Raw genomic sequence first — 113,425 nt, forward strand, 5'->3', positions numbered from 1 at the left:
CCGTCCCCCTAGTGCGCGGAGCCCGACAGCTGGAGCCCTATCACCCCGACGATGACGAGGCTGATCGAGACGATCTTCAGGGTCGACACCAGGTCACCGAGGAAGACCATGCCGTAGATCGCGGTGCCGGCCGCGCCGATCCCGGTCCACACCGCGTAGGCCGGGCCGACGTCCAGCTTCTTCAGCGACAGGGTCAGCAGGCCGAAGCTGCCGAGGGCGAACGAGGCGAAGGCGATCGTCGGCCACAGCCGGGTGAACCCGTGGGAGAGCTTGAGGCACACGGCGAAACCGGTCTCCAGAACCCCGGCCGCGATGACCAGCAGCCACGCCATGTGCTGTCCTCCCGTTGATCCGGATCTCCGGTTCGGTGCGATTATGCACTTGCCGAACTCGGGCCCCGGCAAACAACGCGATGGTCAGTCGCCCTCGCGGCGCTCCCTGGTGGAGAGCAGCCGGCGCAGCGAGTACAGCCGCGCGGGGTCCGCGTGGCCCCCCTCGACCCATGCGTCCAGCGCGCAGTCCGGCTCGTCGTGGCTGCACGCGCGCGGGCAGTCCGCGGTGCCGGGTTCGAGGTCCGGGAAGGCGTGGATCACCCGGGTCGGGTCGATGTGCGCGAGACCGAAGGACCGGACGCCGGGGGTGTCGACCACCCAGCCGTCGTCGTCGGACAGCGGCAGCGCCAGCGCCGAGGTGGTGGTGTGGCGGCCCCGGCCCGTCACCGCGTTCACACGTCCCGTCGTACGCCGGCGGTCCTCGGGGACGAGCGCGTTGACCAGCGTCGTCTTGCCGACGCCCGAGTGGCCGACGAACGCGGTGATCTTGCCGTCCAGGTGCTCGCGCACCCGGGCCGCTGCGTCCCCGTTCTCCAGTTCGTCGCGGCTGGTGACCACGTACGGGATGTCCAGGGCGCCGTACAGCTCCAGCAGCCTGTCCGGCGGGGCGAGGTCCGACTTGGTCATCACCAGCAGCGGCTCCAGACCGCCGTCGTAGGCCGCGACCAGGCAGCGGTCGATCAGCCGGGGACGGGGTTCCGGGTCGGCCAGGGCCGTGACGATCGCCAGCTGGTCGGCGTTGGCGACGACCACCCGCTCGTAGGGGTCGTCGTCGTCCGCCGTGCGCCGCAGCAGCGAGGAGCGCTCCTCGATGCGGACGATCCGCGCGAGCGTGTCCTTCTTGCCGGACAGGTCGCCCACCAGGGCCACCCGGTCCCCGACCACCGCCGCCTTGCGGCCCAGCTCCCGGGCCTTCATCGCCGTCACGGCCCGGTCGTCGACCAGGCAGGTCAGCCGGCCCCGGTCGACGGTGAGGACCATGCCCTCGGCCGCGTCCTCGTGCTTGGGCCTGATGTTGGTGCGCGGCCGGTTGCCCTTGCGGTTGGGGCGGCTGCGGATGTCGTCCTCGTCGGTGTGCTTGCCGTAGCGGCGCATGGCGTCGTCCCTACTGCCCGAGCATCCCGGTCCACAGCTCGGGGAAGTCCGGCAGGGTCTTCGCCGTCGTCGCCACGTTCTCGATGCGCACGCCCTCGACCGCCAGGCCGATGATCGCGCCGGCGGTCGCCATGCGGTGGTCCTCGTAGGTGTGGAAGGTGCCGCCGTGCAGCGGGCGCGGGCGGATGTGCAGACCGTCGGCCGTCTCCGTGACGTCACCGCCGAGTTCGTTGATCTCCTTGGTGAGCGCGGCCAGCCGGTCCGTCTCGTGCATCCGCAGGTGCGCCACGCCCCGCAGGGTCGACGGGGAGTCGGCGAGCGCGGCGACCGCGGCGATGCCGGGGGTCAGCTCGCCGACGTCACCGAGGTCGACATCGATGCCGTGGACCGCACCCGAACCGGTGAACACCAGCCCGTATTCGGTGAGTTCGCAGGAACCGCCCATCTCGGTGAAGATCTCCCGCAGCCGGTCACCCGGCTGGGTGGTGCGGGCCGGCCAGTCCGGGACCAGCACCTTGCCGCCGGTGACCAGGGCCGCCGCGAGGAACGGCTGCGCGTTGGACAGGTCGGGCTCGATCGTCAGGTCCCGGCCGAGCAGCGCGCCCGGCGTCACCCGCCACACGTTGGGCTCGCCGCCCGACTCCGGCGTGTCCACCTGGGCGCCGACCGCGCGCAGCATGTCCACCGTCATCCGGATGTGCGGCATGGAGGGCAGGGTGGCCCCGGTGTGCCGGACCTCCACGCCCTGGTTGAAGCGCGGGCCGGACAGGAGCAGCGCCGAGACGAACTGGGAGGACGAGGAGGCGTCCACCGACACCGGACCGCCGTCCAGCGCCCCGCCGCCGTGCACGGTCAGCGGCAGCGCGCCCCGGCCGTCGTCGTCGATCCGGGCGCCGAGCACACGCAGCGCGTCGATCACACCGTGCAGGGGGCGCTCGTACGACCGCGGGTCCCCGTCGAACCGGATCGGGCCGTCGGCCAGTGCGGCCACCGGCGGCAGGAACCGCATCACCGTGCCCGCGTTGCCGACGTCGACCGTGGCCGGGCCGTGCAGGCCGGTCGGCAGCACCCGCCACGCCTCGCCCGAGCCGCCCGGGCCGCCCGCGGAGCTGGACGACACCGTCTCCTCGATCTCCACGCCCATCGCGCGCAGCGCCCCCGCCATCAGCAGGGTGTCGCGCGAGCGCAGCGGGCGGCGCAGCCACCCGGGCTCGGAGGCGAGGGCGGCGAGCACGAGGGCACGGTTGGTGACCGACTTGGACCCCGGCACGTGGACCGTCGCGTCGACGGCTCCGCTCGCGTGCGGGGCGGGCCAGAGTGCGGAGGAGGCGGTGTTCGGGGCCATGGGGCCCACTTTATAAGGAGGGCCCGGTGTCAACCTTCCAGCAGCCAGCGTCCCCCGCCGATCAGCGAGCACAGCGACACCGCGTGGAACAGGAACAGCCACAGGCCCGCCGGCACGTGCGTCAGCCGGGACAGCTGGTCCGCGTCCGAGTCCCCGGCCCCTTCCCGCGACCGCTTGGCCTGCAGCTCGAAGGGCGGCCGTACGCCCCCGAACAGCAGGAACCACACCACCGCGTACGCGAACGCGGCCTGCACCTGCGCTCCCGTCAGCCAGGAGACCAGCAGGAACGCCCCGCCCGCGAGGACGACGGTCAGCACGCCGTACGCGTTGCGGATCATCACCAGCATCACCAGCAGCAGGGCCGTCGCCGCCCACAGCAGCAGTGTGATGCGGCCCGCCGCGAGCAGCGCGGCGCCGCCGAGACCGAGCAGGGAGGGCGCCGTGTAGCCCGCGGCCGCCGTGAGGATCATGCCCAGGCCGTACGGCTTGCCGCGGCTGACGGTGAGGCCGCTGGTGTCGGAGTGCAGACGGATGCCGGTGAGCCGGCGCCCGGTGAGCAGGGCGATCAGGCCGTGCCCGCCCTCGTGCGCGATGGTGATCGCGTTGCGGGATATCCGCCACAGGGTGTGCGGGACGACCGCGGCGAGCGCGGCGGCCAGGGTGGCGAGCACCACCCAGAGGCCGGGGTCGGGCTGGGTGCCGGTGAGCCGGTCCCAGACGTCGGGCAGCGCGATGGCGGCGAGGCTGTCCATTCCGGTGTGGGCTCCCTCTCGTCTTGCGGAGTCTGGCAGTGTGGCACGTATGTGCGGACGGTATGCATCCAGTCGTAGGCCCGAGGATCTCGCAGGAATCTTCGGGGTCGAGAAGTGGGAGCCCGAGGAGACCCTGGACGCGGACTACAACGTGGCCCCGACCAAGGAGGTCCTCGCCGTCCTCGACCGCCCCCTGAAAGACGCGGACTCGCCGCGTCCGGTTCGCCAGCTGCGCACGCTGAAGTGGGGGCTGGTGCCGTCCTGGTCGAAGACCCCCGAGGGCGGCGCCCGGATGATCAACGCGCGCGCGGAGACCGTGCACGAGAAGCCCTCCTACCGCCGGGCCTTCGCCACCCGCCGCTGCATCCTGCCCGCCGACGGCTACTACGAGTGGGTCACCGGCAAGGAGGAGCGGGATCTGGAGGCCGAGGGCAGGAAGAAGCGGCCCCGCAAGCAGCCGTACTTCGTGCTGCCCGCCGACGGGTCGGTGTTCGCGATGGCCGGCCTGTACGAGTTCTGGCGCGACCGGACCCTGCCCGACGACCACCCGGGGGCCTGGTGGGTCACCTGCTCGGTGATCACCACCGAGGCGGAGACGAGCCCGCTGGCCGTCGCCCCCGCCGAGGGCCCGCACGCCCTGGCCGACATCCACCCCCGCATGCCGCTGATGCTCACCCCGGACCGCTGGGACGCCTGGCTGGACCCGGCCCGCACCGACCCGGACGAGCTGCGCGCCCTGCTGGCCCCGCCCCCGGCCGGCCTGATGCGCGCCTACCCGGTCTCCACGGCCGTCAGCAACGTCCGCAACAACGGCCCGGAGCTGCTGAAGGAGCTGGAGGCCCCGGAGGAGGGCACACTCTTCTGATGAAGATCGAGACGGTCGGGACCGACGCGGGGGACGCCCGCGTCACCTGGCACGAGGCCCGGAAGGCGCGGCTGGTCCTCGCCGTGGGCCACGGGGCCGGCGGCGGCATCGAGGCGCGGGACCTCCAGGCGCTCGCCCGGGTGCTCCCCGGGCACGGCGTGAGCGTCGCCCTCGTGGAGCAGCCCTGGCGGGTGGCGGGGAAGAGGCTGGCGCCGGCGCCCAGGACCCTGGACGTGGGGTGGCGGGGCGTGTGGCCGGCCCTCGCCGGGCCGGGGCTTCCGGTGCTCGCCGGCGGCCGCAGCGCCGGGGCACGGGTGGCCTGCCGGACCGCGGCCGAGCTGGGCGCGCTCGCCGTGCTCGCGCTGAGCTTCCCGCTGCACCCGCCCGGCAGGCCGGAGCGGTCCCGCGCCGCGGAACTGCTGGGCGCCGGGGTGTCCACCCTCGTCGTCCAGGGCGGGAACGACCCGTTCGGGAGGCCCGAAGAGTTCCCGGACGGCGGCCACCGGCTGATCGAGGTGCCGTACGGCGATCACGGGTTCGCCGTGCCCAAGCGGGCGGCGATCACCCAGGAGCGGGCCCTCGAGATCGTCACGGAGGGTGTCGTGGAGTGGGCCGCGTCACTCGGGTGACCCGGGAATGCCGGGCGGTGGAGGGCTGTTGTGCGGGACAGAAGTGCTGAGGCCTCGGCACCGACGTCGTGGGAGAGGAAGTCCGCCGCATGGGTTCGACGATCTGCCCGCTCGCCACCCGCCATCCCATGGAGGGGTTGCGCCCGGCGGAGTCCGATTCCAGCCGTAGCAGCCGCACTGACCTGGACTGGACGGTGCTGCACGCGGCTCGGACCGCGCCTATTCGAGGGGCGGCGGGTACGGGTCGTGTTCTATCCTCCGATTCGAGTGGGACCGGTTCCGGTCCTGCCCGGGATCTTGAGGAGGTGGGTCCGGTCACCGGTACCGACGCAGGGACCGACAACGGCCAGGCGGAGCAGCCCGAGGGCCAGGGCGTGAGCGCGGAGGCGGGCACGGGGACCGGCCCCGAGTCGACCGCGGAGCGCAGCGCGCGCTTCGAGCGGGACGCGCTCGAATTCCTCGACCAGATGTACTCGGCCGCACTGCGCATGACGCGCAACCCGGCCGACGCCGAGGACCTGGTGCAGGAGACCTACGCCAAGGCGTACGCGTCCTTCCACCAGTTCCGCGAGGGCACCAACCTCAAGGCGTGGCTGTACCGGATCCTCACCAACACCTTCATCAACTCCTACCGCAAGAAGCAGCGTGAGCCCCAGCGCTCCGCCGCGGAGGAGATCGAGGACTGGCAGCTCGCCCGCGCCGAGTCGCACATGTCGACCGGTCTGCGCTCCGCCGAGTCGCAGGCGCTGGACCACCTGCCCGACTCGGACGTGAAGGAAGCGCTCCAGGCCATCCCCGAGGAGTTCCGCATCGCCGTCTATCTCGCGGACGTCGAGGGCTTTGCCTACAAGGAGATCGCGGACATCATGGGGACACCCATCGGTACGGTGATGTCCCGGCTGCACCGGGGCCGCCGTCAACTGCGCGGCATGCTCGAGGACTACGCGCGTGAGCGCGGCCTTGTCCCGGCGGGCGCCGGGGAGTCGGACGAAGCGAAAGGCTCGGGCTCATGAGCTGCGGAGAGCCGCACGAGACGGACTGCAGTGAGGTGCTCAACCACCTCTACGAGTTCCTGGACAGCGAGATGCCGGACGTCGACCGCGACAAGTTCCAGCACCACTTCGAGGAATGCTCTCCCTGCCTCGAGAAGTACGGCCTGGAGCAGGCCGTGAAGAAGCTGGTCAAGCGGTGCTGCGGCCATGACGACGTGCCCTCCGACCTGCGCGCCAAGGTGATGGGGCGGATCGACCTGATCCGCTCCGGGCAGACCGTGCCCGAGCACGACGTGACGGCGACGCCCCAGGAGAGCTGAGCGCATCACCCGAACGTGCTAATCCTCAGGTCGTAAGCGCCGGACCCCCCGATTCCCGCCCTAGGCTCCGAGCCCGGACAGGCATGGTCGGGGGAGGGGCGATGGAGGCGGTACCGGCGAGAGCGCGCGGCTATGTCGGCTGCGTCGCCCTGCTGGCCCTGACCTGCGTCCTGCCGCTCCCGGCGATCCACACCTCCTGGTGGGCGCTCACCCTGCTCGCCGCCCTCTACGCGGCCTGCGAGCACGTCGTACGCCGCCGCTTCGGCGGCACCTTCTACCCCGTCCTGCTCGCCGGGGCGTTCCTGCTGCCCCCGCCGGCCGCCGCGCTCATCCCGCTGCCCGCCGCGCTGCTCTCCCCGGTCGAGGACCGGCCCGGACTGACGCGGCGCACATGGCGGGCCGCGCAGCCCGCGCTCGCCGTCTGGGCCGCGGCCCGGGTGCACTGGGCCCTCGGCGGCCGGGACGCCGTCGTCGCCTCCGACTTCCCCTTCGCGCTGCTGCCCGCCGGCGCGGCCGTGCTCGCGTTCTGCCTGGTCCTCACCGTCCTCGACGGCGGCATCCGCGTGGTCGCGCTGGGAGTCCCGCCGCGGCAGGCCTGGCGGGGGCCCGCGACCCGCTCGCTCGCGCCGGTCGCGGCGCACGGACTGGCCGGGCTGATGATGGCCGTGCTGTGGCGCAGCCCGTACGGCCCGGTCGCCGCGCTGCTCGTGCTGCTGCCGATGTGGGTCTCCTGGTGGGTGTTCGCCCAGTACCACCGCGAACGCGCCGCCCACCAGGCCACCATCCGCGCCCTCGTGCAGGCCGTCGACATCAAGGACGGTTACACCCGCGGCCACAGCGAACGCGTCGGGCAGGCCTCCGTGATGATCGCCCGCGAACTCGGCATGGACGACGAGCGGGTCGAGGTGCTGCGCTTCGCCGGCATCCTGCACGACGTCGGCAAGCTCGGCGTGCCCACCCGGCTGCTGCGCAAGGACGGCCCGCTGACCCCCGAGGAACGCAGGATCATCGAACTCCACCCCGAGTACGGCCACGAGATGGTCCGCGGGATCTCCTTCCTCGGCGAGGCCCGGGCGGCGATCCTGCACCACCACGAACGCCTCGACGGCAGCGGCTACCCCTACGGCCTGGCCGGCACCCGGATCCCCGAGTGCGCCCGGGTCGTCGCCGTCGCGGACGCCTTCGACGCCATGACCTCCACCCGCTCCTACCGCCGGGCCCGGCCGGTCGCGACGGCCGTCGCCGAGCTGGAGCGCTGCGCGGGGACGCAGTTCGACCCCCGCATGGTCACCGCGCTCGCCCGGGCGCTCGGCCGCCACGGCTGGCACCCCGCGGTCACCGCCGACGAACCGGAGTACGGCCCGGCGCCCCGGGAGCGGACCGTCCCCAGCCCCGGGACGCCCCGGTGAACGCCCTGCGGCTCATCCACGGCGCGGCCGCCCTCACCGCGGCCGGCTCCCTCGCCGTCACCCTGTGGACCGGCCTGGACGACCGGGGGGTCGCGCTCGCCTTCGGGGTGCTCATAGCCGTCGGCGAACTCACCCGCTGGAGCGGCGTGGAGGTGCGCCAGGCCGCGCCCCTGGGAGCCGCCGGAGCGCTGTCGTACGCCCTGCTCGGGGCCGACGCCGGGCAGCCGAGCGGGCACGACGCCGCCCAGGTCGTCACCGTCGTCCTCGCCGCCGCCCTGCTCGGCGCCGTCCCGCACATCTGGCGCGGCCGCACCCCCACCCTGGACCACCTGGCCCGCCGCGTGCTCACCGTCGGCTTCGCCGCCGTCTGCTTCCAACCCCTCTACAACCGGGGCGTCTTCGGCTCCTGGGGCGGCCCCGGATACGTCCTGCTGCTGGTCACCCTGCTCGCCCTCACCGAGCTGTGCGACGCCGTGCTGGCCGCCGCGCTCGCCCACTCCCGCACCCGCTGGCCGTTCGGCCCGCTCTTGCGCGAGGAGCTGCGCGGGCTGCTCGGCATCGGCTCCGCCGTGTGCGCGACCGGCGCGGTGATGGCGCTCGCGGTCGCCGTCGCGGGGCTGTGGGCGCTGCCCGTGTTCTGCCTGCCCCTGCTGCTCACCCAGCTGTCCGTGCGCCGGTACGCGGCCGTCCGCGCCACCTACCGGCAGACCATCGCCTCCCTCGCCCGGGCCACCGAGATCGCCGGCTGCACCCCCGCCGGGCACGCCCGCCGCGTCGCCGCGCTCGGCCTCGCCGTCGGCCGGGACCTGGGCCTGACCGGCGGCGAGCTGACCGTGCTGGAGTACGCGGCCCTGATGCACGACATCGGCCAGCTCAGCCTGGTCGACCCGGTCCCGGCCGGGGCCACCGCCGGTCTGCCCCCGGCGGAGCAGCGGCGCATCGCCCTGCTCGGCGGCGCCGTGGTCCGGCAGACCGGGGTGGCCGCGGCGGTCGCCGTCGTCGTGGAGCGGCAGGCCGACCCCTACCGGGAGCAGCCGGTCGCGGCGCGGATCGTCCGGGCCGTGAACGCGTACGAGGAGAAGAGCCGGGAAGCCGGTCCCGAGGGCCCGCTGCGCGCGCTGGAGGAGCTGCGCCTCGGCACCGCGGACGACTACGCTCCCGAGGTGGTGGAGTCGCTCGCCCGGGTGCTGTCCCGGCCGCACGGGTGGCGCGGGACCGGGGCGGCCGGGGACGGCGGGAGACGTACGGCACTGTCTGACCCCGCGCGGGGCTGGGTAACCCATGGGTAATGAGCGCCTTTCCCGGCGTACGTGGTTGGATGCGAGGGAGAGGGTGTCCGGGGGCACAAGCCAGCCCACTGTGCGGAACTGGAACTGGCAGGCGGGAATCGTGAGGATCTTCGGAAAGGGACGGCACCGGCCCTCCGCCTCCTGGCGGCAGGCCACCGACCGTGCGTTCACGCTGATCGGCGACGGCCGGTACGAGGACGCGGGCGAACTGCTGACCCGCGCCGCCGACCTGGAACCCTGGCTGGCGGAGTCCTGGTTCAACCTCGCCCTGCTGCACAAGTTCCGGCACGACTGGGAGCAGGCCCGCGCGGCCGGACTGCGCGCCGTCGCCCTGCTCGACCGGGAGGCCGGCGCGCCCGACTGGTGGAACGTCGGCATCGCCGCCACCGCCCTGCAGGACTGGCCGCTCGCCCGCCGCGCCTGGCAGGCCTACGGGCTGAAGGTGCCCGGGGGCGCCGGCGTGGCCGGGGAACCGCTCGGCATGGAGCTCGGCAGCGCGGCCGTACGGCTCTCCCCGGAGGGCGAGGCCGAGGTGGTGTGGGGCCGCAGGCTGGACCCGGCGCGGATCGAGGTCCTGTCCATCCCGCTGCCCTCCTCCGGACGGCGCTGGGGCGAGGTCGTGCTGCACGACGGCGTCCCGCACGGTGAGCGCACCACCTCCGCGGGGCACTCCTACCCGGTCTTCGACGAGATCGAGCTGTGGGCGCCCTCTCCCGTGCCCACCTGGGTGGTGCTGCTGGAGGCGGCCACCGAGGCGGACCGGGACGCACTGGAGCAGCTCGCGGCGGACGCCGGGTTCGCCGCCGAGGACTGGTCGTCCTCGGTGCGGCTGCTGTGCCGGATGTGCAGCGAGTCCCGCATGCCGTCCGACGAGGGCGAGGGCGTGCACCTGGACCCGCACGACCACAGCGAGCCCGGGCACCCCGGCCCGCTGGGGCATCGCACGGACGGGCAGCTGTGGGTGCCGGAGCGGGAGTGCGGCGTGGCCGCGCCCGCCGCGCTGGTGCGGGGCCTGCTGGACGGGTGGGTCGCGGACAGCCCGGACTCCAGGGACTGGCGAGATCTGGAAGAGGTTTGCTGAGCGACCGGTGACCTGCCGCCTTTAGGCTGTACTCGCAGAATTTTCCAGGCTTGCAGGAAGGCGTACGTCGGTCATGGCTCAGCAGGACACCGATCAGCAGCACGCGGGCGTGCTCCCCGTCGACGACGAGGGCTACGTCGTCGACACGGAGGACTGCGAGGAGCGCGAGAACGCCTGGCGTGAGCGCGGGACCTCGCGGCCGGTCACGGTCGTCGGCAACCCGGTGCTGCACAAGGAGTGCAAGGACGTCACCGAGTTCGGCGAGGAGCTCCAGCAGCTGGTCGCCGACATGTTCGCGAGCCAGCGCACCGCCGAGGGCGTGGGCCTGGCCGCCAACCAGATCGGCGTCGACGTGAAGGTCTTCGTCTACGACTGCCAGGACGACGAGGGCGTCCGGCACGTGGGCGTGGTGTGCAACCCGAAGCCGGTGGACCTGCCGGCGGAACGGCGCCGTCTGGACGACAGCAACGAGGGCTGCCTCTCCGTGCCGGGGGCGTACGCCCCGCTGGCCCGTCCCGACTACGCCGAGGTGACCGGCCAGGACGAGCAGGGCAACCCGGTCAGGGTCCGCGGCACCGGCTACTTCGCACGGTGTTTGCAGCACGAGACCGACCACCTTTACGGCTACCTGTACATCGACCGGCTGTCCAAGCGGGACCGCAAGGACGCGCTGCGGCAGATGGCCGAGAACGAGCCACGCTACCCCGTGGTCGCCAACGACTAGCGACCGCCGTGCCGCCGGGGCGCCCGGCCGGGGATCACCCCCGGTCGGGCGCCCCTTCGCGTTGCCCTCGTTCGCTCATCCGTGCGTCGTACAACCGGTCGCATCCGAGCCTCTAGTGATCCCTAATCAGTCACACAAGGGGGGATTCTCGGCACCTTGGGGTAGTGAGTGAAGCAAATCCGTTCCCACGGCGGTCAGTTGTGGTGCTGAATGGGAGAGCGGGGATACGCAACGGCGCACGCCCGGCACGGCGGGAGGGGTGTGCGCCCCTGGCGGCTGAGAGGGGTTTGTTCTGTGCAAGCTTTCCCACACAGCACCACGGCGACACCGACGGCGGTGGTAGTGCCGCCCTCACTGGCACTGCCGGTGATCGAGTCCGCCTTTCCCCGGCAACTGCATCCGTATTGGCCGCAGCTCCAGGAGAAGACACGGCGCTGGCTGCTCGAAAAGCGGCTCATGCCGGCGGACAAGGTGCAGGAATATGCCGACGGACTTTGCTACACCGACCTCATGGCGGGCTACTACACCGGTGCCCCCGACGAGGTCCTGCAGGCCATAGCCGACTACAGCGCGTGGTTCTTCGTCTGGGACGACCGCCACGACCGCGACATCGTCCACGGCCGGGTGGGCGACTGGCGGCGGCTGAGGTACCGCCTGCACGCGGCCCTGGACGCGCCCCGGCACCATGTACACCACCCGGACCCGCTGGTAGCGGGGTTCGCCGACAGCGTGCTGCGGCTGTACGGCTTCCTGCCGGGCACCTGGAACCAGCGGTTCGCCCGGCACTTCCACGCGGTCATCGAGGCGTACGACCGCGAGTTCCGCAACCGCACCGAGGGATACATTCCCGGCGTCGAGGAATACCTGGCCCTGCGCCGGCTGACCTTCGCGCACCGGATATGGACGGACCTCCTCGAACCCAGCGCCGGCCGTGAACTCCCGGACGCCGTGCGGAAATTCCCCGCATATCGCCGGGCCGCACTGCTCAGCCAGGAATTCGCCGCCTGGTACAACGATCTGTGCTCGCTGCCCAAGGAAATTGCGGGCGACGAGGTCCACAATCTCGGAATCAGCCTCATCACCCATGAGGGCCTGACGCTCGAAGAAGCGGTGGACGAGGTCAGGCGTCGGGTCGAGGAATGCATCAGCGAATTCCTCGAAGTCGAGCAGGAGGCACTGCGTTTCGCCGACGGACTCGACGACGGGACGGTCGCCGGAAAGGAATTGAGCGGCGCCGTCAGAACCTGCGTCGGCAACATGCGCAACTGGTTCAGCTCCGTCTACTGGTTCCACCACGAGTCCGGCCGCTACATGGTCGACACCTGGGACGACCGGTCCACGCCCCCTTACGTCACGAACGAAGCGGCAGGTGAGAAATGACCGTCGAGTCTGTGAAGCCCGTGGCCTCCGAGCCCACCGGGCTGCTCGAACCGCCCCTGGCCGGTGGCGCCGTACCGGTCCTCGGCCACGGCCTGAAACTGGTCCGCGACCCGCTGGCCTTCATGTCCCGGCTGCGCGCCCACGGCGACGTGGTGCGCCTGAAGCTCGGCCCCAAGACGGTGTACGCCGTCACCACGCCGGCGCTCACCGGGGCGCTCGCGCTCAGCCCCGACTTCAAGATCGACGGACCCCTGTGGGAGTCCCTCGAAGGCCTGCTCGGCAAGGAGGGCGTGGCCACCGCCAACGGCCCCCGGCACCGACGCCAGCGCCGCACCATCCAGCCCGCGTTCCGGCTGGACGCGATACCCGGCTACGGGCCCGTCATGGAGGAGGAGGCGCACGCGCTGACCGACCGCTGGAAACCCGGCGGGACCGTCGACTGCACCTCCGAGTCCTTCCGGGTCGCCGTCCGCATCGCCGCCCGCTGCCTGCTGCGCGGCGAGTTCATGGACGAGCGCGCCGAGCGGCTCAGCATCGACCTCGCCAGTGTCTTCCGCGGTATGTACCGGAGGATGGTCGTCCCCCTGGGACCGCTGTACCGGCTGCCGTTTCCGGCCAACCGCGAATTCAACCGGGCCCTGGCCGATTTGCATCTGCTGGTGGACGAGATCGTCGCCGAGCGGAGGGCATCTGGTCAAAAGCCGGACGATTTGCTGACGGCATTGCTGGAGGCGAGGGACGACAATGGGGACCCCATCGGGGAACAGGAGATCCACGACCAGGTCGTCGCGATACTCACCCCCGGCAGCGAAACCGTCGCGTCCACGATCATGTGGCTGCTCCAGGTCCTCGCGGAACACCCGGAACACGCCGAGAAGGTACGGACCGAGGTCGAATCCGTGACCGGTGGCCGACCCGTCGGATTCGAGCACGTCCGCTCACTCACGCACACCAACAATGTCGTCGTCGAGGCCATGCGGCTCAGGCCCGCCGTATGGATATTGACGCGCCGCGCGATCAGCGACACCGTCCTCGGCGGCTATCGCATTCCGGCCGGGGCGGACATCGTCTACAGCCCGTACGCGATCCAGCGCGACGGCCGCTCCTACGCCGGCCATCTCGACTTCGACCCCGACCGGTGGCTGCCGGAGCGGGCCAAGGAGGTGCCGAAGTACGCGATGAGCCCGTTCAGCGTGGGCAACCGCAAGTGCCCCAGCGACCACTTCTCCATGACCCAGCTGAGCCTGATCACCGCGGCCGTCTGCGCGAAGTACCGCTTCGAGCAGGTCGCCGGGTCCGACGACGGCACCCGGGTGGGCATCACGCTGCGCCCGCACAACCTGCTGCTCAGGCCCGTGGAGTGGTGACGGGCGACTCCTGATACGGGCGCGCGCTCAGGCGGCCTCGGGGCCCCGGAACGCGCGCCGGTAGGCGTTGGGCGTGGTGCCGAGCGCCCGCACGAACTGGTGCCGCAGCGCCGCCGCCGTGCCGAACCCGGTGCGCCAGGCGACGGCGTCCACGGTCTCGTCCGTGCCTTCCAGCAACTCCTGTGCACGCAGTACCCGTTGCCGCAGGATCCACCGGTAGGGGGTCGTCCCCGTCTCCTGCTGGAACCGGCGGGCGAAGGTGCGCGGGGCCATGTGGGCGCGGGCGGCGAGCTGTTCCACGGTCACCTCCTGGTCGAGGTGCTCCTCCATCCACACCAGGACCTCGCCGACCGTGTCGCACGGGGCCTTCGGCAGCGGCCGCTCGATGAACTGCGCCTGTCCGCCGTCCCGGTGCGGCGGCACCACCATCCGCCGGGCGATCCGGTTGGCCACCTCGGGACCCTGTTCCTTGCGCACCAGGTGCAGACAGGCGTCGATCCCCGCCGCGGTGCCGGCGGAGGTGATCACCGGGTCCTCGTCGACGTACAGCACGTCCGGCTCGACGGTCAGCCGCGGGTACCGGCGGGCCAGTTCCTCCGCGTGGTGCCAGTGCACGGCGCAGCGCCGGTCGTCCAGCAGGCCCGCGGCGGCCAGGACGAAGACGCCCGAGCAGACGCTGAGCACCCGGGCGCCACGGTCCACGCCACGGCGCAGGGCGTCCAGCAGCTCCGGCGGGAACGTCCGGGAGTCGTAGCGGGCCCCGGCCGGCACGGCGATCAGATCGGCCTGCTCCAGGCGCTCCAGGCCGTGCTCCACCTGCATGGTGAACCCCGCGTTGGCGCGCAGTACGGGCCCGTCGGCCGAGGCCACCGCGAAGTCGTACACCGGCAGGCCCTCGTCGCTGCGGTCGGTGCCGAAGACCTCGCAGACGACGGCCATCTCGAAGGGGTTCACGCCGTCGAGCAGGACGGCGACCACGTTCTGCAGCATGACTCCAGTGTGCCTCGGCACTGGCAGTAATTCGAGGGTATACGGCAGTCCTGCCACTCACGGTAAGGAGCATCCGGCGCGACAGTGGTGTCCATGACCACGACACAGACAGAAGGACTGCTCGGAATGATCGCCGTGCTCGGCATCCTGGGACTCCTGGTCCTCCCCGCGGTGATCGGCATCCTGCGGGACAGGGCCATCGACCGCCAGCTCAGGCAGGCGGAACGCGGGGAGGCGGCGCGAGAGCCGCGCCGCCCCCACCACAGGGCCCACCCGGCGGTGGGGCCGAGGTGACCGGTCAGAAGTCCTCGTCCAGGTCGACGGTGCCCTCCACCGCGACCTGGTACGCCGACGGGCGGCGCTCGAAGAAGTTGGTCAGCTCCTGGACCCCCTGCAGCTCCATGAAGGAGAACGGGTTCTCCGAGCCGTAGACCGGCGCGAAGCCGAGCCGGCCGAGGCGCTGGTCGGCCACGCACTCCAGGTACTGGCGCATCGAGTCGGTGTTCATGCCCGGCAGGCCGTCACCGCACAGGTCGCGCGCGAACTGCAGCTCGGCCTCGACGGCCTCCCGCAGCATGTCGGTGACCTGCTGCTCGAGTTCGCCGTCGAAGAGGTCCGGCTCCTCCTTGCGGACGGTGTCGACCACCTCGAACGCGAACGACATGTGCATCGTCTCGTCGCGGAACACCCAGTTGGTGCCGGTCGCCAGACCGTGCAGCAGACCCCGGCTGCGGAACCAGTAGACGTACGCGAAGGCGCCGTAGAAGAACAGGCCCTCGATGCACGCGGCGAAGCAGATCAGGTTGAGCAGGAAGCGGCGGCGGTCGGCCCTGGACTCCAGCCGGTCCAGGCTCTCCACCGAGTCCATCCACTTGAAGCAGAACCCCGCCTTCTCGCGGATGGACGGGATGTTCTCCACGGCCGCGAACGCGGCGGCGCGGTCCTCCGGGTCGGGCAGGTAGGTGTCCAGCAGCGTCAGGTAGAACTGGACGTGCACGGCCTCCTCGAACAGCTGGCGCGACAGGTACAGGCGCGCCTCCGGGGAGTTGATGTGCTTGTACAGCGTCAGGACCAGGTTGTTCGCGACGATCGAGTCGCCCGTCGCGAAGAAGGCCACCAGCCGGCCGATCAGGTGCTGCTCGGCCGGGCTGAGCTTCGCGAGGTCGGAGACGTCGGAGTGGAGGTCGACCTCCTCGACGGTCCAGGTGTTCTTGATCGCGTCCCGGTAGCGCTCGTAGAAGTCCGGGTAGCGCATCGGGCGCAGGGTCAGCTCGAAGCCGGGGTCGAGCAGGTTCTGGTTGGGCATTACTGGCAGGCCTCGCAGGACTCGGGGTTTTCCAGGGAGCAGGCGACCGCCTCGGGGTCGGGGGTGGCCTGCACGGGGACGGCGGCGCGGGCCGCGCGGGCGATCCGGGTCGCCGGGCGCGAGCGCAGGTAGTACGTCGTCTTCAGGCCCGACTTCCAGGCGTACGCGTACATCGAGGAGAGCTTGCCGATCGTCGGCGTCTCCATGAACAGGTTCAGGGACTGCGCCTGGTCCAGGAACGGGGTGCGGGCCGCGGCCATGTCGATCAGACCGCGCTGGGGGATCTCCCACGCCGTGCGGTACAGCGTCCGCACGTCCTGCGGGATCCAGGCGAAGTCCTGCACCGAGCCGCTCGAGTCGCGCAGCGCCTCACGGGTGCGCGCGTCCCACACGCCCAGGTCCTTCAGGTCCTGCACCAGGTACGAGTTGACCTGGAGGAACTCACCCGACAGCGTCTCGCGCTTGAACAGGTTCGACACCTGCGGCTCGATGCACTCGTAGACGCCCGCGATGGAGGCGATGGTGGCCGTCGGAGCGATCGCGAGGAGCAGCGAGTTGCGCATGCCGACCGCCGCGATCCGCTCGCGCAGCGCCGCCCAGCGCTCGGGCCAGGTCAGCTCCGCGTCGTAGTGGTCCGGGTGCAGCACACCGCGCGCGGTGCGGGTCTTCTCCCAGGCCGGCAGCGGTCCGTTGCGCTCGGCGAGGTCGGTGGAGGCCTCGTACGCGGCGAGCATGATGCGCTCGGCGATCCGGGTGGACAGCGCCCGGGCCTCGGGCGAGTCGAAGGGCAGGCGCAGCTTGAAGAAGACGTCCTGGAGACCCATCGCGCCCAGGCCCACCGGCCGCCACCTGGCGTTGGAGCGGCCCGCCTGCTCGGTCGGGTAGAAGTTGATGTCGACGACGCGGTCCAGGAAGGTGACGGCCGTGCGGACCGTCTCGTCCAGCCGCTCCCAGTCGATGTCCCCGCCGCTCACGAACGCGCCGAGGTTGACCGAGCCGAGGTTGCAGACCGCCGTCTCGCCGTCGTCCGTGACCTCCAGGATCTCCGTGCAGAGGTTGGAGGAGTGGACGACGTGGCCCGGCTCGGCCGTCTGGTTGGCGGTGCGGTTGGCGGCGTCCTTGAAGGTCATCCAGCCGTTGCCGGTCTGCGCGAGGGTGCGCATCATGCGGCCGTACAGCTCGCGCGCCGGGATGGTCTTCTTCGCGAGGCCCTGGCGTTCCGCCTCGCGGTAGGCGGCGTCGAACTCCACGCCCCACAGGTCGACGAGACCGGGCACGTCCGACGGGGAGAACAGCGACCACTGCCCGTCGGCGTTGACCCGGCGCATGAACTCGTCCGGGACCCAGTGCGCGAGGTTCAGGTTGTGGGTGCGGCGGGCGTCCTCACCGGTGTTGTCCCGCAGCTCCAGGAACTCCTCGATGTCGGAGTGCCAGGTCTCCAGGTACACCGCGGCCGCGCCCTTGCGCCGGCCGCCCTGGTTCACGGCGGCCACCGAGGCGTCCAGGGTCTTCAGGAACGGCACGATGCCGTTGGAGTGCCCGTTGGTGCCCCGGATCAGCGAACCGCGGCTGCGGATGCGGGAGTACGACAGACCGATGCCGCCGGCGTGCTTCGACAGGCGGGCGACCTGGTGGTAGCGGTCGTAGATGGAGTCCAGCTCGTCCAGCGGGGAGTCCAGCAGGTAGCAGGACGACATCTGGGGGTGCCGGGTGCCGGCGTTGAAGAGCGTCGGGGAGGAGGGCAGGTAGTCCAGGCGGCTCATGAGCCCGTAGAGCGCGGCGACCTCGTCGACGGAGCGGGCGGTGTCGTCCTCGGCCAGGCCGGCGGCGACCCGCAGCATGAAGTGCTGGGGCGTCTCGACGACCTTGCGGGTGATCGGGTGCCGCAGCAGATAGCGGCTGTGCAGGGTGCGCAGCCCGAAGTAGCCGAAGCGGTCGTCGGCGAGCGGGTCGATCAGGTGGTCCAGCCGGCCGGCGTGCAGCCGGACGAACTCGGCGGTCCGGTCGGCGATCAGGCCTTCCCGGTGGCCGACGGCCACGGACTCGGTGAACGTCGTCACGCCCTGCGAGGCGGCCTCGGCACGGATGGAGACGGTCAGCAGCCGGGCGGCCAGCCGCGAGTAGGCGGGGTCCTCGGAGATGAGACCCGCGGCGGCCTCCGTGGCCAGCTCGCGCAGCTCCGACTCGTCCGCGTGGGCCGACCGGCCGCGCAGCGCGGCGGCGGCGACCCGGCCGGGGTCGGTGTCGGGGAGGTCGGCGGTCAGCTCGGTCAGGGTCCGCAGCAGCGCGGCACCGGGACCGTCGTTCTCCAGACCTGTGGCTGAAGCCGGTTCGGCTGGCGCGATGGTCACGTGGGGCTCTCCCTCGCTCGGCACGGGGGCCTGGCGGAGGGCAGCGGGCAGTCACGAGCGCACACGGCGTCGCGTCCACCGACCCATTCCACGAGGCCCGGACGTCTCAGGGCACCCGGACCGGACGGCCGGGCGCGCTGCCGGCAGGTCCTCGGACTGACACGGGCGTGCGCAATGCACGCAAGTACACCGTTGCGGGACAGTTCCGGATTCGCACCGGATTCCCCTGCGGCGACAGCGAGCATGAGCATACATCTAGTGCCGGGCTGTCGTGTCACCCCCAGATGTTGTGTCGAGGTGGTTTCGGAGTGTCAGCTCGTAGGTGAGAAGGGTGATGTCGTCCAGGTGCGGCACGGGATTCCAGTCCCGCTCCGGCGTGCGAACGAAGCCGAGGCGTTCGTAGAGCCGGTGGGCGCTGTGCATGGAGCGCTGGCTCGACAGCACGACGGAGGTGCAGCCCTCCGTGCCGCGGGCACGGTCGAGGCAGGCCCTGACGAGGGCCTCGCCGACGCCCTGCCCGCGCACGCCGCGCGCGACGGCCAGCGCCCGGATCTCGGCCTCCCCGGGACCCGCGATGTCGGCGACGGGGCCGCCGTCGGGGACGAAGGTGACGCCGCCGAGCAGCTCGCCGTCGCGCACCGCCACGAGCACCTCGGCGGCGGCGGCCCGCTTCGCGACGTCCCTCAGCACGGGCAGGTACGCGTCGTCCTCGCCGTAGTCGAGGAGGCCGTCGTCGAGGTAGGCCCGGGCGGTGAGTTCACCGAGGGCGGCGTGCTCGTCGGGGGTGCTCTGCCGGATCACGATGTCCATGGCACCGAGTCTGGTGCACGGACACGGCGACGGGCCGCCGGATTTCCCGGCGGCCCGTCGTGCGGCGGTCGCTCAGTGACCGGTGCCCGCGGTCGCCGGGGGCAGCTCCACCTGGACACCGGCGTCGCCGGCGTCCGCGGTGTAGTCGTCCGCGGTGGTCTCGTCGACGCCCTCAGGGGCCTTCACGGCCTTCAGGACGAAGGTGAGGACCACGGTCACCACCACGTTGAGCACGAAGGCCGTGAGGCCGATGTAGCCGATCTCGCCGATGCCCGGGATCTCCTTCGCGGAACCCCCGAAGTGCTTCTGGGTCGGCGAGGCGACGCCGTACGCGGCGACCGTTCCGTAGACCATGCCGACCGCCCAGCCGGCGAGCAGGGCCCAGCGGTGGAACCAGCGGGTGAACAGGCCGCCGACCAGCGCCGGGAAGGTCTGCAGGATCCAGATGCCGCCCAGCAGCTGGAAGTTGATGGCGACCGTCTTGTCCATGGTGAGGACGAAGGCCAGCGCGCCCACCTTCACCAGCAGCGAGACGAGCTTGGAGACCTGGGCCTCCTGCTTCGGCGTGGCGTCCGGCTTGATGAAGTCCTTGTAGATGTTGCGGGTGAACAGGTTCGCGGCCGCGATCGACATGATGGCCGCGGGGACCAGGGCGCCGATGCCGATGGCGGCGAAGGCCACGCCCGCGAACCAGTCCGGGAACATGTCCTCGAACAGCTGCGGGATGGCCAGCTGGCCGTTGGTGACCTTCACCCCGGCCGCGATCGCCATGAAGCCCAGCAGGGCCAGCAGGCCGAGCATGAGGGAGTACAGCGGCAGGATCGTGGTGTTGCGCCGGATCACCTCACGGCTCTTGGAGGAGAGCGTCGCGGTGATCGAGTGCGGGTACATGAACAGGGCGAGCGCCGAGCCGAGGGCCAGGGTGGCGTACGTCCACTGGCCCGCCTCCGGGGGCGCGAGCGCGCCGCGCGTCTTGCCGGTGGCCGGGTTGACCTGGCTGAGCGCGTGGCCCGCCTTGGCGAAGACGTCGTCGAAGCCGCCCAGCTTGATCGGGATGTAGATGATCGCCACCGCGATGACGATGTAGATCAGCGCGTCCTTCACGAACGCGATCAGCGCGGGGGCCCGCAGACCGGAGGAGTACGTGTAGGCCGCCAGCACGCCGAAGGCGATCAGCAGGGGCAGGTCCTTCACGAACCAGTTGGCGTTGTCCCCGCCGCCGACGCCCATCACGTCCAGCACCGCCTGGATGCCGACGAGCTGCAGCGCGATGTACGGCATCGTCGCGAGGATGCCGGTCAGCGCCACCGCGAGCGACAGGCCCTTGGAGCCGAACCGGCCGCGCACGAAGTCGGAGGTGGTCACGTACCCGTGGCGGTGCGACACCGACCACAGGCGCGGCAGGAAGGTGAAGATCAGCGGGTACACCAGGATCGTGTACGGCACCGCGAAGAAGCCGGACGCGCCCGCCGCGTAGATCGCCGCGGGTACGGCGACGAAGGTGTACGCCGTGTACAGGTCGCCGCCGAGCAGGAACCAGGTGACCCAGGTGCCGAACGACCGCCCGCCCAGGCCCCATTCGTCCAGGGTGTGCTCGTTGTCGGCCCTGCGCCAGCGTGCGGCGAGGAAGCCCATGACCGTGACGGCCAGGAAGAAGAAGATGAAGACGCCGAGCGCGACGCCGTTGACGCCGTTCTTCACTTGGCGGCACCGCCCTTCGCGGCGGCGCGGGAGCGCTGGTCGCGCTGCCACAGCCTGTACGCGAGCACGGTGAGCACGGTGGACAGGGGCACCCAGGCCATCTGGTACCAGTAGAAGAACGGGATCCCGATGAACGCGGGGTCCGCCTTCGCGTACGAGCCGACCCAGAGCATCGCCACGAAGGGGGCGACGAGACACAGCCCGATGACCGCCCGCGCAGGCGTCACCAGAGGTGGTCTCACTTCAGGCGTTTCGGACATGCCACGGCTCCGTCCCCTCGCTGATCAACCTGTGTAACGCGCAGGCAATCTAGGTGACGGCGTCGTGGCAGTGGAAGACCTCGTTCACATCTCGGCATGTCGATTCGGCGAAGTGCGCGGATTTCAGTCGGCCGGCCGCTTCAGTCGCGCCACGAACTTGTAGCGGTCGCCCCGGTAGACGGACCGCACCCACTCCACCGGCTTGCCCTCGCGGTCCAGGGAGTGCCGGGAGAGCATCAGCATCGGCAGTCCGACGTCGGTGCCGAGCAGGCTCGCCTCGCGCGGGGTGGCGAGGGAGGTCTCGATGGTCTCCTCGGCCTCGGCCAGATGGACGTCGTAGACCTCGGCGAGCGCGGTGTAGAGGGACGTGTACTTCACCAGGGAGCGCCTGAGGGCCGGGAAGCGCTTGGCCGACAGGTGCGTGGTCTCGATCGCCATGGGCTCGGCGTTGGCCATGCGCAGCCGCTCGATGCGCAGCACGCGTCCGCCGGCGGTGATGTCGAGCAGCTCGGCGAGCCGGTCGTCGGCGGTGATGTAGCCGATGTCGAGCAGCTGCGAGGTCGGCTCCAGGCCCTGGGCGCGCATGTCCTCGGTGTAGGAGGTGAGCTGGAGCGCCTGGGAGACCTTGGGTTTGGCGACGAAGGTGCCCTTGCCCTGGATGCGTTCGAGCCGGCCCTCCACGACCAGCTCCTGCAGGGCCTGGCGGACGGTGGTGCGGGAGGTGTCGAACTCGGCCGCCAGCGTGCGTTCGGGCGGGACCGGCGTGCCCGGTGCCTGCGTCTCCGTCATGTCGAGCAGGTGCTTCTTCAGGCGGTAGTACTTCGGCACGCGCGCGGCACGGACGGTCGCGCCGGCCTCGTTCTCCGCACTGCTGACGTCGGTGCTCATGCTCTGCCTTCCCGGCTCCGGATGCCGAAAGCGACCGACATCCCATCGGCCACGGCTCACATCGTGGCACGGGTTCCTGCGTCAGGACTCCACCCGCACGTTCCGTGATCTTCTCTATATACCGTCCCGACAGGGTTGGTCTAGTCCATCGGGCGGCGGGCTGTGCACCGCGGCCCCGCCGCCCGCGCGGGAGTGGACCAGGGTCTGTCGTTCGGATCAGGTCGGCTCGGCCCACGGTGCGTTGTCAGCCGACCGCGCCGCGCGGCATGATCCAAACGGCAGGCCCTAGATCCCCTGCCACTCCGGCTTGTGGGCATAGGTGTGCCGGAAGTAGTCGGCCAGCTTCAGCTTGGAGGCGGCCGCCTCGTCGACGACCACCGTGGCGTGCGGGTGGAGCTGGAGCGCGGAGGCCGGGCAGAGCGCCGCGACCGGGCCCTCCACGGTCGCTGCCACCGCGTCCGCCTTGCCCTCGCCGGTCGCCAGCAGCACCAGGTGCCTGGCCTCCAGGATGGTGCCGATGCCCTGCGTGATGACGTGGTGCGGGACCTGCTCGATGTCGCCGTCGAAGAAGCGGGCGTTGTCGATCCGCGTCTGCTCGGTCAGGGTCTTGATCCGGGTGCGCGAGGCGAGCGAGGAACAGGGCTCGTTGAACCCGATGTGCCCGTCGGTCCCGATGCCGAGCAGCTGCAGGTCGACACCGCCGGCCCCGGCGAGCGCGCGGTCGTACGCCGTGCACGCCGCCTGGACGTCCTCGGCCGTGCCGTCGGGCCCGAGGAACGCTTCCATGCCTATCCCGAGCGGCTCCAGCACCTCTCGGCGCAGCACCGACCGGTAGGACTCGGGGTGGTCGGCGGGCAGTCCCACGTACTCGTCGAGCTGGGCGATCCGCGCTCGCGAGGCGTCCACGGCACCGGAGCGCACCTTGGCCGTCAGCGCCTGGTAGACGGGCAGCGGGGTGGAGCCGGTGGCGACGCCGAGCAGGGCGTCGGGCTTGCGCCGCAGCAGCTGGGCCAAGGCCTCGGCGATCAGCTCGCCGCCCGCCGCGGCGTCCGGAACGATGACAACTTCCACGCTGGGCCTGCCGTTCTGGAGAGGGCTCTGTGCGTCTATGTGGTTTAGACCAATCTAACAGAGCGGGCCCCCGGGGGGACGCGTCTCTGTATTTTTCTAGGGGGCGCTATAAAATCGTGTTCCATGGTGACCGGGCAGGACGCGAACGCACAGGCCAAAGCCGCCAGGTCGCGCGGCCGCCCGCGCTCCTTCGATCGTGCCACCGCACTGGAGAAGGCGCTCATGGCCTTCTGGGAGCACGGCTACGAGGCCACCTCGGTCTCGGACCTCACCCGGATCATGGGCATCGGCGCCCCGAGCCTGTACGCGGCCTTCGGCGACAAGCGGACCCTGTTCGAGGAGGTCGTCCGCCTCTACGCCGGCACGTACGGCGCGTTCGCGGAGCGCGCGCTGGCGCAGGAGCCCACCGCCCGAGCGGCCGTCGCGCGCCTGCTGCGCGAGGCCGCCGCCCAGTACACCGACCCCGCCCACCCGTACGGCTGCCTGGTCGCGCACGCCGCCACCAACTGCACCAGCCCCGAGGTCGGGCGGCTGCTGCGGGACCGGCGCATCGCCGACATCACAGCCCTGGAGTCCCGGATCCGGGCGGACGCCACGGAAGGGCCGCTGCCGGCCGGCACCGACGCGGCCGCCCTCGCCCGGTACACCGGCGCGCTGCTCCAGGGCATGTCCCAGCAGGCGCGGGACGGGGCGAGCCGGCGGGAACTGGAGGCGCTGGCCGAAATTGCCATGGTTATCTGGCCCCACGGCTGACCCGGGCGGGCTAGGCTGCGTGGCATCGAGTGCCAAGGGCGCTGGCGCGTGCCCGCACGGGCATGGACACGCCCCGTGGTCTAGTCCACAATCGAAAAGAACGCCTCCGGGAGAACGGTTCGACGAGAACGGTTCGAGAGGGACGTTCCGAAGAGAACAAGCCTCCGTCTTCCCCGCACAGGAAGGCGGATCGAGGAACCGGTGCTCTCTGCCCTGACTGCCCCGGCTCCTCGACCTTCGGCCGACCGGGACCGCACACCCCACGGCCGATGATGCTCCGGGCTGCGGTGCCGGGAGGGTTGAGGGTCCCTTCCAGGCGCCGCGGCCCGCGGGTGTTTTCCGGCCACCCCCGGCCCGCGGGTACGCTCGCACACGTGCCCTCCATGAACGAACTGGTCCGCCAGCACACCGCCCTCGACGACTCCGACCTCGAGTGGCTCCACCTGCTGGTCTCGGAGTGGCAGCTGCTCTCCGACCTCTCCTTCGCCGACCTGGTCCTGTGGGTGCCCACCCTGGACGGCACCCGGTACGTCTCGGTCGCCCAGATGCGCCCCAACACCGGCCCCACCTCCTACCAGGACGACATGGTCGGCCACCTCGTCCCGCGCGGCCGGCGCCCCATGCTGGACGCGGCGCTGGACGAGGGCCGGATCGTGCGCGAGGGCGACCCGGAGTGGCGCGAAGAGGTCCCCGTGCGGGTCGAGTCCATCCCCGTGCGGCGCGAGGGCCGCGTCCTCGGCGTGATCGCCCGCAACACCAACCTGCTCACCGTCCGCACCCCGAGCCGCCTGGAGCTGACCTACCTCCAGAGCGCCTCCGACCTGGCGCAGATGATCGCGGCCGGTTCCTTCCCCTTCCCGAACCAGCAGGTCGACATGGACGCCTCGCCGCGGGTCGGCGACGGCCTGATCCGGCTGGACGTGGACGGCATCGTCCAGTACGCCTCCCCGAACGCCCTGTCCGCCTACCACCGGCTCGGCCTCGCCGCCGACCTGGTCGGCCAGCACCTGGGGCAGACCACCGCCGAACTCGCCCCCACCCGGGGCCCGGTGGACGAGGCGCTCGCCAAGGCGGCCAGCGGCTGGGCGCCGCGCGAGTTCGAGATCGAGGCCACCGACGGGGTCATCCAGTTCCGGGCCATCCCGCTCAAGCCGAAGGGCGCCCGCATCGGCTCGCTGGTGCTGTGCCGGGACGTCACCGAACTCCGGCGCCGAGAACGCGAGTTGATCACCAAGGACGCCACCATCCGGGAGATTCACCACCGGGTGAAGAACAACCTCCAGACGGTCGCCGCACTGCTGCGCCTGCAGGCCCGGCGCATCGACTCCGACCGCGGCCGGGAGGCCCTGGAGGAGGCGGTGCGCCGGGTCGGCTCCATCGCCATCGTCCATGAGACGCTGTCTCAGAACCTGGACGAGCGGGTGGAGTTCGACGACATCGCGGACCGTGTGCTCGCGATGGTCGCCGAGATCTCGCCGGGCAAGGTGACCGGCCGGCGCAGCGGACGGTTCGGGATACTCGACGCCGAGGTGGCCACCCCGCTGTCGATGGTCCTCACCGAGGTCCTCCAGAACGCCCTCGAACACGGCTTCCGCGAGGGGGACACCGGCACGGTCGAGGTCTCCGCGATCCGCGGCGGCACCACCAAGGAGGCGCGCCTCCTGGTCACCGTCCAGGACGACGGCGTCGGCCTGCCCGAGGGCTTCGACCCGCACCGCTCGGGCAACCTGGGGCTGCAGATCGTACGGACCCTCGTCGAGGGCGAGTTGGGTGGCACGTTCGACATGGTCCCGGCGCCGGAGCGGGGGACCAGGGTGATCCTGGACCTTCCGGTGCGGGCGCAGAAGTGAGCAACGGCCCTGCCGTGACGGGCTGTTGCTTCCTGGAAAGGGCGGCGGGACCGGGCACAGCAAAAAGCCCCGGACCGCCATTGGTCCGAGGCTTGTGCTCGTTGCTGCTCCGCTAAATCGCTAAGCGCATCGGGGGATACTGCGCGCTGCGGCTCGGGGGCGGGAGATGCGTACGCGATGTACGCGCCGCCAAGCTCAGGCTGTCAGCAGGGGTGGGAGTGTCAGGCGGAGGCCTGACGAGCCCGGTTGCGGGCGGCGCGGCGCTTCATGGCGCGGCGCTCGTCCTCGCTGAGACCACCCCAGACGCCGGAGTCCTGACCGGACTCGAGCGCCCACTGCAGACACTGCTCGATCACCGGGCAGCGACGGCAGACGGCCTTGGCTTCCTCGATCTGCAGCAGCGCAGGACCGGTGTTGCCGATGGGGAAGAAGAGCTCGGGGTCTTCCTCGCGGCAAACGGCGTTGTGACGCCAGTCCATGGCTGCTACCTCTCCTTGGTATTACGTGCAAGTTGCTTGTGAATGTGAACGCTTTCACGAATCCCTCAACAAGTGAAGGGCCGACCGCCGAGTCTTCCCCGGCGTGGTCCTTGGTTTGAAGAGGGGTTCCGGTGATCAGTGGAGGCTGGTGTTGCGGGCCGTCCCGATCGCCACGTAGAGACTCGCAAACCTCAGCGACGGATACAACCCCTTCCGGAAAGTTTTTTTTGATTCCTCGGTGTCGACTGGGTCACAGCCGTACTTCCATGGGGTGGATCCTGGCCTAAACGTTCGAGTGAAAGGACTTTCGCCTCTTCCGCTCACACAATCACACGCAGTGCGCGGCGTACGCCTGTGAACGTCACGCTCGTACGCAGCCCCAGGTGGTCACCGTCCATCTGGAGGGGGAGAGGCGCCTTCGAATGCAAGGTGAACCCGTCCAGATCGTGCAGTGAGAGCACATGCCTGCCACGGGGTCCGCGGTCGGGGGACGAAGTGAGCAACTGGGTGGCATACCGGGCAACCGAGGCCGTCGAGAGGCGGCTGAGACCGAGTACGTCGACGCCCGTGTCGAACGAGGCCTTAGGCGATGTGTACATGGGGCGATTGCCGAGATACGTCCAAGGCGACGTGTTCGAGACTATGGCCACCACAAGATCCCTGACCGGGTCCGCGCCGGGCCGCTCCAGTGTGATCGCGCCGTGCCGGCGGTTCGGCTCGCCGAGGAACTGCCGCATCACCTGACGCACGTACAGCGCGTGCGTCGACTTCTTCCCGCGCTCGCGCTGCTGCTCGACCCGGCCGACCACACCCGCGTCGAAGCCCAGCCCCGCGTTGAAGGTGAACCAGCGGTCCGGCACCGCCTCGTCCGCCGTGCCGGGCGTGCCCGAGGTCAGCCCCAGGCCGACCACCCGCTCGCGGCCCTCGCGCAGGGCGTCCAGCAGGGCGCCGGTCGCCTCGACGGGGTCGTTGGGCAGGCCGAGGGCGCGGGCGAAGACGTTCGTGGAACCACCGGGGACGACGGCGAGACCGGGCAGGCGGTCCAGGGCGGGGCCGGCGTGCAGCAGACCGTTGACGACCTCGTTGACCGTGCCGTCACCGCCGAGGGCGACCACCATGTCGATGTCGTCGCTCTCCGCCGCCTGCCGGCCCAGGTCGCGCGCGTGGCCGCGGTACTCGGTGGTGACCGCCTCCAGCTTCATCTCGCTCGCCAGCGCGTGGGTCAGGACGTCACGCCTGCGTGCGCTTGTGGTGGTTGCCGCCGGATTGACCACGAGAAGTGCACGCATGGATGGCAGGGTACCTACTGGGTGGTACCCGGCCCATACCGAGGTAGGGATCCGGTAAGAGGGGCGGGCGTGAGCCTGGACACTCGGTGCCCTGGGGCACGGCGGGGGCCGCCGGGGCGCGGGCTACCCTGCTGGGGTGAGCAGTGAGCAGAACCCCGCCCCGAACACCACGGAGACCGGTGCCCCCGGGAACACCGCGGAAGCCGCCGTCGCCGCCGGACCGCGTCCGCGCCGGCTGACGTACGCGGCGGCGCTGGCCGGACTGGAGGGCGCCGCGCTGACGGTGGGCGGCCTGTGGGTGCTCGTGCTCGGAGTCACCGGCGCGCCGGACGACCGGCAGCAGGCGGTGACCCTGGGGATCACCCTGGTCGTACTCGCGCTGCTGCCGCTGCTCGCCGCGCGCGGTCTGCTGCTGCGGCGCGGCTGGAGCCGTGGCCCGGCGGTGATCACGCAGCTGATGGCCCTCCCGGTGGCCTACAACCTGCTGAAGGCCGACAGCATGGCCATCCCGGCCGGTATCGCCCTGGCGGTGGTCTCGCTGGCGGCCCTGGTGCTGCTCGTGAACGGTGAGACGACCCAGGCCCTCGGCATCAAGGGACCGGGCCGGGGCGAGTAGCGCCCCCTCACTCCTCCACCAGGAGCTTCTCCCGCAGCTGGGCCAGGGTGCGGGCCAGCAGCCGGGAGACGTGCATCTGGGAGATGCCGACCTCCTGCGCGATCTGCGACTGGGTCATGTTCCCGAAGAAGCGCAGCAGCAGGATGCGCTTCTCGCGCGGCGGCAGGTCCTCCAGCAGCGGCTTGAGGGACTCGCGGTACTCCACGCCCTCCAGCGCCTCGTCCTCGGCGCCGAGGGTGTCGGCGACCGCCGGGGACTCGTCGTCGGTGTCGGGGACGTCCAGGGAGAGCGTGGAGTACGCGTTCGCGGACTCCAGGCCCTCCAGGACCTCCTCCTCGGAGATGGCGAGCTTCTCGGCCAGCTCGTGCACGGTGGGGGAGCGGCCGTGCAGCTGGGACAGCTCGGCGGTCGCCGTGGTCAGGGCGAGCCGCAGCTCCTGGAGCCGGCGCGGCACGCGGACCGCCCAGCCCTTGTCGCGGAAGTGCCGCTTGATCTCGCCGACGACGGTCGGGGTGGCGTACGTGGAGAACTCCACGCCGCGCTCCGGGTCGAACCGGTCGACCGACTTGATCAGGCCGATGGTGGCGACCTGGGTGAGGTCGTCCAGCGGCTCGCCGCGGTTGCGGAAGCGCCGCGCGAGGTGCTCGACGAGCGGCAGGTGCATGCGGACCAGCTTGTTGCGCAGCTCGGCGTACTCCCGGCTCCCGTCCTGCAGCTTGCGCAGCTCGACGAACATCGCCCGCGCGCCGGTGCGGTCGTGCGGTCCGTGCGGTGCGGCGTGCACGGCCTCCGCGCCCAGCGCGTCGTCCTCGGCGTTTCGCTCGTGCTCGCTCATTGCCCCGCCCGTAGCCCTTCCCCGAGCCCTCGCCCCCGTGCGGGATTTCTCCGCGGGCGGGCCCTGCACGGAACCGTCGCCGTCGACCCGTGTGGCTTCGTCCTCCGGGTGCGGTCTGGCCTGCTCGGGGATGCCGTCGATGCCGTCCGCCATGCGGCGGGAACCGTCCCGGGGAGCTTCCCCGGGCGTCTCGTCCGCACTCGACCAGAGGGAACCCCCGTCCCCGGTCGGCAGCTCCCGTGTGCCGCGCTCTTCGTCCCGCACCGGACCGTCCCCGTTCCTCACGCCGGCCCGGGACCCGCGCCGCGCTGTTTGTAGAGGCTGATGGACACCGTCTTGTCCTCGTCGACGGCGGACGAGACCTTGCCCGCCAGGGCCGACAGCACGGTCCAGGCGAAGGTGTCACGCGAAGGGGCGTGGCCGTCCGTGGTCGGTGCCGACACGGTGACCTCCAGCGAGTCGTCGACGAGCCGGAAGACACAGCTGAGCACCGAGCCGGGCACGGCCTGCTGGAGCAGGATCGCGCAGGCCTCGTCCACGGCGATGCGCAGGTCCTCGATCTCGTCCAGGGTGAAGTCCAAGCGGGCCGCCAGACCGGCCGTGGCCGTCCGCAGCACCGACAGGTAGGCACCCGCAGCCGGCAGCCGGACTTCCACGAAGTCCTGGTTCGCCGCGGGCTCGCCTGCGATCTGGGACACCCTCACCTCCATGGTGGTACAAGCTTTACGGGGCCGAGGGTCGCCCCCCGGGGGTAACGCGTAGGTGGTTCAAGCGGTGACGCTATCGCGCTCCGAACGTTTCTGTCCCGGGACCCCAACCCCCTGGCGTCACTCACAGTAAAGCTGTGGATACGCTCCGTGTCTAGAGGGTTTGCGTGCCCAAATGAGAAGAGCGCGCGCCGGGTTGACGTACCCAGACGTCAGACGCTCGAACCGTCGTACGGCCACCGTCGCATGCAGTGTCACACGACAGTGCGGTCGAACGGGAACACGATCACCGGTCAGACGAGCACGTGGTCCACGAAGCACCACCGCCAGTCCTCGCCGGGCTCGAACGTCCGCATCACCGGGTGACCGGACTGCGCGTGGTGCTCGGTCGCGTGTCGCCCGGGTGAGGAGTCGCAGCAGCCGACGTGGCCACAGCTCAGGCAGAGCCGCAGCTGTACCGGGTGCGTCCCCTGCGCGTGGCACTCCGGGCAGGTCTCGCTCAGCGGCTCGGGCTCCGGATGCGGCAGCGCGTCGGCGTGCGTGCACTGTTTCATGATTGCCAGATTACGACGGGTGTGCGGGTGGCCGCGCGAAAAAAGAGGGTGGGCGAGGACGATGGACGTGATGCCCCTGCTGTTGCTGGTGGCGGGCAGTGCCGCGGTCGCGGGGGCGGCCCGGCGCACCCCGGTGCCGGCGCCGCTGCTGCTGGTCGCGGTGGGCCTGGCGGTTTCCTACCTCCCGGGGATCCCCGACTACACGCTCGACCCCGACGTCGTGCTGCCCCTGGTGCTGCCCCCGCTGCTCTACAAGGAGGGCACCGAGAGCTCGTACCTCGACCTGCGGGCCCAGATGCGTCCCGTCGGACTGCTGTCCGTCGGCTACGTGCTCTTCGCGACCTTCGTCGTCGGCTGGGCCGCCTACCTCGTCGTCCCCGGGCTGCCGCTGCCCGCCGCGCTGGTACTGGGCGCGGTCGTGGCGCCCACGGACGCGGTGGCGGCGGCGGCGATCGCGCGGCGGGTCGGGCTGCCGTCCCGGATCACCACCATCCTCCAGGGCGAGTCCCTGCTGAACGACGCCACCGCGATCACCGCCTACAAGGTCGCCCTCGCCGCCGCCGTGGGCGCGGGCACCACCTGGGCCGGCGGCATCGGCGAGTTCCTGCGCGCGGCGGTCGGCGGTGTCCTCGTCGGCCTGGTGCTCATGGTGCCGATCCACTGGCTGCGCACCCACCTGAAGGAGGCGCTGCTGCAGAACACCCTCTCCCTGCTGATCCCGTTCGTCGCCTACGGGGTCGCCGAGCAGGTGCACGCCTCGGGCGTCCTCGCGGTCGTGGTGGTCGCCGTCTACCTCGGGCACCGCGCGTGGGAGGTCGACTTCGCCACCCGCCTCCAGGAGGAGGCCGTGTGGAAGATGGTCGCCTTCCTGCTGGAGTCCGCGGTGTTCGCGCTGATCGGGCTGCAGCTGCCGCCCGTCCTCCAGGGGCTCGGCGCGTACCGGGGGAGCGACGCGGCCGGGTACGCCGTCGCGGTCTTCGTGGTGGTCGTCGCGGCCCGGTTCGTGTGGGTGTACCCGGCGGCCTTCCTGCCGCGGCTGCTCTTCCGGCGCATCCGGGAGCGCGAGGAGAACCCGACCTGGCGGGGGCCGGTCGTCACGTCCTGGGCCGCCATGCGGGGCGTGGTGTCCCTGGCCATCGCCTTCTCGATCCCGCTCACGGTGCACGGCGGCGCACCCTTCCCGCAGCGCAACCTGATCCTCTTCCTGACCTTCACCACGGTCATCGGCACGCTGGTCGTGCAGGGCCTGACGCTCGCGCCGGTGATCCGCCTGATGAGGTTCCCCGGCCGCGACGCGCAGGCCGAGACGCTCGCCGAGGCCAACGCCCAGGCGCAGGCCTCCCGGGCCGCCGAGAGCCGCCTGGACGACCTCCTCTCCGACGAGCGCAACGACCTGCCGCCGCCGCTCGCCGACCGGCTGCGCGACGTCCTGGAGCGCCGCCGCAACGCCGTCTGGGAGCGGCTCGGCCAGGTCAACCCGGTCACCGGCGAGTCCGTGGACGACACCTACCGCCGGCTGTCCCGCGAGATGATCAGCGCCGAGCGGACGGTCTTCGTCAGACTGCGCGACCACCGCTACATCGACGACGAGATGCTGCGCGCCCTGCTGAGACGGCTGGACCTGGAGGAGGCGGCCGCGTACCGGGAGACGGCCTAGGCCTCGGGGAACGGCCGGCCGGTGACGACGGCCGTGATCGCCGTCCCGCGCGTGAAGGCGCCCTCCTGTGCGAGGGCGACGAGTCCGTACAGCAGTTTGGCGACATAGAGCCGCTCCACGGGCAGGTCGTGGCGGTCCTCGAAGTCCTCGGCGAACGCCTCGAGTTCGGGGGTCGTCCGCGCGTACCCGCCGAAGTGGAAGCGGTCGTCCAGGGACCAGGTGCCGGTGCGGGCCCCGAAGGCACGTTCCTGCAGGGTCTGTACGTCGGCCGCCAGGAAGCCGCCCCTGAGGACCGGTACGCCGAGGGCCCGCTGCCGTCCGGTCAGCCCGGCGGCGAGCCCCGCGAGGGTGCCGCCGGTGCCGCAGGCGACCGCCACGACGTCGGCGCGGCCGCGCAGCTCCTCGCCGAGGGCCCGGCAGCCGTGCACGGCCTCGGCGTTGCTGCCGCCCTCGGGGACGACGTACGCGTCCTCGGCGCCGGCCGCGCGCAGGATCGCGGCCAGGGCCGCCGGCTCGGTCTTGTGCCGATAGGTCGATCTGTCGACGAAGTGCAGGCGCATGCCGTCGGCCGCGCAGCGGGCGAGGGACGGGTTGAGCGGGCGGCCGGCCAGCTCCTGGCCGCGGACCACCCCGGTCGTCCGCAGCCCGAGCAGCCGGCCGGCGGCCGCGGTGGCCCGCAGGTGGTTGGAGTAGGCCCCGCCGAAGGTGACCAGCGCCCGGCCGTCGGCGGCCGCGACGTTCGGCACCAGCTTGCGCCACTTGTTGCCGATCAGCTCCGGGTGGATCAGGTCGTCCCGCTTGAGCGAGAGCCGCAGACCGCACCGCTCGAAACGGTCGTCCCGCACCTCCTGGAGGGGCGAGGGCAGACGGGGCACGAGCGGGTCCGGGCTGTTCACCCCGTCATTGTCACCCGCCTCCGCGGACCGGGCTCCGGGGAGCCGCGAACGGCACGGGGAACGCCGTTCCCGGGCTTCTGCGGGCGCGCTACTCCTTCAGTCGTTCCGCGACGCGCCGGCGGAGCCAGGCCATGGTGAAGCCTCGCGGGTCCACCTTTCCCGGCTGCCACTCCCGGTGGCCGAGGACGGAGCGCTCGGTCCAGCCGTGCGCGCGGCAGACCGCCGCCGCGGCCCGCGAGATCGCCTCCAGCTGCCGCTCGGGCCAGGGGTCCTCGCCGTCGCCGAGGTTCTCGCACTCGAAGCCGTAGAAGTGCCGGTTGCCGTCGGTGTCGGACTCGTTGTCCGGCGGCAGCCCCTTCTCGGCGATCACCGCGCGCAGCACGTCGTCGTCGCCGAGACCGGCGTGGTTGGCGCGGCCGTACCCGACCAGGTGGACCGTGCCGTCCTTGGTGATCACGCCGTGGCACAACGGACCGGGCAGCGCCGGGTATCCGTCGCGGCAGACCTCCACCGTGCGCGCCGCCCCGGGTCGCCGTGTGGTGGATCATCACACCGTGGACCGGCCCCCAAGGGCCCTTGTGACTGCGGTTGTGCTGCCGCCAGTCGCCGACCTCGACGACGGTGACGCCCTCCGCGCGGAGGGCCTCCAGAAATCCGTTCGCGGACATGGGTGGGGCCATGACCGACTCCTTAGTGCCGTGCCCGGTGGCCGCGTCGGCGGCGCTCTCGTCCCGCACGCTTCTACCGAAGCCGGACGTCCCGGGCCACGGGAAGCTGTACAAGGTCCCTCGTTGTGCCCAGTAATGCGATGATCCATTCCCGCTCGTTCGGGTAATGGTGCGACCACGGTGAGTGATGAAAGGCTCGATCCCGAGACCGGGGCTCCCAGCGATTCGGCACCGGGCATACACGGGAGGCGTTTCCACATGTCGGTAGGCGAAGAGGTCCGCACTGATCAGGGCAAGCCGCAGCAGTCCCTCGGGACGGCGGCAGCGCGGAACCTGGCCACGACCACCAAGTCCGTTCCACAGATGCAGGAGATCAGCTCCCGCTGGCTGCTGCGCACGCTCCCCTGGGTGGACGTCCAGGGCGGCACGTACCGGGTGAACCGGCGCCTGACGTACGCCGTCGGCGACGGCCGCATCACCTTCGTGAAGACCGGCGACCAGGTCGAGGTGATCCCGGCCGAACTCGGCGAGCTGCCGGCACTGCGGTCGTTCGAGGAGGAGGAGGTGCTGACGGAGCTGGCCCGCCGGTGCCGCCAGCGGGACTTCGCGCCCGGCGAGGTGATCGCGGACTTCGGCAACCGCACCGACGAGGTGTACCTGCTCGCGCACGGCAGGGTTGAGAAGATCGGCACCGGTCCGTACGGCGACGACTCCGTCCTCGGAGTCCTGGCCGACGGCGCCTACTTCGGCGACCAGGCGCTGCTCGACCCCGACGCCATCTGGGACTTCACCGTCCGCGCGGACACCGCCACCACGGTGCTGATCCTCAGCCGCCAGGACTTCGAGCAGGTCGCCGAGCGCTCCGACTCCCTGCGCGCGCACCTGGAGCAGGTGCGCTCGATCCCCGAGCAGAGCACCAACAAGTACGGCGAGAAGGAGGTCGCGCTGGCGGCCGGCCACTCCGGCGAGCCCGACATCCCGCACACCTTCGTCGACTACGAGTCCCGGCCCCGTGAGTACGAACTGAGCATCGCCCAGACCGTGCTGCGCATCCACACGCGCGTGGCCGACCTGTACAACCAGCCGATGAACCAGACCGAGCAGCAGCTGCGGCTCACGGTCGAGGCGCTGAAGGAGCGCCAGGAGCACGAGCTGGTCAACAACCCCGAGTTCGGCCTGCTCAGCAACTGCGAGTACGACCAGCGGATCCAGCCCCACGACGGCGTGCCCAGCCCGGACGACATGGACGAGCTGCTGAGCCGCCGCCGCAGCACCAAGCTGTTCCTCGCCCACCCGCGCGCGATCGCCGCGTTCGGGCGCGAGCTGAACAAGCGGGGCCTGGTACCGGAGAGCGTCGACGTCGGGGGCAGCCGCATCCCCACCTGGCGCGGGGTGCCGATCTACCCGTGCAGCAAGATCCCGATCAGCGAGGCCCGCACGACCTCGATCATCGCCATGCGGACCGGCGAGGACGAGCAGGGTGTCATCGGCCTGCGGCAGTCCGGCCTCCCGGACGAGATCGAGCCGAGCCTGTCCGTCCGGTTCATGGGCATCAACGAACAGGCCATCATCAAGTACCTGGTGACGGCCTACTACTCGGCCGCCGTGCTGGTGCCGGACGCGCTCGGCGTGCTGGAGAACGTCGAGATCGGCCGCTGGAGGTGACGTTTCCGCACGTCGCGGCCGTGTCTCCGCCCGCCGGGGCGGGTAGACCCTCGGGGTACGCGTCCGCCCGGGCCGGCGAGGCCGGTGCCCGCGGGCGCGGCGAGGGGGAGGCATGGCCGAGTTCATGACGGAGACCGAACAGCGTTCCCCCGGGGTGCCGTGTCCCGGCGCTCCGGGGGAGCGCTGGGGGGCGGGCGACGCGGGGGCCGTGCCGGCCGACGGGCAGGAGGCCACGGCCCTGCTGGAGCGGACGCGGGCCCTGGTCGACCCGGAGCTGCGTGCGGCCGTCGATTCGCTGCCCGGCTCGATGCGCCGGGTCGCGCGCTACCACTTCGGCTGGGAGCACGCGGACGGTACGCCCGCGCACGGCAACGCGGGGAAGGCCATCAGGCCGGCCCTGGTGCTCGCCGCGGCCGCCGCGCTCGGCGGACCCGCGGGCCGGGCGGCGGCCGTCCGGGCCGCCGTCGCGGTCGAACTGGTGCACAACTTCACGCTGTTGCACGACGACGTGATGGACCGGGACCCCACCCGCCGCCACCGGCCCACGGCCTGGGCGGTGTTCGGCGATCCCGACGCGATCCTCGCCGGTGACGCCCTGCAGGCGCTCGCCCTGCGGCTGCTCGCCGAGGACCCGCACCCGCGCTCCGGTCCGGCGGCCGGCCGGCTCGCGGACTGTGTCATCGAGCTGTGCGCGGGGCAGCACACCGACACGGACATGGAGCACCGCGCCCCGGACGAGGTCACCCTCGACGAGGTGCTCGTCATGGCCGAGGCGAAGACCGGCGCGCTGCTGGGCTGCGCCTGCGCGCTCGGCGCGCTGTACGCGGGCGCGGGGCCCGAGGAGGTGGACGCCCTGGACGGCTTCGGCCGGCAGGCCGGGCTCGCCTTCCAGCTGATCGACGACGTCATCGGCATATGGGGTGACCCACGGCGCACCGGGAAGCCGGCCGGCGCGGACCTCGCGGCCCGCAAGAAGTCCCTGCCGGTGGTGGCCGCGCTCTCCTCCGGCACCCCGGCGGCGGCCGAACTCGCCGCCCTGTACGGGAAGCCGTACGCCACCGGCGACAGCGAGGGCATCGCACGGACGGCGCTGGCCGTCGAACAGGCCGGCGGCCGGGACTGGGCACAGGCCGAGGCGGCCGACCGGATGGCCCGCGCGATGCAGGAACTGGCCCGCGCGATCCCCGACCCCGAGACGGCGGGCGGTCTGCTGGCCCTCGCCGAGTTCGTGACCCGGCGCAGCAGTTGAGCGCTGCCGGCCACCGGCAGCTCCGAAGACCCGGAGGCCCCGCGCCCGTGCGGCTCCTGACCCCGCACGGACCGCCGGGGCCTCCGGACAGGCGGGCCCCGCACATCCCCACAGTGTGCGGGGCCCGCCCCTGTGCGGGGACACGGAATCCCCTTGCGCGCACCCGGAGTTGAGCACTACAAATAAAGCACTACATCCGGAGTGGTCAGCAGAAGGTATCCGGTCCTGCCACGAAAAGGGATCCGCTTGCGCAGGCTCACCTACTTCATCGCCTGCTCGCTCGACGGCTTCATCGGCGACGAGCACGGCGACGCCACCGCGATGCTCCGTTTCCTGGACGAGGAGTACCTGGACTTCCTCAAGGCGGAGTTCCCGGAGACGCTGCCCGCCCACGCCCGTGGGCCGCTCGGCCTCGGCCACCTGGAGAACCGGCGGTTCGACACCGTCATCCAGGGCCGGGCCAGCTACGAACTGGCCCTCAAGGAGGGCGTCACCAGCCCCTACGCCCACCTGCGCGAGTACGTCGCCTCGCGCACCCTGACCGCGTCCCCCGACCCGCACGTCGAGATCGTCGCCGACGACCTGGTCGGCAGGGTCCGCGCGCTGAAGGCGGAGGAGGAGGGGCTGGACATCTACCTGTGCGGCGGTTCGTGTCTCGCCGGGCAGTTGCTCGACGAGATCGACGAACTCGTCGTCAAGACCTACCCGATCGTCTACGGCACGGGCATGCCGATGTTCGGCACCGGCCTCGACATCAAGGAGTTCGGCCTCGACGGGGTGCGCGCGTTCGCCAACGGCGCGCTCGTGCGGACGTACACCAGGAAGCGCTGAGCCCGCGCCGGGACCGTAACGTGGGCCCATGCCGAAACTGCCGAACATCTTCCACATCACCGAACGCGCCCTGTGGGAGGCGGCACGCGAGCGCGGCACCTACGAGGTGTCGACCCGCGGCCGCACCCTCCAGGAGGAGGGCTTCATCCACCTCTCCACCCGCGAGCAGCTCCCGCGCATCGCCGAGCTGCTCTACGGCGGCTACGACGGCCCCGACGAGCTGGTGGTCCTCGTCGTGGACCCGGCCCGCGTGGACGCACCGGTGAGGTACGAGCCGGTCAAGCCCGGTGGCGAGGAGTTCCCCCACGTCTACGGCCCGCTGCCGGTCGCCGCCGTGGTGGAGGTGCGGCCCTGGGGATAGTGCTCCGGCGGCGGGGCCCCTCAGCCGGTGGGGCGCTGGAAGCAGCGCAGCAGGTTTCCCGCCGGGTCGCGGAAGGCGCAGTCGCGGACGCCCCACGGCTGGTCCGTCGGCTCCTGGAGCACGTCGGCGCCGGACTCCCGCAGCCGCTCCCACAGTGCGTCGCAGTCGTCGGTGGCCAGGATGACACCGCGCAGCATGCCCTTGGCGAGCAGCTCGGCGAGCGCCTGCTTGTCCCCCGGGGAGGCGTCGGGGTTGGCGCCGGGCGGCTCCAGCACGATCTCCACGTCCGGCTGGTGCGGCGAGCCGACGGTCACCCACCGCATCCCCTCGAAGCCCACGTCGTTGCGGATCTCCAGGCCGAGCACGTCACGGTAGAAGGCGAGGGCCTTGTCGTGGTCGTCCACGGCGATGAAGCACTGCGCGAGTCTCACGTCCATGGGATCACGCTAGGCGCACCCCGACGGCTGTGCGAGCGATCGGCTCAGTACAGCCGGCGGCGCGGCCGGGTGAACGTACGGGCCACACAGGAGGGGATCACCGCGGCCGGCTCGTGCGAACGTGCCCGGTAGGCGCTCGGCGTCTCCCCGACCAGCTCGGTGAACCGGGAGCTGAAGGAGCCGAGCGAGGTGCAGCCGACGGCGAGGCACACCTCGGTCACCGTGAGGTCGCCCCGGCGCAGCAGCGCCTTGGCCCGCTCGATCCGGCGGGTCATCAGATAGCTGTACGGGGTCTCGCCGAACGCCTTGCGGAAGCTGCGCTGGAAGTGGCCGGGGGACATCAGGGCGCCGCGGGCCAGTTCGGCCATGTCGAGCGGCTCGGCGTACTCACGGTCCATCCGGTCGCGCACGCGCCGCAGCCGCCTCAGGTCCTCCAGGGTCACGTCGTCCAGCTTGGCACAGGGCACCGACATCCCGGACCGGAACGTTTTCGCACAGCGCCGCACAACAAGGTCCCCCACCTCTCGACGTGTCGTCGCCTCCAGTTCGCCCCGAATTGACCTGGTCCTGATTGTCTGAGGGGATGGACCACATGACGTTCCTCGTGGCGGTCGTCATCGTCACAGCACTGGCGTTCGATTTCACGAACGGGTTCCACGACACCGCGAACGCGATGGCCACCTCCATCGCCACGGGGGCACTGAAGCCGAGAACTGCGGTCCTGATCAGCGGCGTGCTGAACATCCTCGGCGCCTTCCTGTCCACCGCGGTCGCCAGGACCATCTCGGGCGGCATCGTGGACGACAGCCTCGTCACCCCCGAGATGATCTTCGCCGGGCTGGTCGGGGCCATCCTGTGGAACCTGGTGACCTGGCTCGCCGGGCTGCCGTCCAGCTCCTCCCACGCCCTGTTCGGCGGGCTCATCGGCGCGGTCTGGGTCGGCGCGGGCTCCAAGGCCGTCAACTTCGACAAGGTCGTCGACAAGGTGCTGATCCCGGCCTTCGCCTCCCCGGTGGTGGCCGGGCTGGCGGCCCTGATCGCCACCTACCTGGCCTACCGGCTCTCCGCCCGCGCCCGCCAGGAACCCGTGACCAAGGGCTTCCGGCTCGGCCAGGTCGGCTCCGCCTCCCTGGTCTCCCTCGCGCACGGCACGAACGACGCGCAGAAGACCATGGGCGTCATCACGCTGACCCTGATCTCGGCGGGCGTGCTCGGCCACGACGCCGGACCCCCGGTCTGGGTGATCGCGACCGCGGGGCTCGCGATCGGCCTCGGGACCTATATCGGGGGCTGGCGGATCATCCGCACCATGGGCAAGGGTCTGGCGGAGATCCATTCGCCCCAGGGCTTCGCCGCCGAGACGGCCTCCACGGCCGTGATCCTCACCTCCGCCCACCTCGGCTTCGCCCTGTCCACCACGCAGGTCGCCTCGGGCAGCATCCTCGGCGCCGGCCTCGGCCGCCGGCTGGCGGAGGTCCGCTGGGGCGTGGCCGGCCGCATGGTGATGGCCTGGCTGATCACCCTGCCCTCCGCCGCGCTGGTCGGCGGGCTCGCCGCCGGCGTGGTCAAGCACGGCGGCAACATCGGCACGGTCGTCATCGCCCTCGTGGCGCTGGCCCTCGCCGTGGTCATCGTCGCCATGTCCCGCCGCAATCCCGTACGCGCCGACAACGTCAACGACCACCACGAGGTCACCCTCCGCAGCCAGTCCTCGACCGGCGTCGGCTCGGCCGTCTGAACCCCCGGGAGTCCCGCATGCATGTCGACTGGTCCGCCCTCGGCCGGGTCGTGGCGGTCAGCCTCGGTGCCACCGTCGCCGTGGTCGTCGTCTTCACGCTCGGCGTCCTGGGTCTCGCCCGCGCCGAGGAGTCCGGCCGCGCCTCCGGCACGGCCCGGGCCCAGGCCTGGCTCTGCTTCCTGGCGTGTGCCGCGGTGGTGGCGTACGGCATCTATCTGATCGTGCCGCAGTTCCACTAGCTAGGCGCCGAGGCCGCAGGGCGGGGCGTAGGGCTTGTCCGGCAGGTAGTGCTTCCACTGGGCACGGCTGATCGGGTCGCCGACGGAGTTGCAGAGGTCGCTGACCAAGGGGGCGGGGGTGATGTTCCACAGGTCGACCCCACCGGCGTCGGTGCCGCGTGCGACGGCGAGCCGGTGGCCGTCCGGACTGAAGGCGAGCGAGTCCAGCATGCCGGCCGGCGCACCGGTCAGATACGACTGCCGCTCGGGATTCCTGGGGTTGCTCACGTCCCAGATCTCGGGGCGGGAGTCGTCGTCCGCGGAGGTGATGGTCGTGGCCAGCAGCGCGAGCAGTTTTCCGTCGGGGCTGAAGGCGACGGGGCTGCCGTACTGGGCGACCTGGGTCTCCACGGGCGGGGCGTCGGTGAACCGATCACGGTCGACGGACCACAGCATCAGCTTGCCGTCGTCCCGGAAGGCCGCGAGGAGCTTGCCGTCGGGACGGAACGCCAGGTGCACGAATTCGACGCCGGTCGGCATGCGCCTGCTCCACAGCCGGGCGGGGCGAGCCGGCCGGGTGACGTCCCAGCTCGCCAGCCGCACTCCGGCACTGGTCTTGGTCGTCACCGTTTCCGGTGGGGGCGACTCGGTCGACAGCAGTGTCCTGCCGTCGGGGGAGAACGCGAGTTCGTAGGAGTTCACGGCGATCCGGCCGACCTGCCTGGGATGCCGCGGGTCCTTGACGTCGAAGAGCAGGACCGCCGGGGGTTTCCGGTTCTGCTTCCGGACGCCGCTGAGGTCGGAGATGGCGAGCAGAGGCCTGGTCGGGCTGAAGGCCAGCACCTGCACGCCGTTGTTCAGCTGGTCACCGATCGTGGCCAGCAGGGGAGCACCGTGCCGCGTGGTGTCCCGCAGCCGGACACCCACGTACTGGGCCTTCTTGTCCTTGCCCTGCTTGTACAGCTCGACGTCGGCGAGCAGCTTCCCGTCGGGGCTGAGCGCGATGTCCGAGCCGGTGAACATGTCGGGGGCGCGGGTGGTGGCCACGAGTCCGGGGCGCTTCAGGTGGGTCACGTCGGCCAGGTAGTTCTCGCCCACCCCTTCCCAGGCGACGAGCTGCCTGCGGCCGGCCGCCCGGAACGCCAGTTGGCTCCCGGTTCCCGTGGGCAACGGCAGGGACGCGTCGGCACCCGGTTGCATCACGTTGGACAGGTACCAGACCAGGACGCCGTGGTCCGTGGCCATCAACAGCCGGCGGTCCTTTCCCGGATCGAACAGGAGTGTCCCGGCGTTGGCGAACCCATCCGGGGCCGAGACGTCCGCCCCTGCCACGATCAACCTGGACGGGGAGTCGTACGCCCAGGCGTGCCATTTCCCGCAGAGGCCCACGATCTGATCGAGGACCGGGCTGAACGCCAGGGACGTCAGGGTCTCAAGGCACGTGCCCGAAGCGTACTCGTCTGATTCCCCCTGCCGGTGGATGCGCTGGGGCACGCTCGGTCTGTCGATGCGCCACAGGCCCAGGTCGTACCCCTGCTTCACGGACATCGGCGCCGCCAGCAGCCGGCCCGTACGGTCGAAGGCCACCCGGTGCAGCACGCTCACGTCGTTCACGCCGCTTTCGTACGGCGCCCCGTGCAGCGTGGCCGCCCGGGCGGGGCTCGGTCCGTCCACCTCCTGCCAGAGCTGGATCCGGCCGTCCACGCTCATCGCGGCCAGCAGGTTCCGCCGTGGCGAGACGGCCAGCGAGTCGATCTGCGCGCCGTGCCCGCCGAGGGCCGGTAACGCGGTGGGGGTGGCACCGTCGCCGAGCTTCCAGCGCAGGATCTCGCCGGTGGTGGCACCGCCGTACAGCACCCTGCCGTCCGCGCCCAGGGCGAGCGCTGTGACCCGGCCGCCCGGCTTCAGGGCCGCCGTCCGGCGGGGGTGCGCCGGATGCGTGAGGTCCCACAGCCGCACCGTGGCCGGGCCCGAGCCACCACCCGCGTACGTCACCGCGGCCAAGGTGCGGCCGTCGGGGCCGAGGGCGACGGGGCCGACCATGTCCGCCGCGACCGTCACCGGTTTCGCGCCCCTGGCCCGCAGCACGATCGAGTCGCCGGTCGAGATCGCGAGGATCCGGCCGTTCGCGCTGGTGGCGAGGTCCCGCGCCGACTGCCCGCCGTTGATCACCCCGGGCGTGCGCCGGCTGGCGAGCAGCGCGCCGCGCCCGGCGTCCTTGTCGATCTCGAACGACAGCAGGCTGAGCTGCTTGGCCAGGCCCGGCTGGCTGTCGCGGATGTTGTCCGCCTCGGCCGCGAGATAGCGGGCGAGGTCACGCTGGTGTGCCCGCTCGGCCTGCCGCTGGAAGGCGAGCGAGCCGATCAGACCGGTCGTGGCGAGCAGGACCAGGACGGTGAGCGTGGCCAGGACGGCCCTGCGGAGGCGGACGCCGCGCCGTTCCAGGCGTACGGAGGCGTCCTTGAACCCGGCGGGCAGCGGGTCCAGGCCGTTCCCGCCCGGCGCGGCGTGCGAGAGGCGGTCGAGCAGCGTGGCCAGCCGGTTGCCCCGGTACAGCAGCGAGGGGTCCCGTCCGGACCGGTCCCAGGCGGCGGCGTCGTCGGCGAGCTGCTGGCGCAGCCGCAGCCACTCGCGGTCCGCGTCCACCCACGCCTGGAGCCGGGGCCAGCCCCGGATCAGCGCCTCGTGGCTGATCCGGGCGGTGTCCTGGTCGAGGGTGAGCAGCCGGGCGCCGGTGAGCCGCTCGATCGCCAGCCCGGCCGGTTCGTCGGGCAGCCCGTGCACCAGGGCGGAACGGTCCACCGGCCGGGCCGTGTCGGGGGAGCCGTCGCCGACCCGCACGAGCCGCGTCAGGATGTGCCGGAGCGCGGTCCGGCCCTCGGCGTCGAGACCGTCGTACACCTCGTCCGCGCTGTTCGCGATGGCCTGCGCGATGCCTCCGGTGGCGCGGTAGCCGCCGAAGGTGAGCCGGGTGCCCGCGCGTTGGCGCCAGGTCGCCCACAGGGTGTGGGACAGCAGGGGCAGCGCTCCGGCGGCGGGCCGGTCGCCGTTCATCGCGCCGAACTCGTGCAGCATCAGGTCGGCGAGACCGTCGTCCAGGTCGAGGCCGGTGCGGGCGGCCGGTTCCTCGATCGCGGCGCGGAGTTCGCCGGGGGTCATCGGCTCGACCAGGACGGGACGGTCGCGCAGGGTGGGGAGCAGTCCGGGTTCGGCGGCGGCCCGGCCGTAGAAGTCGGCGCGCAGGGCGAGGACGACCAGCGCGCCGCCGTCCGCCGCGCAGGCGTTCAACGCCGTGAGGAACGCGGTGCGTTCGGTGTCGTCCCGGCACAGGGTGAACAGCTCCTCCAGCTGGTCGACGAGCAGCACGACCCGCTGCCCGGGCCGGTCGCCGAGCAGCGGGCCGAGCAGACCGGAGGCGCGTTCCGGGGCGGTGCGCAGGAGGTCGGCGTCCTCGAGCGGTACGGCGAGACGGTCGGCGAGGCGGCGCAGCGGGGCGGCGCCGGGTGTCAGGCGCAGCACCGGCCAGCCGGCCGAGCCGGGCAGGCCGTCGTCGCGCAGCCGGTCCAGGAGGCCGGCGTTGAGCAGGGAGGTCTTGCCCGAGCCCGAGGGGCCGATCAGGATCCAGGGGCCTTCGGTCTCCACCGGCCCGCCGAGCGCCGTGAGCAGCCGGTCGACCATCCGTTTCCGGCCGTGGAACAGCCGCGCCTCGTCCGGCCCGAAGGGGTTCAGCCCCGGGTAGGGGGAGCGGCCGGGGGCGGGCGGTGGCTCCTCGGAGGGCCGGCCGGCCGCGGCCACCGCGGGGTTGGGCGCGACGACGAGGTTTCCCGACAGGCCCTCGGCCTGTCTGCGAGGCAGGGGCAGCTGGCGCTCCCGCAGGGCGCGGAACACCGCGTCGTACACCGAGTCCAGGGTCATCGGGTGCGGCCCGCGCGGGTCCCCGTGGGTGAGTACGTCGATGAGCGCGCCGGTGAACGCGGTCCGCCGCGCGTCCGGCGGGGCGAGGGCGAGTTGCTCGGCGGAGCCGATGAAGTACAGGCCCGGCGTGGGGTCCATGCTGAACGCCGGGACGGACGCGCCGCGTCCGAGCGTGGGGCGGCCGGAGAAGCAGCAGTCGAGGACGAGCACGACGGAGGCGGCCCGGCTCGCGGCGAGGGCCTGGCGCAGCGCGGCGAAGGACAGGGCCTGGTGTGCGGCGAGGCCGGGGGTGAGCCGGTCGGTGCCGCGGGCGGCCAGGTACAACTCGCCGTCGGCGTCGAGCAGTCCGTGCCCGATGAAGTGGACGAGGAGCACGCCGTCCGCCCGCTGGGCCTCCTCGGCGATCGCCTGGGCCATGAACTTCGCGTCCGGCGGGTCGAGTTCGGCCCGCAGTTGCCCGGGTGGCACCGCGCAGCGTTCCAGCAGGGTCTGCCGCAGGGCGTGGAAGGTGGGGGCGACGGACGGCACCGAGGGGAGGGTGGGGCCGTCCTGTGCGGCGGTCGCGAGCAGCAGTACCCGTACGCCCGCGCCGGAGAGGTCGGTCATGAGAGTGCTCGGGGCTCGGGGTCGGTCTCGTCCCGGGTCATCAGGGCCGTGAGGTCGGTGACCTGCCGCTGAAGCGCGGTGGTGTCGAGATCGGCCACGCGTCTGGCGGTCAGTTCCAGGGAGCGGCCGTCCTCCAGCGTGACCTTGAGCCGGACCTCGCCGCGTCGGCTGCGCAGCCAGGCGATGACACCGGTGGCGAGGGCGGTCGCCGCGCCGCCCGGGCCGAGCGCCACGGCGAGCGCGTCCAGCACCGGGCCGAGGGTGCCGGGTTCCGGTGGCCGCTCCAGTCCTTCCACGCGTCCCCGCAGGACCTGATCGCCGGTCAACCACTGACGTAAGGAACGCAGTTGGTCCGCCGCGTCCGGACCCTCCGCCCCCACCCGCACGTCCATGAAGCCCCCGTCGCTCCGCTGGTGTGCTACGTCACACCAGAACCAGCGAGGCTAGCAACGCCCCCCAGCAGTGACCAGAGGGCGCCGAGTGAAGAGAGGGTGGTGGAGCGGCGCGGGACGCGGCGACGCCGAGCGGCGCACGCACGGGGTCGGTACGCCCGCCGGGAGATGAGGGCGCCCGCGTGCAGGGGAAGTGCGGGGCGCGCGTGGGCGCCGGGAAGGAGGGCGGGGTCGGCCGGGAGGTACTCGCAGGGCGGGGCCGCGGGCCGGGAGCGCGGGGCGGCGGACAGGAGCCGGGGGCATGTCGTCCCGGAAAAGACCGCACCCGGCCCCGTCGGCTGCCGCGGTGGGCGGTCGGGGGGCCGGGTGGCGGAAGGGGTACCCCCGCGGGTGGAGCGACCGCGGGTGGAGGCGTGATCGAGGATCAGGCCTTCTTGGTCTCCCAGAAGATCTTGTCGATCTGGGCGATGTAGTCGAGGGCCTTCTGGCCCGTCGCCGGGTCGGTGGACGCCTTGGCGGCCGAGAGGGCCTTCAGGGTGTCGTTGACCAGCTGGTGCAGCTCCGGGTACTTCTCGAAGTGCGGGGCCTTGAAGTAGTCGCTCCAGAGGACGGAGACGTGGTGCTTCGCGAGCTCCGCGCGCTGCTCCTTGATGACCGTGGCACGCGCCTGGTAGTGGGGGTCGTCGTTGCCGGCCATCTTCTCCTGGACGGCCTTGACCGACTCCGCCTCGATGCGGGCCTGGGCCGGGTCGTACACGCCGCAGGGCAGGTCGCAGTGGGCGCTGACCTTGACCTTGGGGGCAAACAGGCGGGAAAGCATGGAGCATTCCTTCCTCGTGATCGTCTTCTCAGGTGCGACATTACTCCCTGAGGGACCTGTTTTCGTGAGTGCCCCCTAGGGCTTAGGACAAAAGTCCAGGGTGAGACTGAGACTGGTGGAGGAACGGACCGGGGAGGTGCCGGGGATGCCGGAGCTGTCGCAGGAGACCGAGCGGGGGAGGGCCGCCGCGCCGTTCGGGCTGGCCGAGGTGACGGGCCCGTCCATGGTGCCCACGCTCCAGCACGGCGACCAGCTGCTGGTGCGGTACGGGGGCCTGGTCAGGCCCGGTGACGTCGTGGTCCTGCGCCATCCGTTCCAGCAGGACCTGCTGGTCGTCAAGCGCGCCGTGGAGCGGCGCGAGGGCGGCTGGTGGGTGCTCGGGGACAACCCGTACGCGGGCGGGGACAGCACCGACTACGGGGTCGTGCCCGAGGAGCTGATCCTGGGGCGGGCGTGGTTCCGCTACCGGCCGCCGCGGACCGGTCAGCGCTCGCCGCTCGCGCTGGTGCGCTGGGCGCTCTCGGCCGCGAGGCCGCTGCTGAGCGACCGGTCGGCCTCCAGGCGCTTGCGGGCCCGGTAGGCGGCCACGTTGGCGCGGGTGGCGCACCGGTCGGAGCAGTAGCGCCGGGAGCGGTTGGTGGAGGTGTCCAGGTAGGCGTTGCGGCAGGGCGCGGCCTGGCACAGGCCGAGGCGGTCCACGCCGTACTCGGTCAGGTGGAAGGCCAGGCCCATCGCGGCGATCGCCGCGTAGCCGGCGGTGGCGTTGGACGGATGGTCGGCGAGGTGCATGTGCCACAGCGGGCGGTCGTCCTCGTCGCGGTGGTCGTGACCGGAGATCTGCGGGCTGACCGGGAACTCCAGCAGCAGTGAGTTCAGCAGGTCCACGGCGAGGGTCTCGTCACCCTTGTCGGCCGCCTCGAAGACCGAGCGCAGCCGGCCCCGGACCGAGCGGAACCGGGTGACGTCGGCCTCGGCGGCACGGCGGGCCGCCGACGCGTTGGCGCCGAAGAGGTCGCGGACGGCCTCGACGGAGGTCAGGGAGTCCTTGCCCCGGGCCGGTTCCTCGCTGTTGACGAGCCGTACGGCGTAATCCGAGTAATAGGCCAGTTCCACTTGTAGTCCTTACGGGCGCGCTCTATCGTCATGTCTGCGGTCGGGTAACAGCCGGTCGTGCTTCCAGGGTATTACGCAACCTAGGGGAGAGGGTGGCTTCCATGACCACGAGTGCCGGAACCGACTGGGCGGCCTGGCAGGACAGCTGGGACCGGCAGCAGGAGTGGTACATGCCGGACCGCGAGGAGCGCTTCCGGACCATGCTCGACATGGTCGAGGCACTGGTCGGTACGGCCCCGCGCGTGCTCGACCTCGCGTGCGGCACCGGGACCATCACCGCCCGGCTGCTCGCCCGGTTCCCGGGGGCCACCAGCACCGGTGTCGACCTCGACCCGGCCCTGCTCGCCATCGCGCGCGGCACCTTCCAGGGCGACGACCGCGTCTCCTTCGTGACCGCCGACCTCAAGGACCCCGACTGGCCGGCGAAGCTGCCGTACGACTCCTACGACGCCGTCCTCACCGCGACGGCCCTGCACTGGCTGCACAGCGAACCCCTCGCGGCCCTCTACGGTCGGGTCGCGGAGCTGGTCCGCGACGGCGGTGTGTTCATGAACGCGGACCACATGATCGACGAGAGCACGCCCCGGATCAACGCGGCCGAGCGCGCCCAGCGCCACGCCCGCATGGATCAGGCCAAACGGGACGGCGCCCTGGACTGGGCCGAGTGGTGGCAGGTCGCCGCGCAGGACCCGGTCCTCGCCGAGCCGACCGCCCGGCGCTTCGAGATCTACGGCGCGCACGCGGACGGGGACATGCCGTCCGCGGCGTGGCACGCGCGCGTGCTGCGCGAGAAGGGCTTCGCCGAGGCCCGGCCGGTGTGGTGCTCGCCCTCGGACACCCTGCTCCTCGCCGTCAGATGAGGGCAGACGAGGGGCGGACGTGCGAAGGGGCGGTACGGCGTCGGCCGTACCGCCCCTTTCCGCGCGCCTACAGCACCTTCGACAGGAACGACTGGGTGCGCTCGTGCCGCGGGTTGGTCAGGACCTCACGCGGATGGCCGGATTCGACCACCACGCCCTCGTCCATGAACACCAGGCTGTCGCCCACCTCGCGGGCGAAGCCCATCTCGTGGGTGACGACGACCATGGTCATGCCGGACTCGGCGAGGTCCCGCATGACGTCCAGGACGTCACCGACCAACTCCGGGTCCAGGGCCGAGGTCGGCTCGTCGAACAGCATCAGCTTCGGGTCCATCGCCAGGGCCCGGGCGATCGCCACCCGCTGCTGCTGGCCGCCGGACAGCTGCGAGGGGTAGTGCCCGGCCCGGTCGGCCAGCCCCACGCGCTCCAGCAGCTGCATCGCGCGCTCCCGGGCCTCGGCCTTGTTCACGCCCTTGACCTGGACCGGCGCCTCCATGACGTTCTCCAGCGCCGTCATGTGCGGGAAGAGGTTGAAGCGCTGGAAGACCATGCCGATGTCCCGGCGCTTCATGGCGACCTCGCGGTCACGCAGCTCGTACAGCTTCTCGCCCTGCTGGCGGTAGCCGACCAGCTCGCCGTCGACGTACAGCCGCCCGGCGTTGATCTTCTCCAGGTGGTTGATGCACCGCAGGAAGGTCGACTTGCCGGAACCGGAGGGGCCGATGAGGCAGAACACCTCGCCCGGCTTCACCTCCAGGTCGATGCCCTTGAGCACCTCGACGTGGCCGAAGGACTTGTGCACGCCCTCCGCCCTGACCATCGGGACGGTCCCGGCCGGCGGGGTGTCCTGCGTGTTGCTCGGCTTGTCGGTCATGCCGTGACCTTCCTGCTCGAGAAGGTCGTCAGGTGCGACCTGACCTTCTGCCACGGGGTCGGCGGGAGGCTGCGGCTGGAGCCGCGGGCGTAGTACCGCTCGATGTAGTACTGGCCCACGCTCAGGACCGAGGTCATGATCAGGTACCAGGCCGCGGCCAGGAAGTACATCTCCACCGGGGCGCCGGAGTTCTGGCCGATGTCCTGGGCGTAACGGAACAGCTCGGGATACTGGACGGCCGCCACGAGCGAGGTCGTCTTCAGCATGTTGATCACTTCGTTGCCCGTCGGCGGCACGATCACGCGCATCGCCTGCGGGATGATCACCCGGCGCAGGGTCCTTGCGTGGCTCATTCCCAGCGCGTGGGCCGCCTCGGTCTGGCCCTCGTCCACCGCGAGCAGGCCGGCCCGGCAGATCTCCGCCATGTACGCCGCCTCGTTCAGACCCAGGCCGAGCAGCGCCGTCAGCAGCGGCGTCATGAAGTTCGACCAGTAGTCCTTGTAGAACGGCATCAGGTTGATGTACTCGAAGACCAGGCCCAGGTTGAACCACAGGAACAGCTGGACCAGGACCGGGGTGCCGCGGAAGAACCATATGTAGAACCAGGCGATCGACGAGGTCACCGGGTTCCTCGACAGCCGCATGATCGCCAGGACGATGCCGCCGACGATGCCGATCAGCATCGACAGGACCGTCAGCAGCAGGGTCTTGCCGACGCCGGTCATGATCCGGTGGTCGAAGAAGTACTCCGGCACCGCGTGCCAGTTGATCTTTCCCTGGCCGAACGCGTAGACGATCGCGACGAGGATCGCGATGGCGACGACGGCGGACACGTAGCGTCCGTAGTGCCGGACCGGGATGGCCTTGACGGCTTCCGGGCCGGCCGGGGGCGTGCCCTGCTCCCCGGCCGTCTTCTCAGTGTCAGTCACGGGTGTTGCCTCTCGGTGGCCGCTTGCCCTGCCGCGGGTCACTTGCCGCCGTTGATCGCGGACTGCTTGACGGCGCCGTCCTGGGCGCCCCACTTCGTGAGGATCTTCTGGTACTCACCGCTCTTGATGATCGCGTCCATCGCGGCCTGCAGGGCGTCGCGCAGCTGGGTGGCGCTCTTGGAGACCGCGATGCCGTACGGCGCCGCCTCGACCTGGTCGCCGACGATCTGGAAGTCCTTGCCGCCGCCGGAGGTCTTCACCGCGTACGCGGCCACCGGGAAGTCGGAGGAGGCGGCGTCCACACCGCTTGAGCGCAGCCGGGTCTGGGACTGCTGGTCGTCGTCGAACGCCTCGATGGTGAGCTTCTTGCCGGCCGGACACTTCTTGGCCTCCTGCTTGGCCAGGTCCTCCGACACCGTGCCGCGCTCGACGGCGATCTTCTTGCCGCACAGGTCGGTCCAGCCGGTGATGCCCTGCGTGTCGCCCTTGCGGGTGTAGATGGAGACGCCCGCGGTCAGGTAGTCGACGAAGTCGACGCCCTCGCCGACCTTCTTGCCCGTGTCCGGGTCGACGCCCTGCTGGCGGTTCTTGTTGTCCGTCATCGCGGACATCGCTATGTCGTAGCGGCCCGAGCGCAGACCGGTGAGCAGGGCGTCGAAGGTGCCGTTCTGGAACTCCAGCTTCACGCCGAGCTGCTTGCCCATGGCCGCGGCGAGGTCCGGGTCCAGACCGGCGACGTTGCCCGAGGAGTCCTTGAACTCCACCGGCGCGTACGCGATGTCCGAGCCGACCTCGATCTTGCCCTTGCTCCTGATGTCCTGCGGGAGCTTGCCGGCGAGCGGGGCGTCGCTCGTGGAGGCGCTGGAGGAGCTGCTGTTCTTGTCCTTGGTCTGGTCACCGCATCCGGTGAGCAGCAGGGCGCCTGCGACCGCGATGGCACCGACCGCGGCCAGGGGAGAGCGTGCGGCGGTGGTACGACGGGTGGAGCGTGCGGTCATCGTGGGTTCCTCCGGCGTATGGGAAGAGTTTGCCGACGGGTCGACGGGAACACGCACCATCGGGTGGTCGCGACCTCGCGGGTTTACGGCATCTTGCCATTCGGACTACGCCATTCGAGGGCGCCGCGATGTCAAAATCGCATAACGGGTGACCTCCGAACCCCCTCAGGACGGCGCCCCCTTGGCCCCCGCACGCCGAACCATCTGCGGGAATCCAGCCAACGGGCCGGAGAATCTCCGGCACATCTCAGGATGCGGACGGCCCCACCCGCGGCTTTTCCGCCGTTCGAGCCGGCGTCGAGCCTTGCTCCGCAGACTCCGGGTACACCGTCGAAGCAGAGGTGGCCCGCCCGTCAGCGGCGCGTCACCTGCGTGTGGCTTTCTGGTTCCGAGATGTGACCTTGCACCTAATGGACTCGTCGCAGGCACCGTCCGTCCGGTAAGAAGGTTCTTTACACCCCTCATCCGGGGCTCAGGGCGCGTGTGCGGCGCGCCCGTCGCGTATTGCTCGTACGTATCCGCAATCGGGCCGTACGCGGTGCCCGCCCACCCCTCACCAGGAGTGGTCGACCCTCAAACCATGCATACCTAAGGGGTACAACAAAGTGGCAGCGGAGATCGTCAATCCTCGCAGCGACAACAGTACGGATCAGGACGGCGGGGCCGAGCCCCTCGATTCCTTCGATCCCGTGTTCGCGCTCCACCGCGGCGGCAAGATGGCAGTGCAGGCCACCGTGCCGGTCCGCGACAAGGACGACCTTTCCCTCGCGTACACGCCCGGTGTGGCGCGCGTGTGCACCGCGATCGCGGAGCAGCCGGAACTGGTCAACGACTACACATGGAAGTCCTCGGTGGTCGCCGTCGTGACCGACGGCACCGCGGTGCTCGGCCTCGGGGACATCGGTCCCGAGGCCTCCCTCCCCGTGATGGAGGGCAAGGCGATCCTGTTCAAGCAGTTCGGCGGTGTCGACGCGGTGCCGATCGCGCTCGACTGCACCGACGTGGACGACATCGTCGAGACCGTGGTCCGGCTCGCTCCCTCGTTCGGCGGAGTGAACCTGGAGGACATTTCGGCGCCCCGGTGCTTCGAGATCGAGCGCCGCCTGCAGGAGCGCCTCGACATCCCGGTCTTCCACGACGACCAGCACGGCACGGCCGTCGTGACGCTCGCCGCGCTGCGCAACGCGGCGCGACTGAGCGGGCGGGAGATCGGGCAGCTGCGCGCGGTCATCTCGGGCGCCGGCGCGGCCGGTGTCGCCATCGCCAAGATGCTGGTCGAGGCCGGCATCGGCGACGTGGCCGTGGCGGACCGCAAGGGCGTCGTCTCGGCCGACCGGACGGACCTGACCCCGGTCAAGCGCGAGCTGGCGGGCTTCACGAACAAGGCCGGCATCACCGGCTCGCTGGAGGACGCCCTCGCGGGCGCGGACGTCTTCATCGGCGTCTCCGGCGGTACGGTCGCCGAGGAGGCCGTGGCCTCCATGGCGGAGGGCGCCTTCGTGTTCGCGATGGCCAACCCGAACCCCGAGGTGCACCCCGAGGTGGCGCACAAGTACGCGGCGGTCGTCGCCACCGGGCGTTCGGACTTCCCGAACCAGATCAACAACGTGCTGGCCTTCCCCGGGATCTTCGCGGGCGCGCTGCAGGTGCGCGCCTCGCGGATCACGGAGGGCATGAAGATCGCCGCGGCGGAGGCGCTGGCCGCGGTCGTCGGTGACGACCTCGCCGCCGACTACGTGATCCCGTCGCCGTTCGACGAGCGGGTCGCTCCCGCCGTCACGGCCGCGGTCGCGGCCGCGGCCCGGGCCGCGGGCGTCGCCCGTCGCTGACGACGAGCGGAGATGGCCCCGTCCGTCCGGACGGGGCCTTTTCCTTTTCCGTCGGTTCCGTCGGTTCCGTCGGTTCCGCTCCCGCCCCCGGCTCGGGTACCGGGACGGTGCCGTGGGGCGCCGGTGCCCGGCTGCTCTGTGCGGGTGCCCTTGCGCAAGAGGGCATGTGTCACAGGGCGGTCTGGTTCCGCCGGGTGCACGGCGCACCTATCGTCGGTCCCATGTTCGCTGTCTACGCCGCCCGAATCGACCGCGACCAGCCGCTCAGCGGCCTCGAGTTGGGGGAGCGTCCGGCTCCCGAGGCCCGTCCCGGCTGGAGCACCGTCCATGTGCGCGCCGCTTCCCTCAACCACCACGACCTCTGGTCCCTGCGGGGTGTCGGCCTTCCGGAGGACCGGCTGCCGATGATCCTCGGCTGCGACGCCGCCGGGGTCGACGAGGACGGCAACGAGGTCGTCCTGCACTCCGTCATCGGTCAGACCGGCCACGGCGTCGGCCCGGACGAGCCGCGCTCCATCCTCACCGAGCGCTACCAGGGCACCTTCGCCGAGCAGGTCGCCGTGCCGACCTTCAACGTCCTGCCCAAGCCGAAGGAGCTGTCCTTCGCCGAGGCCGCCTGTCTGCCGACCGCGTGGCTGACCGCCTACCGGATGCTGTTCACCAACGCCGGGGTACGGCCCGGGGACTCGGTCCTGGTGCAGGGCGCCGGCGGCGGTGTCGCCACGGCCGCGATCGTGCTGGGCAAGGCTGCCGGCCTGCGGGTCTTCGCCACCAGCCGGGACGAGGCGAAGCGGAAGCGGGCCCTGGAGCTCGGGGCGGTGGAGGCCCTGGAGTCGGGGGCGCGGCTGCCGCAGCGGGTGGACGCGGTCATCGAGACCGTGGGCGCCGCGACCTGGTCCCACTCGGTGAAGTCCCTGCGGCCCGGCGGGACGCTGGTCATCTCCGGTGCCACCAGCGGGGACCGGCCCTCGCACGCCGAGCTGACCCGGATCTTCTTCCTCGAACTGAAGGTGGTCGGCTCCACCATGGGCACCAAGGACGAGCTGGAGGACCTGCTCTCCTTCTGCGCCGCGACGGGGGTGCGGCCCGTCATCGACGAGATGCTGCCGATGGACCGGGCCCGGGAGGGCTTCGAACGGCTGGCGTCCGGGGAGCAGTTCGGGAAGATCGTGCTCACCAACTCCTGACGTCCCCCTCTGCGGGGCGTGTACGGCGGGTCCGGGGTGCCGGGCCCGCCTTTTTCCACCCCTTGATGTCAACCGTGGTTGACAGCGGTCGCCTGTCAACGTAGGTTGACATCATGACCGAGGCAACAGATCTCGCCGAGCGTGCGGGCGACCGTGATCCGCGGGTCGGACTGCGGGCCGTGGCCGCGCTGCGCACGCTGCTGGAGCAGCTGGAGGCGGTGCAGGTGCGCAGCGCGCGCAACCAGGGCTGGTCGTGGCAGGAGATCGCCGCGGAGCTCGGCGTCAGCAGGCAGGCCGTGCACAAGAAGTACGGGAGGCAGTGATGTTCGAACGCTTCACCAGGGACGCCCGCGAGGTCGTGAAGGGGGCGGTCGCGGACTGCGAGCGCGCGGGGGTGCGGTCCGTCGGGCCCGAGCACCTGCTGCTCGCCCTTCTCGACCGGGAGGGCAGCCGGGCCTCCTTCGCGCTGGCCGCCCTCGGCCTCACGGAGCGACGGGAACCGGTACGGCGGGCCCTGGAGGACGCGCGACGGCGGGCCGGGCTGACCCGGGCCGACACGGACGCACTGGCGGGGCTGGGTATCGACGTGTCGGAGATCGTGGCCCGGGTGGAGGAGGTGCACGGCGCCGGGGCGATGTCCGGCGGCCGGGACCCGGGGTGGCGGCCGGGGCGCCGGCCGGCCTTCGGACGGGACGCGAAGGGTGTGCTGGAGAAGGCCCTGCGGGTGGCCCTGGCCCGCCGCGACCGGCACATCGGCGACGAGCACCTGTTGCTGGCGCTCACCGTCCTGCCGGGGGTGGCGGCGGAGGTGCTGGCGGACGAGGGGGTTACGTACGAGTCGGTGACGAGGGTGTTGTACGGGGTGGGGGTGGCGGAGGCGGGGTGAGGGGCGGCCGGTTTGCCCACCCGCCCACCCGACTCGGTCGGCTGGAGGGCTGGGCCGCCCGGCCTCCGGCCTGGATCCCGGCTTGGCTGCCGTCTGCCGTCTGCCGTCTGCCGTCTGCCGTATGCCGCCCGACCGCCCCTGGCTGTCGGCCGTCGCCCCGCCGAGTGCCCGGCCGCCGGCCGTCGCCCCGCCGACTCACCTCCGCCGGCCGCCCGCCGCCCGCCGACCCGCCACCTGCCGACTCCCCGCCGCCTGCCAACCCACGTCGTCCCCTGGGTGGCTGGGCCCCGGCGTGAATGGGGCTCGGTTACTTTGTCGGGCGGTGGAGGATGGCTGCGATGTGGGCCGCCGCTGTGGACAGGTGGTGGCGGGTGTCGTGGAGTTGGGTGGGGGTGACTCCGTTGTCGCGGGCCGCGTCGCGGATGTCGTCGCGGAAGCGGTCCAGGAGGCGGTCCAGGTCGCGGATCGGCTCGCCGGTGAAGTCCTCGTGGGTCCACGAGGGTTCGTACTCGACCGGGAAGTCCTCCGCGGGAGCGGTGTAGTGCGGCTCCGCCGTCGGCGCGGCCGAGTGCGAGGTCCGGTTGAAGCCCCAGTCCTTGCCGAACTCCTTGCCCATGTCCTTGCCGAAGTCGCCGAACTCCTTGGCCAGTTCGGTCAGGCCCTCGCGGACGCCGGTCGGCCAGTCGCCGCGCGAGAAGTGGTCCTGGACGCGGTCCTGGACCCGGCGCGCGATGCGCTGCATCTCCTCCTGCGCCTGGGCCCGTGCCCTCGCCTGCGCCTCCTGGGCCTGGTGGCGGGCCCGCTGGGCCTCCTCGCGGGCCCGGCGACTCTCGTCCTTGGCGCGGCGAGCCTGTTCCTTCCACTCCTGCTTGACCCGGCGCATCTCCTCCTTTGCGGCGCGCCAGGCCTCCTTGTCGCCCAGGTCGCCGTACTCCCCGAAGGGGCCCGCCTCGGCGCCGGCCCTCGGGCCCCGGCGGGCCTCGGTGGCGGCGGCGCGCATCTCGCGGCGCAGGTCTCCGGCCGCGCCGCGCACGTCCGCCTTGATCTCGGCGGCCAGTTCCGCGACCGACTCGCGGATCTCCAGCTCCAGATCGGCCAGTTCGCCACTGCGGTCGGCCAGTTCGGCGCGGCCCGCGTCCGTGATGGCGTACACCTTGCGGCCGCCCTCGGTGGTGTGCGTGACCAGGCCCTCGGCCTCCAGCTTGGCCAGTCGGGGGTAGACCGTGCCCGCGGAGGGGGCGTACAGCCCCTGGAAGCGCTCCTCCAGGAGCCTGATCACCTCGTAGCCGTGGCGCGGGGCCTCGTCGAGCAGCTTCAGCAGGTACAGGCGCAGGCGGCCGTGGGCGAAGACGGGGGGCATGTCAGAGCACCTTCTTGTCGGTCGTGCCGTCGGCCGGGGCGTCGGGGTGACGGGGCGGCTCGGCCTCCCACGCGGTGTCCCGTCCGTCCTCGTGGGACGGGCGGCGGAGCAGGGCGATCGAGCCGGAGACGGTGGTGGCCCGGAGCCGTCCGGTGCCCGCGCCGAGCCGGCCGGTGATCTTGTGGGCGCCCCACTGGCCGTGCACGCGGAGCCCCTCGAAGGCGTTGGAGATCGTGCCGCTCGCCGTGTTCGCCTCCACCTCCGCGTCCGCCGGGTGCGGCAGGCGGATCGCGATCTCGCCCGACACGCTGGTGAGGCTGACGTCCGTGGGGCCGTCCGGGTCCAGGTCGATGATCATGGAGCCGCTGACGGAGTCGGCCCGGACGGAGGGGCCCGCGCCCTCGACCACGGTCAGGTCTCCGGAGACCGAGTTGAAACGCAGCTCGCCGGTGACCGCCTGCGCCTCCAGGTTCCCCGACACGGTGTCCGCGCGGACCGCCCCCGACACGCCCACCAGGGTCGTGTCGCCCGTGACGCCCTTGACCACCGCCTGGCCGCTGATGCCGGAGACGACCGCGCCGGCGCCGACCACGCCCACCTCGACCCGCGTGTCCGCGGGGACGGCCAGGGAGACGACCGCGCTGCGGCGCCAGCCCTTGCGGTCGAGCCACTTGAGGAAGCCCTTCCAGGGCAGGTCCTCGTAGGCCACGGTCAGGGTGCCGTTGCGATGGGTGACCACCAGGGGCGGGCCTTCGATCTGCGAGACCTCGAGGCGTGCGGAACTCTCGTCCGTGCCCACGACGTTCACCGTTCCGTTGACTACGCGGACCTGGAGGTCGCGCACGGGTGTGTCGAAGGTGAGCTTCTGGGGCTCGGCAACGGACCACTCGGACATGGGACCTCCTCGGCCGCACACGGTATCGACGCGCCATATCGCGTCTCTGAGAAACACGATATATCGTGGCTCCGGGAAGTCAAGGCACTCCTTCGGGTGACGGCGCCGCCAGGGCCCGCGCCCCCGGCGCCTACAAGGGCCCGTGCCCCAGGGTCGCCGGGGCCTGAGTCCCAAGGTCGCCCGGGGCCCGCGTCCCAGGGCTGCGGGGGCCCGCGCCTCCGGGGCTGTCGGGGTCCGCGCCCACGAGCCCGCCGAGGCCCTCACTCCCGGGTCCGCCGGGGTCCTCACCTCCGGTCCCGCCGGGGTCCTCACCCGGTCCCGCCGGGGCTCGCCCCCTGTGACACCGGGTGCCGCCGAGTACATTCGGCCGATTGCATACGCTGGTCCTGAAGCCATCACCGGCCCGGATGCACAAGCAGGAGACGCACCCCATGTACTTCACCGACCGCGGTATCGAGGAGCTGGAGAAGCGGCGCGGCGAGGAGGAGGTCACCTTCGAGTGGCTCGCCGAGCAGCTGCGCACGTTCGTGGATCTCAACCCCGACTTCGAGGTGCCCGTGGAGCGGCTGGCCACCTGGCTCGCCCGGCTCGACGACGAGGACGACGAGTAGGCGATCACCAGCCGTCCCGGCCGTTGCCCCTCCCCCTCCCCTTTCCCGGGAGTTAGCCTTTTTCTCCCATCGGCGAACGGGGGCGTCATGGCTGGCGGAGTGGAACGCATACGTCTGGACGACGGGACCGTCGTCTGGGCCAGGATCGGGGCGGCCGACGAGGACGGGCCGGACGGGGGCTACTGGGACACCGGGCTCGGGGACCGGGTCATCGACATGGCGGGCGGCCTGGCCGGCACGGTCGGTGGCGTCGTGCGCTCCCTGCGCGCCGGTCTGGACACCCCGGCACCCGTCCAGGTCTCCGTCGGCTTCGGCATCGAACTGACGGCGCAGTCCGGCAAGATCGTGAGCGCCATCGCGGAGGGCGGCGGCAAGTCCTCCCTCACGGTGTCCCTGACCTGGACCGAACCGGCGGCACCCGCCGGCGGCACCGGTACCCCGCCGCCCGGCGGCGACGCCGTCCCGCCCGGATCCCCGGCCCCCGGCGCCGCATGAGCGCCTTCGGCGAGATGGTGCGCCCCTCCCTCGCGCGCATCGGAGCACCGGGTGACGGGTATGCAACGGACCGTGACCCGTACTGGGGATCGGGCTTCTTCGTGGCCCCAGGGTGGCTGCTGACCTGCGCGCATGTGGTGGGGAAGGGGGGAGCTGCGGTGTGCCGAGGAGAGAGCGCCATGGGCGTGACCTGGCAGGAGCGCACCGCCGCCGACGCCTGGGCCGAGCGCACCGGCACCGGTACCGCCGTGCTCGTCGCACCACGGCCGGGCCCCTCTCAGGCGCCGCGCGACCCGTGGCCGTTCCCCGACCTCGCGCTCGTCCGGGTGCCCGGCGCCGAGGACGTGCCCTGTCTGTGGCTCGGCGACCGGGAACCTGGCCCCCGGACGCCGCTCGGGCTCTACGGCTGGTCCGTGCAGACCGGCGAGCTGGGCATCCGGCACGCCGTCGGAGAACTGGCCGGCTCCGACGCGCGGGCCCTGCTGCTCGCGGGCAGCCTGCCGGTCGGCGGACTGTCCGGGGGGCCGGTGCTCGACCTGCGGCAGGGTTCCGTCATCGGCGTGACCAAGGGGCGGCGCCGGGAGGACGGCGTCGCCGTACCGGTCACCGCGCTCTACGAACTGCTGGACGCACGCGACGGCGGCCGGACGGTGCGGGAGGTGCTGCGGGCGCACGACCTGTACCACCTGGGCCGCCTCGGCACCCCGTTGCCGGAGCCGGACTGGACCGCCCTCCACTCCGCCCTGCCGGTGACCGGGCCCGCGGTCTCCGGAATCACCGCGGAACTGCGCACCCGCCTCTACGGCCATCTCGCGCAGCTGCCGCCGCCCGCCGGGGCCGGCGAGGTCGTCCACCTCGTGGAGGACGTGAAGGCGCAGGTGCGCGGCGAGCGGCTGCCGTCGCTGATGGTGCGCAACGTACGGACCTGGCGGGAGGGCGCCGGCCTGCTGTACGGCCTGCGCACGCTGGAGCCGGGCGGCGGCGGGACGCTGGTCGACCTCGACGCGGTCCTGCTGTACGCGGCGAAGGTGGTGCGCCAGGCCGCACGGGAGGGTGCCGACGGGGTGGATCCGCGCCACCTGCGCGCGTTCGCCGCGTGGATCGCCGGGCAGGCGGCCGGCCACCGGAACTGGGCGGTCGGCGAGGCCATCCGCTCCCTGCTGGAGCACAGGGAGGACAGCGGCGGGCCGGGGGGCGGGCACGTGCCGGGACGCGCGGCGACCGGCGGAGAGAACGGCCGGGCCACGGGGACCGGGCGGACCGCGGGACCGGGCGGACCCGCCGCAGGGCTCACCCGGGAGGCGGACGGGCAGACCCCGTCCGCGGGCGGGACCGTCGAAGCACCGGCCCGCACGGGCGCCGTGGCGGTGCCGTCGCCGTCCGGCCCCGCCGACCCAGCCCCCGAGCCGACGCCGACGAGCGCGGTACAACTACCGTCCCCGGACGGCGAGTCCGGTGCGACGGGCCTCGTGCAACTGCCGTCCCCTGCTGTCCCCGTCGACCCGGCCGCCGAGTCCGCGGTGACGAACCCCGTGCAACTGCCGTCCCCGGCCGGTCCCGTGGATCCGACGGTCGGGACTGCTGCGACGAGCGAGCCGCAACTTCCACCCCCGGCGGGACCCGTGGACCCGGCTGTCGTGTCGAGGGTGGCAGGCCCCGTGCAACTTCCGTCTCCGAACGGTCCCGTGGCCCCGGCCGCCGAGCCGACGGCGACGGACGCGGCACAACTGCCGTCCTCGGGTGCCGAGTCCGCGGTGACGAACCCCGTGCAACTGCCCTCCTCCGCCCCTCCCGTGTCACCGCTCGGCGGCGGCCGGCTCGCCGAGGCGCCCGCGGGGTTCGTGCCCGTCGCCGTGCCGACCACCGCCGTTCCCGTCGAACCCCTCACCGCCGGCGGTCCGGGAGCGGTGAGCCTTCTGCGGCAGCCCGGCCCCGCCGTCGTACCCCCGGCGGGCGCTCGTACCGATGTGCTGGTGAAGGTGGGGGCGCCGATGTACGACGGCCGGTATCCCTGGAGTGTGCAGCTGGTCTACGACGGCCGGGACGTCACGCCGGTCGACGCGGACGACCGGGGCGCGCGGGCCGAGGAGCTGGCGGAGGTGCTGCGGGAGCCGCTGGCCCGGGCGCTGAGCCAGGGGGACCACGGCGAGCACCTGGCCGCGATCGAGGTGTTCCTGCCGCGCAAGCTGTTCGATCTTCCGGTGGACGAATGGCAGTTGGTGCCCGACCCGCCCGACGGGCAGGAGGCCGCCGACGGCGGGTACGCCGAGGACGACGACGACCTCGTCGACGAGCGCGCCATGCCGCTCGGGATGCGGCGGACGGTCGTCGTACGGGACGTCCGGCGCAACGGGCGGGCACCGTCCCCGGAGTGGCGCAGGCGCTGGGCGGGCGTGCTGCGCGGGCCGCTGGCGCACGAGCCGCTGCACGGGCGGCCCGCCGCCGAGGGGCCCGTCGAGGGTCACCCCGCGGGGGTGCGCGCCGGGGGCAGGTACCCGTTCTACGGCGCGCTGTCGGCGATGGACGACGCCTCCGTGCCGGTCTACTGCGGCCCGGTCGGCAGTGGCGAGGGGCGGGCGGCGATGAAGGACGCGCTGATGGCCGGGTACCCGGTGGTGCTGTGGCGGCGCGACCGGCACGACCCCGACGAGTGCCGGGACTTCCACCGACAGGCGGCCCGGCTGCTGGACCGCGCCCGGCACGCCGAGGGGCTGCACGGCCCGGTCCGTGACCTGCGCATCCGGCTGGCCGACCCGGACACCGCCCGGGCCCAAGGCCTGCGCGGCAGGATCGCCGTGCTGTTCGATCCGCCCGACCGGCCGTCGTACGGGACGCAGACCATGCGCCCGCCGCCGCTGGCAGCCCCCGGCGGCTGACCCCGCCGGCCCGTCGGACGCCCCGTCAACTCGTGTAGGAAGAAAGGGTGTTCGTACGGCCGGGGGATGGCCATCGGACGCCCCGAACCTCGGCGGACCCGGCCGGCAGGCGCTAGCCTCGTACGTCGTACGGCCGGACCCGCTGCATGATCACCGAAGCCGGGAGGAGCCCAAGGTGAACGACTGGCGGATCTACCGCGGAGTCGGTCAGCCGCACGACGGCATGGGACGGTTGCCGGCGCCACCGCCCTGGCGCGACTTCGAGGCCTCCCGGGACGGCGCCGGGGACGGTTCCGAGGACCCGAGCAGCGCCCGCCGGCTCGGGGTGCGCCGCCGTCTGGTCGAGAACTACGCGCCCCGGCCGGCCGAGGTGGACGCGGTCAACGCAGCGCTCTACCTGCGCCGGCCCCTGCTGGTGACGGGCAATCCGGGCACGGGCAAGTCGACCCTGGCGTACGCGATCGCCCACGAACTCGGCCTGGGCAAGGTGCTGCGCTGGCCCATCGTCAGCCGCACCGCCCTCCAGGACGGCCTGTACCGGTACGACGCCATAGGCAGGCTCCAGGACGTGCAGCTGGAGCGGGCCCGCGGGGGCGACGGCCCCGCCGCCGCGCCCGGCATCGGCTCCTACGTCCGGCTCGGCCCGCTCGGCACCGCCCTCCTCCCGGCCGGGCAGCCGCGCGTGCTGCTCATCGACGAACTCGACAAGAGCGACCTCGACCTGCCCAACGACCTGCTGAACACGCTGGAGGAGGGCGAGTTCTCGATCCCCGAACTGGAGCGGCTGGCCGACCGCGAACCCGTCGTCGAGGTGCTCACGCACGACGGTGACCGGGTCGCCGTGCGCGGCGGGCGGATCGCGTGCACCGCGTTCCCGGTGATCGTGCTGACCTCCAACGGCGAACGCGACTTCCCCGCCCCGCTGCTGCGCCGCTGCGTCCAGCTGGAGCTGGACCCGCCCGGCGAGGAGCAGCTCACCGCGATGGTCGAGGCCCACCTCGGCACGGAGGGCGTCGCCGCGGGCGCCGACCTGATCCGCCGTTTCCTGGAGCGCGAACCCGGCGAGGTGCTCGCCGCGGACCAGTTGCTCAACGCCCTGTTCCTCACCCAGCACGACCCGCACGCCCAGGGGCTGACCCGGGAGCGGATCGCGGAGATGCTCATGCAGCCGCTCGACCGTACGAGGTGAGGGGCCGATGCCGGGGATGCGCCGGGACCGTCTGGGCGAGCTGATCGGCAAGCTCCGCCAGGGCGGGCTGCAGCCGACCGCCGAGGACGTGGCGGACGCGCTCTGGCTCGCCCGGTTGTTCGGCGCCGCCCCGCCCCGGGACCAGCCCGCCACCCCGGCACCCGGCCGGGCGGACCGGCCGGGCACCGCGCCGGACACGCACCCGGCCGGCCGGCCCGAGGAACGGACGCCGTCCCCGCCGCCCTCCGAGACGCCCGCACCCGCCGTCGCCCTGCACACCCCGGGCCCGCGCACCGACGTGACCCCCGGCCCCCGTCCGGGCGGCGACGGCGCTCCCACCGCCTTCCCGGTCCGCGCCCCCGCCGCCGGCGCCCTGCCCGGACTGCTCGAACTGGAGAAGGCGCTGCGCGCCCTCGGCCGCTACCGCACCGCCTCCGGGCGCGGCCGGGACGAGCGGATCGACGAGGACGCCACCGCGGAACGCGCCGCCGCCAGCGGCATCCTGCTGCCCGTCACCCGCCCCGGCCGCCGCCGGCGCTGCGACGTCCAGCTGCTCATGGACACCGGCCCCGCCATGGCCGTGTGGGGGCAGATGGTCGAGGAACTCCGGCAGGCGTGCCAGCAGTCCGGCGCCTTCGCCTCCGTCCGCGTCCACCACCTGTACGCCGACGACTCCGGCGGCCCGCTCGTCGGTACGACCGCGGGCCCCGGCCGGCACACCCGGCTGCGCCCGGCCGAGGAGCTGCACGACCCCAGCGGACGGCGGCTCACCTTCGTCATCAGCGACTGCGTGGGCCCACTGTGGCAGGACGGCACCGCCCAGCGGCTGCTGCACGGGTGGCCGCGCACCGCGCCGCTGGCCGTGGTGCAGCCGCTGCCGCCCCGGCTGTGGGGCCGTACCGCGCTGCCCGCCGAGCCCGGCGTGCTGTTCCGCGCCGGTGAGAGCGGCGGGCGCCTGGACTTCCTGCCCGAGGACGAGCCCTGGGAGGAACCGCCGCCCGGCGCCCGGCCCGTGCCCGTCCTCCAGCCCACCCCGGAGGCCTTCCAGGCCTTCGCCCGGCTGCTCGCGGGCACCGGACCCACCAGCGAGCACGCCTGGGCCGCCTACGCCCACCCCGGCACGGCGGCGCGGGACGCGGGCGACGGCGCCGCGCCCCCGCGCGGCGACGACGACCTCCTGCGGGCCTTCCGCGCCGGTGCCTCGCCCGGCGCGCTCCGGCTGGCCGTCTACCTCGCCGCCGCGCCCCTCACCCTGCCCGTCATGCAACTGGTCCAGCGGGCCATGCTGCCCGACACCGGCCCCATGGAACTGGCCGAGGTCCTGCTCGGCGGGCTGCTCACCCAGCTGCCCGGCACCGGGGACCAGCCGTGCTTCGCCTACTCGTCCCGGGTGCAGGACGTGCTGCTGTCCTCCCTCGACCAGGACACCGCCGGGCTCGTCCTCAAGCACTGCTCGGCCTATGTGGAAAGGCACTTCGGCAAGGGCACCCGCAACTTCGCCGCCCTGGCCGCGGCCCGGCTCGCCGAGCACGACCCGGCGGCCGGCACCGGTCGGCTCGCCGAGGGAGACGGGGACGGCGGCGGGGGCGTCGAGGCCGAGCTGTTCGCCCGCATCCCCGCCCGGGTGCTGCGCTTCTACCTGCCCGACCTGGTCACCCCCGACCCGCTGACCGAGGCCGAACGGCTCCTCGTGCAGTGGCGGCAGCTGGCCGACCCGGAGGCGCTGCGGCGCGCCCGGGACCAGATCCTCGCCGTGACCGCCGACGCCGGCTCCCCTGCCGCCCCGGAACCCGGCGGCGGCGTTCGCGCCCACCTGCTCCTCGGCCGTGTGCTGCGCGCCGAGGCCGGTACGGCGGCGGCCCGCGCGGAGGGCCGGCGGGACGGGCTGCTGCGCGACGCCGTCGCCGCGCTCACCGCCGCGCACGCGGCGGCCGACGGGCGCGCGCGGGCCGACGCCGCCCTGGAGCTGGCCTCCTGCCGACGTGAGCTGTGGCACCTGACGGCGGACCCCGACCACCTCGGCGCCGCCCTGCGGGTCCTGGACCCGGACGACCCACCCTGGCCGGAGCTGACCGAGCGGGCACGAACCTGGCTGACCGGGGAACGGCCGGACGCGGAGGCCGCGGTGGGCGACAGGGGAGTGCCGCAGGAGCCGGGGCGCCGGGAGGCCGGTGCGCCGGTGCGTGGGTCGGGCGTGCCACAGCAGTCGGGCGGCCGGGGGGCCGGGGCGCCCGGGCGCGGGTCCGGCGTACGGCAGGAGTCGAGTGGCCCCGAGACCGTGGCGCCGGTACACGAGGCCGGTGTGTCGCAGGAGTTGAGCGTCCGGGACTCCGGTGCCGGTGTGACGGGGGAGTTGGGCGGTGAGGACGTCGAGGCCGGTGCGGTGCGGGAGGTGGGCGGGCGAGACCTCGGGGCCGGTGTGTCGCAGGAGTCGGGCGGGCGGGATGCCGGGCGTCGCGGGGGCGCGCTGCCTTGGGAGGTCGCGGTGCACCGGGCGCGGCTGCTGCTGCGCGGCCGGCTGCTGCTCGATCTGCGGCGGCCCGGCGCGGCCACCGCCGAACTGCGCGAGGGATGCGCGCTGCTGGACGCGGAAGGGGCCGCCGACGCCGTACGGGGCCCCGCGCTGCTCGACCTGGCGCGGGCGCTGCGCGCGGCCGGGGCCGAGGACGCCGAGTCCCGGCAGGCGCTGCGGCGGGCCCGGGAGGCTGCCGGGGACGATCCCGCGCTGCTGGTGCCGTGCCTGGCCGCCCTGGCCGCGTTCCACGACGCGGCGGGGGAGCACCGGGAGGCCGACGAGGCGTGGGAGCGGGCCGTGCGGCTCGCCCCCGCCGACGCCACCCGGCGGTTCCGGCTGCTCACCGCCTGGGGCGAGTCGCTGCTGCGACGGGCCTCCGCCGCGGACGGCGCGGGCATCGTGGACCGGGCCGAGTCCGTGCTGCGCGAGGCGCTCACCGCGCTGCCCGCCCGGTCCGCGCACCGGGGCCGCCTCCAGGGGCTGGTCGGCAGCGCGCTCGCCCAGCGGTTCCGCCATGTCGGCTTCCTGCCCGACCTGTTCGAGAGCCGGCACCTGCTCGGCCAGGCGGTGCGCGCGGCGACCGACGCGGCCGTGCGCGCCGAGGTGTGGCTGCAGTTGGGGCGGGTGCGGCTGGAGGGCTGGTACCACGCGGGCGCGCCGGTGCTGGCGGACGCGCTCCAGGCGTACGAGAACGCCGAGCGGGAGGCGCAGGCGGCGCACGGCGGCGACCCGGGCTCGGTGACGGCCGCGCGGGCCCGGCACGGCACCGGCACCGTGCTCGCGCTGATGGGACGGCCCGGCGCGGCCCGCGGGGCGTTCCGGGCGGCCCGGGAGCAGTGGCAGCGGCTCGTCGGCGCGCTGCACGAGGTCGACTGGGTCGATGTCGAGCTGACCCGGCGGGCGGAACGGGAGCCACCGGCGGCGGACGCCCGGTCGGTGCCGGCGCGGGAGTGGCGGGATATCGCTCCACCGTGGTGGCCCTGGACGCAAGAATGGATCAACTCGGGCGAACTTGACCGGAGTTGAGGCCTCCGGGGTTTCTGCCACCGGCCTGTCGGGAAGAAGTCGGCAGCCACTGCGGCTGCGCGGGGCGGGCGTGGGGCAGGGAGGAGCCGAGGGTGGGGGAGCGAAGGACAGGGGTGGCCGGCCTCGGCGAGGACGCCGGCGAGGTCGCGTTCCCGCCCGACCTCACCGACGTCGACCTGCGGACCTTGCGTGCCCTGGACGATCCGGCGGTGCTCGCGGCGGTGGACGTGGTGCTCGCGGACTCCGAAGGGCTGCGCCGGGTCTGGTACACCACCGGCAGCGACGACGAGCTCGTGCCGGGCAGACCCGCCGGGCATATGTTTTCGGCCGGTCACGCGCGGCGGCCCCTGCACGGCGAGGACACCGTGGCATGACCCCGGACCGCGCCGCCCCCGGGGGGCGGCCCGGCCCCGCCGCGACCGGGGGCGCACCTCCCGCGGTGGTCCCGGCCCGCGTCCTGCGGGAACTGGCGCGCACCCGGCCGTCGACCGGGGCGACCGGGGCCCTGCGGGGCGCCCTGCACGGCCGCCGGATGCTGCTGCTGAAGTCGCTCCTGGTCCGGGTCGAAGGGCGGCGCGGCACCCTGCCGGTGGCGGCGCGGCGGCGCTTCGAGGACGACTGGGCGCTGCTGGAGCGGGCCGAGCGGACCGACGTCACGGCCGTACGCGCCGTGCTCGACTACCCGACCACCGGCGCCTGGCTCGCCGACCTGCTCGCCGCGCCCGACGGCCCTGCCTTCGCGGATGGGCTCGCCCATCTGGGCGGGGTCGCCGTCGCCGCCGCCGTGCGGGCGGGCTGCCGGTTCACCACCACCCGCGACCTGCCGTCCGGCACCCTGTCGCTGCCCGGCATCGGGCTGCTGCGCTGCGCCCGCGGCCGGGTCCGGATCGGTGCGCGCGCCGGTGCCGTGCGGATCACCGACGGCGCGGGCGACTGCCTCACGCTGCCCGGCGCGGCGCCGCCGGGACCCGGCACCCGCTGGACGCCCGGCGCCACACTGGCCTGGTCGGCGCTGCACACGCTGCCCGGCGGCACCGCCGTCCTCGACGACGTGGACCCCTACCGGGTGCCGGCGGGCGGCATCGGCCCGGCCGCGCTGCCCGCCGCCGAGCGCCCCTACTCCGACCACGCCGCCTGGGCCGTCCGCTGGCGCGACGCCCTCGCGCTGCTCGCCGCGGCCCACCCGGCCCGGGCCGCCGAGACGACCGCGCTGGTGCGTGCCGTCGTCCCGCTGGTACCTCCGGCGGGCACCGGTACGCCGATGAGCGCCACCCTGCGCACCGCGCCCGGCGCCGTGCTGACCCAGCTCCCCGCCGAGCGCCGGGAGCTGGCCGAGACGCTGGTGCACGAGACGCACCACACCAAGCTGGCCGTCCTCGACGAACTGGTCCCGCTGTGGCGGCCCGGCGACGCCCTGCACCGGGTCGGCTGGCGGCACGACCCGCGCCCGGTCCCGGGCGTGCTGCAGGGGGCGTACGCCCATCTGGCGCTGATGGACCTGTGGTGGCGGGCCCGGGCGGGACCCGCCTGGGCGTGGCGGCGGCGCGCCGCCGAACGGTTCGAGGTCTGCCGGTACCAGGTGGCCGAGGCCTTGTCGGTGCTCGCCGAGTCCGATGAACTGACCTCCCACGGAAGGGAGTTCGTCCGGCACATGGGGAGCCACCACGCGAGTCTGGGGGTGACCGCCCGGCAGCCGGGATGACGCTCCGTAGAGGCGTTACTGCGTTACGTTATGCGTGCGGCCGCCCGAGAGGCCGGCGGCTGCCGGAACAGGGAGCGGCGATGGCGGAACAGCGGCGGCCGGGCGCGGACGGCGCGGCGGCACCCGAGCACGTGCTCGTGGTCTTCCCGGGGTACCACCGCTCGTGGGCGGCGTGGATCGCGCAGTGCCTGGAGCGCCACGGGCACCGGGCCACCCAGCAGCGCTGGGACCCGCCGCGCGAGGTGCCGCTGGAGGACTCCCTCGGCGACCTGCTGCTGGCCAGCGGAAAGGTGCTGCTGGTCCTGAACGACTGGTTCTTCGAGCTGGGCCCGCGCCCGCCGGGCGAGTGGAACGACGCGCTGCGCGGCTTCGTGGCCGCCCACGCCGACCGCTTCGCCGCCGTCAACCTCACCAACCGGCCGCTGCTGCCCGCGACCGCCGTCCTGGAGCCGGCCAGCCTCTGGGCGCTGAGCGAGGAGGCCGCCGAGGAACGCCTGCTGCGCCGGCTCGGCCTGGAACGCCTCGCGCGCCCGCGCGCCCTGCCGGGCCGGATCCGCTATCCCGACGAGCGCTGCGAGATCTGGGGCGAGGTGCCGCGCCGCAACCCGCGCTTCACCGGCCGCGACGACCTGCTGGGCGAGCTGCACCAGCGGCTCGCCGACGCCGAGCGCGGCGCCGCCGCCTGCACCCTCGTCGGCATGTCCGGCATCGGCAAGACCCAGCTCGCCGCCGAGTACGCGCACCGCTTCAGCACCGACTACGACCTGGTGTGGTGGGTCAACAGCGACGACCGCAACATCCAGCGCGACCGCCTCGGCGAACTCGCTGTCGAACTCGGCCTGCGCATCGGCAGCGAACCGGGCGAGCGCATCCGCGCGGTCCGCAACGCGCTGCGGCGCGGCGAGCCGTACGGCAACTGGCTGGTGGTCTTCGACGGCTGGGACGACATCGAGGGCGTCTCCACCCTGCTCCCACAGGGCACCGGGCACGTCCTGATCACTTCCCGCAACCGGGGCTGGAGCGAGCACACCGACATGCTGGAGATCCCGGCCTTCCTGCGCCCGGAGTCCACCGGCTACCTGATGCGCCGCGCCCCGCACATCAGCTCCCGGGAGGCCGACGAGGTGGCCGCCGAGTTCGGCGACGTGCCGCTGCCGCTCGTGCAGGCCGCCTCCTGGCTCGGCGAGTCCGGCATGGAGGTGGGCGAGTACCTGCGCATGGTGCGCGAGCGACGGCTGTCCACCGTCGACGAGCCCGTCACCGGCGAGGGTTTCCCGCAGTCGTCCCTGACCTCCTGGGCCATACTGCTCAACCGGCTGCGCCGCGCCCAGCCCCAGGCCATCGACGTGCTGGGCCTGTGCACCTCCTTCGCCCCCGGACGCATCCCGCTGGGCCTCATCCGCGCCTACCCGCGGGCCCAGCTGCCCGAGGAACTGCGCTGGATGTCCACCGACCTGCCCGCCTGGACCAGAGCCCTGGACACGCTCGTCAACTACTCGGTGCTCACCCGGGAGACCCGCGGCCCGCTCGCCGCCGAGATGGGCCCCCACCAGGAGTCCGTGCACATGCACCGCCTCGTGCACGACATCGTCTCCAAGCTGACCGGTGACGGCGACGGCGGCGGCGAACTGCACCGGCGGGCGGTGCGCACCCTGCTCGCCGAGGCCGACCCGGGCAACCCCGCCGACAGCCGGAACTGGCCCCGCTACGCCGAACTCCTGCCCCATCTGGGGCCCTCCGGCGCCCTGGAGAGCGGGCAGCCCCGCGTCCAGGAGCTCGTCCTGAACTGTCTGCGGTACTGCTCCCGCAGCGGCGAGTACAGCGGCGGTCTGGAACTGGCGCAGGAGGTGCGCCGGCACTGGTCCCGGTTCATGGACGCCATCGACCAGCCGATGCTCGACCTGGCCACCCAGGAGGGCAACATGCTCCGCAACAGCGGCCGGTTCCGGGAGCTGTACGAACTCCACCGGGGCGTGCTGCGGCAGCTCCGGGCGGCGCCCCGGCGCAACGAGATCGGCGAACTGGTCAGCAACAGCGCCATCGCCTCCGGCCTGCGCGCCCTCGGCCGCTACGAGGAGGCGTACCGGCTCCAGCTGGAGGTGCTCGACGGCAACGAGCGGCTCCTCGGCCGCGACGAGCCCCCCACCCTGGTCGCCCGGCACAACCTCGGGGTGACCCTGCGCATGCTGGGCCGGTACGCCGAGGCGCTGGAGACCGACCTGGAGACCCTGGCCGGGCGGGAGAGCGTGCTGCGCGCCCGGCACATCAACACCCTGCACTCCGGCAACGCGGTCACCCACAGCCTGCGGCTGCTCGGCCGCTACCGGGAGGCCCTGGCCCGCCAGGAACCGATCGTGCGGCTCCATGTGCAGGTGCTCGGACCGCAGCACCCGCAGACCCTGGAGGCCCGCTCCCAGCTCGCCATGTGCCGACGGCGGGAGGGCGGTCACGCCCCGGACGTGGGCCCGGCGATGGCCAGCCTGCTGGAGCAGCTGGTCCAGCTGCACGGCCGGGAGCACTACCGCACCCTGTCGTTCCTCACCAACTACGGCAACTTCCTGCGCGAGCACGGCGACCTGGGCCAGGGCCGCGACCTCGTCGACGAGGCCGAGGCCGGCTTCCGTTCGCTGCTCGGCCCCGCGCATCCCGTCGCCACCGGCATGCTCTCCAACACCGGTCTGGTGATGCAGGCGGCGGGCGAGCGGGCCGAGGCGCTGGCGATGTTCGAGGCCGCGCTCGCCGGGCTCACCGCCACCCTGGGCCCGGACCATCCCTGGGTGCTGGGCTGCGCCCTCAACGCGACCGGCGCGCGCAACTTCACCGGCCGCATCCCCGAGGCGGTCGAGCTGAGCCGGGAGAGCCTGCGCCGGGCCCGGCACATGCTGGGGCACGAGCATCCGCTCACCCTGTCCTGCCAGGTGGCCCTGGCGGCGGACCTGCGGGTGGCCCACGAGCCGGAGGAGGCGGGCAAGCTGGAGGAGGACGCCCTCCTCGCCCTCACCCGCACCCTGGGCGCCCAGCACCCCCACACCATCTCGGCCCGTCAACGGGTCCGCCCCTACTGGGACTTCGAGGCGTACCTGGGCTGACAGCGCCCCACGGGGGTGCGGGGAGCCGCGTGCACCACCCCCGTGGACGGCGAAGGGCCCGCTGCCGAGCGAGAAGCTCGGCACCGGGCCCCAGCTGTAGGCGAACCGCCGCGGGCGCTACGCCTCGAAGACCTCACGCACCAGCTGCTCCTGCTCGGCCTGGTGACGCTTGGCCGAACCCACGGCGGGCGACGAGCCGTGCGGGCGCGAGATGCGCCGCAGCCGCTCGCCGGCCGGGATGTCGGCGCCGACCGCCAGGTCGAGGTGGTCGATCAGGTTGAGCGCGATGAACGGCCAGGCACCCTGGTTCGCCGGCTCCTCCTGCGCCCACAGGTACTTCTCGGCGTTCGGGTACTTGTTGACCTCGGCCTGGATCTCGGCACCCGGCAGCGGGTACAGGCGCTCGATGCGGATGATCGCCGTGTCGGTGACACCGCGCTTGACCCGCTCGGCCTCCAGGTCGTAGTACAGCTTGCCCGCCACGAAGACGACCTTGCGGACCGCGGCCGGGTCCACGCTGGAGTCGCCGATGACCGGGCGGAACTGACCCGACGTGAACTCCTCCGTCTTCGACGCGGCGGCCTTCAGGCGCAGCATCGACTTCGGGGTGAAGACCACCAGCGGCTTGTGGTGCGGGTTGTGCACCTGCCACCGCAGGAGGTGGAAGTAGTTCGACGGGAGGGTCGGCATGGCGACCGTCATGTTGTTCTGGGCGCAGAGCTGCAGGAAGCGCTCGACACGGGCCGAGGAGTGGTCCGGGCCCTGGCCCTCGTAGCCGTGGGGCAGCAGGAGGGTGACGCCGGACGTCTGGCCCCACTTCTGCTCAGCCGCCGAGATGTACTCGTCGACCACGGTCTGCGCGCCGTTGACGAAGTCGCCGAACTGCGCCTCCCACATGACGAGCGCGTCGGGGCGGGCCAGCGAGTAGCCGTACTCGAAGCCCATGACCGCGTACTCGGACAGGAGGGAGTTGTAGACGTTGTACCGCGCCTGCTCCTCGGCGAGGTACATCAGCGGCGTGAACTCCTCGCCCGTCTCGCGGTCGATGAGGACCGCGTGGCGCTGGCCGAAGGTGCCCCGCTGGGAGTCCTGGCCGGACAGGCGGACCGGGGTGCCCTCCAGGAGGAGGGAGCCGACCGCGAGGGTCTCGCCCATGCCCCAGTCGATCGTGCCGTCCTCGACCATCGTCGCCCGGCGCTGCAGCTGCGGCAGCAGACGCGGGTGGACGTGGAACGAGTCCGGGATGTTGACCTGGGACTCGGCGATCCGCTTCACGACCTCCGCGGAGATCGCGGTGTTCACCGCGACCGGGAAGTCCGCCTGCGGGTCCGACACCGGGCCGGAGGCCGGCTGGGACGTGGCCTCGCGGACCTCCGTGAAGACCTTCTCCAGCTGGCCCTGGTAGTCCTGCAGGGCCTGCTCGGCCTCTTCCAGGGTGATGTCGCCGCGACCGATCAGGGACTCGGTGTAGAGCTTGCGCACCGAGCGCTTCTTGTCGATCAGGTCGTACATCAGCGGCTGGGTGAAGGCCGGGTTGTCCGACTCGTTGTGACCGCGGCGGCGGTAGCAGATGAGGTCGATCACCACGTCCTTGTTGAACGCCTGGCGGAACTCGAAGGCCAGCCGCGCCACGCGGACCACGGCCTCCGGGTCGTCGCCGTTCACGTGGAAGATCGGGGCCTCGATCATGCGGGCCACGTCCGTCGCGTACATGGAGGAACGCGAGGACTCGGGGGCCGCGGTGAAGCCGACCTGGTTGTTGATGACGATGTGGACCGTGCCGCCGGTGCGGTAGCCGCGCAGCTGCGACATGTTCAGGGTCTCGGCCACCACGCCCTGGCCCGCGAAGGCCGCGTCGCCGTGGATCGCCACCGGCAGGACCGTGAAGTCCGTGCCGCCCTTGTTGATGATGTCCTGCTTGGCGCGGGCGATGCCCTCGATGACCGGGTCGACGGTCTCCAGGTGGGACGGGTTGGCGGCCAGCGAGACGGTGATCTGCTCGCCGTCCAGGCCGGTGAAGGTGCCCTGGGCGCCCAGGTGGTACTTCACGTCGCCGGAGCCGTGCATCGACTTCGGGTCGAGGTTGCCCTCGAACTCGCGGAAGATCTGCGCGTACGACTTGCCGACGATGTTCGCCAGCACGTTGAGCCGGCCGCGGTGGGCCATGCCGATGACGACCTCGTCCAGGCGGGACTCGGCGGCGGAGTCGATGACCGCGTCGAGCAGCGGGATGACGGACTCGCCGCCCTCCAGCGAGAAGCGCTTCTGGCCGACGTACTTGGTCTGCAGGAAGGTCTCGAAGGCCTCCGCCGCGTTCAGCCGGCGCAGGATGCGCAGCTGCTCCTCGCGCTCCGGCTTGGAGTGGCCGCGCTCGACCCGGTCCTGGATCCACTTGCGCTGCTTGGGGTCCTGGATGTGCATGAACTCGATGCCGGTGGTGCGGCAGTACGAGTCGCGCAGCACGCCGAGGATGTCGCGCAGCTTCATCATCGACTTGCCGGCGAAGCCGCCGACGGCGAACTCGCGCTCCAGGTCCCACAGGGTGAGGCCGTGCTCGACGATGTCCAGGTCGGGGTGCTTGCGCTGGCGGTACTCCAGCGGGTCGGTGTCGGCCATGACGTGGCCGCGGACCCGGTAGGAGTGGATCAGCTCGAAGACGCGGGCGGCCTTGGTGACGTCGTCGTCGTGGCTGGCGTCGATGTCCTTGAGCCAGCGGACCGGCTCGTAGGGGATGCGCAGCGCCTCGAAGAGGTCGTCGTAGAAGCCGTTCTCGCCGAGCAGCAGGTTCGAGACCTGGCGCAGGAACTCGCCGGAGGCGGCGCCCTGGATGACGCGGTGGTCGTAGGTCGACGTGAGCGTCATGACCTTGGAGACACCGAGCTTGTTCAGGGTGTCCTGGCTGGTGCCCTGGAACTCGGCCGGGTAGTCCATGGAGCCGACGCCCATGATCACCGACTGGCCGGGCATCAGACGCGGCACGGAGTGGACGGTGCCGAGGCCGCCGGGGTTGGTCAGGGAGACCGTGACGCCGGTGAAGTCGTCCATGGTCAGCTTGCCCTCGCGGGCGCGGCGGACGATGTCCTCGTAGGCCTGCCAGAACTCGAAGAAGTTCAGCGTCTCGGCCTTCTTGATCGCCGCGACGACGAGCTGGCGGTCGCCGTTCGGCTTGACCAGGTCGATGGCCAGGCCGAGGTTGACGTGCGGCGGCTTGATCAGGGTCGGCTTGCCGTCCTTGACGCCGTAGGCCCAGTTCATCGACGGCATGGCCTTGATGGCCTGCACCATCGCGTACCCGATGATGTGCGTGAAGGAGATCTTCCCGCCGCGGGCGCGCTTGAGGTGGTTGTTGATGACGATGCGGTTGTCGAACAGCAGCTTCACCGGGACGGCGCGGACCGAGGTGGCGGTCGGCATCTCCAGCGAGGCGTCCATGTTCTTCGCGACCGCGGCGGACGGGCCGCGCAGCGTGATCAGCTCCGGGCCGTCGGCGGGCGTCGCGGCGGGCGCGGGCGCCTTCGCCTTCGGCTGAGCGGGCGCCTGTGCGGGCGTCGCCGGCTTGGCCGGGGCGGGGGCGGCCTGCGCCGCGGGAGCGGGAGCCGGAGCGGCGGCCGGGGCCGGAGCGGCCGGAGCCGGGGCGGCCGGGGCCGCGGCGGGCTTCGGGGCCGCCGGCGCGGGCGCGGCCTGGGCCTGGGGAGCCTGCGGGGCCGTGGTGGGCCCTGCGGCCCCCGCGGCCGCAGTACCCGCCGCAGCCGGGGTGGCAGGCGCCCCCGGCTTGTAATCGGCGAAGAAGTCCCACCAGGCACGGTCTACCGAGTTCGGGTCCTGGAGGTACTGCTGATAGATCTCGTCGACGAGCCACTCGTTCGGACCGAACGCGGCAGCGGGGTTCTTCCCGGCTTGGTCGTCGGTCGTGGGGTCACCGCCCGGCCGGAGGCTGGGGGAGCTCGAGTTACTGGGGGACTGTGGCGACACGGCGGCAACCGCCCTCTTCCGCTTCACAAGGTGATGGACAGCGGGAATAAAGGCTACGCCCCCGAGACGGTGAAGGTCAGGTCGGGCCCGTTCATCGTCGTGTAAGTCACACCGAAAATCTTGTTTCAGGGCTTGATATGGCGGGAAACAAGCGTGGTTCCGGATGTGCGTGAGGCGCTGAGGGTGTGCCGAGTGTGGCCCGGCACACAGGCGTCCCGGGCCTTTTCCTGATCACACGTGTCCAGCTGGGCGGAGCCCGCGCGGACGCCCGTGGATCTTGTGGCTCCGGTTCGGACTTTACGTCAACTTGGGACGGAAGTCAGTCCCGGGAGAGTGACGATGATCCGACAGCCCCGCTCGGATTCGGCCACACCGATCCGGCCGCCGTGGAGATCCACCGCCCAGCGGGCGATGGCGAGCCCGAGCCCCGTACCGCCGTCGCTGCCGGGGCCGTGCGGGCGGGTCACGGAGCCACGGTTGAACCGCTCGAAGACGCGGTGCCACTCCGAGCGCGGGATGCCGGGGCCCTCGTCCAGGACCTCCAGCTCCAGCGACTCGGGCTGCGGCCCGCGGCGCGCCCGCACGGTCACGCGGCCGTGCGGCGGGCTGTGCTTGACCGCGTTGTCGATCAGGTTGGCGACGACCTGGTGGATGCGCTCGGGGTCCGCGTGCGCGGTCAGCTCCGGCGGGGAGACGTCGAGGTGCAGATGGACGTCGGTGCGGGTGTGGCTGCCGGAGCCCGAGGCGATGCCGGCCCGGGCCGAGGCGACCATGTTGGCCTCCTTCAGCACGCCCGAGAGGTACGGCCAGACCTCGAACCGCCGCATCTTCAGCGGTACGACGCCGTTGTCGAGGCGGGAGAGGTCGAGCAGCGTCTCCACGAGCCGGCCGAGCCGCTCGGTCTGCTTCAGGGCCGTCCGCATGGTCTCCGGGTCGGCCTCGGTGACCCCGTCGACGATGTTCTCCAGCACCGCGCGCAGCCCGGCGATGGGGGTGCGCAGCTCGTGCGAGACGTTCGCCACCAGCTCCTTGCGCTGGAGGTCCTGGGCCTCCAGCTCGTCGGCCATGAGGTTGATCGTCTGGGCCAGGTCGCCGAGCTCGTCCCGGCGGCCGTCACGCACCCGGCGGGTGTAGTCACCTTGTGAGATCGACCGCGCCACCGTGTTCATCTCGTCCAGCGGCATGGTGAGCGAATGCGCGACGAACTGCGTTATCAGCAGTGTGGCGATCATCGAGAAGACCGTGATGAAGCGCAGTTCCGTCTTGGTGTGCACCGCGACGATCGACAGTCCGGTGGTGATCAGCACCGCGATGACGACGAGCGCGCCCAGCTTGGTCTTGATCGAGAACGGGCGGACGCCGCCCCAGGGTTCCTCCCCGGGGCTCCTCCGTGCGGCCTGGCGCCCGTCGACGGTCATGGTGTCGGCGTCTCCAGCGCGTAGCCCACACCGTGCACGGTGCGGATCCGCTCGGCGCCGATCTTCCGCCGCAGCGCCTTGATGTGGCTGTCGACCGTGCGGGTGCCGGAGGCGTCCGCCCAGTCCCACACCTCGGCCAGCAGCTGCTCCCGCGAGAGCACCGCGCGCGGGGTGTTCGCCAGGCACACCAGCAGGTCGAACTCGGTGGGCGTGAGGTGCACGTCCTCGGACTTCACCCGCACCCGGCGCTGGGCGTGGTCGATCTCCAGTTCGCCGAGCCGCAGGATGCCGGAGCGGGGCGTGGTGGCCGCGAGGGTCGCGCGCTCGACCCGCCGCAGCAGGACGTGCACGCGTGCCGCCAGCTCCCGCATGGAGAACGGCTTGGTCATGTAGTCGTCGGCGCCGACCCCGAGCCCGACCAGCATGTCCGTCTCGTCGTCGCGCGCGGTGAGCATCAGCACCGGCACCGGACGCTGGGCCTGCACGCGCCGGCAGACCTCCAGACCGTCGAAGCCCGGCAGCATGATGTCGAGGATCAGCAGATCGGGCTGCCAGGCCTCGGCCGTGTCGACGGCGGCCGGTCCGTCGACCGCGGTTTGCACGAGGAATCCCTCGGCGCGGAGCCGGGCCGCGATGGCGTCGACGATCGTGGGGTCGTCCTCGACGACCAGCACCCGGCGCTGTGTGCCCTGGGTGGCCGTCGCCGCCGCGCCGCTCTGGGAGGTGTGTGTCTGCTCCATCGCCCGCCCCTGCTTGTTGCTTTCCGGAACCCGTGGGGTGATCCCATGTCTGCGATTGACGCTTGAATGATCCGCGTCAGAGCAGCACATTACGGGGACTGACCGTGCCGTCGCTATCCAGGGCGGACGCCGAGGTGCACGGCGTCCGGAACGCCCCGGGCAACGGGTACCTCTTCGGTACGCACCTTACGGAACCCGACATTCCGCAAGGTTCCTTCAAATTCCGGAGAGGGCTTCGCGGACCACACCGCGAGCACCCCGCCCGGTCTCAACACCCTTGCGCACGCGGCGAGTCCGGCCGTGGAGTAGAGGCCCTGGTTGTCCTCGGTGACGGTCCACCCCGGGCCGTTGTCGATGTCCAGGCACAGGGCGTCGAAGGTGGTCGATGTCTCATTGACGTAACGAATGAGATCGGCTGCGACGATCTCGGTGCGCGGGTCGGCGAGCGCGGCGGCGGACAGCCGCGCCAGCGGCCCGCCCCGGTGCCAGTCGACGACGGCCGGTTCCCGCTCCACCACGGTGATCCGGCCCCAGCGCGGATCGGCCGCCGCGTGCGCCAGCGAGAACCCCACGCCCAGGCCCCCGATCAGCACGTCGGGCCGCGGCCTGCCGTCCAGCGCGCGGTACGCGGCGTCGACCAGCAGCCGCTCCGAGCGACCGTCGGAGGTGTCCATCAGGAAGCAGCCGTTGGCGATGATCTGCAGCAGCTCCCCGTGCCTGCGCAGGACCACCTCGCCGTACGGGCCGTCGCGCCGGTCCAGCACCTCGGGGGAGTCGTCCACGGCAGTCATGGACCCATCCTGCTTGAACGAAGCTTTGCCCACACGGGAATTACGGATGACGGTCACCTTCGGCACGGGTGCGATGCACCCGTCGGGGGGACACCGGGAAGTGTCGGGGCGCGCACGGGACGCACTTCGTGCGTAGGAGGTTGCTGTGAATCCGCTCTCGCGTGGCGTCGGTCATAGACAGCGGCCCGCCCAACGCTGAGTGTGGGGCGCGACGGAAGGAGCGCCCCACGGTGGAACGGATCGCGACGGGCCCTGCGGCGGCCGCGCCCCCGCCCCTGGCCGGCCCGCCCCTTCCGGAGGGCCCCGACGGTCTCGCCGCCGTCCCGGCCCCCGCGCTCGCGGACCTGCTGGACGGCATGCCGCGTCAGCGCGGCGCCGTGGAACCCGCTCCCGCGGCCACCCGGTGGGTGCCGCTGCCGTGGGTGCGGCCCTGGCGGCTGCTGCCGACTCCCACCGGGACGCCGTTCACCTTCGCCTACACCGCCGTCCTCGCCGCCACCTCGCTGTTCGCGGTGCTGGCCGACCCGGTCGTCGTCCACGCCCTGTACCGGGACTGCAGCACGGACGTGGCCCACCTGGTGCGCACGCCCGCGCTGGTGCTGCTGACCAGCGCGCTGTGGATCGCGGGCGGGATCGTCTCGCCGTACGCGGCCGCCTTCGTCCTGGCGCTCACCGCGTTGGAGCGGCGGATAGGCGGGGCCCGCGCGGCCTGCGTCTTCCTGGCCGGGCACGTCCTGGCCACCCTGGCGACGGAGATCCCGGTGGGCCTCGCGGTCCTCTTCGGGCACCTCCCCGAGACCTCGCTGCACCGACTCGACTACGGCATCAGCTTCGGGGTCGCCACCAGCATCGGCGCCCTCGCCGGCCTGCTCAGGCCCTGGCTGCGCTGGCCCCTGCTCGTCCTGGTGGGCGGCACGCTGCTGAACGATCTGGTCGCCTTCCTGGACCCCATGACCAACTGGGGCCATCTCATCGCCCTCTCGATCGGCGTCGCCAGCTGGCCGCTGGTGCGCCGCGGCCGGCGCTGAGCCGAGCGCGAAACCACCCTTCCCACCTGCGGTTCCTCTGCGTCCTCCGGTGATCGCTCACAGCGAACACAAACCTGGGAACAATCCCTGTGGCCCGAACATTGAGTCGGCATAGCTCAAGTTGACTGCCTAAGGGGAGATCATGGCTGCTGAGTCCACGGCGTTCACGCTCGTCCTGCCCGTGCTGCCCCTCGACGACGAGGTCGTGCTGCCCGGCATGGTCGTCCCGCTGGACCTGAGCGACGCCGAGGTGCGGGCCGCGGTGGAGGCCGCGCAGGCCGCCGCCCGCTCCGCGCCCGGGAAGCCCAGGGTGCTGCTGGTGCCGAGGATCGACGGGACGTACGCCAGGACCGGTGTGCTGGGCACGGTCGAGCAGGTCGGCCGGCTGGCCGACGGGGACCCCGGGGCCCTGGTCCGCGGCCGCGGCCGGGTGCGCATCGGCGCCGGGACCACCGGCCCCGGCGCGGCCCTGTGGGTCGAGGGCGCCCACGTCGAGGAGGCCGTGCCCGAGCCGCTGCCGGGCCAGGCCGCCGAACTCGTCAAGGAGTACAAGGCACTTGCCACCAGCTGGCTGAAGAAGCGCGGCGCCTGGCAGGTGGTGGACCGGGTCCAGGCCATCGACGACGTCTCCACGCTCGCCGACAACTCCGGCTACTCGCCCTTCCTCACCATCGAGCAGAAGGTCGAGCTGCTGGAGACCGCCGACCCGGTGGCCCGTCTCAAGCTCGCGGTGCAGCAGCTCCGCGACCACCTCGCCGAGCAGGACGTGGCCGAGAGCATCGCCAAGGACGTCCAGGAGGGCGTCGACAAGCAGCAGCGCGAGTTCCTGCTGCGCCGTCAGCTGGAGGCCGTCCGCAAGGAGCTGCGCGAGCTGAACGGCGAGCAGGACGGCGAGGAGTCCGACGACTACCGCGCCCGCGTGGAGGCCGCCGACCTGCCCGAGAACGTCCGCGAGGCCGCCCTCAAGGAGGTCGACAAGCTGGAGCGGGCCTCCGACCAGTCCCCGGAGGGCTCCTGGATCCGGACCTGGCTGGACACGGTCCTGGAGATGCCGTGGAACGAGCGGACCCAGGACGCGTACGACATCCAGGGCGCCCGGGCGATCCTCGACGCCGAGCACGCGGGCCTGGAGGACGTGAAGGAGCGGATCACCGAGTACCTGGCCGTGCGCAAGCGGCGCGGCGAGCGCGGCCTCGGCGTCATCGGCGGGCGGCGCGGCGGCGCCGTGCTCGCGCTCGTCGGACCGCCCGGTGTCGGCAAGACCAGCCTCGGCGAGTCCGTCGCGCACGCCATGGGCCGCAAGTTCGTCCGGGTCGCCCTGGGCGGCGTCCGGGACGAGGCCGAGGTCCGCGGCCACCGGCGCACCTACGTCGGCGCGCTGCCCGGCCGGATCGTCCGCGCCGTCAAGGAGGCCGGGTCCATGAACCCGGTCGTGCTGCTCGACGAGATCGACAAGGTGGGCTCCGACTTCCGCGGCGACCCGGCCGCGGCCCTGCTGGAGGTCCTCGACCCCGCGCAGAACCACACCTTCCGGGACCACTACCTGGAGGTGGAGCTGGACCTGTCCGACGTCGTCTTCCTCGCCACGGCCAACGTCCTGGAAGCAATCCCCGAGGCCCTCGCCGACCGTATGGAGATTGTGCGACTCGACGGATACACCGAGGACGAGAAGGTCGTCATCGCCCGGGACCACCTGCTCCCGCGCCAGCTGGAGCGTGCGGGCCTGGACCGGGACGAGGTGGCCCTGGAGGAGGGCGCGCTGCGCCGGCTCGCCGGCGAGTACACGCGCGAGGCGGGCGTGCGCACCCTGGAGCGGTCCATCGCGCGGCTGCTGCGCAAGATCGCGGCCCAGCACGAACTGGGCGAGCGGGAGCTGCCGTTCACCGTCCGGGACGAGGACCTGCGCGGCCTGATCGGCCGGCCGCACCACGTGCCCGAGTCCGCCCAGGACCCGGCCGAGCGCCGTACGGCCGTCCCCGGTGTGGCCACCGGTCTCGCGGTCACCGGCGCCGGCGGTGACGTGCTCTTCGTCGAGGCGTCCCTCGCCGACCCGGAGACGGGCGCGGCGGGACTGACCCTCACCGGCCAGCTGGGCGAGGTGATGAAGGAGTCCGCGCAGATCGCGCTGAGCTTCCTGCGCAGCCACGGCGCGGAACTGGAGCTGCCGGTGGCCGACCTGCGGGAGCGGGGCGTGCACATCCACTTCCCGGCGGGCGCGGTCCCGAAGGACGGCCCGAGCGCGGGCATCACGATGACCACCGCGCTGGCCTCGCTGCTCTCCGGGCGCCTGGTCCGCACGGACGTGGCGATGACCGGCGAGGTCTCGCTGACCGGGCGGGTGCTGCCCATCGGCGGTGTGAAGCAGAAGCTGCTCGCCGCCCACCGCGCCGGGGTGACCACCGTGATCATCCCCAAGCGCAACGAGCCCGACCTGGACGACGTCCCGGCCGAGGTGCTGGACGGGCTCGACGTCCACACCGTGACCGACGTCCGCCAGGTCCTGGAGCTGGCGCTCGCGCCCGCGACCGACGGCGCGGCGCCCGAGGTTCCCGTGGCGGCGTGACGGACGCCGCGGGAAGGGCGGGGCCCGGGTTCCGTGAGGGAGACCCGGGCCCTCGCCATGCGCCCCTGGCGAGCGCCGCCGCACGGGCGCGCCGTCAGAGCGCGGCGACCGACTGCTCCGCCCACACCGTCTTGCCGACCCGGTCGTGCCGGGTGCCCCAGCGCTCGGCGAGCTGGGCCACCAGCAGCAGACCCCGGCCCCCCTCGTCGAAGATCCGGGCGCGCCGCATGTGCGGGGTGGTGCCGCTGGCGTCGTACACCTCGCAGATCAGGGTGCTGTCCTGGTGGATCAGCCGCAGCCGGATGGGCGGGCGGCCGTAGCGGATGGCGTTGGTGACCAGCTCGCTGACCATCAGCTCGGTGGTGAACGCGGCCTCCGCGAGGCCCCACGCCGACAGCTGCTCGTCGACGACGTGGCGGGCGCGGGAGACCACCGTGGGCTCGTTCTCCAGTTCCCAGGAGGCCACCCGGTCCCGGTGCAGCGCCCGGGTACGGGCCACCAGCAGGGCGATGTCGTCGTCGGGCCGGTGGGTCAGCAGTTCGGCCAGCACCCGGTCGCAGACGGAGTCCAGCGACGTCGCGGGCCGTACGAGCGCGGCGAACATCTTGTCCAGCGCCTCGTCGATGTCGTGCTCGCGGGCCTCGAAGAGCCCGTCGGTGTACAGGGCGAGCAGGCTGCCCTCGGGCAGTTCCGTCTCGACCGCCTCGAAGGGCAGCCCGCCGAGGCCGAGCGGCGGTCCCGCGGGCACGTCGAGGAAGCGGACGGTGCCGTCCGGGGTGACCACGGCCGGGGGCGGATGGCCGGCCCGGGCCACGGTGCAGCGCCGCGAGACCGGGTCGTAGACCGCGTACAGACAGGTCGTGCCGATGCCCCCGGCGGTCTCGGCGGCCGGGTCCGCGCTGCCCTCGTCGGCGGCGAGCCGCAGCACCAGGTCGTCGAGGTGGGTGAGGAGCTCGTCGGCCGGCAGATCCACGTCGGCCAGGGTGCGCACCGCGGTGCGCAGCCGGCCCATGGTGGCGGAGGCGCGGATGCCGTGCCCGACCACGTCGCCCACGACCAGCGCCACCCGCGCCCCGGACAGCGGGATCACGTCGAACCAGTCGCCGCCCACCCCGGCCCCGGTGGCGGCGGGCAGGTAGCGGGTGGCGATCTCCAGGGCCGCCTGGTCGGGCAGGGTGTGCGGGAGCAGGCTGCGCTGCAGGGCCATGGAGGTGGTGCGGGACCGGGACGGCGCCCGGGCCTCCTCGATGCCGGCGGCCGCCTTGGCGGCGAACTCCTCGGCGAGCCGCAGGTCCTCCGGGCCGAACGGCTCCCGCCGCCGCTGCCGGCCGAACAGCGCCACGCCGAGCGTGCTGCCCTCGGCGAGCAGCGGCACCGCGAGCAGCGAGCCCGCGCCGGCCGCGCGCAGCCATGCGGCGCACGGGTCCAGCTCCGCCCATGCGGCGATGGCCGGCTCCGCCGTGTCGTACAGCTGCGGACGGCCCGCGGCCAGGCACCGCGCGGGCGGCGAGTCCGGCGGGCAGACGACCGCCTCGCCCACCCCGCTGCCGGGCAGTCGCCCCGTGCCGCCGGGGACCGCGCGCAGCGCGGCGCGGCGCAGGACGAACGCGTCCGCCGGCGGGGCGGCCATCTCCTCGTCGGTCCGGGGCGAGTCGAGCAGGTCGACCGCCATGACGTCGGCGAGCCGGGGGACGGTGACCTCGCCGAGCTCCTGCGCGGCCCGGGCCTGGTCCGCCGCGCTGCCCACGCGCGAGCCCGTCACGTCCGCCGGCTCCTGCCCGGCGGCCTCCTCGGCGACGAGTTGCCGGGGGGACACACAGACGGCACGCACCCGGCCGTCGGCGTCCTTCAGCGGGGTGAGGACCGTGGACCGGCCGAGCTCCGCGCCGAGCACGGCCCCGACCTCCTGCGGCCGGCCGGACTCCAGCGCCCGCCGCATCGTCCGCTCGGTCTCCTCGCTCGCCGAACCGGGGACGATGTGCACGAGGCGCAGCCCGCGCATCGCCGCCTCGGGCAGGGTGAGGGCGTGCTCCATCCGCCGGTTGGCGCGCACCAGGTGCAGCTCGGCGTCGAAGATGGCCAGCGGGAAGGGTGACTGGAGGAACGTCCACTCCTCCAGCGGCTCGCCCCGGGGCGGCTGCGCCCGGGCCGGCACGGCGCTCACCACGAGCCAGTCGGTGTCCCCGGCGCTCGCTCCGCGCCGGTGCGCGAGCACGCCCAGCTCCAGGAGCCGGCCGTCGTGGTGCCACAGCGGGACGGTGCCGTGCCAGCGGCTGCGCCCGGCCAGGGCCTGCCGGACCGCGTCACGGTCGGCGGCGAGAAGCACGCCCGCGGACTGTCCGACGACCGCCGAGGAGTCGTAGCCGAGCAGCCGCCGCGCGCCCTCGCTCCAGCCGGTGAGGATGCCCTGCTCATCGACGGTGGCCGTGGCCGTGTACGTGGACTGTCGCTCCATCGCCGCTCACCCTTGCTCGGCAGGCTCTCCCTGACCAGCATGATCCCGGGCGGCGCGGAGCACCAACGCAGCGTTTGCGCGGAGGAGAAGCGGAAGAAAAACGGAAGAAAAGGGGAGGAGGCACGGAGGGACGCGGGAGGGACGCGGCCCCCGCCGGGGTCGGCAGGGGGCCGCGGCGGGGCGTCAGCCGTTGGCGAGGGCCTGTACGCGGTCCAGCGCCCCGTTGAACTTGTCGTGGTCCCCGACGGTCGGTCCGGAGGAGGTGTACTGCCACATCGTGTAGTACGGCCAGCCGGCCGGCAGCGTCCCCGGGTCCGTGGCGTACCGGGCGATCCACAGCGGGTTGTTCGCCGCGAAGCCGCCGTAGTCGCCGGTGCACTCGGTCCACCAGCTGGTGGCCGTGTAGATCACGGCGTCCCGGCCGGTGAGGGACTTGTAGGTGTTCAGGAAGTCGGCGATCCAGCTGACCATCTGGCCCGCGGTCTTGCCGTAGCAGGTGGCCCCGTACGGGTTCCACTCGATGTCGAGCGCGCCGGGCAGGGTCTTGCCGTCCCGGGACCAGCCGCCGCCGTGGCCGACGAAGTAGCTCGCCTGGGCGGCGCCGCTCGTGGTGTCCGGGGTCGCGAAGTGGTAGGCGCCGCGGATCATGCCCACGTTGTACGAGCCGTTGTACTGCTGGGCGAAGTACGGGTTGGTGTAGTACGTGCCTTCCGTGGCCTTGGTGTACGCCCAGCGGACCCCGCTGCCGTACAGGGTCGACCAGGCGACGTTGCCCTGGTAGCCGGCGACGTCCACGCCCTCGGTCTGGGCGGCGTCACCGCTCGTGGGGGTGCCGTGGCTGCCGTCGTGGGCGAGGACGCCCATGCCCATGTACGCGGAGCCGCGGCTGGGCGTCGTCGCGGCCTGGGCGGAGGTGAGGGGGAGTACGCAGGACACCGCCGCGAGCAGGGCCGTGACCAGCACGGAGAGGGCGCGCGGACGGATGGAACCGGGTCTGTGCACGGGCATGGCGTGCCTCCGGGGGGAGTGGGTGGGGGATAGAACAGGCCAGGTGGGGGAGCGGCCGTTTGACGCCGCTGGCGTGAGCATGCCATTCGTGGTTCGTTGAAGAAGCTACGCACGTAGATACGGCGTGGGAAGGGGGTCCGGGGGCCGCCGTTGGTCTACGCCTGCGAAATACTTACGTAGCTGCGGCAATGACGGCGTTTGACAGAAACTTTCACGACCGCGAAACCGATCAGGGGTACTGACGTGCACGAGGACGGAAACAGCGATGTGCCACGCGTCGCCGGACAGGTGACGCCCAGTGGTGCAGACCAGGAATTCCTGGCACTGGAACGCGAGTTGACCGTGCTGCTCCGGCGCGCCCGGGCCAACCAGGGCGAGATGGCCCGCGAGGTCCACCCCGACCTGGAGTCCTCCGCGTACGGCCTGCTCATCCGCCTGGACGAGCTGGGCGGCCAGCGGGCCACGGACCTCGCCGCCTACATCGGCGTCGGCAAGGCCACCATGTCCCGCCAGCTGCGCGCCGTGGAGGAACTGGGCCTGATCACCCGCGAGCCGGACCCGGCCGACGGCCGCGCCTGGCTCGTCACCCTGACCGACGAGGGCCGCCACCGGGTGAGCACGGTCCGCGACGCCCGCCGGGCCCGCTACGTCTGCCAGCTCGCCCACTGGGACCGCCGCGAGGTGGCGGAACTGGCCCGTCTGCTGCACGAGCTGAACGGCGTCATGGAGAAGTAGCTCAGTCCAGCTCCGCGTACACCACGGTCGCGTCGTCGTGCGTCTTGCTCCGCCCCAGGAACGCCCGCTCCTGCCGGTCCGCCGCCTCCAGCCGCCGCACCCGGTCGACCAGTGACCGGGCTCCCTCCCCGGCGACGACGTCGAACAGGGCGGCCCAGTCGCCCTCGCGGAACCTCTCCGTCCAGCGGGTCGCGCCGTCCGTCAGCGCGGCCAGCGCGCGGACCCGTCCGCGCGGCACGGTGCCGGCCACCGCCCGCGCCGCCACGGCGGGGTCCGCGGCGGCCGTGAAGAAGCCGCCCTCCTTGTTGCGCAGACCGGCGTCGACCATGGCGTCGGTGGCGAGCGCCGAGCGGGGGATCCGGGCCAGGCGGTCGTCCAGGACCGGGGTGACCGCGCCCCCGGGCGACCGGAGCAGCAGCACGGAGTCGGACAGCACCAGGTACTCGACGGTGTCGGCGGACCAGCGGGTCACGACGACGGTTGCCTGGGGCGTGCGCGGGTGAGAAAGCTCACAGGTGGCCGCATGCGCCGCGGCGGTCCGCGCGATCGCCCGGGAGAGAATCTCCGGCAGCGTCAGATCTCGCCCGGAAACGGTCAGTTCGGTCAGCGCGCCGCCCAGCCGCGCGACGAACCAGGGGACGGAATGCAGACAGCCCGTCTCCCCGGCGGGCGGCGTCACCCCGTCCAGGACGACCACGCAACCACCCTGTCCCGAAGCGGGTAGTCCGACACCCGCGAAGTCCTCGTTGGGTCGGGTCGCGTCACCGGGTTCCGAAACGAGATCAGTTCGCATCCGGCCAGTCTGCACGAGCCCTTCACAGCGTTCGCCAAAGGCTGGCAACCGCCGCCGAATTGCCACGACCACGCAGGTCAGCCGCCTGGTTTGGGCGGGAATGAGCCACCCCGGGAAAGCGCGGTGGCGAATACTGCCAAAGCCTGCCGCGCGCGTCCAACCGGCCCACCGCAGGGGGGTCCCGCAAGAGCCGGAGGAACTTGCCCGCCAACTCCCCTCCGATGTTCACTCCTTCGGGTGGCGGGTCAGGTGATGCGCGACCACTGCCCACCGGCGCTGGGAGGGTCGGGAACCGTACGAACCGGGTGCACGCACCACTTGGCACCGAGATGACGGGGGCGCCACCCGGGCCCTGGGTAGACGAGTTCAGGATTGCGAGCACCGGTGCAGAAGAAGCGGCCTCGGCGCACAGGCAGGCAGACGGACCCCACGGGGACCGACCCGGGGACCCCCGTGGGCACCGGCCGCCCCACCCATGTGCGCAACCGGCTGATCGTCGCCGTCGCCGTGGTGGCCGCCGCCGTCGCCGGAGCCGGCGCGCCCTCCCTGCTCACCGCCTCCGGGGACGTCAGCGACTCCCAGGACCTGGTGACACTGGCCGCCCGCACCCAGGACGCCCTCGCCCTCGCCCACTCGCTGGCCGACGAACGCGACGACGTCACCTCCTACATCGCGGCCGGCCGCCCCAAGTCCAAGGCACCCTCCGAGGACCGCAGCGCCCGCGTCGACCGGCAGGTCGAGGACCTGCGCGCCGACACCGACACCCCGGCGGGCCTGCGCACCGACCTCGACGGCGTCGCCGCCGTGCGCCGGGCCGCCCTCACCGGCAAGTCCACCGCGCTCCAGGCGCACCAGGCCTATTCGGTCACCATCGCGGAACTGCACCGGCTCGCCGAGCAGCTGGCCGAGCAGACGCCCCCGCGGGCCGGCTCCGGCGCGTACGCGTACGCCGAACTGGACACCGCCGTGCAGCAGTCGGCCGCCGCCCGCGGCCTGCTGCTCGCCGCGCTGAACGTCCCGTCCACCACACGTACGGTGATCAACCCCGTCACCGGCCTGCCCGTCACGGCCGCCACCACGAGCGACGCGGACCGCAGGCAGCGCGACGCGCTCACCGCCGCCGCCCAGCAGGCCCGGCTGCGCGCCGACTCGGCCCTCGCCGACTTCCGCGAGACCGCGCCGAAGTCCGCCGTCGACTCCTACGACTCCACGGTCACCGGCCCCGAGGTCAACTCCGCGGAGAAGTACCTGGCCACGCTGACCGACCAGCCCACCCTCGCCGACAGTGAGCTGACCACCAGCACCAAGAAGCTGGACGCGGCCCTGTCCGCCAGGGTCGACCTGATGCGCGGCGCCGAGTCCTCGCTCTACGACCACCGCACCAAGGACCTCGCGAAACTCCGGGACGACGACGTCACCGCCCTGGAGATCCGCGTCGCCGTCCTCGGCGCGCTGATGCTGGTCGCCGTCGGCCTCGCCACGGCCATGGCCCGCACCCTCACCCGTCCGCTGTCGGTGCTGCGCCGCGGCTCCGCCCGGCTCGCCGAGCCCGGGGACCCCGCGGCCCGGGAGCCCATCGCCTTCACCGGCCGCAACGACGAGTTCGCGCAGGTCGTCCGCTCGGTCAACGCCCTGCACGCGCACGCCGCGGCCCTGCACGAGCGCGTCACCACGCTGGAGACCGACCGCAAGCACCTGGTCGGGCAGCGCCAGCAGATGGCCGACGCCCGCGAGGCGCTGCGGGCCGAGCTCGCCGACTCCGCGGCCCAGCTGAAGCGGCTGCGCACCAGCATCGGCGGCACGTTCGTCAACCTGGCGCTGCGCACCCTCGGCCTGGTCGAGCGCCAACTGGCGGTGATCGAGGGCCTGGAGGACCGGGAGCAGGACCCCGACCGGCTCGCGACCCTGTTCAAGCTGGACCACTTCGCCACGGTCATGCGCCGCCACAGCGAGAACCTCCTGGTCCTCGCCGGCACCGAGCACGTGCAGCAGCACCACGGCCCGGTTCCGCTGGTCGACGTGGTGCGTGCGGCGGTCAGTGAGATCGAACGCTACGAGCGGGTCCGCATCGCCGCGCTCCCGCCGCACGCGCACGTGGCGGGCTTCGCCGCGGACGACCTCTCCCACCTGCTGGCGGAGCTGATGGAGAACGCCACGGCGTTCTCCCCGCCGGACCTGCCGGTGGAGGTCTCCGGCTGGCTCCTGGAGTCCGGCGAGATCATGCTCTCCGTCCAGGACGAGGGCATCGGCATGGCCGGGGACCGGCTCGGCCGGCTCAACGCGCGCCTCGCCGACTTCGACCCCGAGTCCGCGTACGACCAGGAGGGCGATGACGGTCTCGGGCTCGGCCTGTACGTCGTGGCCCGCCTAGCGCACCGGCACGGTGTCCGCGCGCAGCTGCGCGAGCAGAAGCAGGGCGGCATCGCGGCGGTCGTGGTCCTGCCGGCGTCCCTGCTCGCCGAGGCCCCGCCGGCCGCGGTACCCCACCAGACGACGGCCCCCGGCGGCACCGCCACGTTCTCCCTCCCGGGCGCAGCCGCCGAAGCCAACTCCAACGTCCTCCCCACCCGCCCCAAGGACCCCGACCCCCTGGTAACCCTCGCCGAAAAGGCACTCCAGGACGCATCTCCGACGGACGACTCCGTCGGGTCGGCGGGGGGTGCCGTGCGGGGTGACTCCGTCGGTTCTGCGGGGAGCGCCGTGTCGCGTTCTTCCGCGGGTTCGGCGCCGGGTGCCTTGCCGGGTGACTCCGTCGGTTCGGCTGGAGACGAGCCGTCGGGCTCGGCCGGGGATTCCGGCACGTATCCGTCCATGGGCTCGGCCGGGCAGGCTCCGGGTGCCTTCCCGGCTTCGCCGGGAGACAAGCTGCCGCGGACCCCTGCGGGTTCGGACGGAGGAGCCGCGCCGGACACTCCGGTCGGCTCTGCCGGAGATGCGCAGGGGCCCCTCGCGAGCTCGACCGGGGGCGCTGTGCCGCGTGCCGGTGGGGATGTGGCGGGGTTCTTCGAAGGCTCGGCCGCGGGCGCTCTGTCGAGTGCCTCCAGGGGCTCGGCCGGGCAGGGGCCGGGCATCTCCGTGGGCTCTGCCGAGGATGCCGCCGGGGCTTCGGTCGGCTTCGGCGGGGCCGGTGGGGATGCCGGGGTGATGCCTGTGCACGAGCAGGCCGAGGGCGGGGCGCGGGACGGGGAGGCGCGGCCCAAGGCTCCGCCGGAGACCTTCGCGGAGACGACGATGGAACTCTTTCTCCCGGACCTGTCGGCCGAGCCGGAGGCACCACGCCACCACCTGGCGGCCGCCGACGGCGCGCACGCCCCGCAGGGGCCACCCGCACCGGGCGCCGAGAGCCGCACGGGTGGTGCGGGTGGGTACCCGGGGGTCGAGGGCGAAGCCGAGGCGGTCACCAGCAAGGGCCTCCCCAAGCGCACACCCAGGATCACCGCCCCGTCCGAGGCCCCGCGCCGCCGGACCGGCACGGTGGACGCCGACGCCCTCCGCCGCAGGCTCGGCGGCTTCCGCCAAGGAGCACAGGCCGGCTACCGCGACGTAGAGAACGAGATCGCAGAACGTACCGAAGAAGCCACGGGGGGCACCGTCGAGGAGGCAAGCAGTTGACCGCGCCCAGTACCTTCGGACTGAGCAGTGAGGCCCGCAACCTGCACTGGCTGCTGACCAACCTGGTCGAGGAAGTCCCCGGCATCCAGTCCGTCGCCGTGGTCTCCTCGGACGGTCTGCTGCTCCTGTCGTCCGACCCCGGCCACACCGAGCAGTCCCGCAAGGCCCGCCCGGCCAAGGGGCCACGCGGCTCCTCCGCCGACCTCGCCACCATCGTCTCCGGCATCGGCAGCCTCACCCTCGGCGCCGCCAAACTGCTGGCGTACGGCGGGGTCAAGCACACCATGGTCGCCATGGACGAGGGCAGCCTGTTTGTGATGTCGATCAGCGACGGCTCGCTGCTCGGCGTGCACGGCTCCGCCGAGTGCGACATGAGCGTCGTGGCGTACCACATGGCGCTCTTCGTCGGCCGCGCCGGCCACGTCCTCACCCCCGAACTCCGCAGCGAGCTGCGCAAGTCGCTGGAGGCCGAGTCGGCGGGGAGCACCCGATGAGCGCCACACCGAACAGGCTCCCCGTACGCGGCGGCGACCGCAAACCCGCCCGCGTGCGCCCCTACTCGCTCACCGGCGGCCGCACCCGCTTCGGCCACGTCCTCCTCGTGGAGACCTTCGTGGCCGCGCTGGAGGCCCCCGAGGAGCGCAAGGAACTGACGAATGGTTCCCTCACCACCCGGGTGATGCCGGAGATGCGGGCCATCGTCGAACTGTGCCGCCGTATGCGCACGGTGGCCGAGATCGCCGCGCTGCTGAAGATGCCGCTCGGTGTGGTCCGGGTCCTGCTCAGCGACCTCGCGGACCAGGGAAAGATCCGTGTGTACGGCACCGGAACCGGTCACGGCACCGGCCGCCCGGACCGCGCTCTGCTGGAAAGGGTGCTGAGTGGACTCCGCCGTCTCTGACGCCACCGCCTCCATCGGGGGCACCCCCCTCGTCGCCGGTTTCACCGAGCCGGACGAGGACCTGAGGTCCTGGCAGACGGACCGCACGCGTGCCCCGATCGCGACGAAGATCGTGGTGGCGGGCGGTTTCGGCGTCGGCAAGACGACGCTGGTCACATCCGTCTCGGAGATCACGCCGCTGCAGACCGAGGCGCTGATGACCGAGGCGAGCGAGGGCACCGACGACCTCTCCGCCACGCCGGGCAAGCTGACCACCACGGTCGCCATGGACTTCGGGCGCATCACGCTCGACGACGACCTGGTGCTCTACCTGTTCGGCACGCCGGGCCAGCAGCGGTTCTGGTTCATGTGGGACGACCTGGTGCGCGGCGCGATCGGCGCCGTCGTCATGGCCGACACCCGCCGGCTGAAGGACTGCTTCCCCGCGCTGGACTACTTCGAGAGCTGTGGGCTGCCGTACGTCGTCGCCGTCAACCACTTCGACGGCAGTGAGGTGTTCGACCCGGAGGACGTCCGGGAGGCGCTGACCATACCCCCGCACATCCCTGTCATGATCATGGATGCGCGGCGTCGAATTTCGGCCATCGAGACACTCCTGGCCCTGGTCGGCCACGCGCTGGACGAAACCCCCGAGTAGTCCCTGTAAGGAGCCACCACCCGCATGCGGAAGATACTCGTCGTCGGAGCCGGCCAGTCCGGACTCCAGCTCGCCCTCGGCCTGCAGTCGCACGGCTACGAGGTCACCCTGATGTCGAACCGGACCGCGGACGAGATCCGTTCCGGCCGGGTCATGTCGACGCAGTGCATGTTCGGCACGGCGCTGCAGCACGAGCGCGACCTGAACCTGAACTTCTGGGAGTCCCAGGCCCCGAAGATCCACGGACTCGGCGTCTCGGTCGCGGCCCCCGGCTCACACGACCCCGGCCCCACCCAGCGGGCGATCGACTGGGTCGGCAAGCTGGACGCGTACGCGCAGTCGGTCGACCAGCGGGTGAAGATGGCCGGCTGGATGGAGACCTTCGCCCAGCGCGGCGGCCAGCTGGTCATCCACGGCGCGGCCGTCGGCGACCTCGACTACTTCTCCCGCACCTACGACCTCGTGCTGGTCGCGGCCGGCAAGGGCGAGCTGGTCTCCATGTTCGCCCGCGACCCCGAGCGCTCCCCGTACGCCGAACCCCAGCGCGCGCTGGCGGTGGCGTACGTGCACGGGCTCGGCCCGCGCCCGGAGCACCCGGAGTTCGACGCGGTCCGCTGCAACCTGGTCCCGGGCGTGGGCGAGCTGTTCGTCATGCCGACGTTCACCACGTCCGGCCGCGCCGACATCCTGTTCTGGGAGGGCATACCCGGCGGCCCGCTCGACGCCTTCAACGGCGTCAAGGACCCGGCCGAGCACCTCTCCCTGACCCTGGAACTCATGGAGCGGTTCACGCCCTGGGAGTACGCGCGGGCCACGAAGGTCGAACTGACGGACGCCGGCGGCACGCTGGCCGGCCGGTACGCGCCGACCGTCCGCAACCCCGTCGGCCGGCTCCCCTCGGGCGGCCTGGTCCTCGGCGTGGCCGACGTGGTCGTCGCCAACGACCCGATCACCGGCCAGGGTTCCAACTCCGCGTCCAAGTGCGCGGCCGCGTACCTCGCCTCGATCCTCGAACAGGGCGACAAGCCCTTCGACGAGGAGTGGATGCGCGCCACCTTCGACCGTTACTGGGCCACCGCCCAGCACGTCACCAAGTGGACGAACGCGATGCTGGCGCCGCCGCCGGAGCACATCCTGAACCTCATCGGCGCGGCCGGCCAGCTGCAGCCGGTCGCCGACCGCTTCGCCAACGCGTTCAACGACCCGGCGGACTTCGAGAACTTCTTCTACGACCCCGAGAAGACGGGGGCCTACCTGGCCTCGGTCGCCGGAGCGTGACGGGTCTCTGACCTGGGTTACGACCGTCGTCGTCTGCCATTGTCGGCCGACGCCGGCCGCCCTCGGACGGCCCCGGCTGCACCGGGGCCGTCTCTAGTTCGAAGACCGCGTGCGCAGACTGCCCACCCCTCCCTGGGGATACCTACTGGACGCCTGCGGGGGCAGCTGAAAGGCCGTCGATTCCGGGCAGCGGCGCCGAGTTGCCGGCGTCGTGCATCCACCACTGCCACATCCTCGAACACGAAGACGACGACCTGATGCGCCCATGGACGATCGTCCACTCCCGACCACAGAGCCCCCGCCGTCATTCGGAGGCGGGAGCGGAGGCCGGAACCGGGGCCCGACCGGCGCCCGTTCCCGGGGAGACGTCCGGGCGTACGGCGCCGAGCACCGGATAGGAGGCCAGTGGCGAGACCTGGATCCGCTGTCCCGGCCTCGGCGCCTGTACGACCTTGCCGTGCCCCACGTACATCGCCACATGGGTGGCCTGGGGGAAGTAGACCACCAGGTCACCCGGGCGCAGCCGGTTCAGCGGGACCCGGGTGAGCCGGTGCCACTGCTCCTGGCTGGTGCGGGGGATCGGGGTGCCGGCGTGCCCCCAGGCCTCGGAGGTCAGGCCCGAGCAGTCGTACGCGGAGGGGCCCTGCGCCCCCCAGGCGTACGGCTTGCCGAGCTGGTCCATGGCGTAGCGGACGGCCCGGTCGCCCTGGGAGGTGGCCGGGCGGTCGTCGGAGAGGGCGCCGGAGGTGGTGAGCCGCTGCTGGGCCTTGGTGACGTCCTGCTGCTCCAGCCGGGCGACGGCCGCCAGTTGTTCGGGCGTGAGCGAGGCCAGCAGGCGTTCCACGTCGGCGAGCTTCGCCTGGACGTCGTCGCGCTGCTTCTTCTGCTGGTCGGCGAGACCCTGCTGGGTGTCGAGGGCCTTGCGGGCGGCCCGGGCCAGGGCGTCCTTCTGCTGCTCCGTGACGGCGAGCCGGGTCACCGTGCGGGCCCGTGCGCGGGCCAGTTCGCCGATGACATGGCCCTCGTCCACCGCGTGCTGCGGGTCGCGGGCGAGCAGGAGCCTTACGTAGGGCCCGAGTTCGCTGCTGCTCTGGTACTGCTGCCGGGCCAGCCTGCCGACGTCGGCACGGCCGTCCTGGAGGGCGAGACGGGCGCGGGTCAGTTCGCCGTCGAGGCGGTCCACCTCGGTGTGCTGCCGCTTGAGCTTGTCGGCGGTGGCGTCGTAGGTCTCGGTGGCCTGTTCGGTCTGCCGGTACAGCTGCTGGAGGTCCGTCAGCAACTCGGAGACGGACCGCGGCGGCTGCGGCGCGGCCGCGGCGGACACCGGCGCGAGGGCGGCCTGGGCCGCCACCGCTGCCGTACAGGTCAGGCGCAGGAACGTTCCTGGCACATCATCACCTCGGGTGCGGTAAGGGCGGGTGTTCCGCCCCTATCGCACCGCGATTATCAGACGTATTCGCGCGGGGCGCGCGCCGACCGTGGGCCGTTCGGCGCAACCCTGTCACCCGTGCGTGTCGTCCGGCTTGCCGGACGGCGTGGCACCGGGTTTCGACCAGGGCCACCTGAGCCGGCCGCCGTGCCCGCCCTCGGGGTCGTACTCGTACTTCCACCCCTTGACCAGCCCCAGCCGCTTGCTGTGCCCGCGCGGCACGCGCCGGTAGACGAGCACCGTGGGCGGGCCGCCCGCCGGGTCCGGGACCGGGATGCGGTACGTCTTCGGGGGGTGCCCGGTCGGACCGAGCAGGACGGGCAGCACTCGTCCGTCCATGGGGCCGCCCTCGAAGGGGGTGTCCTCGCTCTTCACGGTCTCAGTCTCGGCCATCCTCGGCGAGGGCGCCGACGAGGGCCGCCGTCTGCTCGTCCCGGCCCGCGGTGACCGTGAGGACGGCCACGAACTGCTCCACCAGCCAGTCGCGCAGCTCCTCGGCCGGCGGCTGCTTGTCCTCGTCCAGCCAGATCAGCGACGCGGCCTCCACGGCCGTGATCCACATCCGGACCGTCATGCGCAGCCGCGGCCCGGGGTCGGAGACACCGAGGTGGCTGAGGATGTGCTCGGCGGCGGCCCGGCGCACCCCGTCCACGATGGCCGTGGTGCGCGAGGTCTCCACCACGCTGCCGCCCTGGAGCAGCGCGCTGAAGCCGGTGTCGTGCCCGTCGACGAAGGCGAGGTAGCGGTCCAGGGCGCGGGACAGGCGCGGCATCAGCGAGCCCTCGCGGGGCTCGTCGAAGCACTGCTGGAGCTCCTCGGCGGCCGACCTGAGCGCGGCCTCGTACAGCTGCTGCTTGCCGCCGGGGAAGTACCGGTAGACCAGCGGACGCGAGACTCCGGCCGCCTCCGCCACGTCGTCCAGCGACACGTCCTCGGGGGCGCGGTGGGCGAAGAGGGAGAGCGCGGCGTCGAGGAGCTGACTTCGCCGCTCCTCGACGCTCAGTCTGCGGTACGCGGGGGTGGCCGACGGGGTCATGCCCGTCAGCCTAATCGGTGCGCCGCCCGGGCCGTCCTCGTCCGCCGGCCGGTCGTCGCCGGCCGGCGGACGCCCGCCCGGGGCCGCCCCCGGGCTACGCCAGCAGCCCGGACGACCTCCACAGCCGCCGCCCGGCCCCGCGCAGGACGCCGATGTCGTCCAGGAAGTCGGTCAGCCGCTTCGCCCCGGTCTGCATGACCTCCCGCCGGTGCCCGCTGGCCTTCACCTGCGCCATCGCCTCCCGCTTGTCGAGGCCGACGTTGGTGTACACGTCGGGATTGACGAAGGCGACGGAGAAGACGCGCGCGAACTCGCCGGAGGTGAGCCGGGTGAACTCCTGCGACCACTTGGGGGCGGTCACCATCTGCCGGCGCAGTTCCTCGCGGGCGTACCGGACGTGCCGGGCCTCCTCCACGACGTGGATGCGGGTGACCCCGCGGATCAGCGGCTGGACCCGCTCGTCCGGGAACGTCAGCCGCTGCATCCAGTCCAGGACCTCCTCGCCGAGCAGGGTCGCGGTGAAGGATCCCGGCGTGGTGGAGACGGTCTTGAACAGCCGGCCGAGGTTCTGGTGGGCCCGGCTCACCGGGTACCAGGGCGTGCCGCCGTGCGAGATCAGCCGCGCGAACATCTTGGAGTGCCGGCACTCGTCCTCGATCTCGGTGAGCGCGTACCGCACGTGGGCGCTCGTGGCGGCCTTGTCGTAGATGTGCCGGACGAGCAGCTGCATCAGGATCAGCTCGAACCAGATGCCGAGCGAGGCCAGCGCCGCCGCCTCGTGCTGGGAGAGCAGGATCCGCTGCTCCTCGCTCATCCGCCGCCACATCGGCGTGCCGTACAGCGACACCAGCTCCGGCGGCCAGAACCACTTGCCCTCCTCGAAGGGCGCGTCCCAGTCCAGCTCCCTGTCCGGGTCGAAGGAGTGCTTGGCGGAGGAGACCAGCAGCCGTTCGGCCACCTGCTCCCGGTCCTTGAGCAGGCCGAGCGCGTCGCGCAGGCCGTCCAGCGCGTCCGCTTCCGTCACGGTCGTCATGGCTCCCTCACCTCGTCACCCGGGGTACATCGTTCCGCCTCTTATGAGACTGCTTGTCAGCAAGACCGTCAATCCCCTGCGCGCGACTTGTTGACTGCGCGTCTACGTGTGAGCCTGCGGGGTATGCCGACCCATGACGTGTACGCCAACGAGCCCGGTGACTCCCCCTGGCAGGTGCCCGCGAGCGGCGCGGCCCGCTTCAGCTGGGAGTACGACGACGGCAACGACCGTCTGCTCGCCCTGTACCAGAAGGGCAAGGACAAGCAGTGGGACGGGCAGAAGCGCATCGACTGGGACCTGGAGGTCGACCCGCACGACGCGCTGGGCACGCCCGAGGAGGCCATGACCCTGTACGGGACGCCGTACTGGGACAAGATGACCGACCGGGACAAGGGCGAGCTGCGACGGCACTTCGCCTCCTGGCAGTTCAGCCAGTTCCTGCACGGCGAGCAGGGCGCGATGATCTGCGCGGCGCGGATCGTGGAGTCGGCGCCCGACCTGGACGCGAAGTTCTACTCCGCGACCCAGACCATGGACGAGGCCCGGCACGCCGAGATCTACGGCCGGTTCCTGCACGAGAAGGTCGGCCTGGTCTACCCGATCAACGACAACCTGCAGTCCCTCCTCGGCGACACCCTGCGCGACAGCCGCTGGGACATGCCGTACCTGGGCATGCAGGTGCTGATCGAGGGGCTGGCGCTGGCCGCCTTCGGCATGATCCGGGACACCACGAACAAGCCGCTGCCCAAGCAGATCCTGACCTACGTCATGCAGGACGAGGCCCGCCACGTGGCCTTCGGGCGGATGGCGCTGCGCGACTACTACAAGCAGCTCAGCGACGCCGAACTGCGCGAGCGCGAGGAGTTCGTGATCGAGGGCTGCTACCTGATGCGCGACCGGCTGCGCGGGGTGGAGGTGCTCGAGAACTTCGGCATCCCGAGGGCGGAGGCCGAGGAACTGAGCGAGCGTTCGGAGTTCCTCCAGCTCTTCCGCCGGCTGCTGTTCAGCCGCATCGTCCCCTGTGTGAAGGACATCGGCCTGTGGGGCAGGCGGCTGCAGCAGGCCTACGTCGACATGGGCGTCCTGGAGATGGGCGACTCCAACCTGGACCTGCTGATGGCCCAGGACGAGGAGCTGGCCGAGCAACTGGACGCGGAACGCTTCGCCGAGGAGGAGCGGGAGCGGGTGGCCGAGGTGACGGAGGCGATCGAGTCGGGGGCGTCCGGGGCCTGACGGCGGATGCCGTGCGATGGCGGCCGGGCCTGACGGCGGATGCCGTGCGGTGGCGTCCGGGGCGGGTGGTGCGTTCCGTGTGACGGCGGTCCGGACCCGGCGGCCGGTCCGTGCGGTGGTGGCCCGTTCACCCCGGTGCAGTAGCGTGCCGTCGTGTCCATGCCTCCGCCGCAGCAGCCGCCGTATCCCGGCCAGCCCCAGCAGCCGTACGGTCAGCAGCCCCCGCCGAACCCCGGCCCGTACGGCTCGCCGTACCCCCAGCAGCCCTATCCGGGGGCGCAGCCCTACCCGCCGCAGCAGCCGTACCCGGGCTGGGGCGTGCCGCCCATGGCCCCGCCCCCGAAGAAGCGCCGGCTCGGCCTGGTGCTCGGCATCGTGGGCGGTGTCCTCGTGCTGATCGTCGGCGGCCTGGTCGCGCTGGGCGTGCTCGGGGCCAGGTTCGAGAACAGCTTCCCCGAGGCGAAGAACAAGCTCACCCTGCCCCCGACGCTGCTCGACGGGAAGTACGAACTCGCCAAGGACCTCTCCGGCACCGAGGGCCAGAAGATCGAGAGCGACGCCCGCGGGGCCTGGGACGCCAAGGACACCCACGGCGTCGTCGGCAGCTACAGCCTGAGCGGCGACCCGGCCAAGGGCACCCTGGTGCTGTCCGGCATGTACGGCCGGTTCAAGAACACCGACCTGGCCCGGAACAACATGATGAAGGGTGCGGCCCAGGGCGCCGGGGCCAAGGTCGCCGTACCGCCGAAGGACTTCCACCTCGCCGTCACCGTCACCTGCGAGGTGCTGACCCAGGATCAGGCCGGCACGAGCATCACCCTGCCGATGTGCGCCTGGACCGACGGCAACACGGGCGCCACGGTCGCCGTCGTGAACGCGGCGCAGCTGTCGCAGAACCCCTCGGACGTCGACCTGGCGGCGCTCGCCGGCACCACCGTGAAGGTCCGCTCCGAGGCGGTCAAGCCGATCGGCTGACCCGGGCGGCGTCCCCGGCCGGGACCTCGGCGTCCTCGGCGGCCCCGGGCTCCCCGGGCGCGAACGGCGTCCGCAGCGTGAAGGCGTACGGCGTCGGGCCGTGCGCCCTCAGGCGCAGCAGCCGGTCCTCCGCCTCGGCCACGTCCGGGCGGTGGCCGGCCGGTACCCACCACAGGGCGGTGACCGCCTCCTCCAGCCGCTCGAACCACTCCCTGCGCCGGGACAGCAACTCCCGGTGCAGACCCTGGTACATGAACGCCGTGAGCGCGTTCGTGTCCCGCCACACCGACATGTTGACGATCAGCCACTCGTCGTCGAGCACCGGGACGGCGGTGGCGTTGCCGCTGTCGCCCTGCAGCCGCCACACGAAGCCGTCGGAGGCGTCGGCCACCGCGTTGACGGGGTCGAGCCCGTCCACGAAGTCCTTCAACTGCGGTGAGTCGAGCGGGTACTTGAGGCGGGCTATGTTGACCTGGGCGAGCTGGTGCGAGGCAGGCTTGTCCGTCATGTCCGAACGGTAGGTCGGCCCGGCCGCCGCGGGCACCCCCCGTCTCACAGACCGAGAACCGCCCGCATCACGTCCCGCGCGATCGGCGCCGCGTCCCCGCCGCCGCTGATCTCGCCCCGGTCCGCCGAGGCGTCCTCCACCACCACCGCGACCGCCACCGCCGGCGCCATGGCGTCCTCGGCCTGCGCCCAGGAGACGAACCAGGCGTACGGCACCCCGGTGTTGCCGACCCCGTGCTGTGCCGTGCCGGTCTTGCCGCCGACGACGGCGCCCGGGATGGCCGCCTGGATTCCGGTGCCCTCCCGGACGACGCCGGTCATCAGTTCCTTCAGCCGGTCCGCCGTGGCCGGGCGCATCACCTGGCGGACCGGATGCGTCCCGCTCCCGGCGACCGTCTCGCCGCCCCGCCGGGTGGTCCGGTCCACCAGGTACGGCGTGCGCAGCTGCCCTCCGTCGGCGACGGCCGACGCGACCATCGCCATCTGCAGCGGAGTGGCACGCGTGTTGTACTGCCCGATCGAGGACAGCGCCAGCTGCGCCCTGTCCACATGGGAGTCGAAGGTGCTGGGGGCGACCGAGAAGGGCATGCGCAGCCCGGTGTCGTTGAACCCGAACGCCTCGGCCGTGGTCTTCATGTTCCGCACCCCGACGTCCACGCCCAGCTTCGCGAACACCGTGTTGCAGGACCACTCGAAGGCGTCCCGCAGTGAGGTGTCCGCACAGCCGTCGGACTCGTTGGTCAGCAGGGTGCGGGTGCCGGGCAGCCGGTAGGGGTCGGGGGAGTCGGTGCGCGCGTCCAGGTCGGTGACCACGCCCGCGTCCAGCGCCGCCGCCGCGGTGACCACCTTGAACGTCGACCCCGGCGGATAGGTCTGCCGTACCGCCCGGTTGAGCATCGGCTTCTCCGGGTCGCTGTTGAGCCGCGCCCACGCCGAGGTCACCGCCTCGCCGTTGCCGGACAGCTGTGCCGGGTCGTACGACGGGCTCGTCACCAGGGCCAGGATCCGGCCCGTCTCCGGATCGATCGCCGCGACCGCGCCCTTGCGGCCCGCCAGCCCCCGGTACGCCGCCTCCTGGGCCGCCGGGTTCAGGGTCGTCACCACGTCCCCGCCCGGGCTCCTGCCGCGCGTCACGTCGTGCCACAGCGGGAGCGGCGACAGCATCGGATCGGTGCCGGCCAGCACCCCGTCCTCGGCGTGCTCCAGGAACGTGGTGCCGTACGACTGCGACGCGAATCCGGTCACCGGCGCGTACAACGGCCCGTCCTTGTAGCTGCGTTCGTAGCGCAGCTGCTCCCGGGTGTCCACGGAGCCCGTCACCGGCCGGCCGCCGACCAGGATGTTGCCGCGCGGCTGCTGGTAACGGGCGATCGCGGGGCGGCGGTTGCCCGGGTTGTCGTCGTAGACACCGGACTGGACGACCTGCACCCGGGCCACGTTGAGCAGCAGGGCCGCCAGCAGCAGGGTGCAGAACGCGCACGCGTGCCTGATGTAGCGGCCCATCGGCCGGCCGCCCTCGCCGCCCATCCCGCCGTACTGCGTCACGGTGCCTCCCGGCCGTCGTACTGGCTGCGCGCGGAGTCGCTCACCCGGATCAGCAGCGCCACGATCGCCCAGTTGGTCACCACCGAGGAGCCGCCCTGGGCGAGGAACGGCATCGCCATGCCGGTCAGCGGGATCAGCCCGGTGACCCCGCCGGCGATCACGAACACCTGAAGCGCCAGGATCGAGGCGAGCCCGACCGCGAGCAGCCGCCCGAACGGCTCGCGCAGCGCGAGGCCCGCCCGGTAGCCGCGCTCCACCAGCAGCGCGTACAGCAGGATGATCGCCGCCAGGCCCGAGAGGCCCAGTTCCTCGCCCGCCGTCGCGAGGATGAAGTCCGACTTGGTGGCGAAGCCGATGAGCACGGAGTGCCCGAGCCCCAGGCCGGTGCCGAGGAGCCCGCCCGCGGCGAACGCGAACAGCGACTGGGACAGCTGGTTGGGGCCCTGCCCGGCCTCGATGGTGGCGAACGGGTGCAGCCAGTCCTCGATCCGGCCGTTCACATGCGGCTCGAACCGGCTGACGGCGAAGGCGCCCACCACGGCCAGCAGCAGCCCCACCGCGATCCAGCCGGTGCGCCCGGTGGCGACGTACAGCAGCACCACGAACAGCCCGAAGAACAGCAGCGAGGTGCCCAGGTCCCGCTCCAGGACCAGCACGCCGACGCTCAGCAGCCAGATCGTGACGATCGGGCCGAGCACCCGCCCGGTCGGGAACTGCATCCGCCACAGCCGGCGTCCTGTGTACGCGAGCGCGTTGCGGTTGGCGGCCAGGTAGGCGGCGAAGAACACCGCGAGCAGCACCTTCGCGAACTCCCCGGGCTGGATGGAGAATCCCGCGATCCGGATCCAGATCCGGGCGCCGTTGACCGCCGGGAACAGGATCGGCGCCAGCAGCAGGCCGAGCGCGGCGACCACGCACACGTAGGAGTAGCGCTGGAGCCACCGGTGGTCGCGCAGCAGCAGGACGACGACGATGAACAGGGCCACCCCGAGCGTGGACCACACCAGCTGCGCGGGCGCCCCCGGGTCGCCGGGCGTCTCCAGGTCGAGCCGGTAGATCAGCACCAGGCCCAGGCCGTTGAGCAGCACCGCGATCGGCAGCGGCAGCGGGTCGGCGTACGGTGCCCGGATGCGGACCGCGAGGTGGGCGAGGAGGGCGAGGACGCAGAGCCCGGCGCCGTACCCCAGGGCGCCGGGCGGGATCCTGCCGGTCCGCGCGACCCCCACGGCGCAGTAGCCGTACACGACCAGCCCTACGGCCAGCACGATCAGGGCGAGTTCGATGCCACGGCGCCGGGGGAGGCGTACGGCGGACGGGGGAGCGTGGGCCGCCGCCACGGTGGTTCCGGCCTTGGTCATGCCCGGAACCTACCCAAATGGGGCGTCTCGCGCGTGATGTTCCCCTGGCGCGTCAGCACCAGCGTGGCGCGGGCCCGACCACCCGGATGAACCGTGCGGGTCCCCACGCCCAGGTGCCGTCGGCGAGCAGGTACCAGAACGGGTCGCCGTCCACGAACGCCCCGCGGGTCCGGCAGAAGATCGACACCAGCTGACCCCGCCGGACGAACCGCACCCACCGTCCGGGGCCCGGCCGGTCGCGCAGCCACATGCCGCCCGGGATGGTGACGACACCCGTGGCGAAGGGGTCGCCGGCCCGGTGGCCGTCGGTGGCCGCGGCGGGACCGGCCGCGGCACCGCCGACCAGCGCGCCGGTGACGGCCACTATGGCGACGGCGCGGGCGAGGGAGGAGCGTACGGACATGGGGGTACCTCCGAAAAAGGGGACGGAACCTGACTCATCGCCAGATTAGGAGCGGCCGGTTTCCACCGCCTCCCGCAGTGCTCCCTTAGTGGGGCCGCCTTTCCGGTGTTCCTCAGGGAGCGCCTAGGGCTCCTCCGTCACCGGCAGGGTCAGCGTCGCGACCGCGCCCCCGTCCACCGCGTTGCCGAACGACAGCCGGGCGCCCAGCACCTCCGCCTGCCCCACCGCGATGGTCAGGCCCAGCCCGTGCCCCTTGGCCCCGCCCTCCGTTCGGAACCGCTGCGGCCCGTGCGCCACCAGGTAGCCGGGGTACCCGCCCCCGTGGTCCCGCACGGTCACCACGGGCCCGTCCACCGTCAGCACCACCGGGGGAGCGCCGTGCTTGTGCGCGTTGGCCACCAGATTGCCCAGCACCCGCTCCAGCCGCCGCCGGTCGGTCTCCACCCGGGTGTCCCGCACGATCCGCACCTCGGTGTCGGTGCACGAGGCCCGTACCACCCGCCCGGCCAGCGCCCCCAGCTCCTCCGAGTCGACCTCCTGCTTCTCCCGGCCGGTGTCCAGCCGGGAGATCTCCAGCAGGTCCTCGGTGAGGGTGCGCAGCGCCGCCACCCGGTCCCGCACCAGCTCCGTCGGCCGGCCCGGCGGCAGCAGCTCGGCCGCCGCGTGCAGCCCGGTCAGCGGGGTGCGCAGCTCGTGCGCCACGTCCGCGGTGAACCGCTGCTCGCTCAGCAGCTTGCTCTGCAGCGAGGAGGCCATCGAGTCCAGCGCGGCGGCCACCGTCGCCACCTCGTCCTGCGGACGGGTCGGATCCTTGGTGCGGGGGTCGTTCACCCGCGCGTCCAGGTCGCCCGCGCTGATCCGCCGGGCCACCCGCGCGGTGCCGTGCAGCCGCCGCGTCACCCGGGTCACCGCGAACGCGCCGACCAGCGCCGTCGCCCCGATGGCTAGCCCCGACGACCACAGGATCGAGTTGTCCAGGCCGGCGATGGTGCGGGCCGACTGCGAGTAGTCGACCTCGACCGCGAGCGCCCGGCGCCCGACCGCCGGCCCCGCCGCCCACATCGTCGGGCGCCCCCGGTGCGTCGAGACCATCGTGCCGCGCCGCCCGTCCGACGCCATCGCCCGCAGCGGCTCGGGCAGCCCCTCGGGATCCACCCCCGCGCCCGGCAGCAGCGCGTCCCCCGCCTCGTACGCCTGGGTCGCGTCCTGCAGCCGGGACAGCGCGAGACCGCGGGCCTGGCCGACGGTCTGGTTGGTCACCGAGACGTGCACCAGGATGCCGAGCAGCGCGGCCAGCGCGCAGCACATCACCGTGATGAACACGGCCGCCTTCACCGCGAGCGTCCCGGCCCACTGGGGCAGCCCGATCCTCATCGCGCGCTCGCGGAGGGCGTGGCCGACGGGGACGGGGAGGGCATGCGGCCGGTGCGGCCGTCACCGGTGTGCAGGTACTCGTCCCGGGAGAACACCATCGCCCGCTGACCCGGGTCCCACTCCCAGGTCGTGCGGTACTCGTAGCCGGAGATGTCGGCGGGCGAGCGCTCGATCAGCGCCCGGCCGGCCAGCTCCACGCCGATGATCGCGTCGTTGTCGGCCAGCACCTGCACCAGCCGGTGCCCCTCGACGGTGTAGACCCGTACCGCCGTCTGGTTGGTCGGGTACAGCCGGAAGCCGAGCGTCAGGTCGAGCCGGCCGTCCCCCGTCAGGTCCCGGTAGTACGGCTTCAGCAGCGGGCAACGCGCCCGGTCCCCGCCCGGACGGCACTCCTTCACCCGGTCCACGGTCGCGTGGTACGCCCCCTTCGACCCGTAGTCGTCGGGATGCGCCCCGATCTCCGCCTCGACGACGTCCACCGGGTCCACCTTCCGGATGTCGTCGCCGGGCACGGTCACCCCTTTGACGATCTCCCTGGTGGCCACGTCGTACGGGTAGGCCGGGCTGGACGCCGGCCGCAGGTCGGGCCAGAGCTTGGCGGGGCTGATGGCCGTCTGGGTCGGCCCGGCGGCCTTCAGCTCACCCGCGTCCCCGCAGGCCGCGGCCGTCGCCGACAGCAGGGCGACGGTGGCCACGGCGAGGGCGGCGCGCACGGGACGACGGGCTGGCACGTGGTGCTCCTGGGGCGTCGGGGACGGGCATGCCCCGTACACCTTAATTCGTAGATTCGTACAGAAGTATGGGTTGATTCTGCTATTCGTAGATTCTTAGGAAAGTCCTCAATGCGCACCTGGGTGCGGCCCTGGAAAGAGGCTACTCGGCCAGTTCCTCCAGCAGCCGCACGGTGTGCAACCCCGCGCGCAGGTACTCCACGAACAACTGGTTGTGCAGCGCCCACGCCGAGCGCCGCGCCCGGATCAGCCGGATGGCCTCGTCGGCCGTACCACCCCGCTGGACCAGCGCGTGCGCGACGACCAGCCCCGAACGGTTGTAGCCGTGGTAGCAGCGCACGAGCACCCGGCGGCCCGCGTCCAGCGCCTCGTTCACCGCCCGCGCCAGCCGCATCACCCCGGCGAGCTGCGTCCCGTCCAGCGGACCGTCCGGTATCGGCCACACATGGTGCTCGACACCCACGTCCGGGCCGTACCCCGGCAGCCGCAGCAGGGTCTGCACCACATCGAACTCGTCGCGCACGACCACGAACTCCAGACGGCCCGAACGGCCCCGGAACTCGTGCCCGCCCATCCACAGGCCGGGCACGATCTCGTTCCACGGGCTCTCCGGAGCCGGTACCTCGGGCTGCTTCCCGCGGGTCCGCAACGGCGCCTCCCCAACTCCCCCGCACAGGGCCGTCCTCCAAGGTAACCGCTCTTGCCCCGGGAGCACCCCGCCTGTTCCCATGGTCGAGGGGTGATGGCGCATGAGCGGACTGCGCGTGGTGCCGGCCTTTCGGCAGGGCCGGGAGCGGCTGTACGTCTGCCGCCCGGACGGAAGCAACGCCGCCTGGTACGACCGCGAGAACGGCCGGGTCAACCTGCTCGCCGAGGACGACAGGGAGGGCGTCCTCCGCGTCCTGCGGCCCTTCCTGACCGGCCCGGTGACCGTGGGCCCGCCACCGGTCCCGACGCCGGCCGAACTCGCCCGGCTCAGCCTGCACCCGGACGACGACCTGGCGCCCAACCGCCCCGGCGAGGCCCTGCTGGTCGCCCTCGACCGCGATCCCGGCCCCACCCACCGGCTGCGCCCCGACCCGCGCCGGCGCGCCCTGACCGCCGAGCAGGCCGTCGGCGACGCCCTCGACCGGCTGGAGGGCGCCGGCTGGCGCGCCCTGCACTCCGTACCGCTGCCCGGCGGCGACCGCATCCACCATCTGCTGATCGGCCCCGGCGGCCTGTACGCCGTGCACGCCCTGTACGCCCGCAAGGCCCGCGTCCGGGTCGCCGACCCGATGGTCACCGTGGGCCGCCACGAGGCCGAGCCGCTGCTGCGCCGCCTGCGCGCCCTGGCCGACCGCGCCACCCACGCCCTCACCGCCGAGGTCCACCCGGTCCTGGCGCTGACCGGCCCCGCCGAGGTGACCGTCACGGCCGAGCCGCGCGGCACCCGCATCCTCACGGACACCGAGCTGGCGGGCCTGGCCCGGCTGGGCGGCGTACTGAAGCCGGCGGACGTGGAGGCACTGCACGCGATGGCCCGGGACCGGGGGACGTGGGGGAGGGTCTGAGGGAGCTGGGGGAGATCGGGGGTTCCCCGACGGGGTCCGGGCGGAGCGGGGCGGGGTGCTGCGCACTTCTGGGGCCGGTTCACAGAGGTTTCCCGGGGGCTGATGCTCAGGGTCTCCCGGGGTCCGTTGCCCGGCGTCTGCCACGAGCCGTTGCTCCGGGTCTCCAGGGGGCTCGTTGCTCGGGGCCTCCCGAGGGGCGCGCAGCTCGGGAGCCTGGCAAGCCCGCTGCTCAGGGGCGCCGGAAGCCGGTTGCTCATGGTCCCCGGAAGCCCGTTGCTCAGGGCAAGGGTGCCGCGTGGTCCGGGTCCAGCAGCGGGGCCAGCAGGTCGCCGTGGTCCTGGAGGCGTGGGGCGACGTCCTCGGCGAGGAACTCCAGCCGTCCGGGTGACCGGCACTCCGCGACCTCCTCCCAGGTGACCGGCGCGGAGACCAGCGGGGCCCGGCGGGCGCGCACGGTGTAGGGGGTCGCCGTGGTCTTGCGGGCCGCGTTCTGGCTCCAGTCCACGAACACCTTCCCCGGCCTGAGGCTCTTGGTCATCCGGTGCACCACCAGCCGCGGCATCGCCCGCTCGGCCTCCACCGCGAGCGCCTTCGCGTACTCGCTCGTCCGCTCGGAGGACGAGCCCCGCACGGACGCCAGCAGGTGCAGCCCCTTGGAACCCGCCGTCTTCGGGTACGCCTCGATCCCGTCCGCCGCCAGCCGCTCCCGGAGCCACAGGGCGACCTCGCAGCAGTCCACGATCGTGGCCGGCGCCCCGGGGTCGAGGTCGAAGACCAGCCGGTCGGCCTCGTCGGGGGACTGCACCAGCCACTGGTGGGTGTGGAGCTCGGTGACCAGGTTCGCCGCCCAGACCAGGCTCGGCAGGTCCTGAAGCACCACCATCCGGGCGGGACTGTCCGCCGACGACCGGGGGACCTCGGCCGTGGTGACCCACTCGGGCGTACCCGGCGGCACGTTCTTGGTGAAGAACAGCTGGCCCTCGGGGCCGTCCGGATAGCGCAGGAAGGACACCGCACGGTCGCGCAGGTGCGGCAGCAGGACCCCGGCGACGGTCGCGTAGTAGTGCAGCAGCTCCCCCTTGGTGAAGCCGGTCTCCGGGTACAGCACCTTCGCCAGGTTGCTGAGCGCGACCCGTCGCCCCTCCACCTCTGTGATAGGCGTCATAGGATGACAATCCCAGACAAAACATGAAAATCGGCAAAGGGAGGGTGCGGCACGTGCGGTCGATATGGAACGGCGCGATCTCCTTCGGGCTAGTCAGCATCCCGGTCAAGCTGGTCAACGCGACCGAGAGCCACTCGATCGCCTTCCGCCAGATCCACACCGAGGACAACGGCCGCATCCGCTACCGCAAGGTGTGCGAACTGGAGGACCGCGAGGTCAGCCAGGCCGAGATCGGCAAGGGGTACGAGGACGCGGACGGCACGATCATCCCCATCAGCGACGAGGACCTCTCCCACCTGCCCATCCCGACCGCCCGCACGATCGAGATCGTCGCCTTCCTGCCGGCCGACCGAATCGACCCGCTCCAGATGGGCACCCCCTACTACCTGGCGGCGGGCGGAGCCCCCGCCGCCAAGCCGTACACCCTGCTGCGCGAGGCACTCAAGCGCAGCGACAGGGTCGCCGTCGCGAAGTTCGCACTGCGCGGCCGGGAACGCCTCGGCATGCTGCGGGTGATCGGCGAGGCCATCGCCATGCACGCCCTGCTGTGGCCGGACGAGGTCCGCGCTCCCGAGGCCGTCGCCCCGGACGCCGACGTCACCATCCGCGACAAGGAACTCGACCTCGCGGACGCCCTGATGGACACCCTCGGCGAGGTCGACCTGGAGGACCTGCACGACGAGTACCGCCAGGCCCTGGAGGAGGTCATCGCGGCCAAGGCCTCCGGCGAGGCACTGCCCGAGACCCCGGAACCGGCGGCCGGCGGCAAGGTGCTCGACCTGATGGCGGCCCTGGAGAACAGCGTGCGCGCCGCCCGCGAGTCCCGCGGCACGGAGCCGGCCGGGGAGGCCGAGGTCAGATCCCTCCCGCGCCGCCGGACCGCGCCCAAGGAGACGAGCGGCCAGAAGTCGGCGTCCACGGCGAAGAAGACGGCTTCCGCCAAGAAGACGACGGCACGGAAGTCCACGTCGAAGGAGACGCAGGGAACGAAGAGGACGACCGAGCCGAAGAGCACGCCGAAGCCGGCCACGGCCGGAAAGAAGACGACGGCGAAGACGACGCCCAAGGCGACGGCGAAGAAGACGGCGTCCCGCAAGCGCCCGGCGTGAGATGCCGAGCGACGACCCGAAGGCCAGCCTGTAGGCACAGGTACGGCGTGAGCCGGCCGAGGGCCCCCACGGTGTCCCGTGCGACCGTGCTGCGGGCGGCCGAAGTGCCACGCCCCCCTTTCGCATCGGCGTCCCCGAAGGCGGGTTGAACGATGGCAGGTACCACCTCTGGGGCGAGGGCTTCCCGGCCGACACAAAGGTCACCTACACCGGCTCCGCCACGGGCACCGTCCCCACCGACAAGTCCGGCAGATTCGACATCGGCGGCCTCGGCGGAGGCAAACTCTCCGTACGAACGGCGAACGGCGAACGGCACGACGACGGTGACATGCGGGGCGATCCACTGCGGCTGAGGCACACCTGGGGCCACGGTCGGGCTCAGGCGCCGCTCCTCATGACTCACCGTCAACTCGGTTCACCGCCTCAGGCGTTGTGAGTGTGGCCGCGCCTGCTTGCGGCCTGCTGGGCGTGCGCGTGGCACATGTCACACCCTTGGTGGCTGTCGCGGAGAGTGACCCGCAAATAGGTCGTCATCCATGTTTTTCAGGCATAAATCAAAGGTTGTCGGGCAGGGGGGCTACCTATTGATGCCACCGCGGAGGTCGTGTCGTTTCCGGGTGTTGCTTGTGAAGAATTGAATGGTTAAAGTCCCGCCGTCTTCACTTGTAGGGGCGTGACCAACCCCGAGGTCGGAGACTCTGCGTCGATACAGACTTTCGGGGGAGAACCATGTCCGTGTTCCGTGCCGATCTCGACGGCTGCGACGACGGCTGACCTGGCTTCATTTTGACCGCGACCTCCGGTCGCCACCGCATTGATTCCCGGCCCTGCGCTCGTGTGGGCTGTGCGCTCCGAATTCATCGTCCTTGACCCGCCTGTGCGTCCTGACGGTCAGGCGTGGTTTTCGGCATCTGTTTTCGTGTGCTTTTTCGGCGTGCCCTGAATCCGCAACCCGGCCGGTGACCACCGGACCACCGACTTCGGCGCAGGCGGGGAAGGTGCGAGCCGAAGCCCCTGAAGCACTGCGGCCTCGGAAGCGGGGGCAAGGGCCGGCACGCGCCGGACAATGCGGCGTCCGCCCGCGACCCGGCGTGCGCCAGGCACATCACCGTTGCGGTTCCCGACCGAGGCGGCGGCGCCCGGGCTGCTCGGCGGCATCGCCGGAACGTCCCTCGGCGCAGCGGACGCCGGTCCTCGGCCGAGCCTCGGCGCGGCCCTGGTCCTCGGCCTCGCCTACGGGCCTGCTCGCAGGCCCGTAACCGTCCTGGCGCGCCACTCGTACCCAGCCCGAGGTGCCGCGGCGCCGACGACACCCGTACCTGCGTACCCACACGCCTACGCACACGCGCACCCACACGCGTGTCCACACGAGAGGAATCTGCCGTGGCAGACGAACAAGTTCTCCGAGCCCAGAAGTGGGTGAACTCCACCTACGGCAGTGTCGCCGGCTACGTCGCCTGTCCGGAGGACGGCCACAGCGGCTGGGGGACCGTGTACTCCCTCATCATGGGCCTCCAGCACGAACTGGGCATCAGCCCGGTCGTGGCGTCTCTCGGCCCTGGTACCTACGCCAAGCTCGAAGCCCTCGGTGACATCGGCTTCCAGTGGGACAAGAACCGCAACATCGTCGCCATCCTCCAGTACGGCCTGTGGTGCAAGGGCTACTGGGCGGTCGAGCCGGGCAGCGAGGGCTGGTTCACCGGTGTCACCCGCGACGCCGTCCAGAAGCTCCGCGGCAACATGGGCATCGGCGGCGAAGGCGTCATCAACGCCAAGATAGCCAAGGCCATCCTCAACATGGACGCCTACGTCGTGGTGGCCGGCGGCACCGACGGCATCCGCTCGATCCAGCAGTGGCTCAACGGCCGTTACTGGAACCGCAGCGCCTACAACATCGGCCCCTGCGACGGCATCTACTCGCGTGACGTCCAGAAGTCGCTGATGATCGCCCTCCAGTACGAGATGGGCATCGCCGAACCGAACGGCGCCTTCGGCCCGGCCACCCAGGCGGGCCTGAAGTCCCACACCCTCTCGCAGGGCGACTCCGGGGTCTTCGTCCAGCTCTTCTCCGCCGCGTGCCTGTTCAACTCACCGACGTACGCCAGCGACGACAACCCGGTCACGACGACCTGGCGGTCCAGCTTCGACTCGGGCCTCGCCGACTGGGTCAAGTTCTTCCAGGATTTCAACAAGCTGACCGTCAACAGCACCGGTGACTACGAGACGTGGGCACAGCTCCTGGTCTCGATGGGCGACCCCGACCGCTTCGCGAACGGCTGCGACACCCGTTTCGAGATCACCGCGTCCCGCGCCAAGTGGTTGTACGCCAACGGCTACCGGTACGTCGGCCGCTACATCTACGACCCGCCGAACTCGACGCTCGACAAGGAGATCAAGCCGGGCGAGCTCGACACCATCTTCAGCAGTGGTCTGAAGGTGTTCCCGATCTACCAGGACAACGCCCGCCAGCTGGCCGACTTCACGTACACCAACGGCTACCAGCACGGCCTCAACGCGCACAAGCACGCCTCCGACTACGGCTTCAACCGGGGCACCACCATCTACTTCGCCGTCGACTACGACGCGACGGGCGAGCAGATCCTGAGCGCCGTCGTGCCGTACTTCCAGGGCGTGCAGGCCGCACTGGCCAGCCAGGGGAAGAAGTACACCCACGGCGTGTACGGGTCGCGCAACGTGTGCACGATCGTCAGCAACAAGACGTACGCGCGCTTCTCCTTCGTCTCCGGCATGTCCTGGGGATTCTCCGGCAACCTCGGTTTCCCCATCCCCCGGAACTGGTCCTTCAACCAGATCAAGGAGTTCCGGGTCACCAACGGCTCCGACGCGTTCGACCTGGACCGTGACGTCGTCTCAGGGCTCGACCAGGGTGTGTCGTCGGTCAACGACAAGGGCGGCCCCGCGGACGACTTCATCGCCTACCTGCAGAAGCTGTACGACCTGGCGGGCTCGTACGGGGCCACCGGCCAAAAGCGCAGCCAGCTGGTCATGGAGTACATTCGCCACGAGGCCTACGGCAACAAGGGCACGGCCAACAAGCTCGGCTGGTGGTACCTCATCGGCTCATACGACTCGGGATTCGTCGACTACTGCGATTCCAAGGGAATGAGCATCAAGGAGTCCTTCACCGACCCCTTCACCGGCTACCAGCTCGGCTCCGAGCACATGATGGCCACGGCCAACGCACACCTGCTGACGGACCAGCCGGACAACAAGAAGTCCGCGAACGGCGGCGACGTCGGCGGCTGGGCCGGTGACCTGATGACGTTCTGGGCCGACTGGCGCAACTCCGAGCAGCAGTACGCCGATCCCCTGAAGTTCGCGCACGACAAGCTCGCCGTTCCCGGCGTCGCCTCGTCCTTCGGCTTCAACGACCTGATCGAGGACGCCGACGGCTATCTCCTCGCGCGGGCCGTGCGCGGCGGCAAGACCATCGTCGACGCGGCGAAGGACCACTACAACGGCGGTGGCGGCCTGACCCGCTTCAACAGCTACTTCACGCAGCGCTGGGGCAACGCCACGGACTGCAGGACCAGCGCCCACAACGCCCTCACGGCGGTGGACAGCACCCTCTCGGTCGCCCAGGCCTACCTCATCACCGGTGCCGGGGTGGTGCTCCCGTCCGACTACCAGAACCTGCCCGGCGGCTTCGACAAGCTCAGCAACTTCGAGCAGGGTTTCGTGGACGCGCTGCTCGCCCGCATGGGAACGGAGAAGAAGAAGTTCTCCGTGTACAAGAGGAACCACGAGAAGTACCTGAGGGCGGCACGCATCCGCTGACCGGTCCGCCGGCAAGCGCGGATCACGGAACGCGGGACAGAGAACACGGAACAGAAATCAAGGCATGAAGGCAGTAGCACTCCTTACGGTCACGGTCGCACTCGCCGCATGGCTGGTGTGGAACGCTTGGAATGTCTTCCGCATCGTCACCGGGGTGCGGGACGGCGCATGGCGACGCCCCATGTGGTGGACGCGCCTGTGCTCCGTCTCGCTCTTCCTCGGCGTCGCCGCATGGATCCGGGGGACGTTCGCCGCAGGCCTGGACACAAGGAAGACCTGCCTGTTCGTCCATCACGAACGCTACGACGAGGCGTACCGGGACTCCCATGCCGACGAATTCCGCAGGATCTTCCCGCTGCACGACAAATGCAACGCGCACGCCGACCTGGTGCCCGCGTGGGTCAATCCGACCGTCGTGATCTGCGCCGTCGTCTCGTTGTCCGCTGTCGCCGTTCTTCTGTGGTTCGCCACCACATACGTCATCAGCCTGTCCAGAAAGGAGGACCAGTCGTGACCCTGACTGGTCTGTCACGCCGCCGCTTCATAGGCGCCACGTCCGGGGCCGCCGCCGTGACGCTCGTCAACCTCGGCGGGGCGGGCACCGCCTTCGCCGGCACCGGCACCGGTGCCGGCGAAGGCGCCCGGGCGTGGAAGGGCGCCAAGTCGCGCAACGGCTGGCACGTCCTGTCGGACGCGCCCAGCCACCGCATCGAGGGCAGCAGCCAGACGGTCCAGCTCGCGGAGGGGGACGCGGCCGTGGTCCTCCTCCACGTGGCCCGCCGCTTCCACTACGAGATCGACGCCCTGCGCGGGGGTGATGTGCACGGGTGGACCGGTCGCCGAGACGTGGCCGAGCCGTACGAGTCGAACTACCTCTCCGGCAGCGCCCTCACGATCCGCCCTCTGTGCTACCCGACCGGGGCGAAGGGCAACTTCTACCCGAACGAGCTGGTCGTCGTCAGGGACATCCTCAGCGAGCTCGACGGCGTCGTCGCGTGGGGCGGCGACTTCAGGACCCCGAAGGAGTCCCACTTCGAGATCACGGTCCGCCCCGGCCACCCCCGCCTGAAGGGTGTGGCCCGCAAGATCCAGGGCTGGCAGACCGGGCCGGGCAACCAGGGCGCGGGCGCGACCGACGCCTTCGACCCGAAGCGCCGCAAGGCGTCCCGCGCCTTCGAACTCCGCGCGGCACGCTGAGCGCGTGACGACCCCTGAAACGGAGAGGCGGCGGATCGGCACTCGTGACGGTGTCCGGCGCGGATGACGGGTCGCCGCCCCTGAGACCCCACCTACGCGGCACGTGTTCATCGCCAACTACCCTTGTCGTCGCGGAACCTGACTGTGCAGAACACTGGACAGGCCGTCGACAAGCCGTCGAAGGATCGTCGATGACCTGACGAAAATCAGCCTGCTCACGGGGGTTTACCAGGCAGTCGCGTCTGTCCACGCGGACGACCGGACACGGTCGGCTTCCCGTGCTGTGGACAGCCGAGGTCGATAGTCGATAAGGAGCACGGCAATGCTGAAGAGGTCATTGGTGGCCGTCATGAGCGCTTCCGCCCTCGCGGTGGGGGCGCTGGGGCTGAGCGCCGGGTCTGCCGCGGCAACTTCCACCTGGAAGCTGAAGGCCACGTGCAGCTCGGTCAACATACGAGCGAAGGCCGTCACCAGTGCGAAGGTCAATGGCGTCGCCTACAAGGGTGACCTCATGAACGGCACCAAGGTGGACTACAAGGGCTACAAGGACATCAAGGTGGACAAGGCCTGGATCTACGGCAAGGTGGTCCGCAAGGACCACAAGGTCATATACGGCTGGGCCGCGCTCAAGTGCTTCAACCCTTACGAGCAGTAGGGAAAACCTGCTCGGACCACCCCACGGCCTCTGACCGCCCCACCGGTCAGAGGCCGTTCGCCTGCCGGCGTGCGGGCGGTTCGACGTCCCGCGGCTCAAGGTTCTCGGCGTGGCAGACATGGGTCGTCCTGGAGCCGCGGCACTCCGCCGCGCTCGCCCGCATCATGCCCGGGAACATCGGCCGGAGCTGCCCTGGCCATGCAGCTCCGGCCGGCCGGGCTGACGAGGGCCTGCAGGCCGCCCACCAACAAGCAGCCTCCGCACCACTCTCACTGTGCTGCGCGAACGAGGAGTCCATGTCACCCCGTCCCTGCGCCGCCACCCCACCTCCGCCCAGCACGCCGCCACACCCGACCCCGCCGGGACCACCCTGACCGAACCGGCAGGGACGCACCTGTGAAACAGCTCTGCCGCTGACCGCAGGTTCAAGTTCTGAGCAGAATGCGAACCTGCGCACACGGCTCCG

100 protein-coding genes, 1 pseudogene and 1 riboswitch are annotated in these 113,425 nt (G+C 72.1%); of the genes and pseudogenes, 52 read left to right on the forward strand and 49 right to left on the reverse strand.

The genetic code is table 11. From position 1 onward, the window contains the following. Positions 1 to 8 precede the first annotated feature (8 nt). The 4 genes from ACZ7FF_RS24295 to ACZ7FF_RS24310 all read right to left on the reverse strand — a co-directional run bounded on the left by ACZ7FF_RS24295 (position 9) and on the right by ACZ7FF_RS24310 (position 3,524). Positions 9 to 332: a DMT family transporter gene (locus ACZ7FF_RS24295; protein ID WP_470814365.1), complete on the reverse strand. Its 324-nt coding sequence runs from the start codon at positions 330 to 332 to the stop codon at positions 9 to 11. An 84-nt stretch (positions 333 to 416) separates the two neighbouring features. Continuing rightward, entirely contained in the window at positions 417 to 1,427 is a 1,011-nt protein-coding gene (gene rsgA / locus ACZ7FF_RS24300; RefSeq protein ID WP_470814366.1) for a ribosome small subunit-dependent GTPase A, read from the reverse strand. Between the two features lie 10 nt (positions 1,428 to 1,437). After that, on the reverse strand, positions 1,438 to 2,772 hold the full coding sequence (aroA, locus tag ACZ7FF_RS24305; RefSeq protein WP_470814367.1) for a 3-phosphoshikimate 1-carboxyvinyltransferase: 1,335 nt from the start codon (positions 2,770 to 2,772) through the stop codon (positions 1,438 to 1,440). Positions 2,773 to 2,801: 29 nt separating this feature from the next. Next, a complete protein-coding gene (locus ACZ7FF_RS24310) occupies positions 2,802 to 3,524 on the reverse strand; it encodes a M50 family metallopeptidase (RefSeq protein WP_470814368.1) in 723 nt (240 codons plus the stop codon). A gap of 49 nt (positions 3,525 to 3,573) precedes the next feature. On the opposite strand from ACZ7FF_RS24310, the gene ACZ7FF_RS24315 reads away from it, so the two are divergent. From ACZ7FF_RS24315 to ACZ7FF_RS24360, 10 genes are all read left to right on the forward strand, one after another. Beyond that, entirely contained in the window at positions 3,574 to 4,389 is an 816-nt protein-coding gene (locus ACZ7FF_RS24315) for an SOS response-associated peptidase (protein ID WP_470814369.1), read from the forward strand. Beyond that, positions 4,389 to 5,018 carry an alpha/beta hydrolase family protein gene (locus tag ACZ7FF_RS24320; protein ID WP_470814370.1) on the forward strand — a complete coding sequence of 210 codons (630 nt, stop codon included), beginning with the start codon at positions 4,389 to 4,391 and terminating at the stop codon, positions 5,016 to 5,018. Before ACZ7FF_RS24315 ends, ACZ7FF_RS24320 begins: the two co-directional genes overlap by 1 nt. Before the next feature lie 305 nt (positions 5,019 to 5,323). After that, positions 5,324 to 6,031, forward strand: coding sequence for a sigma-70 family RNA polymerase sigma factor (locus ACZ7FF_RS24325; RefSeq protein ID WP_470814371.1), 708 nt, complete (start codon positions 5,324 to 5,326; stop codon positions 6,029 to 6,031). Next, entirely contained in the window at positions 6,028 to 6,330 is a 303-nt protein-coding gene (rsrA, locus tag ACZ7FF_RS24330) for a mycothiol system anti-sigma-R factor (protein ID WP_470814372.1), read from the forward strand. Before ACZ7FF_RS24325 ends, rsrA begins: the two co-directional genes overlap by 4 nt. A gap of 101 nt (positions 6,331 to 6,431) precedes the next feature. Further along, positions 6,432 to 7,739, forward strand: coding sequence for an HD-GYP domain-containing protein (locus ACZ7FF_RS24335; RefSeq protein ID WP_470814373.1), 1,308 nt, complete (start codon positions 6,432 to 6,434; stop codon positions 7,737 to 7,739). Continuing rightward, the gene (locus ACZ7FF_RS24340; RefSeq protein WP_470814374.1) at positions 7,736 to 9,028 is read left to right on the forward strand and encodes an HD-GYP domain-containing protein; all 1,293 of its coding nucleotides are present in this window, start codon (positions 7,736 to 7,738) and stop codon (positions 9,026 to 9,028) included. The genes ACZ7FF_RS24335 and ACZ7FF_RS24340 overlap by 4 nt, the downstream gene beginning before the upstream one ends. 100 nt (positions 9,029 to 9,128) lie before the next feature. After that, entirely contained in the window at positions 9,129 to 10,109 is a 981-nt protein-coding gene (locus tag ACZ7FF_RS24345) for a hypothetical protein (protein ID WP_470814375.1), read from the forward strand. Between the two features lie 73 nt (positions 10,110 to 10,182). Next, positions 10,183 to 10,833 (forward strand): peptide deformylase, encoded by a 651-nt coding sequence (def, locus tag ACZ7FF_RS24350; protein ID WP_470814376.1) that lies wholly within the window; start codon positions 10,183 to 10,185, stop codon positions 10,831 to 10,833. A 294-nt stretch (positions 10,834 to 11,127) separates the two neighbouring features. After that, the gene (gene cyc1, locus ACZ7FF_RS24355; protein ID WP_470814377.1) at positions 11,128 to 12,213 is read left to right on the forward strand and encodes an epi-isozizaene synthase; all 1,086 of its coding nucleotides are present in this window, start codon (positions 11,128 to 11,130) and stop codon (positions 12,211 to 12,213) included. Continuing rightward, positions 12,210 to 13,580 (forward strand): bifunctional albaflavenone monooxygenase/terpene synthase, encoded by a 1,371-nt coding sequence (locus ACZ7FF_RS24360; protein ID WP_470814378.1) that lies wholly within the window; start codon positions 12,210 to 12,212, stop codon positions 13,578 to 13,580. Before cyc1 ends, ACZ7FF_RS24360 begins: the two co-directional genes overlap by 4 nt. Positions 13,581 to 13,607: 27 nt before the next feature. On the opposite strand, the gene ACZ7FF_RS24365 is transcribed toward ACZ7FF_RS24360, so the two are convergent. Next, on the reverse strand, positions 13,608 to 14,570 hold the full coding sequence (locus ACZ7FF_RS24365) for a helix-turn-helix domain-containing protein (protein ID WP_470814379.1): 963 nt from the start codon (positions 14,568 to 14,570) through the stop codon (positions 13,608 to 13,610). A 93-nt stretch (positions 14,571 to 14,663) separates the two neighbouring features. Here ACZ7FF_RS24365 and ACZ7FF_RS24370 point away from each other — a divergent pair, with 93 nt between their 5' ends. Continuing rightward, a complete protein-coding gene (locus ACZ7FF_RS24370; protein ID WP_470814380.1) occupies positions 14,664 to 14,864 on the forward strand; it encodes a hypothetical protein in 201 nt (66 codons plus the stop codon). A gap of 4 nt (positions 14,865 to 14,868) precedes the next feature. Here ACZ7FF_RS24370 and ACZ7FF_RS24375 read toward each other — a convergent pair whose 3' ends face one another. From ACZ7FF_RS24375 to nagB, 7 genes are all read right to left on the reverse strand, one after another. Then, on the reverse strand, positions 14,869 to 15,876 hold the full coding sequence (locus ACZ7FF_RS24375) for a ribonucleotide-diphosphate reductase subunit beta (protein WP_470814381.1): 1,008 nt from the start codon (positions 15,874 to 15,876) through the stop codon (positions 14,869 to 14,871). Continuing rightward, a complete protein-coding gene (locus tag ACZ7FF_RS24380) occupies positions 15,876 to 18,227 on the reverse strand; it encodes a ribonucleoside-diphosphate reductase subunit alpha (protein WP_470814382.1) in 2,352 nt (783 codons plus the stop codon). Before ACZ7FF_RS24380 ends, ACZ7FF_RS24375 begins: the two co-directional genes overlap by 1 nt. A gap of 125 nt (positions 18,228 to 18,352) precedes the next feature. Beyond that, positions 18,353 to 18,478: riboswitch (cobalamin riboswitch) on the reverse strand. 4 nt (positions 18,479 to 18,482) lie between these two features. Beyond that, a complete protein-coding gene (locus ACZ7FF_RS24385; protein WP_470814383.1) occupies positions 18,483 to 19,037 on the reverse strand; it encodes a GNAT family N-acetyltransferase in 555 nt (184 codons plus the stop codon). Between the two features lie 72 nt (positions 19,038 to 19,109). Then, positions 19,110 to 20,738, reverse strand: coding sequence for a monocarboxylate uptake permease MctP (mctP, locus tag ACZ7FF_RS24390; RefSeq protein WP_470814384.1), 1,629 nt, complete (start codon positions 20,736 to 20,738; stop codon positions 19,110 to 19,112). Further along, entirely contained in the window at positions 20,735 to 20,998 is a 264-nt protein-coding gene (locus ACZ7FF_RS24395; protein ID WP_470814385.1) for a DUF3311 domain-containing protein, read from the reverse strand. The genes mctP and ACZ7FF_RS24395 overlap by 4 nt, the downstream gene beginning before the upstream one ends. 123 nt (positions 20,999 to 21,121) lie before the next feature. After that, positions 21,122 to 21,886, reverse strand: a complete 765-nt coding sequence (locus ACZ7FF_RS24400; protein ID WP_470814386.1) for a GntR family transcriptional regulator — start codon at positions 21,884 to 21,886, stop codon at positions 21,122 to 21,124. Between the two features lie 285 nt (positions 21,887 to 22,171). After that, positions 22,172 to 22,957: a glucosamine-6-phosphate deaminase gene (nagB, locus tag ACZ7FF_RS24405; protein ID WP_470814387.1), complete on the reverse strand. Its 786-nt coding sequence runs from the start codon at positions 22,955 to 22,957 to the stop codon at positions 22,172 to 22,174. A gap of 123 nt (positions 22,958 to 23,080) precedes the next feature. Here nagB and ACZ7FF_RS24410 point away from each other — a divergent pair, with 123 nt between their 5' ends. Together ACZ7FF_RS24410 and ACZ7FF_RS24415 are read left to right on the forward strand one after the other, a co-directional pair. Next, entirely contained in the window at positions 23,081 to 23,710 is a 630-nt protein-coding gene (locus ACZ7FF_RS24410) for a TetR/AcrR family transcriptional regulator (protein ID WP_470814388.1), read from the forward strand. Positions 23,711 to 24,093: 383 nt separating this feature from the next. Then, positions 24,094 to 25,560 (forward strand): sensor histidine kinase, encoded by a 1,467-nt coding sequence (locus ACZ7FF_RS24415; protein WP_470814466.1) that lies wholly within the window; start codon positions 24,094 to 24,096, stop codon positions 25,558 to 25,560. Between the two features lie 221 nt (positions 25,561 to 25,781). On the opposite strand, the gene ACZ7FF_RS24420 is transcribed toward ACZ7FF_RS24415, so the two are convergent. Beyond that, positions 25,782 to 26,039 carry a WhiB family transcriptional regulator gene (locus ACZ7FF_RS24420; protein ID WP_003992873.1) on the reverse strand — a complete coding sequence of 86 codons (258 nt, stop codon included), beginning with the start codon at positions 26,037 to 26,039 and terminating at the stop codon, positions 25,782 to 25,784. Positions 26,040 to 26,359: 320 nt separating this feature from the next. Then, positions 26,360 to 27,328 (reverse strand): diacylglycerol/lipid kinase family protein, encoded by a 969-nt coding sequence (locus tag ACZ7FF_RS24425; RefSeq protein ID WP_470814389.1) that lies wholly within the window; start codon positions 27,326 to 27,328, stop codon positions 26,360 to 26,362. A gap of 136 nt (positions 27,329 to 27,464) precedes the next feature. Here ACZ7FF_RS24425 and ACZ7FF_RS24430 point away from each other — a divergent pair, with 136 nt between their 5' ends. Then, complete coding sequence (locus ACZ7FF_RS24430; RefSeq protein ID WP_470814390.1) at positions 27,465 to 27,944, forward strand: hypothetical protein; 480 nt, start codon at positions 27,465 to 27,467, stop codon at positions 27,942 to 27,944. 7 nt (positions 27,945 to 27,951) lie between these two features. Here the strand turns inward: ACZ7FF_RS24430 and ACZ7FF_RS24435 are convergent, their stop codons facing one another. The 3 genes from ACZ7FF_RS24435 to ACZ7FF_RS24445 form a co-directional block, all read right to left on the reverse strand. After that, complete coding sequence (locus tag ACZ7FF_RS24435; RefSeq protein ID WP_470814391.1) at positions 27,952 to 29,043, reverse strand: RNA polymerase sigma factor SigF; 1,092 nt, start codon at positions 29,041 to 29,043, stop codon at positions 27,952 to 27,954. A gap of 17 nt (positions 29,044 to 29,060) precedes the next feature. After that, positions 29,061 to 29,477: an ATP-binding protein gene (locus tag ACZ7FF_RS24440; protein WP_009190566.1), complete on the reverse strand. Its 417-nt coding sequence runs from the start codon at positions 29,475 to 29,477 to the stop codon at positions 29,061 to 29,063. A 302-nt stretch (positions 29,478 to 29,779) separates the two neighbouring features. Next, positions 29,780 to 30,040, reverse strand: a complete 261-nt coding sequence (locus tag ACZ7FF_RS24445; protein ID WP_470814392.1) for a UBP-type zinc finger domain-containing protein — start codon at positions 30,038 to 30,040, stop codon at positions 29,780 to 29,782. 61 nt (positions 30,041 to 30,101) lie between these two features. Here ACZ7FF_RS24445 and ACZ7FF_RS24450 point away from each other — a divergent pair, with 61 nt between their 5' ends. Continuing rightward, positions 30,102 to 31,697 (forward strand): Na+/H+ antiporter, encoded by a 1,596-nt coding sequence (locus tag ACZ7FF_RS24450; RefSeq protein WP_470814393.1) that lies wholly within the window; start codon positions 30,102 to 30,104, stop codon positions 31,695 to 31,697. On the opposite strand, the gene ACZ7FF_RS24455 is transcribed toward ACZ7FF_RS24450, so the two are convergent. Continuing rightward, on the reverse strand, positions 31,694 to 32,593 hold the full coding sequence (locus ACZ7FF_RS24455; RefSeq protein WP_470814394.1) for a 1-aminocyclopropane-1-carboxylate deaminase/D-cysteine desulfhydrase: 900 nt from the start codon (positions 32,591 to 32,593) through the stop codon (positions 31,694 to 31,696). The two genes, ACZ7FF_RS24450 and ACZ7FF_RS24455, sit on opposite strands and share 4 nt — an antisense overlap. 88 nt (positions 32,594 to 32,681) lie before the next feature. Next, positions 32,682 to 33,273 (reverse strand): annotated as a pseudogene (locus tag ACZ7FF_RS24460) (N-acetylmuramoyl-L-alanine amidase). Positions 33,274 to 33,519: 246 nt separating this feature from the next. Here ACZ7FF_RS24460 and ACZ7FF_RS24465 point away from each other — a divergent pair. From ACZ7FF_RS24465 to ACZ7FF_RS24480, 4 genes are all read left to right on the forward strand, one after another. Then, positions 33,520 to 34,926 (forward strand): family 2B encapsulin nanocompartment shell protein, encoded by a 1,407-nt coding sequence (locus ACZ7FF_RS24465; RefSeq protein ID WP_470814395.1) that lies wholly within the window; start codon positions 33,520 to 33,522, stop codon positions 34,924 to 34,926. A 112-nt stretch (positions 34,927 to 35,038) separates the two neighbouring features. After that, positions 35,039 to 36,175, forward strand: a complete 1,137-nt coding sequence (locus tag ACZ7FF_RS24470) for a family 2 encapsulin nanocompartment cargo protein polyprenyl transferase (protein WP_470814396.1) — start codon at positions 35,039 to 35,041, stop codon at positions 36,173 to 36,175. 246 nt (positions 36,176 to 36,421) lie between these two features. Next, entirely contained in the window at positions 36,422 to 37,006 is a 585-nt protein-coding gene (locus tag ACZ7FF_RS24475; RefSeq protein WP_470814397.1) for a dihydrofolate reductase family protein, read from the forward strand. A gap of 28 nt (positions 37,007 to 37,034) precedes the next feature. Continuing rightward, entirely contained in the window at positions 37,035 to 37,367 is a 333-nt protein-coding gene (locus ACZ7FF_RS24480; RefSeq protein ID WP_470814398.1) for a DUF952 domain-containing protein, read from the forward strand. 20 nt (positions 37,368 to 37,387) lie between these two features. Here ACZ7FF_RS24480 and ACZ7FF_RS24485 read toward each other — a convergent pair whose 3' ends face one another. Together ACZ7FF_RS24485 and ACZ7FF_RS24490 are read right to left on the reverse strand one after the other, a co-directional pair. Beyond that, positions 37,388 to 37,804: a VOC family protein gene (locus tag ACZ7FF_RS24485; protein ID WP_470814399.1), complete on the reverse strand. Its 417-nt coding sequence runs from the start codon at positions 37,802 to 37,804 to the stop codon at positions 37,388 to 37,390. A 44-nt stretch (positions 37,805 to 37,848) separates the two neighbouring features. Continuing rightward, a complete protein-coding gene (locus ACZ7FF_RS24490) occupies positions 37,849 to 38,247 on the reverse strand; it encodes a helix-turn-helix transcriptional regulator (protein WP_413951837.1) in 399 nt (132 codons plus the stop codon). Positions 38,248 to 38,387: 140 nt separating this feature from the next. Between ACZ7FF_RS24490 and ACZ7FF_RS24495 the strand changes: the two genes are divergently transcribed. Then, on the forward strand, positions 38,388 to 39,542 hold the full coding sequence (locus ACZ7FF_RS24495) for an inorganic phosphate transporter (RefSeq protein ID WP_470814400.1): 1,155 nt from the start codon (positions 38,388 to 38,390) through the stop codon (positions 39,540 to 39,542). 17 nt (positions 39,543 to 39,559) lie between these two features. After that, complete coding sequence (locus ACZ7FF_RS24500) at positions 39,560 to 39,781, forward strand: hypothetical protein (RefSeq protein ID WP_470814401.1); 222 nt, start codon at positions 39,560 to 39,562, stop codon at positions 39,779 to 39,781. Here the strand turns inward: ACZ7FF_RS24500 and ACZ7FF_RS24505 are convergent, their stop codons facing one another. The 3 genes from ACZ7FF_RS24505 to sodN form a co-directional block, all read right to left on the reverse strand. Further along, positions 39,782 to 44,281, reverse strand: coding sequence for a caspase, EACC1-associated type (locus tag ACZ7FF_RS24505; RefSeq protein WP_470814402.1), 4,500 nt, complete (start codon positions 44,279 to 44,281; stop codon positions 39,782 to 39,784). Then, on the reverse strand, positions 44,278 to 44,673 hold the full coding sequence (locus tag ACZ7FF_RS24510) for an effector-associated constant component EACC1 (RefSeq protein WP_470814403.1): 396 nt from the start codon (positions 44,671 to 44,673) through the stop codon (positions 44,278 to 44,280). The genes ACZ7FF_RS24505 and ACZ7FF_RS24510 overlap by 4 nt, the downstream gene beginning before the upstream one ends. A 424-nt stretch (positions 44,674 to 45,097) precedes the next feature. Further along, positions 45,098 to 45,493: a superoxide dismutase, Ni gene (sodN, locus tag ACZ7FF_RS24515; protein ID WP_064535234.1), complete on the reverse strand. Its 396-nt coding sequence runs from the start codon at positions 45,491 to 45,493 to the stop codon at positions 45,098 to 45,100. Positions 45,494 to 45,638: 145 nt separating this feature from the next. On the opposite strand from sodN, the gene sodX reads away from it, so the two are divergent. Beyond that, entirely contained in the window at positions 45,639 to 46,073 is a 435-nt protein-coding gene (gene sodX / locus ACZ7FF_RS24520; RefSeq protein ID WP_470814467.1) for a nickel-type superoxide dismutase maturation protease, read from the forward strand. Here the strand turns inward: sodX and ACZ7FF_RS24525 are convergent. Further along, complete coding sequence (locus tag ACZ7FF_RS24525; protein WP_470814404.1) at positions 45,977 to 46,606, reverse strand: CGNR zinc finger domain-containing protein; 630 nt, start codon at positions 46,604 to 46,606, stop codon at positions 45,977 to 45,979. The genes sodX and ACZ7FF_RS24525 overlap by 97 nt on opposite strands. A 101-nt stretch (positions 46,607 to 46,707) precedes the next feature. On the opposite strand from ACZ7FF_RS24525, the gene ACZ7FF_RS24530 reads away from it, so the two are divergent. Beyond that, positions 46,708 to 47,466 (forward strand): class I SAM-dependent methyltransferase, encoded by a 759-nt coding sequence (locus ACZ7FF_RS24530; RefSeq protein WP_470814405.1) that lies wholly within the window; start codon positions 46,708 to 46,710, stop codon positions 47,464 to 47,466. Between the two features lie 67 nt (positions 47,467 to 47,533). Here ACZ7FF_RS24530 and ACZ7FF_RS24535 read toward each other — a convergent pair whose 3' ends face one another. From ACZ7FF_RS24535 to ACZ7FF_RS24545, 3 genes are read right to left on the reverse strand one after another with little or no spacing between them, the layout of a single operon-like run. Further along, entirely contained in the window at positions 47,534 to 48,286 is a 753-nt protein-coding gene (locus tag ACZ7FF_RS24535; RefSeq protein WP_470814468.1) for an amino acid ABC transporter ATP-binding protein, read from the reverse strand. A gap of 50 nt (positions 48,287 to 48,336) precedes the next feature. Next, a complete protein-coding gene (locus tag ACZ7FF_RS24540) occupies positions 48,337 to 49,269 on the reverse strand; it encodes an amino acid ABC transporter permease (protein ID WP_470814406.1) in 933 nt (310 codons plus the stop codon). A 38-nt stretch (positions 49,270 to 49,307) separates the two neighbouring features. Continuing rightward, positions 49,308 to 50,267, reverse strand: a complete 960-nt coding sequence (locus ACZ7FF_RS24545) for an ABC transporter substrate-binding protein (protein WP_470814407.1) — start codon at positions 50,265 to 50,267, stop codon at positions 49,308 to 49,310. A gap of 605 nt (positions 50,268 to 50,872) precedes the next feature. Here ACZ7FF_RS24545 and ACZ7FF_RS24550 point away from each other — a divergent pair. From ACZ7FF_RS24550 to ACZ7FF_RS24565, 4 genes are all read left to right on the forward strand, one after another. Beyond that, complete coding sequence (locus ACZ7FF_RS24550; RefSeq protein WP_470814408.1) at positions 50,873 to 52,096, forward strand: NAD(P)-dependent malic enzyme; 1,224 nt, start codon at positions 50,873 to 50,875, stop codon at positions 52,094 to 52,096. 221 nt (positions 52,097 to 52,317) lie between these two features. After that, positions 52,318 to 53,283 (forward strand): zinc-binding dehydrogenase, encoded by a 966-nt coding sequence (locus tag ACZ7FF_RS24555; RefSeq protein WP_470814409.1) that lies wholly within the window; start codon positions 52,318 to 52,320, stop codon positions 53,281 to 53,283. A 113-nt stretch (positions 53,284 to 53,396) separates the two neighbouring features. Then, positions 53,397 to 53,606, forward strand: coding sequence for a helix-turn-helix domain-containing protein (locus ACZ7FF_RS24560; protein WP_470814410.1), 210 nt, complete (start codon positions 53,397 to 53,399; stop codon positions 53,604 to 53,606). Then, entirely contained in the window at positions 53,606 to 54,169 is a 564-nt protein-coding gene (locus tag ACZ7FF_RS24565; protein WP_470814411.1) for a Clp protease N-terminal domain-containing protein, read from the forward strand. Before ACZ7FF_RS24560 ends, ACZ7FF_RS24565 begins: the two co-directional genes overlap by 1 nt. Positions 54,170 to 54,476: 307 nt before the next feature. Here ACZ7FF_RS24565 and ACZ7FF_RS24570 read toward each other — a convergent pair whose 3' ends face one another. After that, positions 54,477 to 55,529, reverse strand: coding sequence for a PadR family transcriptional regulator (locus ACZ7FF_RS24570; protein WP_470814412.1), 1,053 nt, complete (start codon positions 55,527 to 55,529; stop codon positions 54,477 to 54,479). Position 55,530: 1 nt separating this feature from the next. Beyond that, positions 55,531 to 56,424 (reverse strand): DUF4097 family beta strand repeat-containing protein, encoded by an 894-nt coding sequence (locus ACZ7FF_RS24575; RefSeq protein WP_470814413.1) that lies wholly within the window; start codon positions 56,422 to 56,424, stop codon positions 55,531 to 55,533. Positions 56,425 to 56,855: 431 nt separating this feature from the next. Between ACZ7FF_RS24575 and ACZ7FF_RS24580 the strand changes: the two genes are divergently transcribed. The 8 genes from ACZ7FF_RS24580 (at position 56,856) to fxsT (ending at position 69,927) form a co-directional block, all read left to right on the forward strand. Next, positions 56,856 to 57,035 carry a DUF6104 family protein gene (locus ACZ7FF_RS24580; RefSeq protein ID WP_003992906.1) on the forward strand — a complete coding sequence of 60 codons (180 nt, stop codon included), beginning with the start codon at positions 56,856 to 56,858 and terminating at the stop codon, positions 57,033 to 57,035. A 99-nt stretch (positions 57,036 to 57,134) separates the two neighbouring features. Continuing rightward, on the forward strand, positions 57,135 to 57,530 hold the full coding sequence (locus ACZ7FF_RS24585) for a CU044_2847 family protein (protein ID WP_470814414.1): 396 nt from the start codon (positions 57,135 to 57,137) through the stop codon (positions 57,528 to 57,530). Positions 57,531 to 57,544: 14 nt separating this feature from the next. Further along, positions 57,545 to 60,406, forward strand: a complete 2,862-nt coding sequence (locus ACZ7FF_RS24590; protein ID WP_470814469.1) for a VMAP-C domain-containing protein — start codon at positions 57,545 to 57,547, stop codon at positions 60,404 to 60,406. 175 nt (positions 60,407 to 60,581) lie between these two features. After that, complete coding sequence (locus tag ACZ7FF_RS24595) at positions 60,582 to 61,595, forward strand: AAA family ATPase (RefSeq protein WP_470814415.1); 1,014 nt, start codon at positions 60,582 to 60,584, stop codon at positions 61,593 to 61,595. A gap of 7 nt (positions 61,596 to 61,602) precedes the next feature. Further along, positions 61,603 to 65,136 carry an SAV_2336 N-terminal domain-related protein gene (locus ACZ7FF_RS24600; protein ID WP_470814416.1) on the forward strand — a complete coding sequence of 1,178 codons (3,534 nt, stop codon included), beginning with the start codon at positions 61,603 to 61,605 and terminating at the stop codon, positions 65,134 to 65,136. A gap of 92 nt (positions 65,137 to 65,228) precedes the next feature. Then, positions 65,229 to 65,510 carry a hypothetical protein gene (locus ACZ7FF_RS24605; protein ID WP_470814417.1) on the forward strand — a complete coding sequence of 94 codons (282 nt, stop codon included), beginning with the start codon at positions 65,229 to 65,231 and terminating at the stop codon, positions 65,508 to 65,510. After that, positions 65,507 to 66,838 (forward strand): aKG-HExxH-type peptide beta-hydroxylase, encoded by a 1,332-nt coding sequence (locus tag ACZ7FF_RS24610; protein ID WP_470814418.1) that lies wholly within the window; start codon positions 65,507 to 65,509, stop codon positions 66,836 to 66,838. The genes ACZ7FF_RS24605 and ACZ7FF_RS24610 overlap by 4 nt, the downstream gene beginning before the upstream one ends. An 80-nt stretch (positions 66,839 to 66,918) precedes the next feature. Next, entirely contained in the window at positions 66,919 to 69,927 is a 3,009-nt protein-coding gene (fxsT, locus tag ACZ7FF_RS24615; RefSeq protein ID WP_470814419.1) for an FxSxx-COOH system tetratricopeptide repeat protein, read from the forward strand. A gap of 117 nt (positions 69,928 to 70,044) precedes the next feature. On the opposite strand, the gene ACZ7FF_RS24620 is transcribed toward fxsT, so the two are convergent. The 4 genes from ACZ7FF_RS24620 to ACZ7FF_RS24635 form a co-directional block, all read right to left on the reverse strand. Beyond that, a complete protein-coding gene (locus tag ACZ7FF_RS24620) occupies positions 70,045 to 73,899 on the reverse strand; it encodes a multifunctional oxoglutarate decarboxylase/oxoglutarate dehydrogenase thiamine pyrophosphate-binding subunit/dihydrolipoyllysine-residue succinyltransferase subunit (RefSeq protein WP_470814420.1) in 3,855 nt (1,284 codons plus the stop codon). Positions 73,900 to 74,201: 302 nt separating this feature from the next. Then, positions 74,202 to 75,317: a HAMP domain-containing sensor histidine kinase gene (locus tag ACZ7FF_RS24625; RefSeq protein ID WP_470814421.1), complete on the reverse strand. Its 1,116-nt coding sequence runs from the start codon at positions 75,315 to 75,317 to the stop codon at positions 74,202 to 74,204. Next, complete coding sequence (locus ACZ7FF_RS24630; protein ID WP_470814422.1) at positions 75,314 to 76,057, reverse strand: response regulator transcription factor; 744 nt, start codon at positions 76,055 to 76,057, stop codon at positions 75,314 to 75,316. Before ACZ7FF_RS24630 ends, ACZ7FF_RS24625 begins: the two co-directional genes overlap by 4 nt. A 113-nt stretch (positions 76,058 to 76,170) precedes the next feature. Then, complete coding sequence (locus tag ACZ7FF_RS24635) at positions 76,171 to 76,848, reverse strand: spermine/spermidine synthase domain-containing protein (protein ID WP_470814423.1); 678 nt, start codon at positions 76,846 to 76,848, stop codon at positions 76,171 to 76,173. Between the two features lie 230 nt (positions 76,849 to 77,078). On the opposite strand from ACZ7FF_RS24635, the gene ACZ7FF_RS24640 reads away from it, so the two are divergent. Continuing rightward, positions 77,079 to 77,876 (forward strand): rhomboid-like protein, encoded by a 798-nt coding sequence (locus ACZ7FF_RS24640; protein WP_470814424.1) that lies wholly within the window; start codon positions 77,079 to 77,081, stop codon positions 77,874 to 77,876. A gap of 142 nt (positions 77,877 to 78,018) precedes the next feature. Next, positions 78,019 to 80,439, forward strand: coding sequence for an endopeptidase La (lon, locus tag ACZ7FF_RS24645; RefSeq protein ID WP_470814425.1), 2,421 nt, complete (start codon positions 78,019 to 78,021; stop codon positions 80,437 to 80,439). Between the two features lie 94 nt (positions 80,440 to 80,533). Here the strand turns inward: lon and ACZ7FF_RS24650 are convergent, their stop codons facing one another. Together ACZ7FF_RS24650 and ACZ7FF_RS24655 are read right to left on the reverse strand one after the other, a co-directional pair. Further along, positions 80,534 to 82,894: a SpoIIE family protein phosphatase gene (locus ACZ7FF_RS24650; RefSeq protein ID WP_470814426.1), complete on the reverse strand. Its 2,361-nt coding sequence runs from the start codon at positions 82,892 to 82,894 to the stop codon at positions 80,534 to 80,536. 183 nt (positions 82,895 to 83,077) lie between these two features. Further along, the gene (locus ACZ7FF_RS24655) at positions 83,078 to 83,902 is read right to left on the reverse strand and encodes a lysozyme (RefSeq protein WP_470814427.1); all 825 of its coding nucleotides are present in this window, start codon (positions 83,900 to 83,902) and stop codon (positions 83,078 to 83,080) included. 243 nt (positions 83,903 to 84,145) lie between these two features. On the opposite strand from ACZ7FF_RS24655, the gene ACZ7FF_RS24660 reads away from it, so the two are divergent. After that, entirely contained in the window at positions 84,146 to 84,637 is a 492-nt protein-coding gene (locus ACZ7FF_RS24660; RefSeq protein WP_470814428.1) for a MarR family winged helix-turn-helix transcriptional regulator, read from the forward strand. Between the two features lies 1 nt (position 84,638). On the opposite strand, the gene ACZ7FF_RS24665 is transcribed toward ACZ7FF_RS24660, so the two are convergent. Next, positions 84,639 to 85,430: a protein phosphatase 2C domain-containing protein gene (locus ACZ7FF_RS24665; RefSeq protein WP_470814429.1), complete on the reverse strand. Its 792-nt coding sequence runs from the start codon at positions 85,428 to 85,430 to the stop codon at positions 84,639 to 84,641. Positions 85,431 to 85,814: 384 nt separating this feature from the next. On the opposite strand from ACZ7FF_RS24665, the gene ACZ7FF_RS24670 reads away from it, so the two are divergent. The 5 genes from ACZ7FF_RS24670 to ACZ7FF_RS24690 are packed head-to-tail and all read left to right on the forward strand — an operon-like array spanning position 85,815 to position 91,858. Next, entirely contained in the window at positions 85,815 to 89,042 is a 3,228-nt protein-coding gene (locus tag ACZ7FF_RS24670) for a sensor histidine kinase (RefSeq protein WP_470814430.1), read from the forward strand. Next, on the forward strand, positions 89,039 to 89,536 hold the full coding sequence (locus ACZ7FF_RS24675; RefSeq protein WP_470814431.1) for a roadblock/LC7 domain-containing protein: 498 nt from the start codon (positions 89,039 to 89,041) through the stop codon (positions 89,534 to 89,536). Before ACZ7FF_RS24670 ends, ACZ7FF_RS24675 begins: the two co-directional genes overlap by 4 nt. Beyond that, positions 89,533 to 89,943, forward strand: a complete 411-nt coding sequence (locus ACZ7FF_RS24680) for a DUF742 domain-containing protein (protein WP_470814432.1) — start codon at positions 89,533 to 89,535, stop codon at positions 89,941 to 89,943. Before ACZ7FF_RS24675 ends, ACZ7FF_RS24680 begins: the two co-directional genes overlap by 4 nt. Further along, complete coding sequence (locus tag ACZ7FF_RS24685; RefSeq protein ID WP_470814433.1) at positions 89,924 to 90,580, forward strand: GTP-binding protein; 657 nt, start codon at positions 89,924 to 89,926, stop codon at positions 90,578 to 90,580. The genes ACZ7FF_RS24680 and ACZ7FF_RS24685 overlap by 20 nt, the downstream gene beginning before the upstream one ends. A gap of 24 nt (positions 90,581 to 90,604) precedes the next feature. Further along, positions 90,605 to 91,858, forward strand: a complete 1,254-nt coding sequence (locus ACZ7FF_RS24690) for a styrene monooxygenase/indole monooxygenase family protein (protein ID WP_470814434.1) — start codon at positions 90,605 to 90,607, stop codon at positions 91,856 to 91,858. Positions 91,859 to 92,162: 304 nt separating this feature from the next. Here the strand turns inward: ACZ7FF_RS24690 and ACZ7FF_RS24695 are convergent, their stop codons facing one another. The 4 genes from ACZ7FF_RS24695 to ACZ7FF_RS24710 form a co-directional block, all read right to left on the reverse strand. Beyond that, positions 92,163 to 93,248, reverse strand: a complete 1,086-nt coding sequence (locus ACZ7FF_RS24695; RefSeq protein ID WP_470814435.1) for a C40 family peptidase — start codon at positions 93,246 to 93,248, stop codon at positions 92,163 to 92,165. Positions 93,249 to 93,359: 111 nt separating this feature from the next. Beyond that, a complete protein-coding gene (locus ACZ7FF_RS24700; RefSeq protein WP_470814436.1) occupies positions 93,360 to 93,680 on the reverse strand; it encodes a hypothetical protein in 321 nt (106 codons plus the stop codon). Further along, on the reverse strand, positions 93,667 to 94,323 hold the full coding sequence (locus tag ACZ7FF_RS24705) for a TetR/AcrR family transcriptional regulator (protein ID WP_470814437.1): 657 nt from the start codon (positions 94,321 to 94,323) through the stop codon (positions 93,667 to 93,669). Before ACZ7FF_RS24705 ends, ACZ7FF_RS24700 begins: the two co-directional genes overlap by 14 nt. Before the next feature lie 94 nt (positions 94,324 to 94,417). Continuing rightward, positions 94,418 to 95,356, reverse strand: a complete 939-nt coding sequence (locus ACZ7FF_RS24710) for an AurF N-oxygenase family protein (RefSeq protein ID WP_470814438.1) — start codon at positions 95,354 to 95,356, stop codon at positions 94,418 to 94,420. 123 nt (positions 95,357 to 95,479) lie between these two features. Between ACZ7FF_RS24710 and ACZ7FF_RS24715 the strand changes: the two genes are divergently transcribed. Beyond that, the gene (locus tag ACZ7FF_RS24715; protein WP_470814439.1) at positions 95,480 to 96,589 is read left to right on the forward strand and encodes a ferritin-like domain-containing protein; all 1,110 of its coding nucleotides are present in this window, start codon (positions 95,480 to 95,482) and stop codon (positions 96,587 to 96,589) included. 159 nt (positions 96,590 to 96,748) lie between these two features. Then, a complete protein-coding gene (locus ACZ7FF_RS24720; protein ID WP_470814470.1) occupies positions 96,749 to 97,564 on the forward strand; it encodes a hypothetical protein in 816 nt (271 codons plus the stop codon). On the opposite strand, the gene ACZ7FF_RS24725 is transcribed toward ACZ7FF_RS24720, so the two are convergent. The 7 genes from ACZ7FF_RS24725 to ACZ7FF_RS24755 all read right to left on the reverse strand — a co-directional run bounded on the left by ACZ7FF_RS24725 (position 97,548) and on the right by ACZ7FF_RS24755 (position 104,131). After that, the gene (locus ACZ7FF_RS24725; RefSeq protein WP_470814440.1) at positions 97,548 to 98,072 is read right to left on the reverse strand and encodes a DUF3291 domain-containing protein; all 525 of its coding nucleotides are present in this window, start codon (positions 98,070 to 98,072) and stop codon (positions 97,548 to 97,550) included. The two genes, ACZ7FF_RS24720 and ACZ7FF_RS24725, sit on opposite strands and share 17 nt — an antisense overlap. A 44-nt stretch (positions 98,073 to 98,116) precedes the next feature. Further along, complete coding sequence (locus ACZ7FF_RS24730) at positions 98,117 to 99,574, reverse strand: peptidoglycan D,D-transpeptidase FtsI family protein (RefSeq protein WP_470814471.1); 1,458 nt, start codon at positions 99,572 to 99,574, stop codon at positions 98,117 to 98,119. 38 nt (positions 99,575 to 99,612) lie between these two features. After that, positions 99,613 to 100,974 (reverse strand): FtsW/RodA/SpoVE family cell cycle protein, encoded by a 1,362-nt coding sequence (locus tag ACZ7FF_RS24735; RefSeq protein WP_470814441.1) that lies wholly within the window; start codon positions 100,972 to 100,974, stop codon positions 99,613 to 99,615. A gap of 52 nt (positions 100,975 to 101,026) precedes the next feature. Beyond that, positions 101,027 to 101,377: an SH3 domain-containing protein gene (locus ACZ7FF_RS24740; RefSeq protein ID WP_470814442.1), complete on the reverse strand. Its 351-nt coding sequence runs from the start codon at positions 101,375 to 101,377 to the stop codon at positions 101,027 to 101,029. Positions 101,378 to 101,500: 123 nt separating this feature from the next. Continuing rightward, a complete protein-coding gene (locus ACZ7FF_RS24745; protein ID WP_470814443.1) occupies positions 101,501 to 102,751 on the reverse strand; it encodes an ATP-binding protein in 1,251 nt (416 codons plus the stop codon). Further along, positions 102,748 to 103,482, reverse strand: coding sequence for a hypothetical protein (locus ACZ7FF_RS24750; protein WP_470814444.1), 735 nt, complete (start codon positions 103,480 to 103,482; stop codon positions 102,748 to 102,750). The genes ACZ7FF_RS24745 and ACZ7FF_RS24750 overlap by 4 nt, the downstream gene beginning before the upstream one ends. 142 nt (positions 103,483 to 103,624) lie before the next feature. Further along, positions 103,625 to 104,131 (reverse strand): protein-tyrosine phosphatase family protein, encoded by a 507-nt coding sequence (locus tag ACZ7FF_RS24755; RefSeq protein WP_470814445.1) that lies wholly within the window; start codon positions 104,129 to 104,131, stop codon positions 103,625 to 103,627. A gap of 100 nt (positions 104,132 to 104,231) precedes the next feature. On the opposite strand from ACZ7FF_RS24755, the gene ACZ7FF_RS24760 reads away from it, so the two are divergent. After that, positions 104,232 to 105,035 (forward strand): nuclease-related domain-containing protein, encoded by an 804-nt coding sequence (locus ACZ7FF_RS24760; protein ID WP_470814446.1) that lies wholly within the window; start codon positions 104,232 to 104,234, stop codon positions 105,033 to 105,035. Positions 105,036 to 105,312: 277 nt separating this feature from the next. On the opposite strand, the gene ligD is transcribed toward ACZ7FF_RS24760, so the two are convergent. After that, positions 105,313 to 106,200, reverse strand: a complete 888-nt coding sequence (gene ligD / locus ACZ7FF_RS24765) for a non-homologous end-joining DNA ligase (protein ID WP_470814447.1) — start codon at positions 106,198 to 106,200, stop codon at positions 105,313 to 105,315. 53 nt (positions 106,201 to 106,253) lie between these two features. Here ligD and ku point away from each other — a divergent pair, with 53 nt between their 5' ends. The 6 genes from ku (at position 106,254) to ACZ7FF_RS24795 (ending at position 113,359) form a co-directional block, all read left to right on the forward strand. Beyond that, on the forward strand, positions 106,254 to 107,309 hold the full coding sequence (gene ku, locus ACZ7FF_RS24770) for a non-homologous end joining protein Ku (RefSeq protein ID WP_470814448.1): 1,056 nt from the start codon (positions 106,254 to 106,256) through the stop codon (positions 107,307 to 107,309). A 1,383-nt stretch (positions 107,310 to 108,692) separates the two neighbouring features. Next, a complete protein-coding gene (locus ACZ7FF_RS24775) occupies positions 108,693 to 111,107 on the forward strand; it encodes a glycoside hydrolase domain-containing protein (RefSeq protein WP_470814449.1) in 2,415 nt (804 codons plus the stop codon). A gap of 64 nt (positions 111,108 to 111,171) precedes the next feature. Next, positions 111,172 to 111,621, forward strand: a complete 450-nt coding sequence (locus tag ACZ7FF_RS24780) for a hypothetical protein (RefSeq protein ID WP_470814450.1) — start codon at positions 111,172 to 111,174, stop codon at positions 111,619 to 111,621. After that, positions 111,618 to 112,304, forward strand: a complete 687-nt coding sequence (locus tag ACZ7FF_RS24785) for a hypothetical protein (RefSeq protein ID WP_470814451.1) — start codon at positions 111,618 to 111,620, stop codon at positions 112,302 to 112,304. Before ACZ7FF_RS24780 ends, ACZ7FF_RS24785 begins: the two co-directional genes overlap by 4 nt. Before the next feature lie 349 nt (positions 112,305 to 112,653). Next, on the forward strand, positions 112,654 to 112,959 hold the full coding sequence (locus tag ACZ7FF_RS24790) for a hypothetical protein (protein WP_470814452.1): 306 nt from the start codon (positions 112,654 to 112,656) through the stop codon (positions 112,957 to 112,959). A 274-nt stretch (positions 112,960 to 113,233) separates the two neighbouring features. Next, positions 113,234 to 113,359 (forward strand): hypothetical protein, encoded by a 126-nt coding sequence (locus tag ACZ7FF_RS24795; RefSeq protein WP_470814453.1) that lies wholly within the window; start codon positions 113,234 to 113,236, stop codon positions 113,357 to 113,359. Positions 113,360 to 113,425: the final 66 nt, after the last annotated feature.

The sequence above is a fragment of the Streptomyces sp. NPDC037126 genome (assembly GCF_055605965.1).

Bases quoted from the DNA above. Each gene is read 5' to 3' on its own strand.
- fxsT (WP_470814419.1), top strand. From the start codon at position 66,919: ATGGCGGAACAGCGGCGGCCGGGCGCGGACGGCGCGGCGGCACCCGAG.
- ACZ7FF_RS24680 (WP_470814432.1), top strand. From the start codon at position 89,533: ATGAGCGCCACACCGAACAGGCTCCCCGTACGCGGCGGCGACCGCAAA.
- ACZ7FF_RS24310 (WP_470814368.1), bottom strand. From the start codon at position 3,524: ATGGACAGCCTCGCCGCCATCGCGCTGCCCGACGTCTGGGACCGGCTC.
- ACZ7FF_RS24560 (WP_470814410.1), top strand. From the start codon at position 53,397: ATGACCGAGGCAACAGATCTCGCCGAGCGTGCGGGCGACCGTGATCCG.
- ACZ7FF_RS24655 (WP_470814427.1), bottom strand. From the start codon at position 83,902: ATGCCCGTGCACAGACCCGGTTCCATCCGTCCGCGCGCCCTCTCCGTG.
- ACZ7FF_RS24425 (WP_470814389.1), bottom strand. From the start codon at position 27,328: ATGCGTGCACTTCTCGTGGTCAATCCGGCGGCAACCACCACAAGCGCA.
- ACZ7FF_RS24535 (WP_470814468.1), bottom strand. From the start codon at position 48,286: ATGGTCAGGGCGGAGGGCGTGCACAAGTCCTTCGGCCACGTCGAGGTG.
- ACZ7FF_RS24690 (WP_470814434.1), top strand. From the start codon at position 90,605: ATGCGGAAGATACTCGTCGTCGGAGCCGGCCAGTCCGGACTCCAGCTC.
- ACZ7FF_RS24570 (WP_470814412.1), bottom strand. From the start codon at position 55,529: ATGCCCCCCGTCTTCGCCCACGGCCGCCTGCGCCTGTACCTGCTGAAG.
- rsrA (WP_470814372.1), top strand. From the start codon at position 6,028: ATGAGCTGCGGAGAGCCGCACGAGACGGACTGCAGTGAGGTGCTCAAC.
- ACZ7FF_RS24555 (WP_470814409.1), top strand. From the start codon at position 52,318: ATGTTCGCTGTCTACGCCGCCCGAATCGACCGCGACCAGCCGCTCAGC.
- ACZ7FF_RS24705 (WP_470814437.1), bottom strand. From the start codon at position 94,323: ATGACCCCGTCGGCCACCCCCGCGTACCGCAGACTGAGCGTCGAGGAG.
- ACZ7FF_RS24360 (WP_470814378.1), top strand. From the start codon at position 12,210: ATGACCGTCGAGTCTGTGAAGCCCGTGGCCTCCGAGCCCACCGGGCTG.
- ACZ7FF_RS24505 (WP_470814402.1), bottom strand. From the start codon at position 44,281: ATGACCGACCTCTCCGGCGCGGGCGTACGGGTACTGCTGCTCGCGACC.
- ACZ7FF_RS24625 (WP_470814421.1), bottom strand. From the start codon at position 75,317: ATGACCGTCGACGGGCGCCAGGCCGCACGGAGGAGCCCCGGGGAGGAA.
- ACZ7FF_RS24545 (WP_470814407.1), bottom strand. From the start codon at position 50,267: ATGACCGCACGCTCCACCCGTCGTACCACCGCCGCACGCTCTCCCCTG.
- ACZ7FF_RS24335 (WP_470814373.1), top strand. From the start codon at position 6,432: ATGGAGGCGGTACCGGCGAGAGCGCGCGGCTATGTCGGCTGCGTCGCC.
- ACZ7FF_RS24740 (WP_470814442.1), bottom strand. From the start codon at position 101,377: ATGTCCGTACGCTCCTCCCTCGCCCGCGCCGTCGCCATAGTGGCCGTC.
- ACZ7FF_RS24580 (WP_003992906.1), top strand. From the start codon at position 56,856: ATGTACTTCACCGACCGCGGTATCGAGGAGCTGGAGAAGCGGCGCGGC.
- ACZ7FF_RS24635 (WP_470814423.1), bottom strand. From the start codon at position 76,848: ATGACTGCCGTGGACGACTCCCCCGAGGTGCTGGACCGGCGCGACGGC.
- ACZ7FF_RS24530 (WP_470814405.1), top strand. From the start codon at position 46,708: ATGACCACGAGTGCCGGAACCGACTGGGCGGCCTGGCAGGACAGCTGG.
- rsgA (WP_470814366.1), bottom strand. From the start codon at position 1,427: ATGCGCCGCTACGGCAAGCACACCGACGAGGACGACATCCGCAGCCGC.
- ACZ7FF_RS24665 (WP_470814429.1), bottom strand. From the start codon at position 85,430: ATGCGAACTGATCTCGTTTCGGAACCCGGTGACGCGACCCGACCCAAC.
- sodX (WP_470814467.1), top strand. From the start codon at position 45,639: ATGCCGGAGCTGTCGCAGGAGACCGAGCGGGGGAGGGCCGCCGCGCCG.
- ACZ7FF_RS24510 (WP_470814403.1), bottom strand. From the start codon at position 44,673: ATGGACGTGCGGGTGGGGGCGGAGGGTCCGGACGCGGCGGACCAACTG.
- ACZ7FF_RS24320 (WP_470814370.1), top strand. From the start codon at position 4,389: ATGAAGATCGAGACGGTCGGGACCGACGCGGGGGACGCCCGCGTCACC.
- ACZ7FF_RS24500 (WP_470814401.1), top strand. From the start codon at position 39,560: ATGCATGTCGACTGGTCCGCCCTCGGCCGGGTCGTGGCGGTCAGCCTC.
- ACZ7FF_RS24375 (WP_470814381.1), bottom strand. From the start codon at position 15,876: ATGCCCAACCAGAACCTGCTCGACCCCGGCTTCGAGCTGACCCTGCGC.
- ACZ7FF_RS24735 (WP_470814441.1), bottom strand. From the start codon at position 100,974: ATGACCAAGGCCGGAACCACCGTGGCGGCGGCCCACGCTCCCCCGTCC.
- ACZ7FF_RS24480 (WP_470814398.1), top strand. From the start codon at position 37,035: ATGCCGAAACTGCCGAACATCTTCCACATCACCGAACGCGCCCTGTGG.
- ACZ7FF_RS24315 (WP_470814369.1), top strand. From the start codon at position 3,574: ATGTGCGGACGGTATGCATCCAGTCGTAGGCCCGAGGATCTCGCAGGA.
- ACZ7FF_RS24715 (WP_470814439.1), top strand. From the start codon at position 95,480: ATGCCGACCCATGACGTGTACGCCAACGAGCCCGGTGACTCCCCCTGG.
- ACZ7FF_RS24760 (WP_470814446.1), top strand. From the start codon at position 104,232: ATGAGCGGACTGCGCGTGGTGCCGGCCTTTCGGCAGGGCCGGGAGCGG.
- ACZ7FF_RS24700 (WP_470814436.1), bottom strand. From the start codon at position 93,680: ATGGCCGAGACTGAGACCGTGAAGAGCGAGGACACCCCCTTCGAGGGC.
- ACZ7FF_RS24365 (WP_470814379.1), bottom strand. From the start codon at position 14,570: ATGCTGCAGAACGTGGTCGCCGTCCTGCTCGACGGCGTGAACCCCTTC.
- ACZ7FF_RS24720 (WP_470814470.1), top strand. From the start codon at position 96,749: ATGCCTCCGCCGCAGCAGCCGCCGTATCCCGGCCAGCCCCAGCAGCCG.
- ACZ7FF_RS24385 (WP_470814383.1), bottom strand. From the start codon at position 19,037: ATGGACATCGTGATCCGGCAGAGCACCCCCGACGAGCACGCCGCCCTC.
- ACZ7FF_RS24725 (WP_470814440.1), bottom strand. From the start codon at position 98,072: ATGACGGACAAGCCTGCCTCGCACCAGCTCGCCCAGGTCAACATAGCC.
- ACZ7FF_RS24465 (WP_470814395.1), top strand. From the start codon at position 33,520: ATGTCGGTAGGCGAAGAGGTCCGCACTGATCAGGGCAAGCCGCAGCAG.
- ACZ7FF_RS24370 (WP_470814380.1), top strand. From the start codon at position 14,664: ATGACCACGACACAGACAGAAGGACTGCTCGGAATGATCGCCGTGCTC.
- ACZ7FF_RS24710 (WP_470814438.1), bottom strand. From the start codon at position 95,356: ATGACGACCGTGACGGAAGCGGACGCGCTGGACGGCCTGCGCGACGCG.
- ACZ7FF_RS24610 (WP_470814418.1), top strand. From the start codon at position 65,507: ATGACCCCGGACCGCGCCGCCCCCGGGGGGCGGCCCGGCCCCGCCGCG.
- ACZ7FF_RS24790 (WP_470814452.1), top strand. From the start codon at position 112,654: ATGAGCGCTTCCGCCCTCGCGGTGGGGGCGCTGGGGCTGAGCGCCGGG.
- ACZ7FF_RS24450 (WP_470814393.1), top strand. From the start codon at position 30,102: ATGGACGTGATGCCCCTGCTGTTGCTGGTGGCGGGCAGTGCCGCGGTC.
- sodN (WP_064535234.1), bottom strand. From the start codon at position 45,493: ATGCTTTCCCGCCTGTTTGCCCCCAAGGTCAAGGTCAGCGCCCACTGC.
- ACZ7FF_RS24565 (WP_470814411.1), top strand. From the start codon at position 53,606: ATGTTCGAACGCTTCACCAGGGACGCCCGCGAGGTCGTGAAGGGGGCG.
- ACZ7FF_RS24650 (WP_470814426.1), bottom strand. From the start codon at position 82,894: ATGGAGCGACAGTCCACGTACACGGCCACGGCCACCGTCGATGAGCAG.
- ligD (WP_470814447.1), bottom strand. From the start codon at position 106,200: ATGACGCCTATCACAGAGGTGGAGGGGCGACGGGTCGCGCTCAGCAAC.
- ACZ7FF_RS24575 (WP_470814413.1), bottom strand. From the start codon at position 56,424: ATGTCCGAGTGGTCCGTTGCCGAGCCCCAGAAGCTCACCTTCGACACA.
- lon (WP_470814425.1), top strand. From the start codon at position 78,019: ATGGCTGCTGAGTCCACGGCGTTCACGCTCGTCCTGCCCGTGCTGCCC.
- ACZ7FF_RS24745 (WP_470814443.1), bottom strand. From the start codon at position 102,751: ATGAGGATCGGGCTGCCCCAGTGGGCCGGGACGCTCGCGGTGAAGGCG.
- ACZ7FF_RS24470 (WP_470814396.1), top strand. From the start codon at position 35,039: ATGGCCGAGTTCATGACGGAGACCGAACAGCGTTCCCCCGGGGTGCCG.
- ACZ7FF_RS24410 (WP_470814388.1), top strand. From the start codon at position 23,081: ATGGTGACCGGGCAGGACGCGAACGCACAGGCCAAAGCCGCCAGGTCG.
- ACZ7FF_RS24495 (WP_470814400.1), top strand. From the start codon at position 38,388: ATGGACCACATGACGTTCCTCGTGGCGGTCGTCATCGTCACAGCACTG.
- ACZ7FF_RS24295 (WP_470814365.1), bottom strand. From the start codon at position 332: ATGGCGTGGCTGCTGGTCATCGCGGCCGGGGTTCTGGAGACCGGTTTC.
- ACZ7FF_RS24445 (WP_470814392.1), bottom strand. From the start codon at position 30,040: ATGAAACAGTGCACGCACGCCGACGCGCTGCCGCATCCGGAGCCCGAG.
- ACZ7FF_RS24600 (WP_470814416.1), top strand. From the start codon at position 61,603: ATGCCGGGGATGCGCCGGGACCGTCTGGGCGAGCTGATCGGCAAGCTC.
- ACZ7FF_RS24485 (WP_470814399.1), bottom strand. From the start codon at position 37,804: ATGGACGTGAGACTCGCGCAGTGCTTCATCGCCGTGGACGACCACGAC.
- ACZ7FF_RS24400 (WP_470814386.1), bottom strand. From the start codon at position 21,886: ATGAGCACCGACGTCAGCAGTGCGGAGAACGAGGCCGGCGCGACCGTC.
- def (WP_470814376.1), top strand. From the start codon at position 10,183: ATGGCTCAGCAGGACACCGATCAGCAGCACGCGGGCGTGCTCCCCGTC.
- ACZ7FF_RS24730 (WP_470814471.1), bottom strand. From the start codon at position 99,574: ATGGGCCGCTACATCAGGCACGCGTGCGCGTTCTGCACCCTGCTGCTG.
- ACZ7FF_RS24415 (WP_470814466.1), top strand. From the start codon at position 24,094: ATGAACGAACTGGTCCGCCAGCACACCGCCCTCGACGACTCCGACCTC.
- ACZ7FF_RS24590 (WP_470814469.1), top strand. From the start codon at position 57,545: ATGGTGCGCCCCTCCCTCGCGCGCATCGGAGCACCGGGTGACGGGTAT.
- ACZ7FF_RS24395 (WP_470814385.1), bottom strand. From the start codon at position 20,998: ATGTCCGAAACGCCTGAAGTGAGACCACCTCTGGTGACGCCTGCGCGG.
- aroA (WP_470814367.1), bottom strand. From the start codon at position 2,772: ATGGCCCCGAACACCGCCTCCTCCGCACTCTGGCCCGCCCCGCACGCG.
- ACZ7FF_RS24420 (WP_003992873.1), bottom strand. From the start codon at position 26,039: ATGGACTGGCGTCACAACGCCGTTTGCCGCGAGGAAGACCCCGAGCTC.
- ACZ7FF_RS24630 (WP_470814422.1), bottom strand. From the start codon at position 76,057: ATGGAGCAGACACACACCTCCCAGAGCGGCGCGGCGGCGACGGCCACC.
- ACZ7FF_RS24780 (WP_470814450.1), top strand. From the start codon at position 111,172: ATGAAGGCAGTAGCACTCCTTACGGTCACGGTCGCACTCGCCGCATGG.